The organism is Parabacteroides chongii (assembly GCF_029581355.1).
Classification (GTDB): Bacteria; Bacteroidota; Bacteroidia; order Bacteroidales; family Tannerellaceae; genus Parabacteroides; species Parabacteroides chongii.
The window spans coordinates 5,796,966-5,912,308 of record NZ_CP120849.1 but is presented as its reverse complement, the minus strand read 5'-3'; the positions used below and the strand labels follow the sequence as shown (position 1 = coordinate 5,912,308).

Annotated in this window: 105 protein-coding genes, 1 tRNA gene and 1 pseudogene (2 of these 107 cut by a window edge); 52 read left to right on the top strand and 55 right to left on the bottom strand. The window is 42.9% G+C overall.

What is annotated here, in order from left to right; all coding sequences use genetic code 11:
* The 9 genes and pseudogenes from P3L47_RS22890 to P3L47_RS22855 all read right to left on the bottom strand — a co-directional run.
* A protein-coding gene (locus P3L47_RS22890) for a DUF1367 family protein (protein WP_277782241.1) crosses the window boundary here: on the bottom strand, window positions 1–30 show its 5' portion. Its footprint begins 405 nt before the window's first position; the window shows 30 of its 435 coding nt (coding positions 1–30); its start codon is at window positions 28–30; the stop codon falls past the left edge of the window.
* A complete protein-coding gene (locus P3L47_RS22885; protein WP_277782240.1) occupies window positions 30–464 on the bottom strand; it encodes a single-stranded DNA-binding protein in 435 nt (144 codons plus the stop codon). Before P3L47_RS22885 ends, P3L47_RS22890 begins: the two co-directional genes overlap by 1 nt.
* Before the next feature lie 4 nt (window positions 465–468).
* Entirely contained in the window at window positions 469–756 is a 288-nt protein-coding gene (locus P3L47_RS22880) for a hypothetical protein (protein ID WP_277782239.1), read from the bottom strand.
* Between the two features lie 181 nt (window positions 757–937).
* Window positions 938–1,438: an ERF family protein gene (locus P3L47_RS22875; protein ID WP_277783735.1), complete on the bottom strand. Its 501-nt coding sequence runs from the start codon at window positions 1,436–1,438 to the stop codon at window positions 938–940.
* A gap of 606 nt (window positions 1,439–2,044) precedes the next feature.
* Window positions 2,045–2,452, bottom strand: a complete 408-nt coding sequence (locus P3L47_RS22870) for a HEAT repeat domain-containing protein (protein WP_277782238.1) — start codon at window positions 2,450–2,452, stop codon at window positions 2,045–2,047.
* A 1-nt stretch (window position 2,453) separates the two neighbouring features.
* Window positions 2,454–2,507: pseudogene (locus tag P3L47_RS23815) on the bottom strand (hypothetical protein); the annotation flags it as partial.
* Between the two features lie 653 nt (window positions 2,508–3,160).
* Window positions 3,161–3,236 (bottom strand) — tRNA-Val (locus P3L47_RS22865).
* Between the two features lie 28 nt (window positions 3,237–3,264).
* Window positions 3,265–3,558: a DUF3853 family protein gene (locus tag P3L47_RS22860; RefSeq protein ID WP_277782237.1), complete on the bottom strand. Its 294-nt coding sequence runs from the start codon at window positions 3,556–3,558 to the stop codon at window positions 3,265–3,267.
* 411 nt (window positions 3,559–3,969) lie between these two features.
* A complete protein-coding gene (locus tag P3L47_RS22855) occupies window positions 3,970–4,212 on the bottom strand; it encodes a hypothetical protein (RefSeq protein ID WP_277782236.1) in 243 nt (80 codons plus the stop codon).
* Window positions 4,213–4,739: 527 nt separating this feature from the next.
* Here P3L47_RS22855 and P3L47_RS22850 point away from each other — a divergent pair.
* The 3 genes from P3L47_RS22850 (at window position 4,740) to P3L47_RS22840 (ending at window position 6,156) form a co-directional block, all read left to right on the top strand.
* Window positions 4,740–5,120 carry a hypothetical protein gene (locus tag P3L47_RS22850; RefSeq protein WP_277782235.1) on the top strand — a complete coding sequence of 127 codons (381 nt, stop codon included), beginning with the start codon at window positions 4,740–4,742 and terminating at the stop codon, window positions 5,118–5,120.
* A gap of 276 nt (window positions 5,121–5,396) precedes the next feature.
* The gene (locus tag P3L47_RS22845; RefSeq protein WP_277782234.1) at window positions 5,397–5,576 is read left to right on the top strand and encodes a hypothetical protein; all 180 of its coding nucleotides are present in this window, start codon (window positions 5,397–5,399) and stop codon (window positions 5,574–5,576) included.
* 13 nt (window positions 5,577–5,589) lie between these two features.
* Window positions 5,590–6,156 (top strand): S24 family peptidase, encoded by a 567-nt coding sequence (locus P3L47_RS22840; protein WP_277782233.1) that lies wholly within the window; start codon window positions 5,590–5,592, stop codon window positions 6,154–6,156.
* Window positions 6,157–6,413: 257 nt separating this feature from the next.
* Here the strand turns inward: P3L47_RS22840 and P3L47_RS22835 are convergent, their stop codons facing one another.
* Window positions 6,414–6,626 (bottom strand): hypothetical protein, encoded by a 213-nt coding sequence (locus P3L47_RS22835; protein ID WP_277782232.1) that lies wholly within the window; start codon window positions 6,624–6,626, stop codon window positions 6,414–6,416.
* A gap of 619 nt (window positions 6,627–7,245) precedes the next feature.
* Here P3L47_RS22835 and P3L47_RS22830 point away from each other — a divergent pair.
* The 6 genes from P3L47_RS22830 to P3L47_RS23715 all read left to right on the top strand — a co-directional run bounded on the left by P3L47_RS22830 (window position 7,246) and on the right by P3L47_RS23715 (window position 9,406).
* Window positions 7,246–7,482, top strand: a complete 237-nt coding sequence (locus P3L47_RS22830; RefSeq protein ID WP_277782231.1) for an XRE family transcriptional regulator — start codon at window positions 7,246–7,248, stop codon at window positions 7,480–7,482.
* 51 nt (window positions 7,483–7,533) lie between these two features.
* Window positions 7,534–8,013, top strand: coding sequence for an Ig-like domain-containing protein (locus P3L47_RS22825; RefSeq protein ID WP_277782230.1), 480 nt, complete (start codon window positions 7,534–7,536; stop codon window positions 8,011–8,013).
* A 77-nt stretch (window positions 8,014–8,090) separates the two neighbouring features.
* Entirely contained in the window at window positions 8,091–8,513 is a 423-nt protein-coding gene (locus P3L47_RS22820) for an Ig-like domain-containing protein (protein ID WP_277782229.1), read from the top strand.
* A gap of 319 nt (window positions 8,514–8,832) precedes the next feature.
* A complete protein-coding gene (locus P3L47_RS22815) occupies window positions 8,833–9,087 on the top strand; it encodes a toxin-antitoxin system protein (RefSeq protein ID WP_277782228.1) in 255 nt (84 codons plus the stop codon).
* The gene (locus tag P3L47_RS23720; RefSeq protein ID WP_345799061.1) at window positions 9,084–9,233 is read left to right on the top strand and encodes a hypothetical protein; all 150 of its coding nucleotides are present in this window, start codon (window positions 9,084–9,086) and stop codon (window positions 9,231–9,233) included. The genes P3L47_RS22815 and P3L47_RS23720 overlap by 4 nt, the downstream gene beginning before the upstream one ends.
* Window positions 9,200–9,406 (top strand): type II toxin-antitoxin system YafQ family toxin, encoded by a 207-nt coding sequence (locus P3L47_RS23715; protein ID WP_345799084.1) that lies wholly within the window; start codon window positions 9,200–9,202, stop codon window positions 9,404–9,406. The genes P3L47_RS23720 and P3L47_RS23715 overlap by 34 nt, the downstream gene beginning before the upstream one ends.
* 19 nt (window positions 9,407–9,425) lie before the next feature.
* Here the strand turns inward: P3L47_RS23715 and P3L47_RS22805 are convergent, their stop codons facing one another.
* On the bottom strand, window positions 9,426–9,656 hold the full coding sequence (locus tag P3L47_RS22805) for a DUF6965 family protein (RefSeq protein WP_277782227.1): 231 nt from the start codon (window positions 9,654–9,656) through the stop codon (window positions 9,426–9,428).
* A 281-nt stretch (window positions 9,657–9,937) separates the two neighbouring features.
* On the opposite strand from P3L47_RS22805, the gene P3L47_RS22800 reads away from it, so the two are divergent.
* Complete coding sequence (locus P3L47_RS22800; protein WP_277782226.1) at window positions 9,938–10,270, top strand: hypothetical protein; 333 nt, start codon at window positions 9,938–9,940, stop codon at window positions 10,268–10,270.
* Window positions 10,271–10,287: 17 nt separating this feature from the next.
* On the top strand, window positions 10,288–10,467 hold the full coding sequence (locus P3L47_RS22795) for a hypothetical protein (protein ID WP_277782225.1): 180 nt from the start codon (window positions 10,288–10,290) through the stop codon (window positions 10,465–10,467).
* A 164-nt stretch (window positions 10,468–10,631) separates the two neighbouring features.
* Here the strand turns inward: P3L47_RS22795 and P3L47_RS22790 are convergent, their stop codons facing one another.
* The 7 genes from P3L47_RS22790 to P3L47_RS22760 form a co-directional block, all read right to left on the bottom strand.
* On the bottom strand, window positions 10,632–10,808 hold the full coding sequence (locus P3L47_RS22790; protein ID WP_277782224.1) for a site-specific integrase: 177 nt from the start codon (window positions 10,806–10,808) through the stop codon (window positions 10,632–10,634).
* Window positions 10,802–11,746 (bottom strand): phage integrase SAM-like domain-containing protein, encoded by a 945-nt coding sequence (locus tag P3L47_RS22785; RefSeq protein ID WP_277782223.1) that lies wholly within the window; start codon window positions 11,744–11,746, stop codon window positions 10,802–10,804. Before P3L47_RS22785 ends, P3L47_RS22790 begins: the two co-directional genes overlap by 7 nt.
* A 393-nt stretch (window positions 11,747–12,139) precedes the next feature.
* Window positions 12,140–12,994 carry a M23 family metallopeptidase gene (locus tag P3L47_RS22780; protein ID WP_427910578.1) on the bottom strand — a complete coding sequence of 285 codons (855 nt, stop codon included), beginning with the start codon at window positions 12,992–12,994 and terminating at the stop codon, window positions 12,140–12,142.
* A 208-nt stretch (window positions 12,995–13,202) separates the two neighbouring features.
* Window positions 13,203–14,378: a mannonate dehydratase gene (uxuA, locus tag P3L47_RS22775; protein ID WP_122363429.1), complete on the bottom strand. Its 1,176-nt coding sequence runs from the start codon at window positions 14,376–14,378 to the stop codon at window positions 13,203–13,205.
* A 103-nt stretch (window positions 14,379–14,481) separates the two neighbouring features.
* Window positions 14,482–15,294, bottom strand: a complete 813-nt coding sequence (locus tag P3L47_RS22770; RefSeq protein WP_122363428.1) for an SDR family oxidoreductase — start codon at window positions 15,292–15,294, stop codon at window positions 14,482–14,484.
* A 133-nt stretch (window positions 15,295–15,427) separates the two neighbouring features.
* Window positions 15,428–16,489, bottom strand: coding sequence for a LacI family DNA-binding transcriptional regulator (locus P3L47_RS22765; protein WP_122363427.1), 1,062 nt, complete (start codon window positions 16,487–16,489; stop codon window positions 15,428–15,430).
* A 16-nt stretch (window positions 16,490–16,505) separates the two neighbouring features.
* The gene (locus P3L47_RS22760) at window positions 16,506–17,138 is read right to left on the bottom strand and encodes a DUF7847 domain-containing protein (protein WP_122363426.1); all 633 of its coding nucleotides are present in this window, start codon (window positions 17,136–17,138) and stop codon (window positions 16,506–16,508) included.
* A gap of 324 nt (window positions 17,139–17,462) precedes the next feature.
* Between P3L47_RS22760 and P3L47_RS22755 the strand changes: the two genes are divergently transcribed.
* The 5 genes from P3L47_RS22755 to P3L47_RS22735 all read left to right on the top strand — a co-directional run bounded on the left by P3L47_RS22755 (window position 17,463) and on the right by P3L47_RS22735 (window position 25,363).
* The gene (locus P3L47_RS22755) at window positions 17,463–18,674 is read left to right on the top strand and encodes an efflux RND transporter periplasmic adaptor subunit (RefSeq protein WP_122363425.1); all 1,212 of its coding nucleotides are present in this window, start codon (window positions 17,463–17,465) and stop codon (window positions 18,672–18,674) included.
* Between the two features lie 57 nt (window positions 18,675–18,731).
* Entirely contained in the window at window positions 18,732–21,947 is a 3,216-nt protein-coding gene (locus tag P3L47_RS22750) for an efflux RND transporter permease subunit (RefSeq protein WP_258915941.1), read from the top strand.
* A gap of 11 nt (window positions 21,948–21,958) precedes the next feature.
* Window positions 21,959–23,344 carry a TolC family protein gene (locus P3L47_RS22745; RefSeq protein ID WP_277782222.1) on the top strand — a complete coding sequence of 462 codons (1,386 nt, stop codon included), beginning with the start codon at window positions 21,959–21,961 and terminating at the stop codon, window positions 23,342–23,344.
* Between the two features lie 23 nt (window positions 23,345–23,367).
* On the top strand, window positions 23,368–24,138 hold the full coding sequence (gene lpxA, locus P3L47_RS22740; RefSeq protein ID WP_277782221.1) for an acyl-ACP--UDP-N-acetylglucosamine O-acyltransferase: 771 nt from the start codon (window positions 23,368–23,370) through the stop codon (window positions 24,136–24,138).
* Window positions 24,139–24,523: 385 nt separating this feature from the next.
* Window positions 24,524–25,363 (top strand): virulence RhuM family protein, encoded by an 840-nt coding sequence (locus P3L47_RS22735; protein ID WP_277782220.1) that lies wholly within the window; start codon window positions 24,524–24,526, stop codon window positions 25,361–25,363.
* A gap of 607 nt (window positions 25,364–25,970) precedes the next feature.
* Here P3L47_RS22735 and P3L47_RS22730 read toward each other — a convergent pair.
* Both P3L47_RS22730 and mdh read right to left on the bottom strand, forming a co-directional pair.
* Entirely contained in the window at window positions 25,971–26,468 is a 498-nt protein-coding gene (locus P3L47_RS22730) for a GNAT family N-acetyltransferase (RefSeq protein ID WP_277782219.1), read from the bottom strand.
* Window positions 26,469–26,564: 96 nt separating this feature from the next.
* Entirely contained in the window at window positions 26,565–27,506 is a 942-nt protein-coding gene (gene mdh, locus P3L47_RS22725; RefSeq protein ID WP_277782218.1) for a malate dehydrogenase, read from the bottom strand.
* Window positions 27,507–27,747: 241 nt separating this feature from the next.
* Between mdh and P3L47_RS22720 the strand changes: the two genes are divergently transcribed.
* Both P3L47_RS22720 and P3L47_RS22715 read left to right on the top strand, forming a co-directional pair.
* The gene (locus P3L47_RS22720) at window positions 27,748–30,525 is read left to right on the top strand and encodes a SusC/RagA family TonB-linked outer membrane protein (protein WP_277782217.1); all 2,778 of its coding nucleotides are present in this window, start codon (window positions 27,748–27,750) and stop codon (window positions 30,523–30,525) included.
* A 12-nt stretch (window positions 30,526–30,537) separates the two neighbouring features.
* Window positions 30,538–32,163: a RagB/SusD family nutrient uptake outer membrane protein gene (locus tag P3L47_RS22715; protein ID WP_277782216.1), complete on the top strand. Its 1,626-nt coding sequence runs from the start codon at window positions 30,538–30,540 to the stop codon at window positions 32,161–32,163.
* 72 nt (window positions 32,164–32,235) lie between these two features.
* On the opposite strand, the gene glgP is transcribed toward P3L47_RS22715, so the two are convergent.
* Together glgP and P3L47_RS22705 are read right to left on the bottom strand one after the other, a co-directional pair.
* Window positions 32,236–34,806 (bottom strand): alpha-glucan family phosphorylase, encoded by a 2,571-nt coding sequence (gene glgP / locus P3L47_RS22710; protein WP_122363416.1) that lies wholly within the window; start codon window positions 34,804–34,806, stop codon window positions 32,236–32,238.
* Between the two features lie 89 nt (window positions 34,807–34,895).
* Complete coding sequence (locus tag P3L47_RS22705) at window positions 34,896–36,554, bottom strand: glycosyltransferase (RefSeq protein ID WP_277782215.1); 1,659 nt, start codon at window positions 36,552–36,554, stop codon at window positions 34,896–34,898.
* A 147-nt stretch (window positions 36,555–36,701) separates the two neighbouring features.
* Between P3L47_RS22705 and P3L47_RS22700 the strand changes: the two genes are divergently transcribed.
* Genes P3L47_RS22700 through P3L47_RS22690 form a run of 3 tightly spaced genes read left to right on the top strand, consistent with a single transcriptional unit; the run spans window position 36,702 to window position 38,333 of the window.
* Window positions 36,702–36,992, top strand: coding sequence for a hypothetical protein (locus P3L47_RS22700; RefSeq protein ID WP_122363414.1), 291 nt, complete (start codon window positions 36,702–36,704; stop codon window positions 36,990–36,992).
* A 3-nt stretch (window positions 36,993–36,995) separates the two neighbouring features.
* A complete protein-coding gene (locus P3L47_RS22695; protein WP_122363413.1) occupies window positions 36,996–37,541 on the top strand; it encodes a 1-acyl-sn-glycerol-3-phosphate acyltransferase in 546 nt (181 codons plus the stop codon).
* A 9-nt stretch (window positions 37,542–37,550) separates the two neighbouring features.
* Window positions 37,551–38,333 (top strand): amidohydrolase, encoded by a 783-nt coding sequence (locus P3L47_RS22690; protein ID WP_277782214.1) that lies wholly within the window; start codon window positions 37,551–37,553, stop codon window positions 38,331–38,333.
* A gap of 25 nt (window positions 38,334–38,358) precedes the next feature.
* Here P3L47_RS22690 and P3L47_RS22685 read toward each other — a convergent pair whose 3' ends face one another.
* Window positions 38,359–40,548: a sensor histidine kinase gene (locus P3L47_RS22685; RefSeq protein WP_277782213.1), complete on the bottom strand. Its 2,190-nt coding sequence runs from the start codon at window positions 40,546–40,548 to the stop codon at window positions 38,359–38,361.
* A gap of 256 nt (window positions 40,549–40,804) precedes the next feature.
* Complete coding sequence (dnaK, locus tag P3L47_RS22680) at window positions 40,805–42,721, bottom strand: molecular chaperone DnaK (protein WP_277782212.1); 1,917 nt, start codon at window positions 42,719–42,721, stop codon at window positions 40,805–40,807.
* A 245-nt stretch (window positions 42,722–42,966) separates the two neighbouring features.
* On the opposite strand from dnaK, the gene P3L47_RS22675 reads away from it, so the two are divergent.
* Window positions 42,967–44,361: a putative oxidoreductase C-terminal domain-containing protein gene (locus tag P3L47_RS22675; protein WP_277782211.1), complete on the top strand. Its 1,395-nt coding sequence runs from the start codon at window positions 42,967–42,969 to the stop codon at window positions 44,359–44,361.
* A 162-nt stretch (window positions 44,362–44,523) separates the two neighbouring features.
* Here P3L47_RS22675 and P3L47_RS22670 read toward each other — a convergent pair whose 3' ends face one another.
* Together P3L47_RS22670 and P3L47_RS22665 are read right to left on the bottom strand one after the other, a co-directional pair.
* Window positions 44,524–46,095, bottom strand: coding sequence for an Rne/Rng family ribonuclease (locus P3L47_RS22670; protein ID WP_122363407.1), 1,572 nt, complete (start codon window positions 46,093–46,095; stop codon window positions 44,524–44,526).
* A gap of 223 nt (window positions 46,096–46,318) precedes the next feature.
* Window positions 46,319–46,591 carry an HU family DNA-binding protein gene (locus P3L47_RS22665; RefSeq protein WP_122363406.1) on the bottom strand — a complete coding sequence of 91 codons (273 nt, stop codon included), beginning with the start codon at window positions 46,589–46,591 and terminating at the stop codon, window positions 46,319–46,321.
* Between the two features lie 198 nt (window positions 46,592–46,789).
* Here P3L47_RS22665 and mutY point away from each other — a divergent pair, with 198 nt between their 5' ends.
* From mutY to P3L47_RS22630, 7 genes are all read left to right on the top strand, one after another.
* Window positions 46,790–47,866, top strand: coding sequence for an A/G-specific adenine glycosylase (mutY, locus tag P3L47_RS22660; RefSeq protein ID WP_277782210.1), 1,077 nt, complete (start codon window positions 46,790–46,792; stop codon window positions 47,864–47,866).
* Window positions 47,867–47,909: 43 nt separating this feature from the next.
* Window positions 47,910–48,395 carry a single-stranded DNA-binding protein gene (locus P3L47_RS22655; protein ID WP_122363404.1) on the top strand — a complete coding sequence of 162 codons (486 nt, stop codon included), beginning with the start codon at window positions 47,910–47,912 and terminating at the stop codon, window positions 48,393–48,395.
* Window positions 48,396–48,420: 25 nt separating this feature from the next.
* Entirely contained in the window at window positions 48,421–49,758 is a 1,338-nt protein-coding gene (gene gldE, locus P3L47_RS22650; RefSeq protein ID WP_277782209.1) for a gliding motility-associated protein GldE, read from the top strand.
* Window positions 49,758–50,333 carry a gliding motility lipoprotein GldD gene (gene gldD / locus P3L47_RS22645; RefSeq protein ID WP_122363402.1) on the top strand — a complete coding sequence of 192 codons (576 nt, stop codon included), beginning with the start codon at window positions 49,758–49,760 and terminating at the stop codon, window positions 50,331–50,333. Before gldE ends, gldD begins: the two co-directional genes overlap by 1 nt.
* Window positions 50,333–50,959 (top strand): 4'-phosphopantetheinyl transferase family protein, encoded by a 627-nt coding sequence (locus P3L47_RS22640; protein ID WP_122363401.1) that lies wholly within the window; start codon window positions 50,333–50,335, stop codon window positions 50,957–50,959. Before gldD ends, P3L47_RS22640 begins: the two co-directional genes overlap by 1 nt.
* A 230-nt stretch (window positions 50,960–51,189) precedes the next feature.
* Window positions 51,190–54,690 (top strand): DUF748 domain-containing protein, encoded by a 3,501-nt coding sequence (locus P3L47_RS22635; RefSeq protein WP_277782208.1) that lies wholly within the window; start codon window positions 51,190–51,192, stop codon window positions 54,688–54,690.
* Between the two features lie 48 nt (window positions 54,691–54,738).
* The gene (locus P3L47_RS22630) at window positions 54,739–55,005 is read left to right on the top strand and encodes a GNAT family N-acetyltransferase (RefSeq protein WP_277782207.1); all 267 of its coding nucleotides are present in this window, start codon (window positions 54,739–54,741) and stop codon (window positions 55,003–55,005) included.
* 18 nt (window positions 55,006–55,023) lie between these two features.
* Here the strand turns inward: P3L47_RS22630 and P3L47_RS22625 are convergent, their stop codons facing one another.
* The gene (locus P3L47_RS22625) at window positions 55,024–55,671 is read right to left on the bottom strand and encodes a pentapeptide repeat-containing protein (protein ID WP_277782206.1); all 648 of its coding nucleotides are present in this window, start codon (window positions 55,669–55,671) and stop codon (window positions 55,024–55,026) included.
* 173 nt (window positions 55,672–55,844) lie between these two features.
* Between P3L47_RS22625 and P3L47_RS22620 the strand changes: the two genes are divergently transcribed.
* A complete protein-coding gene (locus P3L47_RS22620; RefSeq protein ID WP_277782205.1) occupies window positions 55,845–56,234 on the top strand; it encodes an L-rhamnose mutarotase in 390 nt (129 codons plus the stop codon).
* A 1-nt stretch (window position 56,235) separates the two neighbouring features.
* On the opposite strand, the gene P3L47_RS22615 is transcribed toward P3L47_RS22620, so the two are convergent.
* The gene (locus tag P3L47_RS22615; protein ID WP_277782204.1) at window positions 56,236–57,087 is read right to left on the bottom strand and encodes an AraC family transcriptional regulator; all 852 of its coding nucleotides are present in this window, start codon (window positions 57,085–57,087) and stop codon (window positions 56,236–56,238) included.
* A 21-nt stretch (window positions 57,088–57,108) separates the two neighbouring features.
* On the bottom strand, window positions 57,109–59,481 hold the full coding sequence (locus tag P3L47_RS22610; RefSeq protein ID WP_122363395.1) for a PDZ domain-containing protein: 2,373 nt from the start codon (window positions 59,479–59,481) through the stop codon (window positions 57,109–57,111).
* Between the two features lie 210 nt (window positions 59,482–59,691).
* Between P3L47_RS22610 and P3L47_RS22605 the strand changes: the two genes are divergently transcribed.
* Window positions 59,692–61,242, top strand: coding sequence for an alpha-L-fucosidase (locus P3L47_RS22605; protein WP_122363394.1), 1,551 nt, complete (start codon window positions 59,692–59,694; stop codon window positions 61,240–61,242).
* Between the two features lies 1 nt (window position 61,243).
* Here P3L47_RS22605 and P3L47_RS22600 read toward each other — a convergent pair whose 3' ends face one another.
* The 3 genes from P3L47_RS22600 to P3L47_RS22590 form a co-directional block, all read right to left on the bottom strand.
* A complete protein-coding gene (locus tag P3L47_RS22600) occupies window positions 61,244–61,876 on the bottom strand; it encodes a murein L,D-transpeptidase catalytic domain family protein (protein ID WP_122363442.1) in 633 nt (210 codons plus the stop codon).
* A 90-nt stretch (window positions 61,877–61,966) separates the two neighbouring features.
* Entirely contained in the window at window positions 61,967–62,971 is a 1,005-nt protein-coding gene (locus tag P3L47_RS22595; RefSeq protein WP_277782203.1) for a L,D-transpeptidase, read from the bottom strand.
* 133 nt (window positions 62,972–63,104) lie between these two features.
* On the bottom strand, window positions 63,105–63,293 hold the full coding sequence (locus P3L47_RS22590) for a ferredoxin (protein WP_122352205.1): 189 nt from the start codon (window positions 63,291–63,293) through the stop codon (window positions 63,105–63,107).
* Window positions 63,294–63,481: 188 nt separating this feature from the next.
* Here P3L47_RS22590 and pruA point away from each other — a divergent pair, with 188 nt between their 5' ends.
* Together pruA and P3L47_RS22580 are read left to right on the top strand one after the other, a co-directional pair.
* Window positions 63,482–65,113 (top strand): L-glutamate gamma-semialdehyde dehydrogenase, encoded by a 1,632-nt coding sequence (pruA, locus tag P3L47_RS22585; RefSeq protein ID WP_122363392.1) that lies wholly within the window; start codon window positions 63,482–63,484, stop codon window positions 65,111–65,113.
* A 107-nt stretch (window positions 65,114–65,220) separates the two neighbouring features.
* Window positions 65,221–66,396: a proline dehydrogenase family protein gene (locus P3L47_RS22580; protein ID WP_277782202.1), complete on the top strand. Its 1,176-nt coding sequence runs from the start codon at window positions 65,221–65,223 to the stop codon at window positions 66,394–66,396.
* Window positions 66,397–66,578: 182 nt separating this feature from the next.
* Here the strand turns inward: P3L47_RS22580 and proC are convergent, their stop codons facing one another.
* Window positions 66,579–67,382 carry a pyrroline-5-carboxylate reductase gene (proC, locus tag P3L47_RS22575; RefSeq protein WP_122363390.1) on the bottom strand — a complete coding sequence of 268 codons (804 nt, stop codon included), beginning with the start codon at window positions 67,380–67,382 and terminating at the stop codon, window positions 66,579–66,581.
* 114 nt (window positions 67,383–67,496) lie between these two features.
* Between proC and P3L47_RS22570 the strand changes: the two genes are divergently transcribed.
* Complete coding sequence (locus tag P3L47_RS22570) at window positions 67,497–68,711, top strand: C1 family peptidase (RefSeq protein ID WP_122363389.1); 1,215 nt, start codon at window positions 67,497–67,499, stop codon at window positions 68,709–68,711.
* Window positions 68,712–68,811: 100 nt separating this feature from the next.
* Here P3L47_RS22570 and P3L47_RS22565 read toward each other — a convergent pair whose 3' ends face one another.
* The 8 genes from P3L47_RS22565 to argR all read right to left on the bottom strand — a co-directional run bounded on the left by P3L47_RS22565 (window position 68,812) and on the right by argR (window position 78,354).
* On the bottom strand, window positions 68,812–69,369 hold the full coding sequence (locus P3L47_RS22565) for a copper resistance protein NlpE N-terminal domain-containing protein (RefSeq protein WP_122363388.1): 558 nt from the start codon (window positions 69,367–69,369) through the stop codon (window positions 68,812–68,814).
* A gap of 102 nt (window positions 69,370–69,471) precedes the next feature.
* On the bottom strand, window positions 69,472–71,328 hold the full coding sequence (locus tag P3L47_RS22560; protein ID WP_277782201.1) for a mechanosensitive ion channel family protein: 1,857 nt from the start codon (window positions 71,326–71,328) through the stop codon (window positions 69,472–69,474).
* Window positions 71,329–71,363: 35 nt separating this feature from the next.
* The gene (locus P3L47_RS22555; RefSeq protein WP_277782200.1) at window positions 71,364–73,670 is read right to left on the bottom strand and encodes a S9 family peptidase; all 2,307 of its coding nucleotides are present in this window, start codon (window positions 73,668–73,670) and stop codon (window positions 71,364–71,366) included.
* Between the two features lie 133 nt (window positions 73,671–73,803).
* Window positions 73,804–74,931: an aspartate aminotransferase family protein gene (locus tag P3L47_RS22550; protein WP_277782199.1), complete on the bottom strand. Its 1,128-nt coding sequence runs from the start codon at window positions 74,929–74,931 to the stop codon at window positions 73,804–73,806.
* Window positions 74,932–75,015: 84 nt separating this feature from the next.
* On the bottom strand, window positions 75,016–75,984 hold the full coding sequence (gene argC / locus P3L47_RS22545; protein ID WP_122363384.1) for an N-acetyl-gamma-glutamyl-phosphate reductase: 969 nt from the start codon (window positions 75,982–75,984) through the stop codon (window positions 75,016–75,018).
* Entirely contained in the window at window positions 75,981–77,180 is a 1,200-nt protein-coding gene (locus P3L47_RS22540) for an argininosuccinate synthase (protein ID WP_007653701.1), read from the bottom strand. The genes argC and P3L47_RS22540 overlap by 4 nt, the downstream gene beginning before the upstream one ends.
* Window positions 77,181–77,251: 71 nt before the next feature.
* A complete protein-coding gene (locus P3L47_RS22535) occupies window positions 77,252–77,845 on the bottom strand; it encodes a GNAT family N-acetyltransferase (protein ID WP_122352273.1) in 594 nt (197 codons plus the stop codon).
* 65 nt (window positions 77,846–77,910) lie between these two features.
* On the bottom strand, window positions 77,911–78,354 hold the full coding sequence (argR, locus tag P3L47_RS22530) for an arginine repressor (protein ID WP_277782198.1): 444 nt from the start codon (window positions 78,352–78,354) through the stop codon (window positions 77,911–77,913).
* A 183-nt stretch (window positions 78,355–78,537) separates the two neighbouring features.
* Between argR and P3L47_RS22525 the strand changes: the two genes are divergently transcribed.
* Entirely contained in the window at window positions 78,538–79,335 is a 798-nt protein-coding gene (locus P3L47_RS22525) for a M48 family metallopeptidase (protein WP_277782197.1), read from the top strand.
* Between the two features lie 55 nt (window positions 79,336–79,390).
* On the opposite strand, the gene P3L47_RS22520 is transcribed toward P3L47_RS22525, so the two are convergent.
* A complete protein-coding gene (locus P3L47_RS22520; protein ID WP_277782196.1) occupies window positions 79,391–81,184 on the bottom strand; it encodes a MutS family DNA mismatch repair protein in 1,794 nt (597 codons plus the stop codon).
* Between the two features lie 164 nt (window positions 81,185–81,348).
* On the opposite strand from P3L47_RS22520, the gene P3L47_RS22515 reads away from it, so the two are divergent.
* Window positions 81,349–82,188 (top strand): phospholipase A, encoded by an 840-nt coding sequence (locus P3L47_RS22515; RefSeq protein ID WP_277782195.1) that lies wholly within the window; start codon window positions 81,349–81,351, stop codon window positions 82,186–82,188.
* A gap of 195 nt (window positions 82,189–82,383) precedes the next feature.
* Here P3L47_RS22515 and P3L47_RS22510 read toward each other — a convergent pair whose 3' ends face one another.
* The gene (locus tag P3L47_RS22510) at window positions 82,384–82,818 is read right to left on the bottom strand and encodes a DUF6078 family protein (protein WP_277782194.1); all 435 of its coding nucleotides are present in this window, start codon (window positions 82,816–82,818) and stop codon (window positions 82,384–82,386) included.
* A gap of 158 nt (window positions 82,819–82,976) precedes the next feature.
* Here P3L47_RS22510 and P3L47_RS22505 point away from each other — a divergent pair, with 158 nt between their 5' ends.
* The 3 genes from P3L47_RS22505 (at window position 82,977) to P3L47_RS22495 (ending at window position 86,071) form a co-directional block, all read left to right on the top strand.
* Complete coding sequence (locus P3L47_RS22505; RefSeq protein WP_277782193.1) at window positions 82,977–84,389, top strand: DEAD/DEAH box helicase; 1,413 nt, start codon at window positions 82,977–82,979, stop codon at window positions 84,387–84,389.
* A 186-nt stretch (window positions 84,390–84,575) separates the two neighbouring features.
* A complete protein-coding gene (locus P3L47_RS22500) occupies window positions 84,576–85,187 on the top strand; it encodes a master DNA invertase Mpi family serine-type recombinase (protein ID WP_277782192.1) in 612 nt (203 codons plus the stop codon).
* Window positions 85,184–86,071 carry a TaqI-like C-terminal specificity domain-containing protein gene (locus P3L47_RS22495; RefSeq protein ID WP_277782191.1) on the top strand — a complete coding sequence of 296 codons (888 nt, stop codon included), beginning with the start codon at window positions 85,184–85,186 and terminating at the stop codon, window positions 86,069–86,071. Before P3L47_RS22500 ends, P3L47_RS22495 begins: the two co-directional genes overlap by 4 nt.
* Here P3L47_RS22495 and P3L47_RS22490 read toward each other — a convergent pair.
* Window positions 86,052–89,840: a type IIG restriction enzyme/methyltransferase gene (locus tag P3L47_RS22490; protein WP_277782190.1), complete on the bottom strand. Its 3,789-nt coding sequence runs from the start codon at window positions 89,838–89,840 to the stop codon at window positions 86,052–86,054. The genes P3L47_RS22495 and P3L47_RS22490 overlap by 20 nt on opposite strands.
* 314 nt (window positions 89,841–90,154) lie before the next feature.
* Here P3L47_RS22490 and P3L47_RS22485 point away from each other — a divergent pair, with 314 nt between their 5' ends.
* From P3L47_RS22485 to P3L47_RS22450, 8 genes are all read left to right on the top strand, one after another.
* Window positions 90,155–92,038, top strand: a complete 1,884-nt coding sequence (locus P3L47_RS22485; protein ID WP_277782189.1) for an ABC-F family ATP-binding cassette domain-containing protein — start codon at window positions 90,155–90,157, stop codon at window positions 92,036–92,038.
* 68 nt (window positions 92,039–92,106) lie between these two features.
* A complete protein-coding gene (locus P3L47_RS22480; RefSeq protein ID WP_277782188.1) occupies window positions 92,107–93,282 on the top strand; it encodes an MFS transporter in 1,176 nt (391 codons plus the stop codon).
* Between the two features lie 6 nt (window positions 93,283–93,288).
* Window positions 93,289–93,969 carry an RNA polymerase sigma factor gene (locus P3L47_RS22475; RefSeq protein ID WP_129732408.1) on the top strand — a complete coding sequence of 227 codons (681 nt, stop codon included), beginning with the start codon at window positions 93,289–93,291 and terminating at the stop codon, window positions 93,967–93,969.
* Between the two features lie 64 nt (window positions 93,970–94,033).
* Entirely contained in the window at window positions 94,034–94,558 is a 525-nt protein-coding gene (locus P3L47_RS22470; RefSeq protein ID WP_129732409.1) for a DinB family protein, read from the top strand.
* 116 nt (window positions 94,559–94,674) lie between these two features.
* Window positions 94,675–95,028: a hypothetical protein gene (locus P3L47_RS22465; RefSeq protein ID WP_277782187.1), complete on the top strand. Its 354-nt coding sequence runs from the start codon at window positions 94,675–94,677 to the stop codon at window positions 95,026–95,028.
* Between the two features lie 145 nt (window positions 95,029–95,173).
* Window positions 95,174–96,070: a YitT family protein gene (locus P3L47_RS22460; RefSeq protein ID WP_122363360.1), complete on the top strand. Its 897-nt coding sequence runs from the start codon at window positions 95,174–95,176 to the stop codon at window positions 96,068–96,070.
* A 140-nt stretch (window positions 96,071–96,210) separates the two neighbouring features.
* Window positions 96,211–97,410, top strand: a complete 1,200-nt coding sequence (locus tag P3L47_RS22455; RefSeq protein ID WP_122352286.1) for a pyridoxal phosphate-dependent aminotransferase — start codon at window positions 96,211–96,213, stop codon at window positions 97,408–97,410.
* 91 nt (window positions 97,411–97,501) lie between these two features.
* The gene (locus P3L47_RS22450) at window positions 97,502–98,746 is read left to right on the top strand and encodes an ABC transporter permease (protein ID WP_277782186.1); all 1,245 of its coding nucleotides are present in this window, start codon (window positions 97,502–97,504) and stop codon (window positions 98,744–98,746) included.
* Between the two features lie 3 nt (window positions 98,747–98,749).
* On the opposite strand, the gene P3L47_RS22445 is transcribed toward P3L47_RS22450, so the two are convergent.
* On the bottom strand, window positions 98,750–99,913 hold the full coding sequence (locus tag P3L47_RS22445; RefSeq protein ID WP_122363357.1) for a glycosyltransferase: 1,164 nt from the start codon (window positions 99,911–99,913) through the stop codon (window positions 98,750–98,752).
* Window positions 99,914–100,108: 195 nt separating this feature from the next.
* On the opposite strand from P3L47_RS22445, the gene P3L47_RS22440 reads away from it, so the two are divergent.
* The gene (locus P3L47_RS22440; protein WP_277782185.1) at window positions 100,109–101,323 is read left to right on the top strand and encodes a multidrug effflux MFS transporter; all 1,215 of its coding nucleotides are present in this window, start codon (window positions 100,109–100,111) and stop codon (window positions 101,321–101,323) included.
* Here the strand turns inward: P3L47_RS22440 and P3L47_RS22435 are convergent.
* Window positions 101,318–102,145 (bottom strand): helix-turn-helix domain-containing protein, encoded by an 828-nt coding sequence (locus tag P3L47_RS22435; RefSeq protein WP_277782184.1) that lies wholly within the window; start codon window positions 102,143–102,145, stop codon window positions 101,318–101,320. The genes P3L47_RS22440 and P3L47_RS22435 overlap by 6 nt on opposite strands.
* A gap of 67 nt (window positions 102,146–102,212) precedes the next feature.
* On the opposite strand from P3L47_RS22435, the gene P3L47_RS22430 reads away from it, so the two are divergent.
* The gene (locus P3L47_RS22430; protein ID WP_277782183.1) at window positions 102,213–103,478 is read left to right on the top strand and encodes a putative DNA modification/repair radical SAM protein; all 1,266 of its coding nucleotides are present in this window, start codon (window positions 102,213–102,215) and stop codon (window positions 103,476–103,478) included.
* A 63-nt stretch (window positions 103,479–103,541) separates the two neighbouring features.
* On the top strand, window positions 103,542–104,306 hold the full coding sequence (locus P3L47_RS22425) for a TIGR03915 family putative DNA repair protein (RefSeq protein WP_122363353.1): 765 nt from the start codon (window positions 103,542–103,544) through the stop codon (window positions 104,304–104,306).
* Between the two features lie 329 nt (window positions 104,307–104,635).
* Here P3L47_RS22425 and P3L47_RS22420 read toward each other — a convergent pair whose 3' ends face one another.
* The 6 genes from P3L47_RS22420 to P3L47_RS22395 all read right to left on the bottom strand — a co-directional run bounded on the left by P3L47_RS22420 (window position 104,636) and on the right by P3L47_RS22395 (window position 108,834).
* Entirely contained in the window at window positions 104,636–105,379 is a 744-nt protein-coding gene (locus P3L47_RS22420) for a shikimate dehydrogenase family protein (protein ID WP_122363352.1), read from the bottom strand.
* A 19-nt stretch (window positions 105,380–105,398) separates the two neighbouring features.
* On the bottom strand, window positions 105,399–106,193 hold the full coding sequence (ubiE, locus tag P3L47_RS22415) for a bifunctional demethylmenaquinone methyltransferase/2-methoxy-6-polyprenyl-1,4-benzoquinol methylase UbiE (protein ID WP_277782182.1): 795 nt from the start codon (window positions 106,191–106,193) through the stop codon (window positions 105,399–105,401).
* 6 nt (window positions 106,194–106,199) lie between these two features.
* Window positions 106,200–107,150 carry a phosphoribosylaminoimidazolesuccinocarboxamide synthase gene (locus P3L47_RS22410; protein ID WP_122352296.1) on the bottom strand — a complete coding sequence of 317 codons (951 nt, stop codon included), beginning with the start codon at window positions 107,148–107,150 and terminating at the stop codon, window positions 106,200–106,202.
* 13 nt (window positions 107,151–107,163) lie between these two features.
* Complete coding sequence (locus P3L47_RS22405; protein ID WP_277782181.1) at window positions 107,164–108,168, bottom strand: PhoH family protein; 1,005 nt, start codon at window positions 108,166–108,168, stop codon at window positions 107,164–107,166.
* A 118-nt stretch (window positions 108,169–108,286) separates the two neighbouring features.
* Window positions 108,287–108,601: a type II toxin-antitoxin system RelE/ParE family toxin gene (locus P3L47_RS22400; RefSeq protein WP_122363348.1), complete on the bottom strand. Its 315-nt coding sequence runs from the start codon at window positions 108,599–108,601 to the stop codon at window positions 108,287–108,289.
* Window positions 108,586–108,834, bottom strand: coding sequence for a hypothetical protein (locus P3L47_RS22395; protein ID WP_122363438.1), 249 nt, complete (start codon window positions 108,832–108,834; stop codon window positions 108,586–108,588). The genes P3L47_RS22400 and P3L47_RS22395 overlap by 16 nt, the downstream gene beginning before the upstream one ends.
* A gap of 106 nt (window positions 108,835–108,940) precedes the next feature.
* On the opposite strand from P3L47_RS22395, the gene P3L47_RS22390 reads away from it, so the two are divergent.
* Window positions 108,941–109,591, top strand: a complete 651-nt coding sequence (locus P3L47_RS22390) for a DUF5715 family protein (RefSeq protein ID WP_122363347.1) — start codon at window positions 108,941–108,943, stop codon at window positions 109,589–109,591.
* A gap of 15 nt (window positions 109,592–109,606) precedes the next feature.
* Here P3L47_RS22390 and P3L47_RS22385 read toward each other — a convergent pair whose 3' ends face one another.
* Window positions 109,607–109,966, bottom strand: a complete 360-nt coding sequence (locus P3L47_RS22385; RefSeq protein ID WP_122363346.1) for a thioredoxin family protein — start codon at window positions 109,964–109,966, stop codon at window positions 109,607–109,609.
* Window positions 109,967–110,080: 114 nt separating this feature from the next.
* A complete protein-coding gene (locus tag P3L47_RS22380) occupies window positions 110,081–111,385 on the bottom strand; it encodes an anaerobic C4-dicarboxylate transporter family protein (protein ID WP_122363345.1) in 1,305 nt (434 codons plus the stop codon).
* Between the two features lie 93 nt (window positions 111,386–111,478).
* On the opposite strand from P3L47_RS22380, the gene galB reads away from it, so the two are divergent.
* On the top strand, window positions 111,479–113,986 hold the full coding sequence (gene galB / locus P3L47_RS22375; protein ID WP_277782180.1) for a beta-galactosidase GalB: 2,508 nt from the start codon (window positions 111,479–111,481) through the stop codon (window positions 113,984–113,986).
* Window positions 113,987–114,546: 560 nt separating this feature from the next.
* Here galB and P3L47_RS22370 read toward each other — a convergent pair.
* Window positions 114,547–115,343 carry the 3' portion of a PepSY-like domain-containing protein gene (locus P3L47_RS22370; protein ID WP_277782179.1) on the bottom strand. Its footprint extends 43 nt past the window's final position, so the window shows 797 of its 840 coding nt (coding positions 44–840); its start codon lies beyond the right edge, outside the window; its stop codon occupies window positions 114,547–114,549.

Below are 115,343 nucleotides of genomic sequence, written 5' to 3'. Positions count from 1 at the left end.
GCTGGCTGTATTAAGGAGGTATAGTTCCATCAAAAAGGAAGTTGATCTATTTCAGGTCCAATTGGTGGAAAATCCGCTTGTGAAGGTGCATCTTCCGCTGTTAATGGAGACTTAGAATTTGAACTGTCTCCTTTACCCGACAGCATTAGGTCGTACGCTAAAATGTCGGTAACATATCGTTTAATACCGTCCTTCTCGTATTCCCTGTATTGCAGGGTACCCATGATAATGATTTTGTCGCCTTTATGGACGTACTTTTCTGCGATTTCAGCCAAACCTCTCCAGGCAATAATACTGTGCCATTGAGTTTTTTCAGCTACTTCTGTACCATCTTGTTTCTTATACCCTCCGGTGGAGGTGGCAAGAGAAAAGGTTGCAACCTTAACGCCTCCGTCCAGCGTCCTGACTTCCGGATCTTTGCCGACGTTACCGGCAAGGAGGACTTGATTTATTGATTTGCTCATTTGATTATTTTTTAAATGTTATTGAATATCCTTGACTAGCCATTCTGACAGGGGGGATGATTGTGGATACTTCTCCTGTTTCATCATCTACTATCGTTGTTCTTCCTGATAGAGATTTTAAAAATCCTTCTCTGTCTTTTATCTTTTTATCCAGCAACTGTTTTTGCTGGACTAAGTCATTATATATAGGATCGGAGCAATCTGTATAATCATATTTTACGCCTACTTCTTTTATTGTAAGTTTAGCTCCATTCCAAGAGGTTTCTTTACCGTTTTTCTCAATTTCCGACATTGTACAGTCCTTGATCCGGTCATCGTTGACAAATTTTGTCAATGCTTCAATTATGCCTTTGGCTTTTACTGTAGCTTCTATTGGGTTTACGTCCCATCCAATACCGATAGGATCAACCGGTTCGAAACACTCTCCTGCTCTGTCTTATTGACAGGTATAGAATTAAATAGCTCTATATTGCTCATTTTAGATTATTGTTGATTAAATATTGTTGATACACTTCACTGATAGTATTTATTTCTATAGGTGTTACTTGGTAATTTTGTTCTATCAAAGCTGCTATAGAGAATCGCTGCTTGTTTGCTTTTGCTTCTGTTGATTTATTATAAATCCATTTGCAAATAGCATTCATCGATTCTTTGTTATTCAGGTGTTCCCTTGTAAGAACTTTCTTTTGATTAGAGTTTGCTGGTTTAGATGGTGAGTTTTGAGACGCCTTGTTGCCATCATCATCTTCGTCAATATTTAAGCTTAATGCAGCCCCTAAAGCATATCTCCTTTGATATGTTATACACGATCCAACGCCTTGGGGATCATTTTTGACGGGTTTCATTGTGTACTTGCTGGCAATAAATTCTCCGGATATGTGCATTACTATAGTTTCTAGTTCGTTTTCACCAACTGGTAACTGCATTACAGATAGCCCGCTATTAGATAAAGGCTCTTGTATAACATCTAATATGTCAGATAATGTAGCATATTTAGACTTGAAAAACGGTTGTTTGCTGATTTTTGATCTTGCCTACTTCTTGCTGAAATTTACAAAGTGCATTAGCAATTTCTTTTATTGATTCTGATCTTTCCATATCATTTATATTTAGTTTGTGGACGCCAGGGAATCGAACCCCTTTCTTTTCCGTTTGGAAACGCTATACCATTAAGCCATACGCCCAGTTGCCGGTCTTTCCCGGCGGTCAACAATAATAAAATTAACATTAAAAGAGGGCTCGCATCACGATGTCCTTTACATCGGCTTTGATTAATTAATAAATAATTGATTGATTATATTCGTCCCCTACCTACCGTGCTTCATCCCACCGGGCCAGGTGCAAGCGTCAAGGGCTACCACTTTCTAAGGCTCGCGGTTGCCGATATGAGGATGATTTACACCTCAGGAAAAGATCTATTTACTTCCCAAATACTTCTTCGAATTTATTGTCAACGCATTCAATATCTTTATTCTTTCGGCTGGATTTGAGGTTATATTGTCTATTGAGTAAATCCGAGAAAGAAGCTGGGATCTTGATCCACAAAAACATCCACATGTGTATCTGTAACTATAAAATGGTTATTTTTTTTCTGTATATCTCGGTGTGTTGAGATTGCCGGCTGCAGAGCTACGGACATCACAGTCGCTGTCATTAACGAGTTCCACAAGCGTTTCAACCGGCATGTTGGGGTTGCCGGCTGCAGAGCTACGGACAGTCCAGTAGCTGTCCTTAGCCAGTTCCACAAGCGTTTCAACCGGCATGTTGGGGTTGTCGGCTGCAGAGCTACGGACATAACAGCAGCTGTCCTTAGCCAGTTCCACAAGCGTTTCAGCCGGCATGTTGGGGTTGCCGGCTGCATAGCGACGGACATCCCAGTCGCTGTCCTTAGCCAGTTCCACAAGCGTTTCAACCGGCATGTTGGGGTTGTCGGCTGCATAGCGGGATATTCCAGTCGCTGTCCTTAGCCAGTTCCACAAGCGTTTCAACCGGCGTGTTTGGGTTGCGGGCTGCAGAGCGGCGGACAGTCCAGTCGCTGTTCAAAATTTCTTTTTATCCATATTATTTTAATTAAAGTATTACCAATTTAAAGTACTTGCTTCCCAATCCCTCTGATAAATATCTTCGGGATCTTCCGTCTCTTCGTATCCGTCGTAGTCGTAATCTCCGTCGGGGTCTCTTATATAAATATCCCTCATGCCTTAAAGACTTTAAGGTTATATGCCGATATGCAGCACATTATTAATCCTAAAACGTTGGGCACAAAGGTGTCACTCTCGGATATCACGAGGATAAAACCCGCAAATAGCAGGATTGCAAGAAATACCTTTTTCATATATATTTGATTTTTATTGTTTATAAAATAACCGTGCGAACCTCTCGGCGGGCACGGTCTATACCTAACCTATAGTATTTAAGCAAATGCCATATGTGGCTTAACCCGGAATCGAACCGGGACGACAGGAGTTTTAAGTGCGATTAATTTTACAAGTACGCTAGTCTCTCAACCTGCCTATAAACGGAACATCTTTAGCGTCTACCATTTCGCCATTAAGCCATTTGCCCGCCTGTATCTTCGCAGACGAGACGGGTTGAATACTTAATTCTTCATTTTTAATCGGATATTAAATAATACACGGACCTCTCGGCTGGTGCAGTACAAAACTTAATAAACTTATAATTCATATTACACAAAGGGGAGGATGACGGATTCGAACCGCCGTGAATCATATGATGTAATCATATGCGCTCTAACCTATTGAGCTATCCCCCCATATGGAAATATCATCCTGGATAGTTGTTATTTTCTTCCTTTCCTATTTGTCTTGTCATAGTAGTCTTCTACTGCCTTATCCAAGTCTACCTGGATTATTTTCCCATTTTGTTTTATAGAATCCTTAAAGACTTCCTTCCGTTTCAATCTTACAATGGTACTCATACTAACTCCTAGTCTTTCCGCTAAAGGAGCAAGTCCCCTAACCATTTTAGAACCTACGTTTGTTTCAGTTGTAATTTTACTTGAAAGCCTTTGTATAATAAGGTCAGCCAGTTGACCTGCTGTTACTTCCGTTGCTGGCATATTGGCTATATCCATTTGATTATATTTTTACGTTATGAGTAATACATTTCTCCCTCTTGACATTGATCGGACCCTGCAAACCATCTCTGTGTTGTTGTTCGCTCTTGACCGTCTTAACCGTTGTCTCCTCATATCCATATTGTGATCTACAATTAGTAAGATAAGCAAGCATCCGGCTATTACCGATTTGGTTGCCGATGAAAAGTCAAATGTGATGCGAAGCCCCGAAATGCGTTCAGCCAGGATAAGAGTAAGTTGCCTGCCGTTTATTATATTTAATTTCTCATAGGCAGTTCTTAGCTGGTTTACAATGGTACTTGTTGACCTGCATTTGATTTCTGCAATTTCTTTTTATCCAAACCGGAGCAGTACATGATGGCTGTTCGCTCACATTCAACTGTGAGTTCCGGAAATATGCGTTCCATGCTATTTTAACTTTATAATCGATATATATCCGCGAGGATGGATGGTCGATATTCTGTACATCAAATCCATTTGGGATTTTAGTTTTCCGGCGATTCTAGCCTCTTTATTCCTTCTTGAAGCTTCTGATTTAATGCCGTTAAACCTGTTTTCAGCAAAAGGAGTTCTGTATATTACTCCGACTTTCATTTGATTAAACAGTTCAACGGTTTTAACTTCGTCTGTAAATTCAATTACTTTTTCCATATTCATTTTAAGTGTTATTGTAAATGTGGCTGTGCCTGGGGTCGAACCAGGATGAGTTATCAAGCTCTTACCTCTAATGATTGATCGTCCTATCATAGAGTAATGTGTCTACCTTTTTCACCACACAGCCTATATAAAGTCCCTGGTTGTGTACAAACTTTCGCCTACACAGCCAGGAACCGATTGTATTTTTCCTAATTTAGCCCCGCTGCACTCATCGGACATGTCACGAATCTGCTTTTCACGAGTATGTATCGCGTCTGCTATATTGCAGGTATGCGCCACTTTGTCGTTGTTGGATACGAAAAACTGCGATTTCAAGCGTTGACTGGTTACTAACCACCAGTTTAGGAAAGAATGATACTTTTATGCTATTGTTTCAACCACTAAAGTTGCGTACCTTTGTATCGTTCTGACATTGCAAATATATACTACATTTGTGTAGTATCAAAATTGTATACAACAAAAAGTTAGTATATAAACATTGTTTAACTTTTGAGAGGTTTCGCGTACATTTATATAGTATCATGGATCTAAAAGAATTTGTTAGTGAAATATTAAAGGAGATAATTGCCGGGGTTAAGGATGCTCAGGTTTTTGCGGCTGAAAATGAGGCTTGTATAAATCCTAATCAATTTGGGGTTCTTACATCTCCAAGGCATATATTAGATATGGGAGATGGGGCAGTGTCTGTTGTTCAGCCGGTACAGTTTGATGTATGTGTAACACATACTAAAAAGGGTACAGGGAAGTTGGGGATCGAAATAGTTTCAGGTAATAAGGAAAGTATAAAAGGCGCAGAAAGTAGAATAAAATTCTCTATAGCAGTTTCTTTGCCAAGAATGAAGCCTAATTTTTCCACCAAGAATCCCGATTATGGGATTTCAGAAGTTGACAAAACAAAGTGATTGCAAATACGATAGCTATAACAAATACAATAATGTATAATATACCAATCGTATATACAAATTCTTTAATGGGTAACGTTTCAATGTATTTAACCAGCTCTTTCATAGCATGTAAAGACGACCAACTCCAAAGTTGCGGTTTGAAGTTAAGTCGCCTATATAGTCCCTTACGGGAACAGTTAAACAATTTAGTCGGTATCATCCGCAACTTGATTCCGGTGTAAATATACTAAATTAATGTAGTATATTCTAATTACATGTATGTTATTTAGTAATATGGGAAAAGTAGAAAGACTTAATGATGCTTATCAATATTTGAGGAGCATAGGTAAAATCCATACTCAAACCGATTTGGCAAAAACTATGAACGCCAACAGGGTTACTATAAGTAATGCATTGAAAGATAGGGGAGGATATTTAAACGATGATTTTTATCTCGTTTCTGTAGGGCTTTGATGGATTATTTAATTTGGATTGGCTTCTGACGGGAGAGGGTAATATGCTGAATGAAGATTCCCCTGTAATAGATGCTTCATTATCCCCGTCAAAAGAAGGCGTATTTTTCACCGAAACGACTAGCGGAGCCAAGTTTTATGATTTGGGTAATGGAAAGTACCGGATGACTGTTAAGCTTGTGCCTTATTGCGCATATGGAAGGTTTGCAAATGTGCATGATACACTGGAACAGGATAGGGATGACTGGGAGGAAGAATCGTTCGAAGTATCTCAGATCGCACATGGTAATTATTTATCCTTCGAGGTGAAGAATGATAGTATGGATGACGGGACCAGGCAAAGCTTTGAAGCCGGCGACAGGCTTTTAGTCCGTGAACTAAACAGGATATACTGGAAGGACAAGCTTAGATATACGGATCATCCATACTGGGTGATAGCATTCGGATCATCTGTTTTGATCAAGCAGATAGTCAGTCAAGACATGGAGCGAGGGGTTATAACTCTTCATTCTCTTAACCCGTCTCCGAATACAGTGACTTTGAATTGTCTATTGACGAAATTCAAAAGCTTTATTATGTGATAAAAAGAACCCTAAACCGGTAGAGTATTAATACAGGGGACTTTGTGACCTTCGGACTGAATGACTGAAGGTCGCAAAGATGATCCTACTTTAATTCTTCAATCACACATCTTCGAATGATGAATATGTGACCGATCTTCCCTTCTTTCTAACAACCCTGTAGGCTTTTTCTATCTTCCCTGCATCCACTAAGATATCTTTAAACAAAGGGTTCAAAGAATGGAAGATGAATGTATCACTATCCTTGTCGTAGCCTGTTATCTGTTTAAATAAAACGCTGCAGTCTGTTTTAAGAAGCCAAAATCCCCTATGGTCTTCCTTTTTAATTCGTCTATAGAAACAGGAACCGTAAATATCCTGTCGCCTCTTTCAAAACTGGTTCTAAGTCCGTTGTCCATACTGTCGCAGAGAACAGTAAATACTGTATAAGAACACTCTATACCTTCTATTTCTTCAATCTTTGATTTCATGTGTAAAATAAATTATAGTTATAAAAATCGCATAATAATGGCTGTGCGGAATTTTAACGCACCTCCGGTTGGCTGGTTTCAGCCGGTATTTAATTGGTATTAGCCCGCCATCAGGTGGCTAGGCGTAGATCCACTTCTATTCGGTCCATAATTTTCTTCTTTTGTTGTTTTTATGATAAAGGATAGCAATAATGACACTCCGGAGTGTTTTTTATACGCCAATCTATTAATACTATTGAGGCATAAATAGAACAATAGCCTCTCTTATTTTGTTATCCAGTTCTAAGCATAAAATCAACTTCAGAATTGTTTGATTATGAGACCTTTTATTGCTTCAAGCTACTTGTTTTCAATACCTAAATAGTTAAATACTATCTAATAGGCTAGATGACAATAAATTGAAATTTGTTAACTAGACACTATCACATACACAATAAACTGTATTTTAATATAAAGTAAGTTTACTTGTGTTGTGGGCATTTAGCAATAAAAGGACTATTTAACTGTTAGCCCATTTTAATCTATCAATTATCATATGAATTATGTATTACTGGTTTAATATTATGTATAAACTGAGAGTTAAGGAAATATTGAAGATGCAAGGTCGAACCGGAAGGATTTGGCAACAGAATTAGGTATGACAGAAGTCGGATTGTATAAAGCCATTGGAGAAAGTGGTAATCCTTCTTTGAAGCGACTGCAAGAAATTGCAAATTTATTAAATGTTGAAGTATGGGAACTGTTCACCGAATCCCCCGGAGAAAGCGAAATTTCCGGCTTCATTAAGGCAAAAGGAACTATTTATGAAATAAAATCACGTTCAGATATAGAAAATTTGTTGAATAGCTTGGGCTAGGTATCGTTTTTATCTAATTTTGCGTCATATTAACCTATTAATTATATTGATATGACTAGATTCTTGTTGACCATAATGATTATGGTCACATTGTTTGCCTGCAAAAATGAAGAAGAAGAGGTAAGGCTTACCGCTATTAAACTAGACAAAACAAAACTTACTTTGAAAGTTGGGGAAGAGTATACTTTTAAAGTATCTACGACACCGGGAGATGTCCCAGTTCCAGAATATGAATGGTATCTCGGTTCTAATAAAGGTGTTGGCAAAATTGACAATAATGGGAAATTTACAGCATTAAAACCAGGGAATGTATTGGTTCTTGTAGAAGTTAAAGATTCGTGGAAAGGAACAGGAGAATATATTAAATCAGAATGTCTTGTGACGGTAGAAGCTGGACAAGCTCAATCAATAGAACTTAATCACACAGAATCAACATTAAAAATAGGAGACGCTATTTCGCTTACTGCAAAATTGATTCCCGATTATGCAACTGATGACGAGATTGTGTGGAATCTAGCAATCCTCAAATAGCAGCTATAAAAAAAAGATGATATATTCGATAAAAAGCATCTATTACAGCTTTAAAAGAAGGAGAAGTTACAATAAAAGTGTCAGCTAAAAGTAATTCATCCATCTATGCTTCCTGTAAAATAATAGTGTTACCAATTAAATTGGAAGAACTATTTCTCAGTGAGAAAGAGAAAAGGGTAAAACAGGGAGAAAAATTTACTCTTATCCCTATCTTTAAGCCTGAGAATGCATCAAATAAAGATGTTGTATGGTCGTCTTCCAATGAAGCTATTGCCACTGTTGATCAAGAAGGAAATATAGAAACGTTCAACCCTGGAACATGTAGTATATGGGTTGTGTCTTCTGACAATAACCTAAAAGCAGAATGCAAGGTTACAGTTATTGAAAGACCAATAGAGGATTTGATTAGAGCAAGCGTATACGGGTCTTCAACCTCTATCAATGGATATACAACGGAGATGTCACAGCTGCATTCTACAATAACAGCAATAAAGTCGTAGAAGTTTCTGAGTTTACAATGTATGACACAAGGACGAATAAAGTTGTATATCAAGACAAAGACTGTGGATTTGTTGAGTATAAAAAGCCTCTTTTATACAATTTAGAGTTTAGCCGAATATACAAGCCTCTTTTCGTTTGGAAATACACCTGCGATGGCAAAACCTACGAAGCAACCTATCAGATGTAGCAAGAGCCCGGGAAGCCGGGCTTTTTGTGCCCGTACTCCGCAGGTTTCTGAACTAGAAAGAAAAAAGCAAAAAAGTTTGTTTTCAGCATACAATGCATTACTTTTGTGATACAATATAATACAGAAGTAATATGGACGCAGTAATAAGAAAACAAACTTCGTTTCGTTTGCGTGAAGACTTGTTACAGGTCTTGCAGGAACAAGCCAAGAAAGCAAACAGGAGCTTGAATAATTTCGTAGAGAGTACCTTGATGGACGCTGTATACTCTGAGCCAAATGAGGAAACGATAGCGGCGATAGAAGAGGCTCGTTCGGGCAAATTTGCCGGGACGATAGACGCAAGCAGCTTTAAAGCCTTCATGAAATCATTGAACGAGATAGAATGAAAACAATCCATTACAGTACGAAGGCAAAGAAAGACTTGAAGAAGTACCGCAGCAACATCAAGCTGATGGAAGCCTTGTTTAATGTCTTGAACAAGCTGGAGAGGGGGAACCCATTCCAAGCAAGTACAAGCCCCATGAGCTCATAGGTAATTACAAGAATTGCATGGAGTGCCATGTCGGGAACGACTTTCTTCTGATTTGGATAGACGCAGTGTCGGACATAGTGGAGATTGTAAGGATTGGAAGCCATTCTGAGTTGTTCGGGAAAAGAGGTAGACAAGGAGAGCAAGAGCCAGGGCTGCAGGGCTTTTTTGTTTGATGGGCATGAAATATAGCATTTATATTTTTATCAAATTATCCCTTTCCTCCAGCACCTTCTTTAGCCTCTTAAGCTTGTCTATGTCGCTTGAAAACGTAGGGTTATCATAGTTCCTCTTGACTGAGTTTACGTACACTTCGATATAAGTGCGCAAGTCGAATATATGCTCGTACTCGCTTAATGTTAGTTCGTTGAATGTTACTTGATAAGCCTCAAACCAGGCTATTAACCTTTTTAATTCTTCATTCATTGTATGTCTTCTTTGAGCCGCAAAGATAACAATAATGGACAACATAAGCTTGCATTTCCATATATTGCTTATATGGAAACCTAATATGCCATAAAACATGAGGATATAATGTTAAAGTTCTTGCAAATCTCAAACAGAAGAACGACTTTTGCATCGTGAAAGGATATTAAAGCGGCCTCGTCAGGTAAACAGCCCTGATAGAGGCTTCGTTATATAGATATTTGACAGCTTGTAGAACTTTTTTGTTTTATAGGCTGTTTTTATTATAGACAAGAAATATTATGGAAGACAAGTTTATAGATATAATAATAGAGCATTTAGGCTTGGCGTTCTTTATAGGCGTCCTTCTGGTTGGATGCTTGATATTTCTTGTTTGGTGGTGTAGAGGAATATACGAAAGAGTCAAAAGCATGGAGAATTTGCCTTGCCAAGAGAACAAAGAAAAAATAACACTGCATTCAGAAAAGCATAATGAAACGTCCAAAGCTATAACTCGTATAGAGACATCGCTTCAATTTATGCAAAAAAGTATAGATTCACTTGCTCAGTCTATACAAAAAGATAATAAGTTTATAATTGATCCTTACACAAAATCTCATAGCCCCTATCTATAACTATTGCTGGCAGAAATATGATAGAAAGATTAGAGGTGGACAAGATGTTTGAAAGGAATTGGGAACGTATCAATTCGTTTATAGAAGATAACGCAAGCTCTAAAAATCCATATGATATACAGGAATTTTTAATTCAGCAAGCTGTTGTTTATCCTGAAAAATTTTTACAATCAGACGAAATTGACAAAATAAAATAGACGCTTATAATACGGGCGTGAATATCGTTCCTTATATGAAAGTTATAGCTGTCCTTGCGAGAGATAAATATTTTTCAGAACATAACATTCTTGTAGAAGAAGTAGACAAACATAATCCATCAAATAAAAAGCCGGAGTAACATCCGGCTTTTTGTCTATTACGATCACATCTCGTCAAACTTCTTCATTTCCTGTTCTTTTAATTTGTCGACAATCTTAGTGTAGGGCTTCATCGCTTTTATGTCATTATGCCCGGTCCACCTCATAATTACCTGGGGAGATATGCCGAGTGTGAGTGCATTAACGACAAAGGTCTTTCTTGCAACATGGGTAGTCAGCACCTCCCATTTTTTTTTACTGTACGTTCCATTCGTTTACTACCAACATACCATACTTCAGTCATTTCTTCATTCATTTCAGCGAGCTGGCCTAGCTCTTTCAAGTAGTCATTATAATTTTGATTGCTAATAACCGGGAGCGCCTTGCCCTTTTTAATATCTAAGTCTTTATATTTATCCAGTATTGCCCGGCTATATTTGTTCAATTCAATGTTTATATTATCAACGTCCTTTATGGTTACAATATCTATTTTGGTATCTTTGATGTCTGTTTTTTTTAAGTTGTAAACATCCGAGTATCTTAATCCCGTAAAACAGCAAAAGCAAAATACGTCTCTTACTTGGGCTAGTCTGGTATTTGATATTTCCATCATATATAAATTCATAAGCTCTTCCCAGTCTAAATATATCACTTTTTTTAAATCAAAATTAGCACCCTTCAGTTTGGGCTTATACCGTTTATAGGACTGATTAGTCAGATAACCTTTTAGATCCGCCCATAACAAAAACTGTTTTATAAATCTGAGGTATTTGTTGAGTGTGGTATTGCGTATGCCTCTTTTATCGCGCATAAAGTCCAGGATATTTTGCAGCTCTTCGTCCGTTAACTCTTCAAATGTCAAGTGGGGGTTATATTGTTCCAGCAGGTGTTTGACAGAGTTATGCTTATAATAAGAACTGGTGCTCCATGCATTCTGTCTCCCGGTTGTATCTATAAATTCTTTGTATCGATCAAAGAAACTGACCTTTTCCGGTGTTTCTATTTTAACTTTTCCGGATGCTATTTTATATTTGTCTTTAATTTGTTCAACCGTGGGCATTTCGTCGGCTATCTCAAACTCTCTGAATATGCCTTGAAGGTTTGACCGCATCTTTTCCAGGTCGAAGTTTATCTCAGAAGATGAAAAGCCCATTTCGTTAAAGCATCCATTTTTGACCATACCCTTTTCAGGTATAAACTTAGATGCATCAATTCGGTGACCAGTTGACATAATGATCCTTTGTCTGTTAAAAGTGACACAGCATCGGATGGGGACATTCTTTACTATCAGGACTCCGTCCTTTTTCCTTTTTTAATTCGAATGTAATACTCCTTTTTATCATGATATTATAAGATTTGCGTGTAACGCTGCAAATTTACACGCAAAAATATGATTACATATGAGTATCTGTGATTATATGTGACTATATAGATTTATTTAACTCTTTAATATTGAGTGCTGGTGACTATGTATGATTATTGGTGATCATAAAGATTCTGATCTCTCCAGCTCCACAAAAAAAGCTTGTAATCATTGTGATTGCAAGCTTTTTTTGTTTCTATGCTGTAATTGTTATAAGTCTATTTTTTTATTATTCTTGTCCGGGACCGGAACGCCTGCATAAGAATATCGATATTCGCTTTCTTGCTGGTGAGGAAGTATATCAATCGCTTTTACGGCTATATTTCTTCCTGTTTTAGTAGCAACGAGGCAAGTATTTTGCAATTTATGCTTTTCCATATCGAACACTTTGTTAGGGTTGAAGTGTTGTCCGTTGATACGTACTTCAAAATGAAGATGCTCGGTAGTTGCTCTTCCGGTCCGCCCTGTTAATCCTACAGGATCGCCAGCCTTTACACGTTCGCCGACTTTTACAAGATTCTTTGAATTGTGGCTATAGACCGTTTCCAGTCCGTTATAATGGCGGATAACCACAACATTTCCATAAGCAGCATAAGGTTTAGCCATACGGACAATACCGTCGAATGCTGCGACAATCGTATCGTTGGCACATGTTTTCAAGTCAACTCCGGAATGATGTCTTCTGCGGCCAGCATAAGGTGAAATGACTTTTGCCCCGGGTAACGGAAATGCATAATCATCTCCAGTCATGAGAGCTAAATCGATAACCAGCGAATTTTCATCAGCCAGTAGTTTGGGATCGGGTACTGCTATATCTGCTTTTTCCCGCGGGGAAAAGTTTTCTGTAATATCTTTACGGGCATATTCTGTTTTTTCTAGTTCAGGTGTCGGGGGAAGAAATATGTAATCGACTTTGGGCAGTGGAACTTCGGTAGTCGGGGGAGACATCACGATTTCCTGATCGGATACTGAGGGTGGCGTTTGCACTGATAGTACCGTTGAGCAGGTAGTTAGTGTTATGAGTATAATTAATGATAATATGTAACTATAGATCTTAGGCATTATGAATAATATTTTTTTAGCTGGACAAAAATAGGAAAAACAATCCAGTCTAAAAGCCTAATCCGGAATACTTTATAGTTCTTTTTCATTTCTTTATGCTTTTCAATGGCATGGGAGTGAGCCCGGTAAGTAATAAAACAGGAAAAGGTGCCAACCGAAATTGAACACCTTTTCCTTTATAAATCAATAAGAAATGAAATATCAGTCTTTGTTATTCCTTGAAAAGAGACTTGGCAATACCCATCTCCAGACCGCGAAGTTCAGCCAAACCTCTCAGACGGCCGATGCAGGAATAACCGGGATTCGTTTTCTTTTTCAAGTCGTCGATCATCTGATGGCCATGGTCCGGGCGCATAGCGATCGAACAGCCGCGTCTTTGTTGCAATTCGAGCAGGGCTTTCATTACACCATACATATCGACATCGCCTTCCAGGTGGTTTGCTTCGTAGAAGTTTCCTTCTGCATCGCGCTGCGTACTACGGAAGTGAACAAAATCGATACGATCACCATAACGTTCCATAATTCCAGCGAGGTCATTATCGCTGCGAACACCGAATGAACCGGTGCACAGGCACAAACCATTGCTTTTATTAGGCACGGCCTCGATCAGTTTTTTGAAATCCTCTTCCGTACTTAGGATACGTGGTAAACCAAGAATAGAATAGGGAGGATCATCCGGGTGGATCACCAGCTTAACACCGGCTTCGTCGGCTACCGGAGCAATTTCTCTTAGGAAATAGATCAGGTTGGCACGCAGTTTCTCTGCATCGATATCCTTATAGCGATCCAATGCTTCCTGGAATTGTTCTACTGTGAAACTTTCTTCTGATCCGGGCAGTCCGGCAATCATATTGCGGGTAAGCAACTGGCGATCATCTTCTGTCATGATGTCGAAACGGGCTTTCGCTTTTGCTTTTTCTTCATCCGAATAGTCGTTTTCAGCTCCCGGACGTTTCAGAATGAAAAGATCGAATGCAACGAAAGCTGCACGTTCGAAGCGAAGCGCTTTGGAACCATCCGGCATTGTATAAGCCAGGTCGGTACGTGTCCAGTCAAGTACAGGCATAAAATTGTATGTAACGACGTTGATCCCGCATTTGCCCAGGTTACGCAAACTTTCTTTATAATTATCGATGTATTTCTGGAAATCGCCGGTTTGTGTTTTTATGTGTTCATGAACAGGAACACTCTCTACAACAGACCATTTCAGACCAACAGCTTCGATCAATTCTTTCCGTTTCATGATCTCTTCCACTGTCCATACTTCCCCATTGGGAATATGATGCAAGGCATTTACGATACCGGTAGCTCCGGCCTGTTTGATATCCCAAAGGCTGACGGGATCATTCGGCCCGTACCAACGCCAGGTTTGTTCGCATAAATACATAGGAAATAATTTATTAATTTATCAATGTGCCAATATGCCAATTGGCTGCGTTATATGCTAAAATAATTGGCATATTGGCAAATTAGCTTATTGGCATATTATTTTAGATTGAGAATGCATCGAATCCACCGTCTACAATCGCAATTGTTCCGGTTACGAATTTGGATGCGTCACTGATTAAATACTGGATTGTTCCGAATAATTCATCCGGTGTACCCAAACGTCTGAACGGTGTATGCGCAATAACTGATTTAGCACGTTCCGTATAAGAACCGTCCGGATTAGTCATCAAGGTTCTGTTTTGTTCTGTCAGGAAGAATCCCGGAGCGATTGCATTGACACGCAGGCCTTCGCCGAATTTGATAGCCAGTTCACCAGCCATATATTTTGTCAGGTTGGAGATCGCGGCTTTGGCAGCACCATATCCGACAACACGTGTCAACGGACGGAGAGCAGATTCGGAAGAGAAGTTTACGATAGCACCTTCTTTTTGCTGCGCCATTACTTCTGCAAATACCATTGTAGGAAGTACGGTTCCGAACAGGTTCAAATCCACGACTTTCTTGAAAGCATCGACCTGCAGGTCGAAGATATTGCTGTCCGGACCGATTGTTGCACCGGCCATATTACCACCGGCAGCGTTCAACAAAGCATCGATACGACCGTATTTAGCAAGGATATCTTTTTTATTCTGTTCAAGTGTTTCTTTATTCAGCACATCAGTCAGGAAGAAACTGGCTTCGCCGCCTTTTGCTTTGATATCGGCAACGATCTTTTCACCGGCTTCCACTGCTCGGTCGAGGATTACAACTTTTGCACCTTCTTCAGCCAGGTGACCGGCGATTCCGCTACCCAAGATACCGGCTCCACCGGTAATAATGACAACTCTGTCTTTAATACAAAATAAATTAGCCATTTTATATATGATTTTTTATTGTGATATTTTCATTTTATATCCAACATGTGCGCGAGCACACATCGGGTGCAAATGTATGCTATTTATTTGTCAAACAAAAAAAATATCGAAGAAAAATAATTAATTTATGCCTTTAAATATAGTTGTTGTAATACTTAATGTTCTCTTTGATAAGTATATCAATAGGCATATAGTTGATTTGTTCGATTTTTTCTTTCAGTACCAGGTGACGGAATAATGCACGAACACAATTGAATCCCTGGACTTCCGGACGCTGGGCTATCAGGTGAGTGATATACCCATTGTTCAGATGGCTCAGGTTTGAATCGATCACATCATAACCGATCAGTTTGAAATGTCTGTCAGTATCCTGGTGTTGGAAATAATCTCCCAATACATGCGCCCTGGAATTAAAGATGATTCCGGCCTTGATTTCTTCATGTGTCGCGAAGAAAGAGTCGAGTATCTCTTTGTTTTCCTGTGAATCATCGGCATGGATGTGTACCGGATATATTTTCCCTAGAAAATCGTGTCCGTACAAGTAATCCCGGAAGCCTTCTTCACGTTTCATCACTTGCGTTGAATGCATATCCCCTTTGCGGATAAAGCGGAAAATGGCAATGTTATCTTCCGGATGTATCTGTTCAAAAAGCAACCGTCCGGCAATATATCCGGAATCATAGGAGTTTGTACCGTAATAAGCAATGCAGTTTGTGTTTTCGATAAAGGCATCGATCAGTACGTAAGGGATCTCCAGTTTATCGAGTTGTTGGGTGAGCTGAATGACACTCTCCTTGAAAAGAGTAGCAATGATCACTCCCTGACAATCCGCTTCTGCTATTTTGGGTATCAGATTGTCGAAACTGCCTTTGTCATACTGGTTAAAGTACATCCGGTCGACTTCGACATTATAGCTGAACAACTCCTGTTCTGCCTTATTGATCCCTTCAGACAGTTTACCCCAGTATTCTCCCTGGGCAAAAGAAGGTATCAATGTGATGAATTTATATTTCTTCTTGAGTGCCAGTGAACGGGCTATCAGATTCGGATGATAGTCTATCTCCTTCAACACTTTTTCAACTTTCTTCTGTGCTTCTTCCGATACTTTACCGCGGTTGTGCAATATACGGTCGACTGTTCCGGTAGATACACCGGACAGTTCTGCTATATCCTTAATTCTATACGTCTTCCCCATAGGGCCATTCTGTTATTTATACTTCTTCAATAATCTGCAAAGGTGCATTTAATTTACGGAAAACATAGCCATACATCATATATATAAAAGGTATTGCTACAAAAATACCTATCCCCAGTATGATCAGTCCCAATAGGATGAAACCGATCATAGCCAGCATAAGCAGGAACAACGGCATCCCTTGTCCGCGGGTTATTTCCCAACTGCGTTTCAGTGATTCCATGATTCCCGCGTCCTCTTCAACAATGAAAGCGGTGAAGAACTGTAGCCGTATGGCCAGATATAAACCCGGGATAACGAACAGGCAAATACCGAATAAAACGATGATCCCCATAAAAAGATTAGCTACAAAGTAAGTGATGATTTTACGAGCTTGTTGTCCGTAAGCTGAAAACTGCGGTTCTTCTCCGTCCAGAGCCTGGAATATGTTTTTCATGTATCCCAGGGCAAAAATACAAGAGATAATGCAACTAATCAGATTAATAACGATCGTACCTACGACAGATTTCTGCATAGGCATGGCAAATGCACTCAAGGTGAAAGAAATTATGGTCATACCGATCAATAATCCGGACAAAACCCATATCTGAGCTTTGAGCCTTTGCCAAGAAGTGCTACATACTTCTGAAATTGAAAACTTTGGTCCCATCAGATTGTAGATTAATTTAGTTTATAGATAGCTGTAAATTTAAACTAAATTATTGAATAAGCAAACCTCCTGTTAAGAATATATGCAAATTTGGACTAATTTACTTTCGATCCGTCAAAATATTGGCTATCTGTTTGATCTCTACATATAAATAAAGCTATTTTTAAGTATAAAAGAATGTATAAACGGGAAAAGTACAATAAAAAGATTTTACATTTGTACGTTTTTTAGGATATAAGTCCCCTGTTGTCGAGCCTGATAATACAAGCCTTCAAATAAAAAGTATGAAACTATTAATAGGCAGAAATATATTAAATTATAATTATGAATAAACAAATGTTGAGAACTACTATTACCCAATTAAGGCAAATTGCGTTATTTGCAGTGGGAGTGTCTTTATTAACCGCCTGTGGAAACAGCCAGGGGGGGATGAAGTTAGGCGACAGCGAATATGCTGTATTGACCGTTAATTCTTCTTCTTCCGACCAAACAACCTCTTATCCGGCTACCATCAGAGGTACGCAGGATATCGAAATCCGACCGCAGGTATCAGGGTTTATTGTTAAGTTATGTGTTGATGAAGGGGCGACAGTTCGTAAAAACCAGCCCTTGTTTGAAATCGATCCGACTCAGTATAAAGCCGCCTATAACCAGGCGAAAGCTGCGGTCGAGATGGCACAGGCGAATGTCAGTACGTTGGAATTGACCGAGAAGAATAAGAAAGAGTTATATGATAAGGCTATTATCAGCTCTTTTGAGTATCAGACAGCTGTCAACCAGTTGGCATCAGCCAGAGCTACTTTGGCACAATCGAAGGCATCTATGGTAAGTGCAAAACAAAATCTGGATTTTTGTACCGTGAAAAGTCCTTCCAACGGTGTAGTCGGAACTTTCCCGTATCGTATCGGAAGTTTGGTCAGTCCGTCTATCTCCAGTCCGATGACGACAGTATCGGAGATCGGAGAGGTATATGTTTATTTCTCCATGACGGAAAAAGAATTGTTGCAGCTGACGAAGGCTGGCGGCACTTTGAAGGAACAATTGGATAAGATGCCGGCCGTTCAGTTACAACTGGCAGACGGAACTATGTTGGAAGAAAAAGGGAAGATCGATGCTGTCAGCGGTGTGATCGACCAGTCTACCGGTTCGGTGAGCATGCGTGCCGTATTTCCCAACGACAAAAAAATCCTGAGAAGCGGTGGTACAGGTAATGTTATATTCCCATATACCATGGACGGTATTATTATGATCCCGCAATCTGCTACGGTTGAAATCCAGGACAAGAAATTTGTATATGTACTGCAATCGGATAATACGATTAAGAATACGGAAATTCAGATATCTCCTTTAAGCGACGGACAGACTTATCTTGTAACCAAAGGTCTGAAAGGTGGCGATAAGATCGTTATCGAAGGTGTTCAGAGCTTGCATGACGGTCAGGAAATCACGCCGATCACCAAAGCTGAACAAGATGCAAAATTTCAGCAGGCGATGAAAGATCAGAATGAAGGAAATTTAAAAACAGCTTTTAATTAAAGGTATAGAGTGGATCGGGTTTCCGCCTGATTGCTTTCGTATATAAAAAAGTAAAATATGAAATTAGATAGATTTATTAACCGTCCGGTGCTTTCTACGGTGATTTCCATCGTAATTGTCATCCTGGGTATATTAGGCTTGCTCACATTGCCTGTTACCCAGTATCCGGATATTGCACCTCCTACCGTGTCGGTAAGAGCCACTTATACAGGTGCCAATGCGCAGACTGTATTGAATAGTGTGATTGCACCTTTGGAAGACCAGATAAACGGAGTGGAGAACATGATGTATATGACCTCCAATGCTTCGAATAACGGTTCTGCCGATATCTCCATATATTTCAAACAAGGTACAGACCCGGATATGGCTGCGGTAAACGTTCAGAATCGTGTGTCTATGGCTCAAGGTCTGTTGCCGGCCGAAGTAACAAAGGTCGGTGTGACAACTCAGAAACGCCAGAACTCCATGCTGGTGGTTTTCGCCGTATATGATGCGGAAGACCGTTACGACCAGAAGTTCCTCGAAAACTATGCAAAGATCAACCTGATCCCTGAAGTACAGCGTGTGCCGGGGGTAGGTGATGCGAACGTGTTGGGTACCGACTATTCTATGCGTATTTGGTTGAAGCCGGATGTGATGGCACAATACAAACTGGTTCCGAACGATGTCTCCAATGTTTTGGCAGAGCAGAACGTGGAAGCAGCTCCAGGTTCTTTCGGTGAACAGGGTAACCAGACTTTCCAGTACACGATCCGTTACAAAGGTCGTTTGCAGACTGCGGAAGAATTTGAAAATATTGTTGTGAAGGCATTGGCTGACGGTGAAGTTCTGCGCCTGAAAGATATAGCTGACATCGAATTAGGGCGTTTGACCTATAACTTCGTCAATAAAGTAAACGGACATAATGCCGTTGCCTGTATCGTTTACCAGATGCCCGGAACGAATGCGACAGAGACTATCAATAACATCCTGGAATTGCTGGATAAGTCAGAAAAGACAATGCCGCCGGGCATGAAGGTTGAAGTTTCCATGAATGCCAACGACTTCTTGTATGCTTCTATCCATGAAGTATTGAAGACATTGATCGAGGCATTTATTCTGGTATTTATCGTGGTTTATATCTTCCTGCAGGATATGCGTTCCACATTAATTCCTGCCATTGCCATTCCGGTGGCCTTGATCGGTACCTTCTTTTTGTTATCCTTGATCGGGTTCAGTATTAACTTGCTGACACTTTGTGCGATGGTGCTTGCCATTGCGATTGTGGTCGACGATGCCATAGTCGTCGTCGAGGGGGTCCATGCCAAGTTGGACCAAGGATACAAATCGGCTAAACAAGCCTCTATCGATGCGATGAGTGAACTTGGCGGTGCTATCGTTTCTATTACACTGGTGATGATGTCCGTATTTATCCCCGTAAGTTTTATGGGAGGTACGGCCGGGGTGTTCTACCGTCAGTTCGGTGTAACAATGGCTATTGCGATCGGTCTGTCTGCATTGAATGCCTTAACGTTGAGCCCGGCGTTGTGTGCCATCTTCCTGAAACCTCATGATGAACACGCAGAAAAGAAAACGACATTCGTTTCCCGGTTCCATACCTCTTTCAATGTAGCTTACGATTCATTGCTGAAGAGTTATAAGAAGCGTGTCCTGTTTTTTATTCAAAAGAAATGGCTTGCTTTCGGAACGGTTATCGCTTCTGTTGCTTTGTTAGTATTCTTTATGCAGGTAACGCCGACCGGTATGGTACCGAACGAAGATACGGGTACGATTATGGGAGCTGTAACACTGCCTCCCGGAACTTCACAGGAACGTACACAGGAAATCATGCAACGTGTTGACAGCCTGATCGCTTCCGATCCTGCCGTTAAATCACGTACGGCTATTACCGGCTTCAGCTTTATCGGTGGTCAGGGACCTTCTTACGGTTCATTCATCATCAAGTTGAAGGACTGGGATGAACGTTCGATGACACAAAGTTCGGATGTGGTTTATGCCAGTTTGTTTATGCGTGCTCAGAAGGTAGTGAAGGATGCACAGGTATTGTTCTTTACTCCGCCTATGATTCCGGGTTATTCGGCATCCAGCGATATCGAGTTGAACATGCAGGATAAGACAGGTGGTAGCCTGGAAAGATTCTTCTCCGTTTCCAAAGATTATATGGCAGCATTGACCGCCCGTCCGGAGATCAAGTCTGCACAGACTACTTTCAACCCGAACTTCCCGCAGTATATGATCGATATCGATGCGGCAGCTTGTAAGAAAGTCGGTATCAGCCCGAGCGATATCCTTATGACGTTGCAAGGTTATTACGGAGGTTTATATGCATCCAACTTCAACCGTTTCGGTAAGATGTACCGTGTAATGGTACAGGCCGATCCTTCTTTGAGGGCCAACATGGAATCATTGAAGAATATTAAGGTTCGTAACGGTAACGAAATGGCACCGATCTCTCAGTTCATTACGATTGAGAAAGTATACGGACCGGATATCATCAGCCGTTTCAATATGTATACGTCAATGAAAGTGATGGTTGCCCCGGCTGAAGGATTTACCAGCGGTCAGGCATTGAAGGCCCTTGAAGAAGTTGCCAGCACGACACTGCCTGCCGGTTTCGGTTATGAGCTGGGAGGTATGGCACGTGAAGAAGCCGAAACCAGCGGTAGTACGACCGGTCTGATCTTTGTGCTCTGTTTCGTGTTCGTTTACTTGTTGCTGAGTGCACAGTATGAAAGTTATGTATTGCCGTTGGCCGTATTGCTTTCCATTCCGTTCGGTTTGATGGGTAGCTTCCTGTTCGTACAGGGTTGGGCTGCATTAGGCAGCATTCCGGCATTGAAGATGATATTGGGTACGATGTCAAATAATATCTATATGCAGATCGCCCTGATCATGTTGATGGGGCTGTTGGCAAAGAATGCTATCTTGATCGTAGAGTTCGCCCTCGACCGTCGTCGTATGGGTATGAGCATTACCTGGGCCGCCGTGTTGGGAGCTGCAGCCCGTCTTCGCCCTATCTTGATGACCTCACTGGCGATGGTAGTCGGTTTGTTGCCGATGATGTTCGCTTTCGGTGTAGGTGCTCACGGTAACCGTACGCTGGGTACTGCTGCGATCGGCGGTATGTTTGTCGGTATGATCTTCCAGATCCTAATCGTTCCGGCTCTGTTCGTAGTATTCCAGTACCTGCAGGAAAAGGTTAAACCAATCGAATGGGAAGATTTGGACAACAGTGATCTGAATACGGAAATAGAACAGTACGCTAAAAAATAAGTGAGAAGACAATGAAGAAAAATCAAGTTATATATATGATGTGTGCAACCGCTCTGCTGAGCAGTTGCCACATTTACAAAGCATACGACCGTCCTGACACGATAGAGACTGCCGGTATTTACCGTGATCCGGTGTCGGTTACGGACACCCTGATTGCCGATACGACCAATATGGGGAATATATCCTGGAAGGAGATTTTCCGTGATCCGAAACTGCAGTCTCTGATTGAAGAGGGATTGGCTAACAATGTGGATATGCAGGCTGCAATTCTCCGTGTGGAAGAGTCGAAAGCGCTGTTGACCGCCGCCCGTTTGTCTTTCCTGCCATCTTTGAATCTGGCTCCTCAAGGAAGTATTACAAAGATGGAAAATACAGGCTACAAGCAAGCATATACCTTACCGGCTGCAGCAAGCTGGGAAGTCGATCTGTTCGGTAAGCTGCTGAATGCAAGCCGTGATCAGAAAACGATCTATCTGCAAAGCCAGTATTCACAGCAGGCAGTACGTTCACAGCTTATCAGCGGTATTGCCAATACTTATTTTACTTTGCTGATGCTCGACCGCCAGGTAGAGATCACTACTGAAACGGTCGATATCTATAAAGAAAATGTACGTGCGATGGAGGCTATGAAGGAGGCAGGTATGACCACCGAAGCAGCCGTTGTACAGATGAAAGCCGTATACCATCAGGTTTCCTCTTCACTGATCAATCTGAAACGTCAGGTTCGTGAAGTAGAAAACTCATTGTCGGTACTGTTGGCGAAAGCACCCCAGCAGATCGAACGTGGCAGATTGGAAGATCAATATATTCCGGATGAACTGATGGCAGGTGTACCTTTGCAATTGCTGGAAAACCGTCCGGACGTGAAGATCGCAGAAATGTCGCTTGCAAGCGCTTATTATACAACGAACAAAGCACGTGCTGCTTTCTATCCGGGGTTGAATATTACGGCTACTGCCGGTTGGACGAATGGTTCGGGTATCACAGTATCCAATCCGGGACAATTCATGTTCCAGGCATTGGCATCTCTTGCACAGCCAATCTTCAACAACGGCAAGCTGATGGCTAACCTGAAAGTGTCGAAAGCGGAAGAGAAGATCGCCCAGATGAATTATCAGCAGGCTATCCTCCAGGCCGGAAAAGAGGTGAGCGACGCATTGCATCTGTACGATGCAACCAATAAAATGCTGGTTCAGGATAAAGAACAGATCCAACAATTGGAGAAAGCTGTAGAATATACGAAAGCGTTGTTCCAGTCGGCTCAGTCCACTTATCTGGAGATCCTGTCGGCCCAGCAGAGCCTTTTGAGTGCACAATTGACAGAAGTATCCGACAACGTTCAGCGTATGCAGGCTGTTATCAATCTGTATAGTGCTGTAGGTGGAGGAAGAGAGTAATAACCATTAAAACTTAGATTATTATGATTAGTCCGTTAGCTTATGTAGATGCCGGTGCCAAACTGGGAGCGAACGTTACTGTTCATCCGTTTGCATACATCGATAAGAATGTCGAGATCGGCGATAATTGCGAGATCATGCCTCATGCCAGCATCATGAGTGGAGCACGTTTAGGCAAGAACAATCGCGTGTTCAACGGGGCAGTGATTGCAGCAGAGCCTCAGGATTTCAAATATAAGGGTGACACTACGCTGGCTGTTATCGGCGATGACAATGTGATCCGTGAAAACGTTGTGATCAACCGTGCTACGAATCCGGAAGGACAAACGGTTATCGGTAATGGTTGTTTTCTGCACGAAGGCGTACATGTTTCGCATGATACCCATGTCGGCAACCATTGCGTATTCGGTTACGGCAGTAAGATCTCCGGTAACTGTTTCTTTGAAGATTATTCGATCTTCGGAGGTAATGTGTTGGCAAGCCAGGGAAGCCGTATCGGAACCTGGTCGATGACACAGACCGGTTGCCGCTTCCGTAAGGATGTTCCTCCTTATATCGTGGCTGCTTTGGAGCCGACTACTTATTATGGCGTTAACTCCGTTATCCTGTCACATCAGGGAGTAAGCGAAAAGATCATTAAGCATATCAGCCATGCTTATCGTATCATCTACCAAGGCAATACAAGTATTTTCGATGCTTTACTGATGATTAAGGATCAGGTTCCGATGAGCGATGAAATACAACATATCATTGATTTTATCAATGAATCGAAACTGGGAATTATCGGAAGATAATAAACAGGCTATATAAGTAAACGAGGGTATCTGCAGAAGGTATCCTCGTTTTTTATGCCATAAACAATTCGCCGACAAACAGAAAAGTTTCCCCCGGAGCTTTTATAGATCATGGATTACTTGTTGTGTGGTAACTTTAAAGTAATTCTTTCTTTGATATTTCCAATGGCTTTTTCCTTATTTAAGGAGACTTTTTCTTAACTTGATGACATTGAGTTAAAACTGCCGGCAAATGAACCTGTAATAGCGAAGTAACATTGATAAAGGATAGCTCATATTTAGAAATAATTGAGCTAGTTTGTAATATTCTCATTACTTTTTGAGAAGATAATAGATATGTAATAAATAATAATTCTAACTTTGTAACAAACAAAATCATATAGCTATGAAAAGTCAAGGAGAAATTATTGTTTACCAGCCGGAAAACACTTTACAGCTGGAAGTCAGAATGGAAAATGAAACAGTTTGGCTGACCCAGGCGCAGATGGCTGAATTGTTTGAGACAACCCCTCAAAATATTACACTACACATTAAGAATGTTTATACTGAACAGGAGTTAGATGCAGATTCAACTTGTAAGGATTTCTTACAAGTTCGTGAAGAAGGAAACAGGAAGATAAAAAGAATGCAGAAATTTTATAATCTTGATGTTATCATCTCTGTTGGTTATCGCGTTAAATCAAAGCGTGGAACTCAATTTCGTATTTGGGCAAATAAGATTTTAAAAGACTATTTGCTTAAAGGGTACTCTATCAATAAAAGGATCGAAAATATTGAAGCAAAAATAATTGAACACGACCAAAAGATCGACTTTTTTGTGAAAACATCACTGCCTCCTGTCGAAGGTATTTTCTTTGATGGACAGCTGTTTGATGCTTATAAATTTGCAGCTGATCTAATAAAGTCTGCCCATAAATCAATTATTCTAATAGATAATTATATAGATGAAAGTGTTTTAATGCTCCTGACTAAACGGCATTTTCAAGTAACTGCAACAATTTATACAGCACAAATATCTAAACAGCTGACTTTAGACCTTCAACACCACAATGCACAATATGAACCGATAGTTATCAAGCAGTTTAAACAATCTCACGATCGCTTCCTACTGATCGACGATAAAGATATTTATCATATCGGTGCATCTCTGAAAGATTTAGGCAAGAAATGGTTTGCTTTCTCAAAAATGCATTTGGACATAAAAGAGCTACTGAACCATTTATAGAAAAAGGTAAAACCGTTTTCAGTTGACAGTTGACAGGTGGACTTCGTGCTCGAATAAAATACACCCCTTATCCCAATAAATTCCTCTATGCCCTTCACCTGTCACCACTGTGTATCTTGTTAATAAGCAGTGAATTGTAGTGACGGCAGACGTTTCACACAAACAAAACTGTCTCTTCACAAAAAAAAGACCGGTCTTTTGATTTCAAAAGTCCCTTGTTTTAAAGTTAAAAGTCCTGTCTTAACATTTTAAAAGACCTGTCCTTTTCGGCAGCGGCAGTCATCCATCATCCGCTTCCGATTGCAATCCGGGTAGTTTTCATTGTGTATCTTAACGATTTTAGTTGACTGCTTAGGGTCTGATATGTAAAAGCGGTTGACTTTATTTTATATTTAGTAATAAAAAGGGTTGTAGTTTAGCACGACTTCAGTTGGCGAATGTCGGTCTTGCACAAAAAAGAGGTTTCATCCTGTGTTGTTTAATATTCAAGGTGCATAAGGTGGGTGAAAGGTGTGTGCTGATTATTTACTGTAGAGAAACTTTTTCAGTTGACAGTGGACAAGGCGGTCAAACGAGCCACACGCGGTGGTGTCATTATTAAGTTTACTCATCCGTGTTGAGCCATTAGAATTAATTCATAATCGGCAACGTCGAGCCATTTGTCGAACTTCCTGCCAACCTCATGAAAATGGGATACCTGTTTGAAGCCCAGTTTCTCATGGAGTTTTACGCTCGGTTCGTTGGGGATAGTGATGCAGGCGACCAGGGCATGGTAGGAGCGTTCACGGCAGTCTTTGATCAATTGCTCCATTAATATTCTTCCGTATCCTTTCCGCAGATAATCCGGATGCAGGTAAATAGTCGTTTCTGCCGTTGCACTATAAGCTTTCTTTGTTTTCCATTCATGGGCATAACAGTAGCCGGCTATTTTGCCTTCTTCCACACATACCCAGGCTGGGCAGTTCCTGATAATGGGCTGTAGGCGTTCGCACATCTCTTTTTCAGATGGAACCTTCGTGTCGAAAGTTACCACTGTATGGGTTACGTAGTGGGCATAAATACGGGTTATCTCACTCACATCGTTCAATGTCATCGTGCGTATCATGTTGTTTTTGCGGTAAAGTTAATGATAAAAATAAAAAAGAGGATAACTCCGTGGAGCTATCCTCTTAAGATATAATCAATCGAGTTTGTTTACTGATTATAAAGCACCTACTTCTTTCAATGCTTCGTTTGTTTTCTTAACAGCTGCAGCGCTCTTAGCGAACAGTTCTTTTTCTTCAGCTGTCAGTTCCAGTTCAACGATCTTTTCGATACCGTTCTTACCCAGGATAACAGGAACACCGATACAAAGATCTGATTCACCGTATTCTCCTTCCAGGTAAACTGAACAAGGAACCATCTTACCCTGGTTGTGGATGATAGATTCAACTACATAAGCTCCTGCTGCACCCGGTGCATACCATGCAGAAGTACCCAGCAGTTTAGTCAGTGTAGCACCACCTACCATAGTAGAAGCAACCACTTCCTGCAGTTTTTCAGCGCTCAACAGTTTGCTGACAGGGATACCTTTGTAAGTAGCCAAACGAGCCAACGGAATCATTGTAGTATCACCGTGACCACCGATTACCATACCTTCTACTTCGTTAGCATTGCATCCCAGAGCCTGAGACAAGAAATATTTGAAACGTGAGCTATCCAGTGCACCACCCATACCGATGATACGGTTTTTCGGCAGACCCAGAGATTTCAATGACAGGTAAGTCATTGTATCCATCGGGTTAGAGATAACTACGATAATTGCATTCGGAGAATATTTCAGGATGTTTTGAGCTACACTTTTAACGATACCAGCGTTAACACCGATCAACTCTTCACGAGTCATACCCGGTTTACGAGGAATACCTGAAGTGATAACCACAACATCAGAATTTGCAGTTTGAGCATAGTCGTTAGTGCAACCTACAACTGTTGTATCAAAACCCAGCAGCTGAGCTGTCTGCATCATATCCATTGCTTTACCTTCGGAAACACCTTCCTTAACATCAAGCATTACAACTTCGTCTGCCACTTCATTGAAGGCAAGAACATTTGCGCAAGTAGCACCTACATTACCGGCGCCAACAACTGTTACTTTAGACATAATAATAAGTTTTATATGTTATTACTTATAAAAATACTTCCTGTTTTTAACGTGGACAAAGGTACAATGTATTGGCGAATAAAGAAATATTTCCGTAAATAATTTAGTTCTCCGGTTTATTAATTATCGCTAAATGGAGGGAGAGCGGTTTTCTTAAAAAACATTACCGGAATCATGAACAATCGCCATTGATCGATAGTTTTATTAAAAAGGGGGTTACTAATCTTAAATCTGTGTGCATATGAGTAAGTTATTTCACTCTTGTTTAACGATATATCCGATCATTTTATTCTTCATTTCCGGGCAGGAAGGGCTGGCACAGGTCGCCCCGTTGTTGCCGGATACGTTCAGAACGGTTGTCCCTGACACGGTGAAGCTGGACGATGAGATTGCTGTCGGATATGCTACAGGCAGTCGGCGGACCATTTCCGGTTCTGTCGATAAAGTTTCCGAAAAACGTATGAATAAAGGCTTTGTGTCCAGTTCGTTGAATGCTTTGAGCGGACAGGCGGCGGGTGTCAGTATTTCTACCGGGGCGAACAGGGCGGCTGCACTGAGTTCCGTCCGGGTCCGGGGGACGACTTCACTGACAGGAGGTAACGACCCGCTGGTTATTATCGACGGGGTTTCTTCCGACCTGAATACGCTGAGTTCTATCTATCCGGCGGATATCGAGAGTTTTACCATCCTGAAAGATGCTTCCGAGACGGCACAATACGGTTCACGTGGTGCTTCGGGTGTCATCGAGGTAGCTACGAAAAAGGGGAAAGGCGGAGCTTTCAGTATCAGTTACGATGGCAGTTTCGGTATCGAGGCGGTCTATAAGAATATGAAGATGCTGTCGGGCGATGAATTTCGTGCAGTGGCGGCAGAGCGTAGTATCGATATACTGGATCTGGGATTCAATACGGATTTCCCGGACGAAATAACCCGGACCGGGATTGTGCAGAACCATCATATCGCTTTGGGAGGAGGTTCTGAAACGTCCAACTATCGTGCTTCCCTCGGGGTGATGGACCGGGATGGAGTTGTGCGGACGAACGATTTGCAGAATTTCACCGTTAAGCTGGATATTGCCCAGCGTGCGTTTAACGATCGGTTGAAGATCGACCTGGGTGTTTTCGGTTCCCTGCAAAAGAACCGTTACCTGAACGATATTCAAAAGACGTTTTATTCGGCTGCGGCATTCAATCCGACGTTTCCGAATCATTGGGATGAACAGACCGGCGGATGGAATGGGGTAACCAACGCCAGCCAGATCACCAATCCGTTGGCGTGGCTGGAAGTAAAAGACGATGATTCGAATGCCCACTTCAATACGCATATGAAGTTTACGGTGAAGCTGAGTAAGCAACTGAAGTTTTCAGCTTTCGGTTCCTATACATATAATATAATAGATAACTCCCAGTATCTGCCGACTACGGTATGGGCACACGGACAAGCCTATAAAGGCGAGCGGAAAATGGAAGACCTGCTGGGTAACCTGATGCTGAGTTATTCCAATGACTGGGGAAAACATCATTTGGATGCGTTGGGGCTGGCAGAGGCACAAAAGAATATACTGACCGGATTTTATACGACGGTCACTAACTTTTCCACAGATAAGTTCGGTTATAATAATCTGCAGGCGGGTGCCGTACGGTTGTGGGAAGGAACGAACTCTTATTATGAAGATCCCCGACTAAGCTCTTTTCTGGGGCGTGTCAATTATGTGTATGCCGGAAAATATGTGGCAACAGTCAATGCCCGTGCGGACGCTTCTTCGAAAGTGGGCAAGAATAACAAATGGGGATTCTTTCCTTCTGTTTCGGCTGCCTGGGTGATAACGGAAGAGGATTTTATGAAACAGTTCACTTTCCTGAACAATCTGAAACTGCGTGCCGGTTACGGTTTGTCCGGTAATCAGGATGCGATAGACAGTTATAACTCCCTGCAGCTGGTGAAGCCTAACGGTGTTGTATCCGTAGGAGGAACTCCGACGGTGACGATGGGAGTGATCCGGAATGCCAATCCCGACCTGAAGTGGGAGGTGAAGCGTACCGTGAATGCCGGTATCGATGTCGGCTTTTTCCGCAACCGCCTGTTGATGACTGTCGATTATTATAATTCGAAAACCAGCGATATGCTTTATCTGTATGATGTGAGTGTTCCTCCTTTTGCCTATAATAAATTGTTGGCAAACCTGGGCTCTATGCGGAATAGCGGAGTGGAACTGGGCTTTGGAGTTACCCCTTTGCAGACGAAAGATATGGAGTTGAGTGTCAATGTGAATGTAACATTCCAGCAAAATAAACTGTTATCGCTGAGTGGTATGTATAAAGGAGAACAGATGTCGGCTCCCGAATATACCAGTATCTCTGACTTGAACGGTGCCGGTTTCCACGGTGGATATAACCACATCGTCTACCAGGTGGTCGGGCAGCCTTTAGGTGTCTTTTATCTTCCTCATTGTACTGGATTGACTCAGCGGGAGGACGGAAGTTACCAGTATGAAATAGCTGACCTGAATGGTGGCGGTGTGAATTTGGAAGATGGCGAAGACCGCTACATCGCCGGGCAGGCAACCCCCAAGACGATGCTGGGCTCGAATATCAGTTTCCGTTACAAGCAATTCGATGTCTCTTTGCAGATAAACGGGGCGTTCGGGCATAAGATATACAACGGAACATCCCTAACCTATATGAATATGGGTAGTTTTCCGGATTATAATGTCATGCAGGGGGCTCCCGAACAAAATATCAAAGATCAGACGGCTACGGATTACTGGCTGGAGAAAGGAGATTATATCAATTTTGATTACCTGACGGTCGGTTGGAATGTTCCGTTGGGTAAATGGAGGAAATATGTGCAGAGCCTGCGTTTGTCCTGTTCCGTCAACAACCTGGCGACGATTACCTGTTATTCCGGTTTAACACCGATGATCAACAGTTACATTGTAAATAATACGTTGGGAATAGATGATAAACGGAACTATCCTGTTTACCGTTCTTATACACTTGGATTGAGTTTTCAATTTTAATAATCAACGGCGATGAAGAAGTTAGTTTTACTTTCCTGTATACTATATGGCGTGGCTTTTCTTTCCTGCAGTAAGTTCCTGGAAGAGAATCCGAGGGATCAGATTTCAGAAGAAGATGCGTATGACAGTGCGACTGCCGTTTACTTGAATACGGTCGCAACTCTTTATAATTATGTAGGCGGTTACAGCGACAGCCAGGGGTTACAGGGTACCTACCGGGGAATATATGACCTGAATACGTTTACGACCGATGAGGCTATTCTACCGACACGTGGCGGTGACTGGTATGACGGCGGTTTTTGGCAGGGACTTTTCCTGCATAAATGGGGGGTGAACAGTGATGCGATCCGGGCAACCTGGGAGTATCTGTATAAAGTGATCGTCTTGAGTAATAAGTCACTGGAGCGTTTGGACGAGTTTTATAAACAGACCGGCAATAAATATATTCCGCCCTATATGGCTGAGGTACGGGCTTTCCGGGCGATGTATTATTATTATTTAGTGGATCTGTTCGGACGTGTACCTCTTGTGTTGTCATCTTCCACTCCGATGAAAGAGGTGAAGCAAAGCCCCCGGCAGGAGGTTTTTGAATTTGTAGTCAAAGAATTGCAGGAGACTGCTCCTTTGTTAAGTCCGGAGCGCAGCAACCAGTTCGGTGATTATTATGGGCGTATGACTCGTCCGGTTGCTTATTTCCTGTTGGCTAAACTGGCCTTGAATGCAGAGGTGTACACGAATAACAACTGGACCAGCGGTGGTCGTCCGGATGGTAAGAATCTGTTTTTTGAAGTGGGTGGTCAGCGTTTGAACGCCTGGCAGACAGTAGTGGCTTATTGTGATTCCATTACTGCATCGGGTTATCAGCTAGCCCCTGCTTATGAAGATAATTTCTCTGTATTCAACGAAACGTCGGTAGAAAATATCTTTACCATTCCTATGGATAAGAACTTCTATACGAATCAGATGCAATACCTGTTCCGTTCCCGTCATTATAATCATGCGAAGGCGTATGGATTATCCGGAGAGAACGGCTCTTCTGCAACCTGCGAGGTACTTCGTACTTTTGGTTATGATACGGATTCGCTTGATGCCCGTTTCAGTAAATGTTATTTTGCAGGTGTCGTACTTGATCTGAATGGTGATACTGTCCGGCTCGATACCGGAGAGGTGCTAGAATATCTGCCCTGGCTGGTGGATGTCGATATAACCGGCAAGTCCTATGAAAAGGTAGCCGGTGCCCGCATGAAGAAATATGCGATAGATAAAACGGCAACTAAAGACGGTAAGTTATCGGATAATGATATTGTGCTGTTCCGTTACGCAGATGTCCTGTTGATGAAAAGCGAAGCCAAGGTCAGAAACGGAGAGAGCGGCGATATCGAATTGAATCAGGTGCGTTCCCGGGTCGGCATGGCTGACAGACAGGCAACATTGGAGAATCTTCTGGCGGAACGGCAGATGGAGTTTGCCTGGGAAGGGTGGAGGCGGCAGGATTTGGTTCGTTTCGGACTGTTCACACGTGCTTATAGCAGCCGTCCGCAGTTACCGGATGAAAGTAATGGGTATACGACGGTTTTCCCTATCCCGGAAAATATATTGTTGCTGAATGGTAATCTGACACAGAATCCCGGGTATTAGCAATCGAATAAAAAAAGGATGTTCTCTGTGAAGAGAGAACATCCTTTTTAATATAGCCTATATGGATTTATTTTATAACTGGATCCAGCGAACATATGCGAAGTCCATACGATGAGGCAATTCTTTATTTTCCGGGTAAACACGGAAGCCCATCTTATGAACACCGGCTTCGCTTGAAGTCGTTTTCAGTTCGAAGAACAGTTTGGAACCTTCTTCTTTCTTCAGTTCGAACGGTTTTGTGTAAAGCAATTCGAGTTGATGATTTTCTGAATTTTCTTTAGTAACCACCACTTCAGCACCTAACATTCCCTGAAGGTCTTTACGGTCGATCACAAGGTTGAAAGAGTATTCTTTACCAACAACCGGTCCGTCGATAGACAGGTCTCTGCTGCAGGTGAACGATTCAACCTGGAAGCTGTCCCAGTGTTCAGCCACTTCTTCTTTCCAAGCTGCGATCTCTTTTGCTTCGGCGAAGTTTCCTTCACGTAAATGAGCGGAACGAGTTGCCAGCTTGTTGTAGAAACGGTTGATATAATCGTCCAGCATACGTTTCATTGTATAGTCAGGAGCAATCTGTGACATCGAATTCTTGATATACTGGATCCATTCCGGAGAATATCCCTTACTGTTTTTAGCATAGTAAGTCGGGATGATCTCTGTTTCCAGGATATGGTAGATTGTTGCAGCGTCCAACTGATCTTGGTACTGTTGGTTTTCATAAGTACGCTTGTCGGTCAATGCCCAACCTGCACCTTCTTTGTAACCTTCGTACCACCATCCGTCAAGTACGGAGAAGTTTAGTACACCGTTCATTTCAGCTTTTTCGCCGGATGTACCGGAAGCTTCCAACGGACGTGTCGGAGTGTTCAACCAAACGTCGACACCGGCAATCAGGTGACGAGCTAGACGCATGTCATAGTTTTCGAGGAAGATGATCTTACCCAGGAATTCCGGACGGCGTGAGATTTCAACGATATGTTTGATCAATCCCTGTCCACCACCGTCAGCCGGGTGAGCTTTACCTGTAAATACGAACTGGATCGGATATTTTTCATTGTTTACGATCTTAGCCAGACGGTCGAGGTCGGTAAACAGCAGGTGAGCACGTTTGTAAGTCGCGAAACGACGTCCGAAACCGATCAACAGTGCATTCGGGTTGATCTTTTCAAGTACGGAAACAACCTTTGAAGGATCGCCCTGGTTTTTCAGCCAGTTCTGTTTGTACTGAACTTTGATATATTCGATCAGCTTTTTCTTTAATGTCTTACGGAGATCCCAGATATCATCGTCGTTGACATTCTGGATAGCTTCCCAGTATTTTTTGTTCGACTGGTCGGTGAAGAACTTCTTGTCGAAATGTTCGTAGAAGAAACGTTTCCATTCCGTAGAAGCCCATGTCGGCATGTGTACACCATTAGTAACCCAGCTAACGTGAAGTTCGTCCGGGAAATAACCCTTCCATACCGGAGCAAACATCTTCTGTGAAACTTTACCGTGCAACCAGCTTACACCGTTTGCTTCCTGGCAAGTATTCAATGCGAATACGCTCATGGAGAATTTCTCGTTTGAACCCGGATTCTCACGTCCCATATCGATAAATTCCTGCCAGCTGATACCCAGCTTGCCTGGGAATTCACCCATGTAGCGACCGAACAGGCCTTCGTCGAAATAGTCATGTCCGGCAGGAACCGGTGTATGTACTGTATAGAGAGCAGAAGCACGTACAACCTCCAACGCCTGGTTGAAAGTAAGTCCGTCGTTCTGAATAAAGTCTACCAAACGTTGAGCATTGATCAATGCTGCGTGACCTTCGTTACAGTGGTAAATTTGCTTTTTGATGCCTAACTTGTTCAACATCATAATACCGCCGATACCTAACAGATATTCCTGTTTCATACGGTTTTCCCAGTCGCCGCCATATAACTGATGAGTGATAGAGCGGTCCCATTCGCTGTTCTGAGGAATATCCGTATCCATCAAATACAAAGGCACACGGCCTACGCTTACTTTCCAGATATGTGTATATACGGTTCTACCTGGATAAGGAACTTCCAATACCATCGGTTCGCCGTTTGCTTCCATAACCTGGGTAAGAGGTAATGAGTTGAAATTCTGCGGTTCGTAGTTAGCAATCTGCTGTCCGTCCATAGACAGTGATTGAGTAAAATATCCATAACGATACAGGAAGCCGACTGCTGTCAGGTCAATATTGCTGTCGCTGGCTTCTTTCAAATAGTCTCCTGCCAAAACTCCCAAACCGCCGGAGTAGATTTTCAGTACGTTGGTAAGACCGTATTCCATACTGAAATAAGCAACAGAAGGTTTCGTAGCATCAGGTTTCGTATCTACGTATTGTCTGAAGCTTGTATAAACTTCCTGGATTTCAGCCATCAATACTTTGTCGGCCTGAATTTCCTCAATGCGTTTGTAAGATAAGCTTTGGAGTAAAAGCACTGGGTTACCTTCAGTAGAAACCCAAAGATCCTTGTCGATTTTTCCAAATAATTTAGCTCCTTCATGATTCCATACCCACCACAAGTTTGTTGCCATTTCGTGTAAGGGTTGTAATGCTTCAGGAAGCATCGAATGTGAATAAACGTCCTTCCAGATCGGACTGTTTGCGTTATTCGCTTTGATTTTCATTATTGTGAGATTTAAAATGATTCAACTTTAAAATAAGATGTAAAAAACTGTGGCAAAGATAGAATTATCTCGCTAATTATGAGCCATATTTAACCATTTCTTTTGGCTGCAGCAGCTAAAGCATCGCTGAAAGCCTTTTGGTAAAATACGATAAATTTGCTCCATTCAGCCTGCTTTGCCAGTTTGAAACAGCGTTTGCGTATTTCTCCAATTTCCTTTTCGTCTTTTTTTACGAGTGAGAGAATTGAAGTAGTGATAGCGTCGGCAACATCGAAATAGTTGAAGTCTGTCCGTTCGATAACGGCAACTCCTTCGCTGATGTTCTTGCCGGATACACTTTTCTCTGCCCACAAGCCGAATCCGGCGAGGTTGGTAGTCACTGTCGGTATGCCGAAGGCAACACTTTCCAGCGGAGTGTATCCCCATGGTTCATAATATGACGGATATACAGTAGCATCCATACCGATCAGCAGATCGTAGTAAGGTTTATTGAAGATTCCGTCGCGTCCATCCAGATAGCAGGGTACAAAGATGATTTTGAGCTTTTCTGAAGCCTGGTTTGTAAATCCTGCGTGAGAGATATAATTTAATACCTTGTCCTGATCCATCAGGTTCAGCCAGTGGGTAATAAAAGGCATTTGCATGGGAGAGGTCGTCTGAATATTCTTTTCAATAACCTCTTTCAGATCGGCACGTGCATCGCGGACCCAGGCAGGGACCATCAGGAAAGCGACGACTTCGCGCTGTAATTCTCCTGAGTTGCGCACACGATTCATGGCTTCGATGAAAACATCGATCCCTTTGTTGCGGTATTCGTAACGTCCGCTGGTCGACACCAGTAAGGCATCCGGTGAGATGGAACATCCCAAAAGCTTCTCGGCTACGTTAATCAGTGTCTTGCGGGCTTCCGCGCGTTTCTTTGTATATTCTTTTCCTTCAGGTACAAAATTCGGTTCGAAACCGTTCGGAGTCACAATATCCGGTGCTTTGTCCAGTAATTGTTTACACTCACAGGCTGTGATATCACTGACTGTCGTGAAACAGTCTACATGGTGTGCTGCTTGCTTTTCGAGCGAATGTTTGGCTTCCATGTTCAGTTCTTTCGCCATCTGGTCGCCGTTGTACCCGTCCATATAAGCATATAATGCTTTGTTGTTGCCGGCGATGGAACGTCCGATAGAGGTGGCGTGTGTGGTGAACAGGGTGGCAATGGCAGGCAGTTGCTTTTGAACGTAAAGCGCTCCCATACCCAGCATCCATTCATTGAATAATGCAGTTACTTTTTTGTCGGAAAGGTTGTAGAAGTTGTAGAAACTTTCTATCACTTTTCCTACGGCATAGGCAAAAATACAGGATTCGTCATAATCACCGTAAGCGTGCATTGAATCTACCCGGAAATTTTCCCACATAGAATAGAAGAAAGCATCTCTTTCACTGAAAAAAGGCTTAAAATCGACCAGAATAACCGGAGGTGTACCTGGTACATTCCAGCGTCCGACTTTCATTTTCAGCTTATCAGTGGTTCTTGCGTGTTTTTTCCAATCAGCAAACAGAGTATCATCTTCGATAAAGTCCGGAGCATTTGCGAGTCCCCACACATCCGGTCCGATAAAAATTACTTTATCATTGAACATCTGCTGCAGAGTATGTGCCTTTGTAGACAGCACAGTGTAAATACCTCCCACTTTATTACAAACTTCCCAACTGCTTTCAAAGAGATAATCTGGCGTTGTTGTCTTTGTATCCATAAACGATTTTGTTTATAATCAGAGAATTTGAAGCTGCAAAGATACATTATTTTTATCTTTTTTCCTGTGGTATTTATCTTTTTTCCCGTGGTATGTGTTATTTAATAAAGGATTTTGTAGATTTGTAGATAATTTAATTTGAAAATTATGGCTAAGAGAAGAATTTTGAAGAAAGAAATCAGCTATGTAGCAGGTGAACTGTTTTCTGAAGTATTGGTTTGTAAGCTATTTATACCTGGAGTAGAGGAAGATAAGGCTGATGTTCTGTTGGCTAGAATATTGGATATGCAGGATGAGTTTATCCGTCGTGCCGGTACTCCGGACGCCAAAGACAACAAAACGCTGGTAAAAGAGTATTATCGTAAATTGCGCGTCGATTTGCAGACTGAAGTAAATGCAATCGCCAACGAAATAGGAGAGCTAAGCAAAGAAAAGTAAATAATGAAGAAAGCTATTAGTAAGGCACTTCTTCGCATGGCAGGATGGAAAGTGGGTCCTATGTGCGAAGATGTGCCTAAATGTGTGATATGCGTTGCCCCGCATACCAGCAATTGGGATTTTATTGTCGGTAAGTTGCTTTATACGGCGTTAGGACGCAACGCCAGTTTCCTGATCAAAAAGGACTGGTTCTTTTTCCCTTTTAATTTGTTCTTTTCGTGGTTGGGTGGTGTGCCGGTCGACCGGCAGAAACATACTTCGGTGACCGACCAGATGGTTGAGGTATTCAATAAACGTAAAATATTTCAGCTTGCTATAACGCCGGAAGGTACACGGAAAAGGGCAGAGGAGTGGAAAAAAGGTTTTTATTATATTGCACAGAAGGCACAGGTCCCTATTATGATCGCTTATTTCGATTATGCAAAGAAAGAAGCGGGAATCAAGGGATTATTCTATCCGACAGGGGATGTAGAAAAGGATATTCAAACAATCCGTGAATATTATAGAGGTGTGACAGCTTGTCACCCGGAAAATTTCGTACAAGTTTAATTTACTATTATGGCAGACAGTTTACGTATCAGTATGATCCAGTCCCATATCATTTGGGAAGACAGGGACGAGAATCTTGGTTATTACGGGGAGTTACTCCGGCGTGTAAGTGGTAAAACGGATATTGCCGTATTGCCTGAAACTTTTACGACCGGTTTTTCCATGGAGGTGGAAAGGTTGGCTGATACGATGGACGGGCCAACTATTCCGGCTATAAAAAGCTGGGCTGGTAAATATAACCTGGCTGTTGCTGGCAGTTTTATTGTGAAAGACAATGGAAACTACTTCAACCGTGCTTTTTTTATCACTCCCGAGGGGGATGAGTATTATTATGACAAACGTCATTTATTCCGTATGGCGGATGAAGACAAGCATTTTACTGCCGGGAATAAACGTACGGTCATCAGCTATAAGGGCTGGAATATCTGTCTGCAGGTATGTTATGATCTTCGTTTCCCTGTCTGGAGCCGGAACCGGAATAATGAGTATGACTTATTAATATATGTAGCCAACTGGCCGGAAGCACGTAAAAAAGTATGGAAGACATTACTTCCTGCCCGTGCGGTTGAAAATATGGCGTATGTCTGCGGGGTCAACCGGGTGGGAATCGATGGGAAAGGTTTTACCTACCGTGGCGATTCGATGGTCTTTTCTCCCAAAGGAAAAAAGCTGGCGGATGCCGGTAAACGGGAGGAGATTACCCGTACCTGTACCCTGAACAAGGAGGACCTGGACGAATTGCGTGCCAAGTTTCCGGCATGGAAAGATGCCGATGCTTTCTCGATAGAATAATTTGAAGGATTTTCAAAACCGGATTTTATAAAGGCAGGGCTATTGTAAAGCAACTGCCTTTTCCTTTTTCTGACTGAAGCCTGATCTCTCCTCCGAAACGTTTTACAATGACCTGGCAGATTGCAAGTCCTAGTCCTGTCCCCTGTGCGAACTCATCCAGTTTGCTGAAGCGTTCGAATACAGCTTGTTGTTTTTCTTTCGGTATCCCTATGCCCGTATCTTTCACGTAGATTTCGACTGTCTCTTCTATAATGTCACAGGTGTAGCCTATTTGGATGTATCCTTTATGTGTGAATTTGGATGCATTGTTGATGAAGTTTGTAATGACTTGTGTCAGCCGGAGAGGATCCGTTTCTATCACAACCGGTTTTTCCGGCAGGTCTATCCGTAATTCTACTTCCGGTGGCATCAGTACCAGGTGCGTATGGTAGATGTTCTTCATCAAATCGGTTAAATTGCAGGATTTGAATGAAAAGTCCATTCTCCCTGATTCAATGCGTGAGAGATCCAGGATATCATTGATCAGTTTCAGAAGCAACTCCGAATTGGTATTGATCAGCCCCAGGAATTCATTCCGTTCTTCTGCGGACAGTTCGACCTCTTCCTCTTCTGCTATTATGTTTGAAAAACCGACAATAGCGTTTAAAGGCGTACGTATTTCATGGCTCATATTGGCAAGAAATGCGGATTTCATCTTATCCGATTCTTCAGCTTTCTGTCGGGCATTGATCAGCTCCTGTTCTGCTTCTTTGCTCTGTTGAATATTCAGACAAAGTCCGTTGAAAATATCCTCTTCCTTGTTGTATGTATAACGAAATTCCCACCATTGATAGCCTTTTCCGTCGAAGTTACATCGTATCTGTGAGATGTTCTTTTGATATTTACCTAGCCGTGCATTTATGACATCGTCATTAAAACTTTCCTGATTCTTAGGGTGGAGGCAGGCCTTGAATTCTTCAGTAGGAAGTATTTTTTCTTCTATTCCGGCATCTATATAGAATTCCTTGTCGAAAGAAAACTTGTTTTCTCTGAGTTGGAAAGCATATACTTTACCTCCGGCAAGTGCCAAAGATAAAAAACGTTCCCCTTTTTTCAGGTTTTCCTGTGCGATCTGCTTATTCCGGTTTTCCCGAAAATAAAGATATATCAGATAGAAGATGATAAGAATAATAGCTATGCCTGCCAGGATACCGATAATGATGAGTTGTAGTTTGTATCGTTCATAAAAAGGCATTTTTATGATATGACAGTAATCGGGAACATTACTTTGGGATATATTCCAGCGATCCATTTCTGTCCAGTCCAGCAGATATTCTTTAGGACTGGGAGTGATAGGTATATCTTTTATCTTTTTACCATGTAGAATTTCTGTTGCTAGATTGACGGATTGGCTTATTTGCGTTTCCGGTGATGTTAAATAGCCTCCCAGGATGCCTTCTTTCAATCCGAATCCTTCATTGACAACAGACAATGTAGGACCATTAGCAAATAAGCCCAGTCTTTTTGAGGCAAAATCTCTTTTACTCTGTACAAACAGGGTATAACGAGCCAATCCGGAAAGTGACCATAATAAACCGCTGGAAGTGGATTCGCGAGCATCGATCAGTCTGAAGTTTGTTTTTTTAGGTTTTTGGAGTATCCGGCTTTTATCTTTTATAGTCGTGATACTGTCCAATGTAAATGAATATGCACCGTTTCTGTCGATGGTAAAAAGTTTTCCACTCACTCTTTCTACCCCTATGTTTTTGGCTTCCTCTAAAAAAACTTTTGTTGTTTTTCTTCCGAGAAATGTATTGTCTGTCCATATATTGAAGTACATAGGACCAAATATCATTTCTCCTAGCTGAACTGTTTTCATATATTCCGGTTTATCCCAGAAGCCTGTTATATTCGGGTAAAGTTTTAGTAATTCCCAGTTTGGGAAATTAACTCCGTCGAAAACGACAGGGACTTTTTGTATGAAACGATGATCGCAGGCCATTATTGAATATGCAGCCTGATCGTCATAAACAAGTATTAGTTCAGGATTCCAATAAGCGACAGTATCGAGAAAATTATACATTCTGTTTTTTTCTTCTGCGTCCAGATAGGAGTCGCAATCCAGATAGAATGTTTTAATATCGGCATCTATGCCGTGTTTCTTAAATTCCTTATATATTTTCTCTTTTTTCCCTTCGTAGCCTGTATATTCAGGCTCAAAAGATTCAATGACCAAAATTCTGTGTTGTTCTTTCTGGCGATTTTTGTTACATGAGGTGGCAATTATGATTAGTAATATCCACGTGATTTTAATAATATGTCGAAAAAAAGGTTGCTGCATATATTTGCTTGATGACCGCAAATATAGGAAAGACTATTTGAATCTCAATGCTTCTTTGTTGGTTTATTTTGAAGACATGCAGAATAAAAAAAGCGACTGCCGGATTTGAATCCGACAATCGCTCTTATCTTATGTGGAAAATGTATTTTTATTATTTTACTTCCTCGAAGTCAACATCTGTAACACCACCGTCTTTGTTTCCGCCGGCGTTGTTGTTAGCTTGCTGCTGTCCGAAGTCAGGACCCGGCTGTGAGCTACCCTGAGCATTCTGAGCGTTGTACATTTCCTGGCTTGCAGCCTGGAATACTGTATTCAGTTCAGTCATAGCAGCATCGATACCGGCAACATCCTGTGCTTTGTGAGCTTCTTTCAGCTTGTTCAATGCAGCTTCGATAGGAGCTTTCTTGTCAGCCGGAAGTTTATCTCCCAGATCTTTCAACTGCTTTTCAGTCTGGAAGATCATACTGTCTGCCTGGTTCAGCTTGTCGATACGTTCTTTTTCTTTCTTATCGGCTTCTGCGTTGGCAGCAGCTTCGTCTTTCATACGTTTTACTTCGTCGTCACTCAAACCACTGGAAGCTTCGATACGGATACTTTGTACTTTACCGGTTCCTTTGTCTTTTGCAGATACATTCAGGATACCGTTGGCATCGATATCGAAAGTAACTTCGATCTGAGGTACGCCACGCTGTGCAGCAGGTATTCCGTCTAAGTGGAAACGACCGATAGACTTATTATCTTTTGCCAAAGAACGTTCACCCTGCAGGATGTGGATTTCTACAGACGGTTGGTTGTCGACAGCAGTTGTAAATGTTTCCGATTTCTTGGTAGGGATAGTTGTGTTAGCTTCGATCAGCTTAGTCATTACACCACCCATTGTTTCGATACCCAGAGACAATGGAGTAACATCCAGCAACAATACGTCTTTTACTTCACCTGTCAATACACCACCCTGGATAGCAGCACCTACAGCTACAACTTCGTCCGGGTTAACACCTTTAGAAGGAGCTTTACCGAAGAATTTCTCAACGATAGCCTGTACAGCAGGGATACGTGTAGAACCACCTACCAGGATCACTTCGTCGATATCGGAAGTACTCAACCCCGCATCTTTCAATGACTGACGGCAAGGTTCGATACAAGCCTGGATCAAGCTGTCTGCCAATTGTTCGAATTTAGCACGTGTCAATGTTTTAACGAGGTGCTTTGGAATACCGTTCACCGGCATGATATACGGCAGATTGATTTCTGTACTTGTTGTACTTGACAATTCGATTTTTGCTTTTTCTGCAGCCTCTTTCAGACGTTGCAATGCCATCGGATCTTTACGCAGGTCGACGCCTTCTTCACGCAGGAATTCTTCTGCCAACCAGTCGATGATCACGTGGTCGAAGTCATCACCACCCAGGTGAGTATCACCGTTTGTTGATTTTACTTCGAATACACCGTCACCTAATTCCAGGATTGAGATATCGAATGTACCGCCACCAAGGTCGAATACTGCGATCTTCATATCTTTGCTTGTCTTATCAAGACCGTAAGCCAGTGATGCGGCAGTCGGTTCGTTTACGATTCGGCGAACATTCAGACCGGCAATTTCGCCGGCTTCTTTTGTTGCCTGACGTTGCGCATCGCTAAAGTAAGCCGGAACAGTGATAACGGCTTCTGTTACTTCCTGTCCTAAATAATCTTCAGCAGTTTTCTTCATTTTCTGAAGAACCATCGCTGAAATTTCCTGCGGAGTGTACAGACGACCTTCGATATCCACACGCGGAGTGTTGTTATCGCCACGTACTACTTTATAAGGTACGCGGTTGATTTCTTTCTGAACCTGGTCGTATGTTTCACCCATGAAACGTTTGATAGAGAATATAGTCTTTTCCGGATTGGTGATAGCCTGACGTTTTGCGGGATCACCAACTTTACGTTCGCCTCCTTCAACGAATGCAACGATTGAAGGAGTTGTTCTTTTACCTTCGCTGTTTGCAATAACAACCGGTTCGTTACCTTCCAGCACGGCAACACATGAGTTGGTTGTTCCTAAGTCGATTCCAATAATCTTTCCCATAATTTGATAATATTTTAATTGTTATTATTCTTCGTCTTTGCTTTTTCTCTTGTCGAGTTGCACCAATTAGTATACAAAACGTATGCCAAAGTAACAATGAACAGTTCCGAATTGTTTTTGCTGTCAGAAATAATGACAATACGGCAGTTGTTAAAACGATATATTTTTATCTTTGTGCCATAGGAGGATTTATGCCTTAATTTATATGTAAAGAAGAGACTATTATCAATTAAATCATTTATAAAATGAAAAACTATCTAGTTTTTACCATGGCTACACTTTTATTGGGAACTTCCTGTTCCTCTAAAAAAGAGCAGACTGAAGGTTTTACCGGTGCTCCGGGTGAAGTTAGGCTTATTACGCTCGATCCCGGACATTTTCATGCGGCGCTGGTGCAGAAAGTATCTTATCCGCAGGTTTCCAAAGATGTTTTTGTGTACGCCCCCACCGGTTTCGATGTGAATGAACATTTAAAACGTATCGAAGGATTCAATGCACGTGCGGAGAATCCGACAGCATGGAACGAGGTCGTTTATACGGAATCTGATTATCTGGAGAAAATGCTTGCCGAAAAGAAAGGTAATGTGATGGTCCAGGCGGGAAATAACGGCAAGAAGACCGAGTATATAAAGAAAGCGCTGGAAGCCGGTATTCATGTGCTTTCTGACAAGCCGATGGCGATCGACAGCCGAAACTTCCAATTGCTGGAAGAATGTTTTGATATCGCCAGGCAAAAGAATATTCTGTTATATGACATTATGACGGAAAGGAATGAGATTACAACGATGTTGCAACGTGAACTTTCAACGATCCCGACGGTATATGGCGAACAGTTGAAAGGTTCTCCCGAAGAGCCGGCTATCGTGAAGGAAAGTGTGCATCACCTGTTTAAACTGGTGGATAATAAACCATTGACCCGCCCGGTGTGGTATTTTGACGTGACTCAGCAGGGGGAAGGAATTGTGGATGTGACGACGCACTTGGTGGACCTGGTTCAGTGGGAAGCTTTCCCGGAACAGATCATCGATTATAAAAAGGATATCGAATTGGTCGATGCAAACCGCTGGACGACTTCGATCAGTCCGGAAGAGTTCAGACAGGTAACAGGAACGGATGCTTATCCCGATTTCCTGAAGAAGGATGTCGTGAACGATACGCTGAAGGTGTATTGCAACGGTGATATCGTCTATAAGATCAAAGGTGTGACTGCCAAAGTTTCTGTTATATGGAATTACACTTTCCCGGAAGGTGGCGGCGATACGCATTTCTCTGTCATGAAAGGAAGTAAGGCTGATCTGGTGATCCGCCAGGGACAGGAGCAGGGATATAAGCCGGAGTTGTATATAGAAGCATTACCGGATATCGATTTGGGTACGTATGAAAAGGGATTGGAAACGGCAATGTCTGCTGTTGCGGATAAATATCCGGGAGTTTCTTTAAACAAGATCGCAGATAACGTATGGCAGGTTCAAATTCCTCCAAAATACCGGGTAGGGCATGAGGCTCATTTCGGCCAGGTTACGGAAAATTATCTTCAATATTTGCAGGACGGAAAGTTACCGGACTGGGAGGTTCCGAATATGATTGCCAAGTATTATGTGACAACGCATGCGCTGGAGATGGCGAAAGCGAAGAACTAGGGTGAGGTTGACTATTTAGGGGATGTAGAATGTTTCTCCCCTTGAGGGTTTATCAGGAATTGTAGAGATTATCGATTAAAGCGTGCTTTCGTTAATAGTGAAAAGAAGTTTCTCCGTTAAATAGAACAAAAAGCCCCGAAGCTGTCAACTTCGGGGCCTTCCTTACTTCATTTCTTTTTCCTCCATCATGTCGAGTTCGTTCTTGTCGGAATCGATAAATTTGTATTCCAGAAAACCCAGACTTTGATTAGGAATAACTTTCATACCCATGGAGTATTTCAGTTTCCATTTCATACTAAGGGGATAAAGCCCCTTGTTTACGAATGCTGCTACGTAGGGATGTACGTGCAAAGCGAATTTCTTCACATTGTGTTTGTTTACCAGACAGTCGATCTTTCCCTCCAGATTGTCGGTGAATAAGATCGATGGTTTGATTTTACCTGTGCCAAAACAGGTGGGACATGATTCTGTTGTATCCACATCCATTGCCGGGCGTACCCTCTGGCGAGTGATTTGCATCAAGCCAAACTTGCTTAAAGGCAGGATGTTGTGTTTAGCCCGGTCATTTGCCATTGCTTTGCTCATGTGTTCGAACAGCTTCTGTCGGTTGGCGGCTTCTGCCATATCGATGAAGTCGACAACAATGATACCGCCCATATCGCGGAGACGAAGCTGGCGTGCGATTTCGTCAGCGGCGGCAGTGTTTACGTCGATAGCTGTCTTTTCCTGGGCGTCGCTCCCTTTGGAACGGTTACCGCTGTTCACATCTATTACGTGCATGGCCTCGGTGTGCTCGATGATCAGATAGGCTCCACTTTTATACGTAACCGTGCGTCCAAACAACGACTTGATCTGTTTGGTGATGCCGAAGTTGTCGAAAATAGGCAGTTCACCGGTATATCGCTGTACGATCTCTTCCCTCCCGGGAGCGATCAGGCTGACATAATCGCGTATGTTATGGAAAACATCCGCATCGTTTACGTAAATGTTCTGGAAAGACGGATTGAATATATCGCGGAGTAAGGCAACTGTACGGGCTGTTTCCTCATATACAATTGACGGTACTTTTAGTTTTGGGACTTTTACGATATTTTCTTCCCATCGTTTCACTAATGTCTTTAATTCATGGTCGAGTTCAGCCACGCGTTTACCTTCAGAGGAAGTACGTACGATCACACTGAAGTTTTTGGGCTTGATACTTTGGATTAACTGCCTCAAACGGGCACGTTCTTCGCTCGACTTGATTTTTGTGGAGACTGAGACCTTATCGGCAAATGGTATCAGAACGATGTATCTTCCGGCAAAAGACAGCTCGGAAGTCAATCGCGGACCCTTTGTTGAGATCGGCTCTTTGGCAATTTGTACCAACACCTCTTGTCCGACTTTAAGCACGTTACTGATACTTCCGTCTTTTTCAATTTCCGGCAGTATCTGCATTTTTGCTATGGCAGGCATCTTTTTCGGATCGCCAAGTGCTTGTTTGAGGAACTTTTGTTGGGTGTTGAAGTTCGGACCTAAGTCCAGGTAGTGAAGAAATGCGTCCTTTTTATACCCTACATCAATGAAAGCAGCGTTCAGACCCGGCATTAGTTTTTTCACTTTGCCAAGATAGATATCGCCTACGGCAAACGAGACATTGCGGGCTTCCTTTTGGAGCTCCACAAGGTTTTTGTCTTCCAATACGGCAATAGATACCTCTTTGGGTTGTACATCAACTACTAATTCACTTATCACTTAAAAGAGGGTTTTTTAATTCAGACCTTTCTAAATACGCAAAGAACAAACTTAAAAGGTCACTTATTAAGTTTGTTCTTTAGAGTTTCTTGATAGACTTATTTCTTTTTATGTCTATTCTTTTTCAGTCTCTTTTTGCGCTTGTGCGTAGACATTTTATGTCTTTTTCTTTTCTTTCCGCTAGGCATTGTTTCTAAATTTTAAATTAAACTATAATTACTAATTACTTAACTTCGTTCAGGAAAGTTTTAGCCGGCTTGAATGAAGGGATATTATGCTCCGGAATGATGATCGTAGTATTCTTTGAAATATTACGAGCTGTTTTCTGAGCTCTCTTCTTAATAACGAAACTTCCGAATCCTCTCAGGTAAACGTTCTCACCTTGAGACAAGGAACTTTTCACGATGTCCATGAAAGATTCTACAGTATTCAATACCGTTTGTTTATCGGTACCGGTACTTTTTGCAATTTCGCTAACAATATCTGCTTTAGTCATGTCTATAAATTAATTAATGATTTGGACCTATTAATTTTTTGGAATGCAAATATATAGCTTTTTATTTAAGTGGAAAAAGAATTGCCCGGCATTTTTTAATAAAAAAGATTCCTTACAATTCATTATATCTGTGTATGTTTGCATTAATCAACGAGTTGAGAGTGTCAGAACGAACAAAAACCGGACGAAATATAGTAAATGAAAAACGAATTGGAAGTCAGTCATATTTTATTGGACTGGTATAAAACAAATAAGCGGAACCTGCCCTGGAGGGAGTCATCCGATCCGTATATAATCTGGATATCAGAAATTATTCTTCAGCAAACCCGTGTCGTGCAGGGAATGGATTATTTTCTCCGTTTCACCGGACGTTTCCCGAATGTCGCTTCCCTGGCTTCGGCCGAAGAGGACGAGGTGCTGAAGTATTGGCAGGGACTGGGCTATTATAGCCGTGCACGTAACTTGCATGCCGCTGCTAAGGAGATCATGGAAAAGTTTGGCGGTGTTTTTCCGGAAGAATATAAAGATATATTGTCATTGAAAGGCATCGGAGAGTATACGGCTGCCGCTATCGCCTCTTTTGTGTGGAATAAGCCTTATCCGGTTGTCGACGGAAACGTGTTCCGCGTATTGGCACGTTTGTACGCATTGGATGTGCCTATCGACACAACGCAGGGGAAGAAGCAGTTTACAGAACTGGCTGGGATCGTTATGGATCCCAAACGGGCGGGACAGCATAATCAGGCAATTATGGAATTCGGGGCTCTGCAATGTGTTCCCCAGAGTCCCGACTGCGAAGTTTGTCCGTTGAAAGATCGGTGTGCGGCATATGCATCCGGAACGGTACAATCTTTGCCGGTCAAACAGAACAAGACAAAAACGCGTGCCCGTTATTTTCATTACCTATACATTATATATAAAGGGCAGACCTGGCTTTCCCGCCGGGGTAAAAAAGATATTTGGGAAGGGTTATACGAATTTCCCCTGATCGAGACGGGAGAACCGATGGATTTTACCGGATTGCAGGAGACGGAGGCTTTCCGGAAATTGTTTGCCGGAGCGGGGCGGTTGGATATATCTCCCGATAGGAAAGAGGTGAAGCATGTCCTTTCGCATCAGGTACTGTATACCGCTTTTTACCGGATCGAGGTAGAAAAAGTGCCGGAAGCATTGGATTCCTATCTGGCTGTTCCGTATGAAGATATCGAGCGTTATGCCGTTCCCCGGCTGATACATATTTATTTAGAGAAATTAAACGGAAATTTGTCTGAATGATCGAATTTATGTTTCTTTGTAAGATATTAAAAGAATTACAACTATGTCATTGAATAAAGTCATATTGATCGGTAACGTGGGTAAAGATCCCGACGTTCGTTATTTCGACAGCGGTACGGCTGTTGCAAACTTTCCCCTGGCAACATCTGAAAGAGGTTATACACTGGCTAACGGTACGGTTGTTCCGGAACGGACGGAATGGCACAATATCGTCGTACGTCGTGACCAGGTCGCTTTTGTAGAAAAATGGGTGAAGAAAGGTTCCGGCGTTTACGTGGAAGGAAAGATTCGTACCCGCAGCTATGACGACCAGAGCGGTGTGAAACGTTATGTCACTGAAATTCATGCAGACCGCATCGAGTTTTATAATACAGGTACACGACCGGCAGACGGTACGACTTCGAATGCCGGAAACGGTTTCCAGCAGGGAGGACAGGCACAGCCTATGCAGCAGACTACGTCTTACCAGCAGCCGGCGCAGCCAGATATGTCATCAGATTCAAACAGTGCGGATGATCTTCCGTTCTGATATTGTTTAACTAATACGGTTCCCCTTGGACTCAGACTATTATTTATCGGGCTTATTTGATCAGATAACTATCCAGGCGCTTACAGCAGGTCCTGTCATAGCATTAAGCCTCGCTTGTTTACTGCTGTTGGTGTCCGGCTTCGTGTCGGCTTCGGAAGTGGCATTCTTTTCTCTTACCCCGGGTGATATCAACGACATCCGGGAAGAGAACTCGCCTTCAGATCCGCTTATCCGCAAATTGCTGGACCGCTCCGAATATTTGCTGGCGGCTATTTTGATCGCCAATAACTTTGTGAACGTGGCCGTGGTTATGTTGTGTACTTACGGCATCAATTCTTTGATCGATTTTTCGGCTGTACCCGCTTTGGGATTTATCCTTGAAACAATCGTACTGACCTTTTTACTTTTACTTTTCGGCGAGATCATGCCTAAGATCTACGCACAGAAGAACTCGCTCCGTTTTGTACGCCGTTCGGCTTCTGTGCTGAACATGGTGGAACGTATCTGCCGCCCGCTTTCGACGGTACTGGTAAACTCTACTTCCATTATCAACAAGGCTTTGGTCAAGAAGAAATACGACTTGTCGGTCGACGAGTTGTCGAAAGCCCTGGAGTTGACATCCAAAGAGATACCGGAAGAGAAAGAGATGTTGGCCGAGATCATCAAGTTTTATAACAAGACTGCCGATGAGATCATGACACCGCGTCTGGATATGGAAGACATCGAGATAAAGACCAGCTTCCGTCATGTCATCGATTTCATCATCCAGTCCGGCTATTCGCGAATCCCTGTATACGCCGATTCGGAAGATAACATTAAAGGTATCCTGTATATAAAAGATTTGCTTCCTTACATCGAGAAGCCGGATACATTCCGCTGGCAGAGTCTGATCCGTCCGGCATACTTTGTTCCTGAGACAAAGAAGATCGACGACCTGCTGGAAGAATTTCGTACCAACAAGATACATATGGCGATCGTTGTGGATGAGTTCGGCGGTACGTCCGGTATCGTTACGATGGAAGATATCCTCGAAGAGATTGTCGGTGAGATATCCGATGAATACGATGAAGATGAAAAGCAGTTTATCCGCCTGGCGGACGGTAGCCTGATCTTCGAAGCCAAGATATTGCTGACGGACTTCTTCCGTGTGATCGGTGTCGATCCGTCTGAGTTCGGAAAACTGACGGAAGATGTCGAGACATTGGCAGGACTTTTACTGGAGATAAAAGGCGACTTCCCGCGTCGCAGAGAGATCATCGATTATGGAAAGTATCGTTTCCAGGTGCTGGAAATGGATAACAGAAGGATATTGAAAGTGAAATTCAACTGTATCGGGGATACAGAAGGGAAAGGGAAGGAGTGATGAAGCGAATACTGTCTGCCGGACTTTTTCTGTGTCTCCTGTTCTGTGCATCCTGTACGGAATATACGCCGAAGCCGCGCGGTTATTTTCGTATCGAGCCACCGCGGGCGGATTATCAGGTCTTGTCGTTGGACAGTTTGCCCTATTCCTTTCGTGTTTCCCGGTTAGTTACCGTCGAGTTGCCGGAAGTAGGCAGTCCCGAAGGATGGATTAATTTATCTTATCCCTCTTTGGGGGTAAAAATCTATTGCAGTTATTTGCCGGTGACGCGGGCGACATTACCGGTTGCGGAAAACGAATCCCGTTCGCTGGTTGCCCGTCAGATAAAACAGGCGGAAGCGGTGAAGGAACAAGCCTATAGCAATCCGGAAGAACGGGTGTACGGCTCTCTTTTCCTGTTGGATGGGGAGGCGGCTTCACCGGTCCAGTTCATGTTGACCGACAGTGTTTCGAATTTCTTCCGGGGTGCCTTATATTATGATTGCGTGCCGAATGCCGATTCGCTGGCTCCGGTTACGGACTATCTGCGGAAAGATATTATTGAGTTGATACAATCTTTTACCTGGAAAAAATAATGCCTCTCCTGTTCAAACATACGGAGCCGTTGCTGGGAGTCTGGAAGATGGATGAAACTTCGGATGAACTGCTTGCCATGTTGGAGCTGCAATCTGAATATCAACCTTTTCTGCAGCAGATAAAAACGGAAAAACGTCGTCAGGAATGGCTGGCATCGCGTGTTCTTTTAAAGGAATTGGCAGGAGAGGAGTTACAGGTCGCTTATCATGCCGATGGGGCACCTTACTTGCCCGGTTCGTCTTTCTCCCTGAGTATTTCCCATACAAACGGTTATGCGGCAGTGTTGTTGCAGGATCGGGGGGACGCCGGTATAGATATTGAATATCACTCTAATCGGGTCTTAAAAATACGGAGTCGCTTCATGTCTCCGGAAGAAGATGCTTCTGTCTGTCCTGACCATGTAACGGAGCATCTGCTTATCCACTGGTGTGCCAAAGAAGCTCTGTTTAAAATGATCCGCCAGCAGGATGTCGACTTTATCGGACATCTGCATATCGAACCTTTTACCTATGCCGAGTCCGGACAGATCCGCGCTTACGAAACCCGTACGCCGCACACTGCGTCTTATACCTTGCACTACGAAGTCTATCCCGCCTTTATACTTGTCTATAGCGTCTTGCCGTAAATAAGTTTGTTTCCTCCTTTTGACAGTGTTTTGCCATGCTGTTGGCAGAGTTTTGCCATCATAGTGGCAGTGTCCTGCCATCATAATGGCAATGCTCTGCCAATACGGTGGCAAAGTCGTGCCAATACGGTGTCAAAGCTTCCGGCTGCCTGAGAAGCTAAACATAATATCCGTTATCTTGTTTTAAATTATAGAGTCTTTGCTTTATCGGATAATGTTTTAGTTAAGATATGGGGCGGAAAAAGAAAATAGCAAAATATATATTCCCGGCAATCGGATTGCTGGTCGTGCTGCTTACAGTCCTGAACCTGTATCTGAGTCACCGGCTGGAACGGTATCTGAAGAAGGAACTGAGCCGCCGTACGGCTGAAGCGACAGACGGCTTTTATAACCTGACGTTCGATGACCTGTCTATCGGTTTCGTGAAAGGTGAGCTGAAGATCGAAGGAGTCAGGCTGCTGCCCGATTCAACCGTGTTCGGGCAGTGGAAAGCTAACGACAGTCTTCCCCGCACCTATGTGAAGGCTGAAGTCGGTGTGATAGACTTCAAAGGCGTGAACCTTACCTGGCGGTGGAGTTATAAAGAACTGCATTTTAATTCATTCGAGATAAAAGACCCGCGGATAGAAGTTTTTGATTCTTATTATTCGGGGCGCACGGAGAAAAAGAGCCGGCATGCCGAAACGAAATCTTTGTATGAAGTAATCTCCCCTTATATCAATGTGTTGAGTGTAAGGACGCTGAACCTGTCTGATGCCAGCGTATTCTATACGGTCGAGAATCCTGTCACGCCGATTGTTTACGCGCTGGATGATGTCAGTTTCCATGCATATGGTTTCCTGTTGGATAAAAACTCGTCGCAGAGCGGCAAGTTGCTCTATTGTGATAACTTCGAGTTTGTCACGCACCAGCCGCAGACCCTGCTTGCCAACAACGACTTTCTTCTCCGTACGGACAGTATAAAACTCAGTACGCAGGATTCGATTATTTATATAGAGAAGATCCGTCTGATCCCGCAGGACAGTTTGTGGACGGAAAATAAACAACGTCCGGACAGTTATGTCGATGCACAGGTCAGAACCGTAGAGATTGACGGCATTCATTTTAAGCGGGAGGAGGCTTTGAATTATCTGACGGCACGTTCGTTTGAAATATCCTCTTCGGATATTCAAATATTTAACCTGGCGGGCAGCGATCCGCAGGCGGATAAACCGGCTGACTCCACTGCCAGAATCGATACCGATTCGCTGGTACAGGCGTTGTCGCTTTATGATATTATTTCGCCTGTGCTGCACAGTGTTTCTATCGGGACAATAGGGATCGATACAGCCAAAGTTGCCTATTCGCAAGTTGTAAACGATTCGGTGGAAGTCTATCGGCTGGATAATTTTAATTTCCGGGCAACCGGTTTCCGGATCGATTCGCTTGCCGAAGAGAAACACGGGCTTTGGTATTCCCAAAACTTTGCTTTTGAGGCAACCGGCATCAGCGGCAATATGACGGCACGTAACCATCGTTTCGATATCGAACGTATGGCGCTGGATACGGAGACGGGTGATTTCAGTATCGGGAATATCCGTCTGAAACCGATATCCGTCAACTCCCGGAAAGATTATATGTCCGGCAGTATTGACACATTGGCTATGAAAGGTTTGCTTTATGATAAAGGAATCAGTACAGACCTGTTCAAGATAGACCGTCCGGTAATTTATTATTATAAATCACCGTCTTATGCGAAAAAAAATAAAGAAGTGAAAGCGCCGGTCGATCCGAGGGCAGATGTTGAAAGTATCCTGAATCCTTTATTACAATATTTGTCTATCAAGCGGATCGATCTGAATCATGCCTATGTTACGTTGAATGACCGGAGTGTTCCTGATCCGGTTGTCTACAAATTGAAAGATTTTAATTTTTATGCAACCCGTTTTCTGATGAATGACAGTACAAACCGGAGCGGCAGTCTATTCTTTGCCTGCGATCATTTCGGTTTTAGTTTCAGCGATTTCGATAATTATTTACCGGGTAAAGCCTATCGCCTGGCTGTGAGGAAAGGAAATTTCTCAACATCAAAAGGTGTATTGAGTTTGCAGGACGTGAAACTGCTTCCACAGGATTCTTTATGGCAGCTGGGGGCGAATTCATATATTAGTGTAGAAACTCCGATGGTCTATGCTACAGGATTGAGCCATTTGCCTCAAAAGTTGCTTCAACATCTGGATGCAGCCTCCCTACATGTCGAATCGCCTGATATACGAATGTTGAAAAAGGATGGCAGTTTATTGCATCTCACACTCCATGATTTGGAAATTGGTAAGATCGCCTGGGATAGCTTGCATTTTTCTGTCGGTTCGATAGATCTGTCTGAACCAGTTATCCGCTATCAGGCCGGAAACTCACCTGATACGATAAAGGTAAAAAAGAAATCTCCTCTGATCATATCGAATGATATCTATGAAGCAGTTAACCGTTTCACTCCCGACCTATCGTTGGGGAAACTGGCTGTTTCCAATGCCGTTTGGAACAGCGATACGGCAAGCCTGTACTTGGAAGGACTGCATATCAATGCAAAAGACCGGACTTTCGGGTTGAAAACCGTCCGGTTCGACACCCGCGACCTGGCATTCCCGTTGGATAATGGTTCTTATACGTTGAAGATAGGAAAGGTTCATTTGGATAATACCGATCTGAGTCTGGAAAATATCCGTCTCGTTTCTGCCTGGCCGAAAATGGAATTTGCTTACCGGCAGCCCAAACACCAGGATTGGTTTGATGTGAAGGTCGGTAAGCTGGGATTGTCGGGAATCGATTTGCCGGCTTACTTCTCGGATCAAACCGTCCGGATCAGGAATGTACAGATCGACGATGCGGAACTTCAGAACTTCAAGAACCAGCAGATTGCCGTTCCCCGCCATATCGTTTCGATGATTTACTCCGGTTTGCAGAAAGCACCGGTGAAAGTAGCGGTCGACAGTCTTGTCGTGAATAACCTTACCGTCGTTTATGAAGAATTATCCAAGAAAGGGACGGAACCGGGCAAACTCTTTTTCACGGAGATGAACGGGCAGTTTTCCGGCTTTACCAATATCGTTTCCCGTCCGGACCAGTATATCCGTCTGGACGCAAACGGTAAATTGATGGGGAAAGGGTATTTTACTGCCACCTGGATGCTCCCGGTCGATTCCCTGAACGACCGTTTCCTGCTGGATGCACATCTGACTGACTTTGACCTGACTGCGCTCAACGAACTGATCACTCCCCTGGCTTTTGCCAAGGTGGAAAGCGGCAGGCTGACGGACTTTACATTCAGTACCGAAGCCTCTTCCAAAGGTGCCACTGTCGGGATGCTATTCCTTTACAGGGACCTGAAGGCGGAAATCATGAAGGAGAAAAACGGCGAGGTGACCGACAATAAGTTCCTTTCCCGCCTGGCAAATCTGGTACTGAAACATGATAATCCCGATCATCCGGAACGGGGAACGCACCGCCCGCGGTATTCCCGTCTGAGCATCGAACGTGATCCGTATCATTCCACATTCAATTACCTGTGGCAGATACTTCGTCCGGCACTGACCGAATCGGTGGGTGTCTCTAAAAAGACGCAGGATATGGCTAAGGAAGTCACCGGCTTTTTCGCCAAAGTGAAGAACTTTTTCCATCCGAAAAAGAAAAAGCGGCAGGAGGATAAAGTTTCCGGACAAAATGCTCCGGACGGTGAACCAAACCCGGACTAAACTGTTTTAACAATATAGGGTGTTGTATTGTCGATAAAAAAATAGAATATGGAATATAATATTATTCACTGTCCTGAAAAGTATCGCTTTGAATTGAAGCAGGATGGTTTAACTGCCTTTGTGCAGTACAGGCTTGTAGGCAATAATCTGGATATTATTCACACGATAGTGCCGGAACCTCTCGAAGGTCAGGGAATAGCCGCCTCGCTGGTGAAAGCGGCTTTCGACTATGCGCTAGAAAATCAGTTGAAACCGCGGGCAATCTGCTCCTATGCAGTCGCCTGGCTTAAAAGACATCAGGAATATGCAAGATAATCAGTTTGAAAATGAAGACTATCCTTTGATAGTCACCCCCAGTAGATGGGCTAGTTCGAGTGCTTGTAAAGAAGTGACGGTAGCTCCGCGTAATTCACAACCTACTATGGGACTTATTCGGATGCCGGATATGTCGCAGTTGCTGAAGTCGGTGCCTTTTAAAGACGTACGATAAAATTCCGCCTCTTTGAGGTCGCTGGCATTGAAGCTGACGCTGGCAAACTGGCAATTCTCAAGAGAGCTGTTTCGCAGGTCGCACCGGTCGAAGTCGACATATTTGAGCTTGCTCATGGTCAGATTCAGATATTCGGCTTTGCAGTTACTGAAAACCAGGTGGTTTAATGCTGATTCGGAAAAATTAGCTCCGATCAGTTTACATTCGATAAATTCGATTCGGTGAAAACCTGAACCGGAGAAATTGACATTTGATAAGTCGCAGTTTCGGAAGATAATATCGCTGAACTGCGACTTTTTTATGTGGCAACCGATCAGCAGGCAGTTCGAAAACACACAGGATTGCATGCCGATATTTTCTGTTTTAACCTCGAACAATCTTTGGTTCCTGAACGAGTATTCCGTCAGGTCTTCTCCTGTCTGCAGGAGCGTTTCGTCGAGTGAATTGTCTTCTTTCAATACCTTGGTTATGCGGGGAGATGTTATCTTCATTGTATTTTGTTTTTATAAGCGGATAAAGATAGCTATTTTGATCCGTATTTTACGATGCTTGTATCGATATCGGTTTATCCCTTGCCGGAATAATATTATTGTGTTATTGGAATATTTGTTTTATTTGTATCTAGTTTATTTCTGTCGGATGATTTTATTAAATAATACAGTTTATGGAAGATAAAAAGAATGGATACAAGAGCAAGCGATATGATTTCCCGACCAAGCGTTATTGTCAGACGCTGGATTTGAAAGACGATCCGGAATTGATCGAAGAATATAAGAAAAGACATGGACAAGCATGTTATTGGCCTGAAATAGGTGAAGGAATCAAGAGCGTCGGGATATTGGAAATGGAAATTTATCTGTGTGGGAACCGATTGTTCATGATCGTGGAGACTCCGGCCGATTTTGATTGGGATACAGCTTTCGCTCGTCTGGCGGGTTTACCGCGACAGGCTGAGTGGGAGGAATATATGTCGGTTTTCCAACAAGCTGATCTGAATGCCAGTTCTGCCGAAAAATGGCAGTTGATGGAACGTATTTTCCATTTGTATGAATAACTTATAATTTACTTTTATACATGACGGGAGTCAGCCCCGTGTATCTTTTGAAAAGCCGGTTGAAGTAAGATACGTTCTCGAAAGAAAGTGTATAAGCAATGTCTTTGACTGGACGATTGTCGGTAATGATTAACAACTGGGCTTTTTCTATTTTCTTTTGGTTGATGTATTGCACCGGAGTGATATGCATTTCCTCTTTGAAAAGCCGGATGAAATGATCTTTAGAGAGGCAACAAATCTCGGTCAGTTCATCGATGGTTATGTTCTTGTCGATGTTTTTACGTATATATCGGATCGTTTTTCGTATCCGGTTATCGGTAATCTCGTATTTGTGTGTCGCCTCTTTCATAAAACGTGACAATAGTTGAAGCAAAATTCCCTGTGTTTCCATCATGGTATAGGTTGGGTTTTTAGTGTGAAGCAGGATATTTTGCATCAGGGTGGATGAATTGTCGTAATTGGAAGGATCGTATTCTTTCAGGTTTCTTTCGGGATTGATGACGGCCAGTTGTTCCACCAGTTGACTGTCCAGCGGGGTCGCATCCACTTCCACCGGAAAAATATAATCTTCCAGGATACGTTGGTTGGATAGCGGGTTCTCATAAATATGTATATAATATAATGTATAGAAATCGTCGCATTCATAACTATGCAGCGTGAATGGAGGAATCAGGTAAAGATGTCCGGGGGTAAGAGACTGGACCTGATCCTGTAAATGCAGTTTGGCTATGCCTTGCCTGACCAGATAAATGCGGGCGAACGGGCTGTTTACATTTTTGTAATTCCAGTCGGCACAATGAACCGCATATCCGATATTCAGCAGGATCAGGTCTGTGTTCTCTTTTTCTTTCATATTTCTTTGACTATAATCCGGTTAGTCCAATAACTTGCCGGGGATAACTATTTTGTTTTCTTTTTGTGTCCGGAAGATAATAAATTCGATATCTTTCGACTTATCGATCTTCTGAAGAGCATCCTGCATTTCTTTCAGGTTGTTGACGGTGACAGTTCCTATTTTCAGGATCACGTCATTCGGGCGGATATAATCCCGTAGTTTACCGCCTAGAGCATTGACCGATACTACATATACTCCCCGTTCTGAGTCCATTCCTGTTGCCGACCGTTCTCCGAGTGTTTGCAGGCTTTTGATCGTTGCTCCGCTCCAGTTGATTATTTCGTCATCTGCATGAGTGGCGATGATGATGGGAGTAGGCATTTTGGGAGTATGTGCGATCGCTTTCAGACGAGAAGAGACCACTCCGAACTGGTCCATAACAAAATTGCGGAAGCCGCCTTTGGTTATGGCTTCGGAATCATCGGTAACGGTAAAATCTCCTTCTGATGGATTACTGAATTGTACGGAAGTCACAATGGAGTGTTCATCCGTATTGTTTTTTCGGGCGGTAGCACAGGAGAGGCTATCAGTGAAAATATTATAGTCTACCATCAATCCCCATTCCCGTACACCGATCGGTTTGTATTCTGTCATGACGATATTGCGTGTAAAGACATCGCCGCTGTTTATAAACCAGACATGCGGATGGAAAGAGTTATTGACCATGATGTTGTTTTCTACTACACGGTAAAAACCTTCCCGTAGCTTGATCCCTCCGTTGAGGCATAGGTTGTTATATATGTGGTAATTACTGGAACCGTCGTCCAGATCGATATCCCAACCCCTGTCACAGCGGAAACGGTTATTTCTGATTACGGTCGTCCGGACAGCATCCGCCAGAATAAGGGCCGGGTCTTTGGCTACGATGGATTCCATTGTTTTGTAGCTCGGATGCCAGTAACGGTCGCGTCCCCAGGAATTGAAAGAACCGTGGTCGCCGGTTTCTTTCACCGTATCGAAAATGTCGTTGAATTCCAGGATATGTCCTCCCCATGTTCCCTCGCTGATATTGATTCCGGCGCGGGGGGTGTCGTAGATACTGTTGTGGCTGACGGTGATAGCTTGCGACATGGATAGTTCAACTCCGGTGATCTGTTTTTCAAACAGGCCGATCGAGTGGATCAGGTTATCGTATACCAGGCATTGAGCCGGATAGTTATTGCTTTTGGGGCCTTTGGTATGATCCAGTTGTTCATATGGAACAAATTCTCCGTATTCAAAACTCGGTGAACGGACCGCATCCGGATCACCGACAAAACAAATGGCACTGGCACCGATCCGGGTGAGATGAGAACCGGATACTTCTGAATGACGGTTATAATTGGAAAAGAAAATAGCGTTTCCTCCCAGGTTATGCAAGTAACAGTTGCGTAATGCACAATGCTCGGTTCCTTCAAAGAATACGGCAGCCCCCCGGTAGACCGTCCAGTCCGAGCGGAGCAGTTGTTCATACGGTTCCATGAACGTACGCAGTGTTTGTGTCAATTCCAAACCTTCCAGTGTGATATTCTTTACCGGGGTGGCTTCTGTTCCCCGAAATTCGATCAGGTGTTTGAGTTGAGGAGATTCAAAAAGAACTTTAGATACATTTTCGCCTTCCAATGGATAGTAATATAATGTATGTTCACCGGCAGCATAATACCATTCGCCCGGTGCATCGAGTTCTTCAAATATATTTTCCACCATCCGGTTATCCGGGTGAAGACCGGACTGGCGGTTATTTTGCCAGCCTCCTTCCATCTCTAATTCTCCTTTCTTATTTTTCCCCGTAATGCGGTAATGGAAGTCACCCCAGTCATGATTGTGCATGGCATGCAGATATCCTCCTATAGGATTTTTCCATTTTTTGACCCGTTCGGGAGCGGTAGCCTGAGCTGATGTTCCATTGAAACGGACTGCTTTTTCATCGAAGTTCGGGTAACGGGCCATGTGGCGGAGCTGGCCGTCTGCAACCAGCATATCCATTACGGGGTTACCATCTATTTGGGCTTTCATAATTCCTTTTTTATAAGGTTCCCATTTTAGGGTTAAAGGGATACCTGAAGAGAGGATTACTTTTTCTCCCGGGTAGGCTTTTACGGAGAGTTGCCGGCTGTCGTTTCCATCTTGCGGGGTGAATATGACCGGTTTGTCAAGAATATATTTCCCTTCCCGGATATAAATGACCACGTCTCCTTTTTCCGTCCGAGCCTTTTCCAAAGCGGCAGGGATACTGTTCAACGGATTCCTTATACTTCCGTCGCCTGTGTTTTTGCCTGTCTCGGCAACGTAAAATTCTGATTGTGCCGATATCGGTAATGTTATAAGGGTCAGTAATATTACCGACAGAGCATTTAGTACTTTACTCATCATTGTTACTTATTAGATTTAAATTGTTATGTAAGTGTGTTCTATCTCTTTTCTTTAACGTTTGCAAGATAGAGTTTTTTTATGAAAAATAACTATACTATTCCGGGTATGAATGATAAAATGTCGAAATCGTGTTATTCCTTCTCTTTTTTGTATCACTCATTTCATATTAATAATAGTTCTTTTGTATATCTAATTTAATCTGTTAATCTTATGGGCAAACACACTTCTTTTCTATTCATTGCATTATCCTTGTTTATGTCATGCAAGCAGGCCGGTACACCGGCAAAGGATGTTCTTTCGGTAGCCTCTCCGAAGGGGACGGCTGTGTTTCAGGATAACTGGGAAAATATGGGTGAGAATTACCAGTTTCCTGCATGGTTTTCGGATGCAAAGTTCGGTATATTTATCCATTGGGGTGTTTATGCAGTTCCGGCCTATGTAAATGAATGGTATCCGAGAAATATGTATCAGAAAGATTCTAAGGAATATAAGTACCATATTGAAAAATACGGCGATCATGTAAAGTTCGGTTATAAAGACTTTATACCGATGTTCGGGGCGGAGAAGTTTAATGCGGATGAATGGGTGTCGTTGTTCAAGGCTGCCGGTGCAAAATATGTGGTGCCTGTTGCGGAGCATCATGACGGTTTTGCTATGTATGACAGCGATCTGAATCCGTGGAATGCCGTAAAGATGGGACCTAAGAAAGATATTATCGGTTTGTTGAAGAAAGCAACCGAGAAGGAAGGACTCATTTTCGGCCTGTCGAGCCACCGGCTGGAAAACTCCTGGTTTTACAATGGAGGAATGGAGTTTCCTTCGGATGTGCAGGATAAGTCGGTCTCTCTATATGGCCGTCGACTGGAACAGGAGAAATATACGGATGAGGTCGGTCTGGACTTCTTGGCACATACTCATGAACTGATAGATAAGTATCAGCCTCAGTTGATCTGGTTTGACTGGACAGTGAATAATCCGGTTATACGTCCTTACTTCAACAAGTTTATGGCTTACTATTATAATAATTCGATAGATTGGGGAAGAGGTGTTGTGGTAAATACCAAGCATGGTTACCCGACAAATATCCAGGTTGGCGACGTAGAGCGTGGTAAATTGGATAAGATGCGTAAATATCCCTGGCAAACAGATACTTCCGTCGGTAAGCATTCGTGGTGTTATACCGATGGGGAAGAGAATAAGACCCCGGAACAGATTGTACACGACCTGATCGATATTGTCAGTAAAAACGGTAACCTGTTGCTGAATATCGGTCCCCGTGCGGACGGAACGATTACGGAAGAACAAAAATCAGTGTTGCTTTCTATCGGTGACTGGCTAAAAGTGAACGGAGAAGCGATCTACGGAACTCGTTGCTGGATAAAATCAGGAGAAGGAGATATTGCCGGTACTGCCGGTACCTTCACCGATAATGAAGCGACCGCTTATACCGCCCGTGATATGCGTTTTACAACCAAAGGAAACGATCTTTATGCGATTGTTCTGAATTGGGATAAGGCCGGTGTTTTAATAAAATCGCTGGATAAGACTACTGTTGCCGATGCAAAGATACTGGATGTGAAGTTGTTGGGATCCGATGCGAAGATCAGCTGGAAGCAGACCGACCAAGGTTTGAAACTATCTGTTCCGGCAGAGAAGCCGTGTGAATATGCTTATGCTTTTAAGATCAGTTTCGATAAGAAAGCAGGAAGCCATTTGGAATCGGAGATGATCGACATCCCGTTTAAGCACGGGGATGAATGATCTACATGGAAGCAACCTGTTGTTTGGATAAAATAGGGCTGTAGGCGAGGTAGTTTTGATTATTGGCATAGATAAAGAGCAAAGAACCGCCTTTGATCGTGTTGATAATAGGCTTGCTTACAGCTTGTGGCAGTGCCGGACAACCGAAACTGCGTCCCAAACGACCGGATGAAGCTATGACAGAAGGGTTGGAGTAGGCTGCTCCGTGGATCACGATTGCCCGTTCTTTGGCACGGTCGTTGATCCCTTTTTCCAGTCCGTTCAGGACAAGCGAATAACCGTTTTTTCCTTGATAGGTATTCTCCGTCAGAAAGAATCCCAGCGAACTTTTCAGCGAACCGTTCTCGTTGGAGAAAGAGGTGGCGTAATTTCCGCCGCTGTTCTTTCCATGTGACACCAGGGAAGAGAATAGCAACTTTTTATGTCTCATATCGAATACATAAAAACGTTCTTCGGTAGAAGGCTTGCTGAAGTCGACCAGGGTCAGTATCTCTTTTGACTTTTCTTCGATTTTATTATATCCGGCGATTGCTTGTTCGAATGCCGTGAAGTTGACGATCCCTTCCAGTTGCATCTCCTGGTATAATTGCCGGCAGCTTGAAACTTCGCGCATGACAGGTTCTGAACTTCTCATTTGGGAGAATTTCACAGGTATGAACAGGAGCAGCAGGTAGATGAAAATTTTGTGCATGTCTGTGTGAATCAGACTGCAAAGTTAGAATTTTTAATCGAAAACAAAAACGAGTGCCTCATAAACCGGTGCCCAGTCGTAAATAAATTTAGCATGCGAAGTGGCGTTCCGGACACACATATGGGAGCGGGGAGTCGTGCCCAGCGATGGGCTGTATTCGATAAATGTTTTGCGTGGGGCATTGACCGGTACGCCGTGGATATACCCTCCATTCGTGAAGCGGCTGGCGTAAGGCGCAAATCCTCCGGTTTCAGTTGTCCCGTCTACCAAATAGATCATACGGGGTTTCTTTTCCTGGACCACATATACGCCGGGAGGTGTTTCCTGGGCGTAAGGTGGTCTGTGTAACCCGGTAGTTGCCGGATTCATACTTCTAACCAGCCACTTATCGCCATCCTGTTCCAATGTGGCGATGTTTTGATTCTTTGTATCGACGAAGATGGCTTTTCTGAATATGATTGTGTCGGGAATGGTCTTAATATATTTTTTAGGGATCATCCATTCCTTTCCGGTATGTACGGAGGCTACTTTCGTGAAATTCGTATAATCTTCCAAATGTTTAACCAGAGCACCGTCTCTGCCGTAGAGTTCAGGTACGGAGGTGTCCGCCGTCAGGTAAAGAGGAACGCCCTGGAAACGTTCGACACCTAAAGAATCTGCAATACGCCGGTAGGAATCCCTGTGATAATTTTTTACCAGCGGGGCTTCTCCGTTTTTATTCCTGTAATTCTGCAGGACTGACCAGGTCGCCGGTTTCTTCTGGATAGATTCCAGCCAGGAGAGACGTTCTTTTATTTTGTCCCACTGAAATTCCCGAGTGGTATCTTTATAAGGGTATGTGTCCGCCAGGGTATGCTGGTCGTAAAGTAACTCTTTTTCCAGGATGATCTCTTTAGGGAACGTATCGATCTCTTCCACTGTTACTATGGTCGTCGAGTCCGGGAGAGCTTCTCCGCTGGAGACCGCTCTGTCCGTTTTTGTCGTACAGTAGCTAAACAGAATAAGACAGAATACCGGAAATATAACAGCTCTTTTCATCCCAATTATCTTTTTTGTGAATATACGGTTTTTTATCGGAATAACCGCGAATACCGTCAGAAAAAGAGGTTATCCCGGATGGAATAACCTCTCTACTTTTTACTCTGTCAAACGGTGAGTGGTCCATCCTCACTTAATCATATTTAATAACGCTGACCGGACAGCTTTCTGCAGCTTCTTTGATCCCTTCCTCAAAATCGTTGAAGTTTACTCCTTCATTTACATGGGAACGGTCGGTTACATGAAAAACTTCCGGGCATATGCCTTCACAAGTACCGCAAGCGATGCAGTCTTCTTCTATCCAAACACTTTTAATTGCCATACTTTATACATTTAAGATGATTATATCCTAATAACAGATATAGCAAAGAAAATGTTGATGTGTCCGGTACAAAGACAGTTGTCCGATTAAAACTAATTTAACGCATTAAACCCTCTGATTTAAAATTATTTTACTACGTTTACAGCATAGATAAAATCATTGATTAACCATTCATAAACTAAAACAACATGGATAACGCTATTTTTAGATTTCCTAAGCCTGGTAATGAGCCGGTAAAATCGTATGCACCCGGATCGAGTGAAAAAGCAGCATTGAAAAAGACATTAGCGCAATTGTCGGATGAAGAATGGGATATCCCATTAATCATCGGAGGAAAAGAAGTTCGTACCGGAAATACCGGTAAAGTGGTTATGCCACACGATCACCACCATGTATTGGCAACTTACCATAAAGCTGGTGAGAAAGAGGTACAAATGGCCATCGATGCCGCTATGAAAGCGCACAAAGACTGGTCGGAACTGCCTTGGGTCGAACGTGCTTCCGTAATGCTAAGGGTGGCGGAGCTTTTTACTACAAAATATCGTTATCTGTTGAATGCCTCTGTCATGCTGGGACAAAGCAAGAATCCGTTCCAGGCGGAGATCGACGCTCCTTGCGAACTGATCGACTTTCTGCGTTTCAGCACGTTCTATGCGAGTCAGGTGTATGCCGACCAGCCTTATTCTGAACCGGGCATCCTGAACCGGATGGAATATCGTGCCCTGGAAGGTTTTGTGTTCTCGTTGACACCGTTCAACTTTACCTCTATCGCCTGCAACTTGAATATGGCTCCGGCTATGATGGGGAATGTGGCTGTATGGAAACCATCTACAACAGCTATCCATTCGAATTATTTGTTGATGAAGGTGTTCCAGGAAGCCGGGCTTCCGGACGGCGTAGTCAATTTTATTCCGGGACAGGGCAGTGTGATCGGTAAGGTGGTAACAGGCAGCCGTGATTTGGCTGGTTTCCATTTCACGGGTTCTACTGCAACATTCAATACGCTATGGCGTCAGATGGGGGAAAACCTCGGCCATTATAAATCTTATCCGAAGATTGTCGGTGAAACAGGAGGAAAGAACTTTATCTTTGTTCATCCGTCTGCTCCGGCTTTGGACGTGGCAACGGCTATCGTTCGCGGTGCTTTTGAATATCAGGGACAGAAATGTTCTGCCGGATCACGTGCTTATATTCCTGCTTCCATGTGGAAAGAAGTAAAAGACCTGGTAGGGGATATGCTGAAAGAGATCAAGATGGGAGATGTACAGGACTTTACGAACTTTATCAATGCTGTTATCGATGAGGCTTCGTTCGATAATATCATGAGCTATATCAATTATGCGAAACAATCACCGGATGCAGAGATCGTCTTTGGCGGTAATGGTGATAAATCGGTAGGCTATTTTGTTGAACCGACTGTTATCAAGACGACTGATCCGATGTTCAAGAGCATGGTGGAAGAGATCTTCGGGCCGGTCATTACTATTTTTGTCTATGATGACGATAAATATGAAGAAACGCTCGAACTGTGCGACCGCACTTCTCCGTACGGTCTGACCGGTTCAATCTTTGCACGCGACCGGTATGCGATCGACACAGCTTTCAATAAGCTCCGTTATGCGGCAGGTAACTTCTATATCAATGATAAGCCGACCGGTGCCGTTATTGCACAGCAGCCGTTCGGCGGTTCGAGAGCTTCCGGTACGAACGACAAGGCTGGTGGTCCGTTGAACCTGATCCGCTGGACGAATCCTCGTTGTATCAAAGAGGCTTTGGTCCCGCCTACTTCTTACGGCTATCCGTTCTTAGGAGAAAAATAGTTTACAAATTGAAAATTGAAAATTGAGAATGGATAATTAGAAGAAATACTAATCCCGGTTCTTAATTTTCAATTTTCAATTCTCAAATTTCAATTAACTCAAATACTATGTTAGACTTTAATAATACCGAGATTGCATTTTCATCCAAATCGCAGTCTGAACTGAAAAACGCTTACTTACTATTCAACACAATCAAATATCCGTGGTTGGTAAAATGTGCCAGCTTCGCTAGTAATATCGCCTTAAAAATTCATTTTCCCCTTGCGTGGGCAGTAAAGCCAACCTTGTATAAACAGTTTGTCGGTGGTGAGACCTTGCAGGATTGTACGAAGGCTATTGACCATCTTCGCAAGTTCAATGTGCGTTCTACGCTCGATTTCTCTGCCGAGGGTGAACAGACTCCCGAGGGGATTCAGGCTACCTTTGAAGAGACGATACGTTCGATCGACTTTGCCAAGGGAAACGACAACTTGGCTTATGCCGTATTCAAACCTTCTACTATTATAACGGATGAATTACTGGCAAAGGCTTCCGAAAAACGCAGCGAACTGACTATCGAGGAGGTGGTGGAATTTCGTAAATTCAAAGAACGTTTCATGGCTTTTTGCCAGCAGGCGTATGAGAATGATGTCCGTTTGATCGTCGATGCAGAGGATTACTGTTTCCAGGATGCCCTGGATGAACTGACTGATGAAGCGATGCGGAAATTCAATAAAAAGCGGGCGATCGTATTTGCCACTTTGCAAATGTACCGCCACGACCGTATGCCTTATCTGCGCCGTATCCTGGATGATGCCACGGAAAAAGGGTATATTGCCGGAGTCAAGTTTGTGAGGGGTGCTTATATGGAAGCCGAACGTGCACGTGCAGCTGCTTTAGGCTATCCCGATCCGATCTGTAAAGATAAAAAGGCAACGGATGAGAATTTTGATGCAGCCGTGCGGTTTACTATGGATCATTTGGATCATATGGAAATGTTTATGGGGACACATAATGAGGAGAGTAATTATAAATTGGCAAAACTGATAGATGAAAAGGGGCTTGACAGGAATGATTCGCGTATCTTTTTTGCCCAGTTGTTGGGAATGAGTGATAATATCTCATTCAATCTGGCACATGAAGGATATAACGTGACGAAATATGTACCTTATGCAGCGGTAAGGGAAGTTTTGCCTTACCTGATCCGCCGGGCAGAAGAAAATACGTCGGTAGCCGGACAGACCAGTCGTGAACTGAAAATGTTGCAGTCTGAGTTGAATCGCCGTAAAAAAGTAAAACAATAATCAGCCGTCATAACTAGGAAAGGCTGATAAATTTATTGATGGATTAAACGGTTGCTATGTTGCTAAAAGTGTTTCACCCTAGTGAAACAGTTGTTTCATTGGGAAGAAACAGTTGTTCCATTAGGAAGAAACAGTTGTTCCATTAGGGTGAAACACTTTTTTGAAAGTATGTTGTACGGAATTTACTTGCTTGCTTTCAATCCTTTGATCACAGATGAGGTGAAGCCGGACATTTCCATTTCATTTAAACCTTTGATCGTAATGCCGCCCGGAGTAGTCACTTTATCTATTTCCATTTCGGGATTACTTTTATTCTCCAGTAACAGGTCCGTAGCCCCTTTTACCGTGTGAACAACGATCTCCTGTGCCTGTTTCGGGTAGAAGCCGAGTTCTACACCGCCTTCGATCGCAGCACGGATATAGCGGAGGGCAAAAGCAATACCACTGGAAGCCAACGCTGTTCCGGCACCCATCAGACGTTCTTCCACCAGCATGGCATTTCCCAGTTCATTAAATATATTGATGATCAGGTCACATTGCTCTTTCGATGCATTGTGTGCAGAGACAAAGGTCATGCTGCTCAATACTTCGATAGCCGTATTGGGCATGATGCGGAAAAGCGCCGGTGTCACCCAGTCTTCGTAACTGGTTTTCTTCGTAAGATAGGCATTCAGTGTCTCGAAAGTGATTCCTGCAGCTACTGAAACAATGATCTGTTTGTCGGAATCGAGTACGCCTTTTATCTGGTCGATAATTTCTTCCACCCGCCAGGGCTTTACTGCTATGACAATGATGTCGGCTCCTTTCACGGCTTCGATGTTGTCGGATAATACGACAAAATCAGGATTGGCAGCTTTGATCTTATCCAATGTTGCTTGCGACTGTGCCGTACAGGTGATATCCGATGCTTTGAACATATTTCCTTTTGCCAGTCCCCGGGCAATAGCACCACCGATATTTCCGGCTCCGATAATAGTTATTTTCATGTCTCCGTTTATTTATAATTGTAAAATCATGAGTTGCAAAAGTATGGAAAAAAGGAATAAAACCCGTACATTTGCCTCAAAATGTATAATTGCTAATATAATCGAAAACAAAAGATGAAGAAACTTATTGCTGCCAGCCTGATGCTGGCTTGTGCGTTCTCTACAACAAATGTCGGAGCACAAGAAAAAGAAGGAGAAAAAGAAGAAGGTTTCATTTTTACGACCGTAAAGGAAAACCCGATTACATCCATTAAGAATCAGAACCGGGCAGGTACTTGCTGGTGCTACTCTACCATGGCTTTCCTGGAATCGGAATTGCTTCGTATGGGAAAGGGAGAATATGATCTTTCAGAGATGTTTACCGTTTACCACACTTATCAGGATCGTGCCGATATGGCTGTCCGTACTCATGGTGATGCTTCATTCTCGCAGGGTGGGTCTTTCTATGATGTGATTTACGGAATGGAAGCTTTCGGTTTGGTGCCGGAAGAAGAAATGCGCCCCGGGGTGATGTATAGCGATACATTGAGTAACCATGGAGAGTTGTCTGCCCTCACAGATGCTATGGTAGGTGCTATGGCCGGCGGTAAAGTAAAAAAATTCCAGTATGACGAGAATTACAACCTGTTGTGGAAAAAGGCTGTAGCTGCCGTACATGAAATCTATCTGGGAAAAGCTCCGGAAAAGTTTACTTATAAGGGAAAGGAATACACTCCGAAGTCATTCTATGAATCTACAGGATTAAAACCGTCGGATTATGTATCGTTGACTTCTTATACGCATCATCCGTTCTATACGCAGTTTTCGCTGGAAATCCAGGATAACTGGCGTCACGCATTGTCTTACAACCTGCCGATCGACGAGTTCATGGAAGTGTTCGACAATGCGATCAATACAGGTTATACGATTGCCTGGGGATCCGACGTAAGTGAGTCCGGCTTTACCCGCGACGGTGTAGCTGTTATGCCTGACAACGAAAAGGTACAGGAACTGAGCGGATCGGACATGGCTCATTGGTTGAAGATGAAACCGGAAGAAAAGAAATTGAATACGAAACCGCAACCGCAGAAATGGTGTACGCAGGCAGAACGCCAGTTGGCTTACGATAATTGGGAAACTACCGACGACCATGGCATGCAGATCTACGGTATTGCCAAAGATCAGGAAGGAAACGAATATTACATGGTGAAAAACTCTTGGGGGACATCTAATAAATATAACGGTATTTGGTATGCTTCAAAAGCATTCGTACGTTACAAAACGATGAATATTGTTGTTCACAAAGATGCACTGCCTAAAGCTATTAAATCTAAATTAGGTATCAAGTAATTATTTGTATCATAAAATGTGAAAAGAGGCGTTCCCGGTAGGAGTTGGGGCGCCTCTTTTCTATTTATACAAAGATGTGCTTATTTAAAGATCTGCTTATTTACGGAACTAATATCAGGGTATAATTCAGATCGGATGCTGCTTTTTGCAATTCCTGATTCAATAGTGTCAGACTGTCGCCCTCTGCCTGGAAATAGAATGTCATACTTCCGTCGCTGGGGATCAATTCATAAACAACAGCTTCTGAATCGTTCGGTGTGCCATGTTTTACCTGGCGTTTACCGGTAGAAGAGAATGTCTTGTCCTGTCCGTTTTCGGCTTCCAGGTAAGTGGCATCCATTTCGTAAACACCGTCGTCGCTATCCTGCTGATAGAACAAAGTCAGGTCATAAACGATGCCGGGGCCATCTGCTGCCGGGAATGTACCCTTGTATTTTTTTTGGATAACAGTTCCTTTTTTAGGGTCAACCTTCAGCGAATCACGCATATTCACAGGCTTGGTTGTTTTCCCTGTTATTTCAGGTAAAGCCGGTGCATCAGGTACCGCTTCAGCTACTGTTACGCTTTCTTCTTCTATTAAAGCGGGTTCGGTTGTTTTCTTCCCGCTACATGCAGCTAATAAAGCCAGAGCTGCTACTGCGATAAAATACTTTTTCATTATTCTGCGTTTTTATTTATTAGTGACTTTGCCGTTATAACAAAAGTCCCCCTGCATTTTGTTTTGCAGGAGGACTTTTTTAACTATATGACAGGCTGTTTCTTATTTTTTATCCGGGCTGTCCGGCTTCTTCTGATACTCAGAAGGAATCGTGATGGCACTTCCGTCACGTTCTGCATAATAATGAGGCGACATGATCTCTATGCCCGCTTCATTGAATATATCCTGTATGTTCTGATGCAGATCGGAATATATCTGCGATAATTGATCAGCCTCCTTTATATAGGCATTTATTTGATAGCAGGGATAATAGTCCTGCAATTCCGTTTCCAGAACGAAAGGTTTCGGATGTGGCATAACACCCGGAGTGGAACGTGCCGCATCGATCAGTAATTGGTGGACCTGGCGCCAGGGAACATCATATCCGATACTGACGGTCGAGTGAATGATCAGGCCGAACTGACGGGCGGACGCGCTGTAATTGACTGTATGTGACGACATGATGAATGAGTTCGGAATGGTAACCACTTCATTCTTCGGTGTGCGGATACGGGTGACGAACGGTGTTTTTTCAATCACATTCCCTGTTGTCTCGTTTAACTTGATGCGGTCACCCAGTTTGAACGGACGCATATAAGTAATGACCAGACCTGCGATGATATTTCCGATAACCGTACTTGATCCCAAAGAAACGATCAGTCCGACAAAGACTGAAATACCCTGGAATACGCCTGAGTCAGACCCCGGCAGATAGGGATAGATCATGGCGATCATAAACGCATACAGCAGGAAACGTATAATATTGAAAGAGGGCTGTGCCCAGTCCGGATAGAATCCGGTGATTTTCAGTTTCTCGCTTTCGATCTCATTCGCTATATACTGAATACCCTTAATGATATATTTTACGCAGTAATAAATGACAATGATGATGAACAGATTAGGAATATATTCAACTACAGATTTGAGAACCATTTTGATCGGTTCGATAATATAAGTGAATAATCTCATTGCCAGATTCTCTGTTTGCGGGAATATGGCAAACAGCATCGGGACACTGAACATGAGCTGTATCAGCAATACTATATAACGAAGGATGTTGTTCAGGAATATAAGTATCCTTCCTTGCCGATGGGTATTCAGAAATTCGTAATCCCGTATGGTGATGGACTTGAGTTTGTTCTGTTTCAGCCAGATGATACGACGGCGTAGTTTTCTGAACAGATAGTTGGTCAGCTTGAACAGGAGATACTGGACAACCAGCACCAGGATAAACAAGGCAACTCGTTTGGTAACCTGGAGAATACCATGTTCTTTTTTCAGTGACTGTATTTTATCACTGACGACAAACAGGTATGTTTTGGCTAGTTCATCCCTTTCCGTGTTCAGCCAAAGAGCATCCTGGTCAGTGACACTTAGTATCACCTTTTCCCCATACATGATATCCGTTTGGTATTCGCTTCTGAACAAATATACGGAGTCGTTTTTCAGGCTGAGGTCTTTGCCGATCTTCAGGATCATATTGACGGCATTCTCTGTCCGGTCATAGGCGGATACACCCCCTCTTTTGGCATAAAAAGTAAGAAGTGTATCACCGTCGATAATAAGAGGAACACCGGGTGTCAGTGTCCTCAGTGAATCGATACTGCGGCGTTGCTCTTCTTTTTTCAGCGAATCGGTTGTGATATGTTTGTATAACGCATCATCCCGTTCGGAGCGGAGCATGATTTCATTTAGCTTCATCTCCTGTAACTGAAGTTCCAGCTCCTGCATCCTGATAGAATCTTTGCGATGCATTTCTGCCAGGATAGATAAAGAATCGGCTGGGATCTCATCTGTCTTATTCTCTGCAATAACAGCATTCAGTAATCCTTCGGCCTTTTCTCTGATCTGGGATGCAGCCCGACCCGGCATAAGGAATATAACCGCAAGGGCGGCAAAACATAACACCAAACGTTTCATAGCGCTTTTACTCTCTACTTTTAATTAATTGTATTTTATTTACCTCCGGCAGGCAAATGTTTTAACCAGTAATCAGCCATACTTTTCCGCAGATGCAGTGTCGTACCTTCGCGTTCGTAGATACCGTGGCTACGCATCGGATAGCTGATCTGGCTGAATATCTTCCCGTGTTTGACCAGTTCGTTCACTACCATTTCGCAGGCTTGGTAATGTACGTTGTCGTCACCGGTGCCGTGTATCATCAGTAAGTTTCCTTTCAATCCATCGGCATAGGTGATGGGCGAACCTTTGCGATAGCCTTCCGGATTGTTTTGTGGCGTATTCATGTAACGTTCCTGATAAACGGTATCGTACAGACGCTGGTCGGCAACAGCTGCGATCGCAATACCGGTATGGAATACTTCAGGATAACGGAACATGCAGTTCAGGGTCTGGCTGCCGCCGCCGCTCCATCCGTTGATGCCGATGCGGGACAGGTCGATAAACGAATATTGTCGTCCCAGGTCTTGTATGCCGCGTGCCTGATCTTCGGATGCGAATGTGCCGACTTCTCCATAGATACATTTGCGCCATTCACGCCCGCGTGGTGCATTCGCTCCACGGTTTTCGATGCTGACATAGATATATCCCAGGTTGGTCATATATTGATTCCAAAGGTCACCGCCGTTCCATACGTCCTGTACGGTCGATCCCGCCGGTTCGCCATAGACTTCGATGATTACCGGATATTTCTTTGACGGATCGAAGCCTACAGGTTTGATCATGCAGGCATCCAGTAGCAGGTCGCCTGATTTTACTTTGACAAACTCTTTCGGATTCAATCCCAGAGCTTCATATTGTTCTTTAGCCTTTGCATTGTCTTCCAGTATACGGACGGATTGGTTTTTGGGGAATGATACCATATCGATCATCGGTGGTGTCACTGAATTGCTGTAGGTGTGTACCGCCCATTTTCCCGTCGGTGACATGTTATAGCGGTGTTGTCCCGGCTGGCTTTCCGGACTCAGACGTTTCACATCTCCTTTACCGAACAGGTTAGCACTGTACAGGTAACGTTGGGTATAGTTTTCCGGTGAAGCGATAAAATAAACCAGTCCCTTTTGAAGATCGGTTCCAACCGGTTGGATATAGTCGAAATCACCTTTGGTAATGGGTGCTATTTCTTTTCCGTCACGACTAATGCGATATAAATGACGCCATCCGCTGCGTTCACTTTCCCAGGTGAAAAATTGGTTATTCTTCAGCCACAGGATGTTGTCGTTCGTATCCAGCCATGCGGCATCTTTGTCGGTAAAGATATTTTCCGGTGTGGCGCTGCCGATTCGGGCGATCCATACTTTGTTGGTATTCTGTTCCCGGTTCAGTTGCTGGATGAACAGTTCATTGCTTTCCGGGATAAAATCCATGCGGGGGATGTAATTGTTGCGGGGATCTCCGGGGATATCGATCCAGGTAGTTGTTCCTCCTTCAGCCGGGATGTATCCTACTTTTACGGCAGAATTGGCAGTACCGGCTTTCGGATAGGGAAAATGCTGGATGGTTGGATAGATGGAGTCTATATTATTGATAATATCGAATACACCTGTCCCTTCCGTGTCGCTTTGCCAGTAGGCTATGTACTTACCGTCCGGACTCCAGCGGAAACCGTCGCGGCAGCTGAATTCTTCTTCATATACCCAGTCGAACGTGCCGTTTACGATTGTTTGACTTCCATCGCTGGTTAACTGTGTTCTTTTGCCGGTATTGATATCTTCTACATATATATTATTCTCAAAGACGTATGCTACCCGAGTTCCGTCGGGGGAGAACTTGGCGAACATCATAGACGATTCGGGTAGTCCTTTACCCAATTGGCGAAGACTTTTATCGGTGAGGTCGAGTACCCAATAATCGCCACGGGTGTTATACCGCCAAACCCGTTTGGTATTGTTAAATATCAGTACCTTGTCGTTGTTATTACTCCAGGAGAGGCTACCCATTCCAATACGTTTTCCGGTTAATGGGTTTATAAATAGGGTGGAGGGGATAATCACTTCACGGGTATTATCTTTGGCCCGGTAGGCTACCACATCCATGCCGCCGTCTTTTTTATTTTGCTCCAGGCGACTGTACCGTTCTCCGTCTTTCATCCAGTTCATGGCTCCGACCCCTTTGGTTTGGATCAAACGTCCGGTAAGTACATCTTCCAGGTATAGTTTGCCCCGTATTTCTGTCTTTTCATTGGAGGCAAGTGAATACTCGTCTGTTTCCGTCCGGTTTTCCCAAGGCATGATTTGTGCGTTGCTTATGTTTCCGGCTAACAGGAAACAGGCTACCGGAAAGATGAGTTTATAAAGTTTCATATATATTTGTTTATTAAATGTTTTATACCTACAAAGAACGGAATGTTTTATGAGATGGTCAAACATAAACGAAAGAAATCCACCGACCGGGAGCCCGGAGGTGGATTTCTTATATAAAGATGCAATTAAGTATTTATTTATTCAGTACTTTTTTGAAACGGGCAAGGAATTCTTTCGCTTCATCCATTGTCAGGCAAAGCGGCGGAAGCAGGCGGATTGTATTGGTTCCGGCAACCCCGGTGAATACTTTTTCTTCGAAAAGAAGCTGGCTACGTACTTCTTTGATCGATTCTTCAAACTCGATACCGATCATCAGACCGCGACCACGAACTTCCTTGATTCCCGGCAGTTTGTGTAACTCTTCGATCAGGAATTCTCCGACTTTGGCTGCATTGTCAACCAACTTCTCGTTTTCCATGATATCCAATACAGCGATAGCAGCAGCACAAGCCAGATGGTTACCTCCGAAAGTCGTTCCCAGCATGCCGTAAACAGGTTTAAACATCGGACTGATCAGCAAACCGCTCATCGGGAAACCGTTACCGATCCCTTTGGCTACCGAAATCAAATCCGGCTGGATACCAGCATATTGATGGGCAAAGAACTTTCCGCTTCTACCGTAACCGGACTGGATTTCATCCAGGATCAAACATGCTTCATATTTGGTACATAAAGCACGCAATTCCTTCATGAAGTCGTCTGTCGGAAGCTGGATACCGCCGACACCCTGGATACCTTCAATAATAACGGAAGAAACGTCCCCTTTCTGCAATTCGGCTTCAACAGCTACCGCATCGTTTAACGGCAGGTAAGTAACAGCCAAGTCTTCGTTGACCGGAGCGATGATCTTCGGATTATCAGTGACGCGAACGGCAGCAGAAGTACGTCCGTGGAAAGCGTGCTTGAAAGCGATTACCCGTTTCTTCCCATTGTGGAAGGAAGCCAGTTTCAACGCATTTTCGTTTGCTTCGGCACCGGAGTTGATCAGGAACAAGGAATAATCGTCATAACCGGAAGCTTTTCCCAACTTGTCAGCCAGTTTTTGTTGCAGGCTATTGATGACGGAGTTGGAATAAAATCCCAATTTGTTCACTTGATCGGTGATAGCAGCTACATAAGTAGGATGGCTATGACCGACGGAGATAACGGCATGGCCGCCATACAGGTCGAGGTATTCTGTACCTTCGCTGTCCCATACATGGCATCCTTTGCCTTTTACTATTTCTATATTAAATAAAGGGTATACGTCGAATAAATTCATAATTGAAAATTGATAATTGAAAATTAGTAACATGGAAAACAGGAAACTGAAAATAATTTTCAATTTTCAATTTTCCATTATCAATTAAAAAGCCGAAGGCTTCAAATGTAATCCTACAGTCTCTTCCAAACCGAACAGCAAATTCATATTATGCACAGCTTGTCCGCTGGCGCCTTTCAACAAGTTGTCGATCATAGATACGATCAGCAATTTGTTATCATATTTTTGGAGATACAGGAGACATTTGTTTGTGTTGACTACCTGTTTCAGATCCGGATTTTTATCTGTAATGAAAGTGAATGAATGATCGTCGTAGTATTCTTCATAAATACGGCGGATTTCATCCAATCCTACTTTACAGTCGACATAAGTCGTTGCAAAAATACCGCGTGAGAAATTGCCCCGTACCGGAATAAAGTTGATATTACTTTCGAAACTATTCTGCAACTGGCGCAGGCTCTGGCCAATCTCAGCCAGGTGCTGGTGTGTGAACGGTTTATAAATTGAAATGTTATCGTTTCGCCAGCTGAAATGAGAAGTCGACGAAGGCTTAACACCGGCTCCTGTCGATCCGGTGATCGCATTCACATGCAGCTCTGAATTCAACATCAGGTGTTTAGCCAGTGGCAAAACGGCTAACTGGATACAGGTGGCAAAACAACCGGGGTTCGCAATGTGTCGGGAATTGCAGATACGTCGTCGGTTCAATTCCGGCAGACCGTAAACGAAATCATGCTCGTCGCTTTCGATACGGTAATCCATGCTGAGGTCGATGATCTTCACGTTCTCGGGTACAGTATGGCTTTCCATGAACTTCTTCGTGTCGCCGTGGGCGGTGCAGAAGAACAGAAGGTCAATGCTGTTCAACGGCAACTCGTCGGTAAAACGCATTTCGGTTTCGCCGAACAGGCCGCTATGAACGTCAGTGATCAAATTTCCGGCGTTACTGGTACTATTCACAAATGTAATCTCGGCGTCCGGGTGATTAAGCAGCAGGCGGATCAATTCGCCTGCCGTATATCCCGCACCACCTATAATTCCGATCTTTATCATATTTCTTCGTCCTTATGGTTGTTATAATAAACACGTAACGGTGTAGAAGTTACTTTGATAAAGCCTTTGGCATCTTCTGCCGTCCAGCCTTTTTGCATTTCACCGTATTCACCGAATTTAGTTTTCACCAGGTCGTCTTCCGATTCAACACCGACGGTTGAGAAAGAAAGCGGGCGGAGTTCGAGGATAGCCGTTCCGTTTACGTTACGCTGTGATTCTTGCAACATGGCTTCGATGTCACGCATAACCGGTTCCAGATACTGGCTTTCGTGCAGGAACATGCCGTACCAGTTCGCAACCTGGTCTTTCCAGTACTGCTGCCATTTGCTCAATGTATATTTTTCAAGGAAGCGGTGTGCACCGATGATCAGCATAGGAGCAGCAGCTTCAAAACCGACACGTCCCTTGATACCGATAATTGTATCACCAACGTGCATATCGCGGCCGATACCGTAAGCAGCACCGATCTCTTCAACTTTTTGGATGGCGGCAATCTTATCTTCGAATACTTCGCCGTTCACAGCATGAATTTCACCCTTTTTGAACTCGATGCGTAATTCTTCACTGCCGGTCTTTTCCACCTGTTTCAGATAAGCACTTTCCGGTAATCCCTGAGCTGAATCCAGAATTTCGCCTCCACAGATGGAAGTTCCCCACAGGCCGACGTTGTAAGAATATTTCAGTTTTGTGAAATCGGCAACGAAGCCGTGTTCTTTCAGGTAGTTGATTTCATAATCGCGGGTCAGCGCCATGTCGCGGGTCAGTGTGATGATCTCCACGTTCGGGGCCAGTACCAGGAAAGTCATGTCGAAACGAATCTGGTCGTTACCTGCACCGGTTGAGCCGTGGGCGATCGCGTCGGCACCGATCTCGTTGGCATAACGGGCAATAGCCAATGCCTGGAAGATACGTTCGGAGCTAACGGAGATAGGATAGGTACCGTTACGCAATACATTGCCGAATACCATATATTTCAAGCTCTTTTCGTAATATTCTTTTGTAACGTCGATCGTTACATATTTGGTAGCGCCCAGTTTATAAGCATTTTCTTCGTTCTGCTTCAACTGTTCTTCGCTGAATCCACCAGTGTTGGCACAAGCTGCATATACTTCGTAGCCTTTTTCTTTGGCAAGGTACATCACTGTGAAAGAGGTATCCAAACCTCCGCTGAATGCAACTACTACTTTCTTTTTCATTGTCTGTTTGTTTTTGTGGGTTCCGGTGAGGGCGTTTCGCGAAACGCCCTCACCGGAAAGCCCCGTATGATTTATTTATTATTATTTTTTTCTCTTTCGTCTGCTTCCCGTTTGGCACGGTGCGGATCGGCCGGGTCGAACAACATCGCTGTACAGATACAATATTTCCGGTTCGTACGTTCCAGAATATCATGGTTTACGCAACCGATGCAACCGCGCCAGAACGATTCGTCGTCGGTCAGATCGGAAAAGGTTACAGGTACATAACCTAGTTCGGTGTTCATCTTCATCACCGCTGCACCCGAAGTAAGACTGAATACCTTCGCTTTCGGCCAACGCATGCGAGCCAGTTGAAACGTCATATCCTTGATCCGTTTGGCAATACCCAAACCTCGGAAATCCGGGTGAACAATTAACCCGGAGGTCGTTACATACTGTTTGTTCCCCCACGATTCGATATAGCTGAAACCGGCAAACTGATCTCCGGCCAGTGCGATGACTGCTTTCCCCTCTTTCATTTTCTGGGCTACATATTCATGCGTACGCTTAGCGATACCTGTTCCGCGTACTTTGGCAGCCTCTTCAATGGTAGTCAATATCTTGTCTACGTATATCTCGTGAGAGGCGTCAGCAATCATTACATCGATTTCTGTTTCTTGTTTCATTTTACGATTGTTCTTAATCTTCTTTTGTTTATAAACGGAAGAACTGTTGTCTCCCTTAATCGCCCTTATATAAAATGTGATAATGCTTTTACTATCCGGTCCCTGCTGATCCCTTCGCGGGGAATGATCAGGATCGTGTCGTCTCCGGCAATCGTTCCCAGTATCTCGTGCGGAGCATGGGTGTCGATATCGGATGCAATCCCCATCGCATATCCCGGACGTGTCTTGACTACTGCCAGGTTTCCGGAAAATTCAATGTTCGGATGATGTTGTGTCTGCACCTTGTTCGGCTGTATCAAAGCTGAATAATCTGGCAGACAATATACATAATCGCCGTTCGCATCATGTACTTTGGCTACTTTCAGTTGCTTTATGTCGCGTGACAAGGTGGCTTGTGTAACCTGAAATCCGCTGGCTTCCAATTCTTTCAGCAGCTCTTCCTGGTTACATATCGCCTTCGTTTGTATGATGCGGCAGATAGCGTCCAATCGTTCCTTCTTTGTACTCATGTTTGTATATTTATGCAAAACGGATGCAAATATAAATCGAATAATTGAATAAATATACATTCTGCTCTGGTTTTTTTGCATAATTATTTGTCATATACGTCTATTGAGCAAAAATGCCTTTGGATTTGTTCTATTCTTATAAAGAAATGATAATTTTGTATTCGTAAAAACTAAATGAGAGAGATGAAAAAGATTACAGGTTTATTAATGGTTATGCTTCTGATGCTGAGTGCTTGCGGAAGCGTTCCTTTGACAGGAAGAAAACAGGTGTTGTTGGTTTCCGACCAGGAGGTGCTGACTTCCAGTTTAACGCAATATAGCGATTATATGAAATCAGCCACAAAATCGACAGACAAGAACGAGAGTGCAATGGTGACCCGTGTCGGTAAAAAGATTGCTGCGGCTACGGAGGCTTATCTGAAAGCCAACGGGATGGAGAGCGAAATCAAGAATTTCCAATGGGAGTTCAATCTGGTAAAAGACAACCAGATCAATGCTTTTTGTATGCCGGGTGGAAAGATCGTCGTGTATGAAGGTCTGATGTCTTTGGTTTCGTCGGACGATGAACTGGCAGTTGTAGTGGGGCATGAGGTGGCTCACGCTGTCGCAAAACATAGTAACGAACGAATGAGCCAGCAACTGATGGCACAGTATGGCGCAGCTATCCTGGGACAGGCGGTAAGCAATAAAAGTGCGGCGGTTCAGAATCTGGCAAATACGGTGTATGGAGTGGGAGCACAATATGGTGTTATGTTGCCTTTCTCCCGCAAACATGAATCGGAAGCGGATTATATGGGACTGGTATTTATGACAATGGCAGGATATAATCCGGATGTTGCAGTAAACTTCTGGCAGAAAATGTCTGCCGGAAAGAGTGGGGCGACTCCGGAATTTATGAGTACTCACCCGAGCGATGCGACCCGTATCTCCGAGATACAGCGGGCGCTGCCGGAGATTAAGGCAAAATATAAAACTAAATAATATCGGTTTAGCAAACAAAAAGGCAGTCACGTTATCAATCTGGCTGCCTTTTTATTTAAATAGTGATTCCCATTTTCTTCATCAGGAAGCAAGCATTCATATTTTGGGCAATGCCTTCCCTTAATTGATAGGAGAACGTTAGTTCTTCGTTTTTGATATCTGCTTCAAAACGGTAGTTTTTAATCTGATCAGGAAATTCCTTTTCCAGTTCACCTAATACCAGGTCGTGTGTGGCGATGATGCCGCAAGCCTGATAAGAAACAAGCTGTTTCATCAGGGCGATCGAACCTTTCTGCTTGTCGATGGAATTGGTTCCTTTCAGGATTTCATCCAGGATGATGAATAATTGTTCGCCTTGCTGCAGGCGGTCGATGATCATCTTCAACCGTTTCAGTTCGGCGAAGAAATAAGATTCGTTGCTGACCAGCGAGTCGGAAGTACGCAGGCTGGTCACCATCTTTGCCGGATAGACGGTTAAAGCCTCCGCACAAACCGGAGCACCGATACAAGCCAGCAAATAATTGACCCCGATAGTTCGCAGGTAAGTACTTTTTCCTGCCATATTCGCTCCGGTAATAATCAGGAACCAGGGACTTTTCTCGATGGATATATCGTTTCTTACACAGACTTCCCGACGAAGGAGAGGATGTCCCAAAGCCTTGCCGCTCATCTTGAAGTAAGTGTCTGCAATTTCCGGATAAATGTAACTTGGATGATTGAATGCGAAGCCGCCCAGCGAACTATACGCATCGAACTTCTCCAAAGCGTCGAACCACAAAGGAATATCTTTGGCATGTGCCTGTATCCAGCGTTCCAGTCGGATGGCCGTCCGGGTATCACGCAGGATGAATATGTTCAGGATGATTCCCATAAAGCTGATTCGTTGGTCGAGGGCTCCGATACAGCGGGATAACTTTTTCAATGAACGGGAAGCTGTTCCCTCCGGTCCGTTGAATCGACTGCTGATCGTTGCCAGTTCGGAGGATTTGAAAATATCGCCTTCAATACTTTTGATCAGTGAAGAATAGGTGTATAGTATTTTTTCCATCTTATTCACTGAATTGTGAAGTGTGCTGATCTGTTTTGCCCGCAGGTTGGAAATAAGAAATGCAATGGCGAAGAATATGCCTAACGGAGCAAAAGGGATTGAGCCGACCGATGCTCCCACGATCAGAACAATCCATAGTGTCGGAATGATCCACATCAGGCTTTTCCAAAGCAAACTGGTGATAAACGCCGGCTGATAGTCCGTCAGTGAGATCAGCGTGCGGATATCTCCTTTTTCTCCGGGATGCAGCATGCCGGTAACATAGAAATGTTGTCTCAACTGCGTCATTTCGCTGAGTTCGAGGATTGCTTCCTGCCGTTTGAGAATTTCCTCTTTATCGGTGAGAGGATTGATAAACCAGTCGGCAAGCCTCTCTTTTCCTACGGAAGTGACCGTACGATTGATCGATTGGAAGATGGAACGATTTCCGAAAAGGTCCAGGTCCAGGCTGAAAGAATGTTCTCCGCTGCTTTTTTCAGGTGCTCCGTCGAAAGCGCTGAAGTCATAATCCAGTCCTTTCAGCTCATTGTTGCAGAGTGATATAAGAACATCGGCATACGATTTTTTCGATGACAAAAACGTATGATAGACCATCAGCCCGACAAAAGGAATAAGGAACAGGACCACAGCTCCTGCAAGCATCATCCAGTTTTCAGCTTTTAAAAACCATATGGCGGCAAGAAGTCCGGCTACGAGCAGCAGGCGTATTGTTCCTATCAAATGTATTTTCTTTCTTAGATTGTCCGAGCGGCGTGTGTATGCTGCTATTGTATCCTGATAATATTGATATACTTTTTCCATGCGGACAAAGATATAAAAAATGAACTTACCGGATAAGAATTGGTTATTAATAAAGAAAAGGTAACTGAATTGACCATAATTCAGGGAATCGGGGAGAATTGTTTGATGGTACGCTTGTTATCTTTGCTTTGTTTTTATTGATTTTACATACAATAATATTATATATGAAAAGGATAACTATATTTCTGTTTGTCTTGTTTCTGTCCGGCTTTGTCTCCGTTTTCTCCCAGGTATTGGTTCAGGATCCCAAGCTGGAATATAATGCAGACAGTGTACGTGCGGTATTGGATAAAGCTCCTTATTTTACTTTGTTTAAAGATAATTATTTCATTGGAGGAACGACGATCGGGCATAAACCGACTGCTGCCAATTCGGATGTCAAATTTCAGTTAAGTATTGCGCAACGTCTGACCAAGAGTAAGTTACCCTTCGATACGTATCTTTTCATCCAGTATACTCAGAAAGCTTTCTGGAATGTTTTTCAGGAATCTCTTCCTATGCGCGACCTGAACTTCAATCCGGGAATAGGGCTCGGGCACCTGATTATCCATCACAACAAATATATCGGTAAAGGATATCTGATGCTTGAACATGAGTCGAACGGGAAAGATAGTATGGCTTCCCGTAGCTGGAATAAGGTCACATTTGCAGCGGCCGTTGTCCTTAACAAGAACTGGGAAGCTCAGTTCAAAACATGGATACCGATTGTCGATGGAAAGTATAATAAAGACTTACTGAAATATAACGGTATATTCCAGGTGGCAACGAATTTCCGAACAGATAATAAACGCTTTAACTGCGGAGTGATTCTGACGAAACGTAAAACATGGTTCAGCTTTAATACCCAGGTAGAACTGAGCTATAAATTCAATAATAACGAAAACCAATATTTCTTCCTTCAATATTATAATGGCTACGGAGAAAACCTGTTGGAATATAATCACTTTAAGAGTATGCTACGGCTCGGTTTCGTGATAAAACCGCAGGATTTCAGTATCTATTGAGAGTCTGTTTCATAGAGTTATTGATGTTCTTCTTTCATTAATCTGCAAGCGTTCTGACTTGTCTTTTTCCCCACAATTTTTATCCACGTGGGGAATTATTCCCACTACTATGGGGAATACTGCCCACTGGTGTGGGGAATATTACCCAATTAAGTGGGGATTATAAGTAATAAAGGCCTAAAAGTATACAATTTCTTACCAATCGTATTGCTCTACATATTGGTCGAAAAGCGGATCGGTATGGATACCTTGTCGCATAAAGATCATACGAATGATCTTTTGTTCGTCAGGGGTAATTAATCGTTCTTTCTTCTGGATGCGGTAAAGGGTTCCTTTACTAAAATTTGCATTCATTGCCCGTTTGATGGCAACAGCTTTGTTATGAGGCAGATCGTCCAGTAAATAAGTAATCCCCAAAGCGTACCTGTCCTTTTGATCTGCTTTGAAAAAGGGACAGCTATCTGCTTGTGGCGTTGTGCAAGCCGGGTTTACGATCGAGAAAACAGTCCGTTCCGGTGTGAGTTGTTTCGAAACGAGATAACGCAGGCACTTTGTAGAGTGCTTGCATTGCTCATTCAGGCAGTAAGCAAAACTATAAGGGACGGATTCGTATTTAGATTCAGGTGTCATATGTGTTGTATTTAGTTGAGGTAAACTTACGGTTTATTTTTGGAATATGGAGAGTGTGAGGTAAATAAAAAGCATTCAGAGGTTGTTTTTTATGGTTGACCAATCAAACTATATCCCGAAAAAACACTATTTTTATAGCAACATAAAAAATATATAAATTGGTTGAATTACGTCCATATCAAACTAATGGCATACGAGATATATTCGATGCGTGGAATCCTCTTACGCAAAATCTGATGAATGTCTTATTTCAAATGCCAACCGGAACAGGGAAGACTACCGTTTTTTCAGAGATAGTGCGTCGTGCTCGTTTGAAAGAAAAAAAAGTGTTGATAGTCGTTCATCGGAAAGAATTAGTAGAGCAAATAGTTGAACGTCTATTCTGCTTTGATGTAGATGCGGGTATTATATCTGGAGCTATACCACCTGATGCGACAAAAGAAGTACAGGTTGCAACTATTCAGAGTTTGTCAAAAAGAGAATATCCTGTTGCTGACATAGTTATTATAGATGAATGTCATCATGCTAAAGCCAGTACTTATAAAAAGCTGTGGGATATTTATCCGAAAGCTCGTTTTTTAGGTGTAACAGCTACTCCTATCCGAATGAGTGGAGAAGGTTTTTCTGATTTATTTGATACTCTTATTAATAGTGGACAATTGAGTTATTTTGTTGAGCATGGCTATTTGGTAAAGGTAAAACATTTTGTAGGTGTTACTCCTGATTTATCTTCTATAAAAGTGAAGATGAATGATTATGCCCAGGATGAATTAGGAGAATTAATGCAAGATAAAGAATTGATGGCTGATTTGGTTGAGAGCTATCATAAAAGAGCGGATGGTAAAAAGATGATTGTTTTTGCGGTAAACATAGAGCATAGTCAACAAATAGTAGAAGAGTATTGCCGGGAGGGTATCGCCGCAGAACATATTGATGCTAATACGTCCAAAAAGGAACGTGAACAAATACTAAAGCGATTTAGAAAAGGAGAAACATTGGTTTTGAGTAATGTTGATATTGTATCGGAAGGATTTGACGTTCCTGATTGTGAGGCAGTACAGTTAGCCCGTCCTACAAAATCACTGGCATTATATTTACAACAAGTCGGTCGTTGTATGCGTCCGTCTCCAGGAAAAGAGGAAGGTCTTGTTTTAGATAATGCAGGGCTTTGGCTAGAACATGGATTTTGTCAACAAGGCAGAATATGGACACTTGAAGGAAAGAAAAAACGTAAACGTTGTGAATCTCTAGAACCAGTGTTTGTCGCGATGGATCAGGATGGAATAATTCGGGAAGCTCATGTTCCTCAACAGGTTGAAGGAATGGAATTAATAGAACTGACTCAGGAAACTGAAGATTTGTTGGTGTTTGAGTCTTTTCTGGTATGGGCTTTGGATAAAGGGCATAAACCAATATCGGCTTATTATAAATTTGATGAATACTTAGTTAATGTAAATCGGGAGTTAAATTTAATTCATTTGAGATATATTCAAAACCGTTTGACCAAGTTGCCTGATTCTCCAAAAGAGGGAATGTGGTATCATATAAAAAAAGATAGAGGGTTGATTTGATAAATTGATATGTGATTTTTCTTGAGGGGTAATCTGATAGTAGATTGGTAGTTCGGTTTAAGTTTACGATACGATCTGTGAAAATTTGTTACTGATATTTTTGAATTCTGTGTGAAGTTTTGAAAATCGATTGCTGTATAGGGTGGATATTTTGATTTTTTTTAGTATGTTATCCGAAAAAAAGATATGGTATACGGATACATTAGAGTTAGTAGTGACAAACAAACAGTAGAAAATCAGCGATTTGAAATTAATAATTTCTGTAAGCGTGAGCAATTAAGTGTCGATGGCTGGATAGAAGAAACAATAAGTGGAACAAAAGCTTATAATAAACGAGAGCTTGGAGATTTGTTGAAACGTGTTCAAAAGGATGACTTGATTATATGTGCGGAATTATCTCGTTTGGGACGTAATTTGTTTATGATCATGGAAATATTAAATGTTTGTATGGGGAAAGAATGTCGAGTGTGGACTATTAAAGATAATTATCGATTGGGAGAGGATATTCAAAGTAAGGTTTTAGCATTTGCTTTTGGATTATCGGCAGAAATAGAACGCAATCTTATTAGTCAGAGGACAAAAGAAGCTTTGGCTCGAAAAAAATCGGAAGGTCTAATCTTAGGTCGACCTAAGGGACGACGAAGTGATCCTGATAAATATAAATTATCAGAAAAGAAAATATTAATAAAAGAATTACTAGCAGTAGGAGTTTCTCAACGAAAAATAGCGAAAATATGTCAGGTAGATAGAAATACTCTTGCTCGATTTTTGAAGAATGTTTTGGTTGAATATAAATGAGCGTTTTTGTTCAGCAATGCGGGTCGTTATGCGAGTTCAGTAGTTCTGATTCGTGGGTTATATTATCGCCAATAGAGCAAAGCATTAAACGAAAAATAGAAGCTGTCGGTACTCCTCTCAAGGATTGGGATATTCAAATAAACTATGGGATTAAGACTGGTTTCAACGATGCGTTTATCATAAACACGGAAAAGCGTGATGAGATATTGGCGAATTGTCATACGGACGAGGAACGTTCCAGAACGGCTGAACTTATACGACCGATTCTTCGAGGCCGGGATATAAAGAGATATGGCTATGAGTGGGCTAAACTATGGTTAATTAACACACACAATGGCGTTAAGGGGAAATTTGAACGGATTCATATTGAAGATTTTCCAGCGGTTAAAGCTCATTTAGACCAATATTGGGATAAAATTTCAAAACGTGCAGACAAAGGAGATACCCCTTATAATTTACGTAACTGCGCTTATATGGAGGATTTTTTGCAGCCAAAAATTGTATGGGGCGAAATTTCTGACAAATCAAAGTTTGCCTTTGATTTTTTGGGGAAATACATGCCAGAGGCAACAGCTTTCTATATGAGAGGAGAATACATAGAGTTCCTTTTGACTGCTTTAAACTCTTCAGTAGCTGAATGGCTATTTTCAAAAGTCGGAACAACAACAGGAGTAGGTACTATAAGATGGAAAAAATATACTATAGAACAACTTATTGTTGCTAAACCAACTATTGAACAGCTAAATGAACATCTTGCAGTTTTCAACAAACTAAAAAACAACAAGATAACTATTCGGGAGTTTAAATATTATAGCAATAATTTAATGTATAATATCTATGGATTAAATGATGAAGAAATTAGTTTTATAGAGAATTTTCAATAAATATAATTTCTTCATCAAGTAAACCGTATAGCTTGAACACTATACGGTTTATTTCTTTATCTCGTTCTTTTGATACAGAATATAATTGTTTATTTAATAGGACTTCTAGTTCCTCCTTTATACCTTTATTAAGGATTGGAATCTTTAATGGTTCCACAGCCTGAACACTTATAAGCAAATCTCCAGTACCTGTTTTAGGTGCATCCTTTAGTAAATAATGTCCCATTTTTGAATTAAGAATACCCACTAGAAATTTAATGTCTTTTCCCGTTGCAAAACAAGTACTATCCAATGCCATTGCTCCATTTTCATTGTAAGAAAAACGTAATATTGAACCAACTCTCTTCCATACAATTTTTGGCTGCAAAAAATCCTCCCAATATTTAGAACCCCATCTTTGTAATGCATACCATTCGTAACGAATTCCTGTTTCTGCTTTGTTACGTTTTGATAAAGGCTCTTTATATTCAAACAGATGATTATACACAGCAGAGTATTGTTTTTCAAACTCCATCTCTGCTTTTTTTGAAGCACCTTCAATTGTACTATCTAAGTGCAATGGAAAATGCCAAGGAATCCAGATTAACCACAAATTTGCCCACTCATAGCCATATCTCTTTATATCCCGGCCTCGAAGAATCGGTCGTATAAGTTCAGCCGTTCTGGAACGTTCCTCGTCCGTATGACAGTTGGCAAGAATCTCATCACGTTTCTCTGTGGAAATGATGAATGCTTCATTATAACCAGTAAGCACACCACGATAGATATTTATATCCCAATCCTTGAGAGGAGTACCGACAGCTTCTATTTTTCGTTTAATGCTTTGCTCTATTGGCGATAATATAACCCACGAATCAGAACTACTGAACTCGCATAACGACCCGCATTGCTGAACAAAAACGCTCATTTTATTTAATCCATTAGCATTGGGAAATGTACAGGCTAATGTACTATGTCTATTAACCTCTTTATTGATTAAAAGAATATTTGTTTCTACTGTTGCTGAATCAAATATTTTAACACCTGCAAAATCGACTAATAAAATCGGATTTGTTTTCGTTGCAAAATAATTACGTAGATTTTCACCATAACTAGCCCTCATCCATTTATTTGAGGTAATGTAGCATAAACAACCTGCTTCTTTTAAAACGTTCATCCCTTGTTCATAGAATAAACAATAAATGTCTCCAGTGCGAGCATATGTTTCGTATTCCATCTGTTCTAGTATATCCGCGTCATCTCCCATAGATTGTAACTGAATATATGGAGGATTTCCAATAATACAATCGAAACCTATAAAATTCCCCTCTTCATCTAATACTTCTGGAAATTCAATACGCCATTCAAAGGCACCTAAATACATTTTGTTAGAACGAACTTCTTTGAAATATTCTTCTAATTTTTTTGTTTCTTTATTTAAAACTTCAATTTGCTTTTGTCTTTCCTTTTGCTCTTTCTTTGTAAATTCAAATAACTGAGGGGCTTGCAAATCTATTAACTCAGCACGGTACTTATTCAATTTTATCCGTTTAGGTTCTTTTTGTCCTATTTCTGTTTTTAGCTTTGATTTAATTGTTGATATCAAGGATTCCAATTCTCTCTTTTCACCCTTGTCTTGAGCATTCTTATATTTAGTGACTGCATTTTTATATTGCTCAATATTAATCCCCGTTTCTTTTAAAATGGACTTAATGCTGTCTTGGAGATTAAAACGATGTAATAAAGAGTTTCCTTGTTTTATATTTATGTCAATATTAGGTAAAGTTTCCAAATGGCGAAAATTACTCTCAGCTGTGTAATAGGCATTCTTAAGTAATTCAATCCATAGGCGAAGGCGACATATTTTTACAGAATTAGGATTAATATCGACACCAAACAGACAATTCTCTATAATCTGCTTTTTTTCGTGAAACAATGTTTCTTGCATACGATAGCTTTCTTTATTTAAAGGATTATATGCAAAAAGGTTATTGTCGGCATCTGTTATAATAAGTTCGTCATTCTCAATGGATAGTGTATAATCTGATCCTTTTATGCGCTTACCATTGGCATCAACTAATATCCCCAATTCATATTTCAAAAGTATTAACTCGTTCAGTGCAGAAACAAGAAAATGTCCTGAACCGACAGCGGGATCGCAAATCTTAATGCTATTAATCAATTCATTTGCTTTGGCTATATCGTCTATTTTATTATACAATTCTGTGGTTGAAGAACAGTTCCAACCATAAAAGCGATTGAACTTTTGCAATACTGTTTTCAGGATTGATTCACGACACATGTACATCGTGATGAAACCAGGAGTAAATACTGCCCCCTCTTTATGGCCGTTGATTTTTTCAAAGATAAGCCCAAGAACCGAAGCGTTAATTAACGTTTTGGCTTCTTCCTGGATCTCTTCGCTTCCCTCGCTTGCAAAATTATATGCATCCAAAAAAGCAAACAAATATTCTAATGTAGGCAAACTGTTGACACGAAGATTATTTTTCTTGTTTCTTAAAATACTATTTGATAACAATGGTAGCTCTTCACGTTGGGATAGACTATTGATTTTAATAGTATCACTTTCAAGGTCGGTCACTTCAAAAAGAGAACTGTTCAAATAAGGAACATGTTCAAAGTCTTTTAATATGGATGATGTTCTATGATTGAAATCACGAGCTAATACCTGGAAGAAAAGTGTGTTTAAATCGTCAAAATCACGTATCTTTTTATTAGTGAGAAATTTGTAGCAAAGTTTTCCGTTGTGATACTTTAATAATTGTGCTTCTAAAAGTTTCAAAAACAGAATCCTATTGATCCATGTGATACACAATTCCATTGCTACATTGAAAAGTCGTTCGTCATATGTACTCCCATATATTGCTGTGTTAGGAACTTTACGCAAACACTCTTCAGCATCAAGTTGGTTAATTGTGTTTTCCAATAATGAAGCTTCATTTCTTTTTTCTGTAGTTTTACGCACTATTACAGTTTTACTTCCCTCTTTCTGTTCTTCTATACCTATAATGTGTAGTAATTCAGAATAAAAACTTTTGTTTAAAGAATTGCTATCATTTTGAAAAGGAAGTTTTAACAAATGGGTATCACTGAATACTTTATATAGTTCTATTAGTTTTTTAGAGGAGACATTCTTGTTGTTAAGAGATTTACGATAGTCATATATATCGAAATAAGTATATTCGAGACTTTCCTGTACTTCCTCAATGAAAGGAGAGGCAATCTCTGCATAGAAAAAATCTGTTTTGCTACTTGTCTTTCTTCCATCCTGAAAGTCCTGGAACTCTTTCCGCAACTTCTTGTTTTGATAGAACTTTTGTTCAAATTCCTGTGCATCGAAAATGAAAAATTCATGTATGTTGGTGGTAATTAGGTATTTGATATCTGTATTTTTTTTAGTTATTCTCTCTTTTAAGTAATAGAGTAAAAGTTCTTGAAGTGCCTTTTTATTTAAATTGTCGACAGAAATCATTTCGCTTTTATTTGTTGTACTTTTGACTTCTATCAATAATCCAATATTTGATTTTGTAGTCTTATCTAGTCTAATAGCTAAATCAATATCTTCCTCTGGAGCTATATAGTAGGATTTATAGAATGTGTCACTAAGAAAATTTCTTAAATGTTCTTTTTGAGTTTCTTCTCTTTGTCCATCTGAAACATTTTCTAATAGTATTTGTAAGGCATTCTTAAAATGGTTGAACTTCGCTGTTTCTATAGTAACTTGTCTATAGGCTTTATTTAGTACTTGAGTTGGCTTTAATTGTCCCATAATTATATTTAAAATCTGTAGTTAGCAGTGTGAATGTTATGAAAATTAACCGATTGTAATCTATAAAGATATGCGTTGGTTAGAAAACATCAGTATACAGTGACGAAATTAGCATTAAAATCTGATTGCGTAACTTCTTTTTAGATGAATATTTATGTAATGGGTCAGTTTTTTCTAACATTGAACTTCTGTAAAGAATTCTGTAACTTTTAGGGAATGGTTGGTTTTTACAAGAATAGACTGTTACGTATTATTAGCTCCTCTCCACCGAATTTTTGTATCTTTGCCATTCAAAGTAAAGTACACAAGGCAATATGATCAGTTATTTACAGATAGACGGACTGACCAAAAGCTTCGGCGATTTGGTTCTTTTTGAGGATATTACATTTGGTATTGCACAAGGTCAGAAAGTGGGCCTTATTGCAAAGAACGGTACAGGTAAAACAACTTTACTGAATATCATTGCCGGAAAGGAGGATTATGATAATGGGGCAGTTGTGTTTCGCAACGACCTGCGTGTCGGTTATCTGGAGCAGACACCTGTTTATCCGGAAGGGTTGACTGTGCTGCAGGCTTGTTTCTATTCTCCCAATGAGACGGTTCGCCTGATTGCCGAGTATGAAGAAGCTATGGCCAGCGATGATCATTCCAACCTGGAGGATATCCTGATGCGTATGGATAACCTGAAAGCCTGGGATTATGAACAACGGGCCAAACAGATCCTTTCGCAGTTGAAGATCACAAACTTCGATCAGAAAGTAGAACATCTGTCCGGTGGGCAGTTGAAACGTGTGGCATTGGCTAACGTTCTGATCACCGACCCCGAACTGATCATTCTCGATGAGCCGACCAACCACCTCGACCTGGAAATGACCGAATGGCTGGAAGGTTACCTGAGCCGTGCCAATATCAGTATCCTGATGGTTACACACGACCGTTATTTCCTGGATCGTGTCTGCAGCGAGATTATCGAAATAGACCGTCAGCAAATTTACCAGTATAAAGGTAATTACAGCTATTATCTGGAAAAACGTCAGGAACGGATGGAGACGATGAACACAGAGGTGGAACGTGCCAACAACCTGTTAAGGAAAGAGTTGGAATGGATGCGTCGTCAGCCGCAGGCACGCGGTACGAAAGCTAAATACCGTATCGATGCTTTTTATGAGCTGGAAAAGAAAGCCAAGCAGCAACGGGACAACGGTAATGTGAATCTGGATGTGAAAGCATCCTATATCGGATCGAAAATATTTGAAGCGGAGCATGTTACGAAAAGCTTCGGCAGTATCAAGATTGTAGAAGATTTCAATTATATTTTTGCCCGTTACGAAAAGATGGGTATCGTAGGTAACAACGGAACAGGGAAGTCTACCTTTATTAAAATGCTGATGGGCGAAGTGGAACCGGATAGCGGACGCTTCGATGTCGGCGAAACAGTCCGTTTCGGCTATTACAGTCAGGATGGTCTGCAGTTTGACGAGCAGATGAAGGTGATCGATGTCGTGCAGGATATAGCCGAATATGTCGATCTTGGGGACGGTAAGAAGTTGGGTGTTTCCCAATTTCTGAATTATTTCCTGTTCACTCCCGAAAAGCAGCATAGCTATGTCTATAAGCTGAGTGGCGGAGAAAAACGTCGTTTATATCTGTGTACCGTCCTGATGCGCAACCCGAACTTCCTGGTACTGGATGAGCCGACCAATGATCTGGATATCGTGACCCTGAATGTATTGGAAGAGTACCTGCGAAACTTTAAGGGTTGTGTAATCGTTGTTTCGCACGACCGTTACTTTATGGATAAAGTAGTCGATCACTTGTTAGTATTCCGTGGTAATGCCGATTTGAAGGATTTCCCTGGTAATTATACCCAATACCGTGACTGGAAAGAGGTGCAGGATCAGTTGGAGAAAGAGGCTGAAGCAGCCCGTCAGCCCAAACAAACACCGGCTCCTGAAAAGAATAACCGTCCGCAGCCTGAGCAGAAAAAGAAACTTACTTTCAAGGAGCGGAAGGAGTTCGAAGCTCTGGAAGCGGAAATACCGCAGCTTGAAGCCGAAAAAACTGAACTGGAAACGGCAATGAGCAGCGGAACTCTTAGCAACGATGAATTGATGACTAAGTCGGAACGTATTGCGAAAGTAATTGAAGAAATCGACGAAAAGACAATGCGTTGGCTGGAGCTAAGTGAATTAGCTTAATACGATATTACATATATAATATAATGTACGGGTGGGAGTATTTCCATCCGTATTTAATTACTAAAGATATGAACGAAGCGAAACCTGTGCTCTGGAACCGGAATTTCATTCAGTGTTGTATCTCTTATTTCCTGATGAACTTCTCATTCTATATGTTGATGCCAACTATGCCGGTTTACTTGGTGGAAGTTCTGAAGATTAACCCGTCGGAAGTGGGAATCGCCCTTTCCAGTTATTCGATCGGTCTGTTATGCGTTCGTCCGTTCTCCGGATATCTGGTGGATTGTTTTTCCCGTAAACCATTATATTTGTTTGCCTTTATGGTTTTTGCCTGTATGTTTACCGGTTATTTGTTTGCAACGACGATGTTGACTATTATGGCAGTTCGTTTTATTCAGGGTGGGTTTATGGGAATGACTTCCGTTGCCGGAAATACCATAGCGATCGATGTGATTCCTTCCAAACGAAGAGGGGAGGGAATGGGCTTTTATGGGTTGACGATCAATCTGGCGATGTCGCTCTCGCCGTTGGTAGCCGTGTTTATCTATGATCGGTTCGGCTTTCATCCTGTGGTGTTTGCTGGATTGGTAATCGCTTTGGTGGGTGTCGGTTCGGTTTGTCTGATTCGTTATCCGAAGCGGGAGAAAGTGCCGAGACCAACTTTTTCACTGGATCGTTTTATCCTGGTGAAAGCATTGCCGACGGCTTTGGCCTATCTGTTGAGTGCTATTCCTTATGGGATGGTGACCTCTTTTGTGGTGTTGTACGGAAAAGAAATCAATGTAGCAAATCCGGGTTATTTCTTTATTTTCATGGCGATAGGAGTCGGAGTGGCCCGTCTTATTTCCGGACGTTTGGTCGATCACGGAAAGATTCATCTGGTCTCGATCAGTGCACTGACGTTCCTGACACTTTCGTTTGCCGTTTTTGCCCTTTTCCATAATGAGATTGTTTTCTTCGCTTCTGCGTTGGCTATCGGTATCGGGTTTGGTGTTTGTGTACCGGCTATTCAATGTCTTTTTGTGAATGTTGCTCCACATCATATGCGTGGGACGGCTACTTCTACTTATCTGACTTCTTTCGATTTCGGTGTGGGGATCGGTATGCTTGCTGCCGGTTTTATTGCTTCGCGTGCTGATCTGGCAACAGCTTATTTAGTCGGTTCGGGTTGCTGTCTGGTGTCGCTTCTGGTTTATCTGCGTTGGGTACGGTCGTCGTATGAGAAGAATAAACTGATAGACTGATTACCTATGGATTTAGATCGTAAAGATTTAGTTGAACAATACGGGAGACTGGTTGCTACCATTGCTCACCGGATGATCCAGAATAAGGAGATTGCGAAAGAGGCAGCACAGGAAGTCTGGTATGAAGTCTTTAAAAGCCTGTCTTCTTTTAATGGAGATTCTGAATTGTCTACCTGGATTTACACGGTTGCGAAACGGACTATTTTACGGTATGCTCAAAATGAAAAGGTAGCGACACTGCTGAAGCTGGAGCAATTCAGAGGATTGGAGGAAATTGAATATTCCGGCTCTGACGAGGATCGGAAAGAATGGGTGAAAGAAAGGTGTGACTGGTGCCTGACTGCATTGAACCACTGTTTGAATAATGATGCTCGTCTGATCTTCATCTTTAAGGAAAATATAGGTCTTTCCCATAAACAGATCAGTCGTATTATGGAGATGTCGGAGGAGAATGTCCGGCAGATATCCTCTCGTTCTATCACTAAGATCAGCCACTTTATGAATGAAACCTGTCCGTTATATAACCCTGCCGGGACATGTAAATGCCGAATTTGCAAACAAGTTTACCATATCGATCTGAACAAAGAATATTCTACTGTAGCGAAAATGATACGGCTGGCCGATCTGTATCAGAAATTCGAAAAAGATTTACCAAGAAAGAATTATTGGGAAAAATTTTTGGACTGAGTTGTCACATATCCTGCTCTTTTGTTCACTAATGATTAATGTATAACTTAAAAAAGTAGACATTATGAGTAGAATTGAATTTTTGAGAGAACAGATCATTGAAGCAAGAAATTTTGTCAATCGCCTGGTTTCGGAACTCCCCGAAGATTTATGGTTTGTCATACCGGAAAATACGGATTCAAACTTCGCCTGGCAGATCGGACATCTGATCGTTGCCCAGAACTTTCATGCAATAACTGTGATAACGGGATTGAATGAAAAAATAAAACGGGTGATTCCTTTGGCGCAGTATAATAAACAGTTTAACGGGATGGGTACGTTGCACCGGTCTGTCAAAGAGGATGTTGTAACAGCTTCCGTATTGAAAAGCCAGCTGGACGCTGTTCATGAAATTTGTATTGAAAACCTGTCGGGTTTAAGTGATGATATTTTATATACTCCGTTAGAACCTATTCCTTTTAGACATCCGGTTGCTGAAAACAAATATGAGGCATTGTCCTGGTGCTTCAAACATGAGATGTGGCATAGCGCGGAGATGGAGGAAATCAAGCGGAGACTGGGATATCCGATCATTTGGATGAATAAATAAACCTGTTTGTGAACAATGTTATAAAACATACTGTTATATAGATGAACGCAAAAGGAGAGATAGATTGGAGGCAGCGGCCTCCATGTTTAGGTTTATTAATTTAATGTTTAGGTATTATGAGACGTTTAGGTATGGCTGTAGCAGCCATTTTATTATGTGCAACAGTAGGTTTTGCACGCGAGAGCCGTAAGATGAGTAAAGAACCGTTTGCTATTAACTTTGAAAAACTGAGTTATTATTTACAATTAACTCCATCTCAGACAAATGAAGTAGCAAATATAAATGAATATTTCCTTGATATGCAACGTGCAAGCCTTCGTTCAAGCGAAAGCAAACAACAGAAGAAAATGCATCAGGCTGTATATGGGAACTTGAAATTGATGAAACAGGTTCTGACTCCTGATCAGTATCGCAAATATGTAACATTGTTGAATGTAACAAATAATAATAACCGCGCATTGAGCCTTTAATAATAAAAGGTACCGGGATTGTTTAATTCCGGATTGAGGTTGTTAAAAATAGATAGAAGAGATTACGCAATTAGTTTGTGTAGTCTCTTCTTTTTTTATCTATCTTTGCAATACTTAAAAGAACAAATAATGATTTAATCTTATCATGAAACAACTAGGTTTTCCTTCTAATGCTACATTGAGAAGCAGTGTTTTCGACTATTCTTTTATTGTAGTCGGAGCTTTTCTCCAGGCACTGAGCTATGTGCTTTTTCTTGCCCCTTATAAAATCGTACCAGGTGGGGTATATGGTATTTCCATTGTTTTACATTATGTCACGAAAGGAGTTTTCTCTGTTTTTCCTGATGGTTTGCCGATGGGTGCTACAGCCTTGTGCTTCAACGTGCCGTTGCTGATACTGGCAATGAAAAAAATCGGGCTTTCTTCGGGGCCGAAAACGATAGTGACATTTGTGCTTATCTCCGTTTTCACCGATACGCTGTCTTATTTCTGCGGAACGGAACCGCTGGTGGAAAATGATACCTTTATTGCCTGTTTCTATGGAGGGGCGATATTGGGTCTTGGTGTGACTTGCGTCTTTAAGGCACAAAGTACGAGTGCGGGGACTGATGTACTGGCCCGCGTCATTGCCAATAATTCCAACCTGAAAGTAAGTAATATGATCATATTGCTTGACTCTGCCATCGTAATGCTCGGTTTGATCGTGTTTCAGGATTGGGCAGTGCCTTTGTATTCCTGGTTTGCCATCTTTGTCTATGGAAAGGTGGTTGAAATGTTCCAGACGGAGAATCCGAACCGTGCCGTATTTATCGTGTCGAAGAAAACACAGGAAATAAAAGACCTGATCGTCGGCAAGATGGGGATGCGCGGTACTTTCCTGCATGGACGCGGAATGTATGAAGGACAGGAGAAAGAGATCATTTTCACTATCGCTGAACGTAAGGATATGCCGCGTCTGAAAGACGAGATTAAAGAGATAGATCCGCATGCGTTTATCTCGACTATGCATGCCAGCAAAGATTCACCCCGCCCGGGAATTTGAGGAATTGAGAAATGATTATTGAAAATTGAAAATTAAATGAGGGGAAAACATGCAAACCGATATTAATTTTCAATTTTCAACTTTCAATTTTCAATAATTTCCTATCTTTGCCGAACTTTAAACTAACATACAGAAAAGTAATGCCTAATATCTCACAGCGGGGTGTCAATATGCCGGCTTCCCCCATTAGAAAACTAGTTCCGCTAGCCAATAAGGCTAAGGCAAAGGGTACCAAGGTGTACCATCTGAATATCGGTCAACCGGATTTATCTACTCCTGAGGTCGCGATGGAGGCGATGCGCCGTATTGACCGTAAGGTTTTGGAATATTCACCCAGTGAAGGGATTCGTAGTTTCCGTGAGAAATTGGTTAAATATTATGCGAAATTCAATATCAATGTCGATGTTGACGATATAATCATCACAACCGGTGGTTCGGAAGCTGTGTTCTTCTCTTTTATGGCTTGTTTGGATCCGGGGGATGAAATTATCGTTCCCGAACCTGCGTATGCCAACTATATGGCATTTGCCATTTCGAGTGGGGCTGTGATCAAAACGGTTCCGTCCACTATCGACGAGGGTTTTGCTCTTCCATCCGTAGAACGTTTTGAGGAACTGATCACACCGCGTACAAAAGCGATTCTGATTTGTAACCCGAACAATCCGACCGGTTATCTCTATACACAAAAGGAGATGGATCAGATTCGTGATATCGTGAAGAAGTACGATCTGTTCCTTTTCTCGGATGAGGTGTATCGCGAGTTTTGTTATACCGGAGCACCTTATATCTCTGCTTTTCATTTGAAAGGGATAGAGAATAATGTGGTCTTGGTCGATTCTGTTTCTAAACGTTACAGCGAATGCGGTATCCGTATCGGTGCGCTGATCACGAAGAACCAGATGGTGAAGGAAAATGTTATGAAATGGTGTCAGGCCCGTTTGAGTCCTCCATTGATCGGACAGATTATTGCCGAGGCTTCATTGGATACGCCTGAAGAGTATATGCTGGAGGTGTATAACGAATATGTGGAACGTCGCAAATTCCTGATCGACGGCCTGAATCGTATTCCGGGATGCTATTCTCCGATCCCTATGGGAGCTTTTTATACGGTTGCCAAACTGCCCGTGGATGATGCCGATAAGTTCTGTGCCTGGTGTTTGGATGAATTTGAATATGAAGGGCAGACAGTTATGATGGCTCCGGCTTCCGGCTTCTATACAACGCCTGGTTTGGGTAAGAATGAAGTGCGTATTGCTTATGTACTGAAAAAAGAAGATTTGGCAAATGCGTTGGTTGTGTTGGCTAAGGCGTTGGAAGCATACCCGGGAAGAGTCATTTAATAATTGAAAATGGAGAATTGAAAATTGAAAATTAGAGAGAGAGGAGGCTGATTCTTAATTCTCAATTTTCAATTTTCAACTTTCAATTGCTATGCGCTTAGAATTATTTATAGCACAAAGAATTCATTTCAGCAAGGAGGGTGACCGGCAGGTTACACCTCCTGCTGTTCGTATTGCCATAATTGGGATTGCGCTCGGGCTGGCGGTGATGATTCTTTCGGTAGCTATTGTAATCGGGTTTAAAAAAGAGGTCCGTAATAAGGTGATCGGTTTCGGTTCTCATATCCAGATCACCAATTTCGATAATAACAGTTCATACGAAACGACACCGATAGCAGTGAGCGATTCATTGCTTCAGGCGCTTCAGGAGTTCCCCGGTATCAAGCATATAGAAGCATATGCCACAAAGATGGGGATTCTGAAAACAGACAGTGATTTTCAGGGAATCGTATTGAAGGGTGTCGATACGGATTATGACTGGAGTTTCTTCCGGAATAATTTGAAAGAGGGTGAGATACTGACGATAAACCCGGATAAGAGTTCGATCGATATCATTATTTCCCGATATTTAGCTGATTTATTAAATCTGAAACTGGGGGATTCTGTTCGGACTTATTTTATTCAGGAAGATATCCGTGCACGCAAATTCAATATTGCCGGGATTTACGAGACCGGTTTTATGGATTACGACAAGTTATTTGTCCTGGCGGATATCAAGCAGATACGTCGTCTGAACGGTTGGGAGAAAGATGAAGTCAGCGGGCTGGAATTGCTTGTCGATGATTACGACGATTTGGATCAGATAGCGGAAGACCTGTATTTCAATTTAGTAGAAAAGCAGGATCGTCATGGAAATACCTATTTTACCCGTTCCATCAAGGAGATGAATCCGATGATATTTAACTGGCTCGATGTGTTGGACGTGAATGTGGTCGTTATCCTTATCCTGATATTTGCTGTTGCCGGTTTCACCATGATCTCTGGTCTGCTGATCATTATTTTGGAGCGGACCAATATGATCGGAATCCTGAAAGCGTTGGGAGAGAACAACGCCAGTATCCGTAAGATATTTCTTTATATCTCTTTCTTCCTGATAGGGAAAGGGATGCTTTGGGGGAATGTGATCGGAATTGCTATTTGCTTGATACAGTCTCATTTCCATGTCATAAAACTGGATCCGTCTACGTACTATCTGGATGCAGTGCCTATCGATCTGAGTATACTTTCTTTAGTTCTGCTGAATATCGGAACATTATGTGCATCCATGCTGATGATGCTCGGCCCGTCTTACCTGATCACCAAGATCGACCCGGCCAAGAGTATTCGGTTCGAGTAATATTTAAAGTCTGAATGTATAGTCGTTCTTCCCTCTGAATATACGGTATATTCTTACGTACAAATTGAACAGGGGCAAGATTAATTCCAATAAAAACAGCCAGCCTGTTACAGGTTTCTGCTGCAGGAGCTTGGCGGATTTATGCAGGATGGCAGCTTTACTGGAAAACTGGATTATGTAAAGTAAGCCCGCCAGTATGGAGATTAACCAGTTCCCCAGGATACCGAATACGATACTGGCAATCACCGCGATAAAGAACAGGAAATAACTTAGGCTCTCCATTCTGAAGAAGGTCAGGTTCCAGCCCTTATAATAACGCTGGGTCGCAGCTCGCGATACTTTCATTTCTTTCCACATACTGAAACGGTCTATCTTTGCCATTTCAGTGATGCTTTCCGGCGAGTATTCCACCCAGGTGTTTTGTTTGGTGGCGGATTCATTGATGAACAGATCATCGTCTCCGGCATGCAGACTGAGCGATTTGTAATAACCTTTATGGGCAAAGAACAAGTCTTTCCGGTAGGAGAGGTTCCGGCCGTTTCCGGTATAAGGGTTTCCGGCAAGGGTGGACGAGATGTATTGCAGTCCGGTTATCAGGTTATCATAAGCGACCAGTTTGTGGAAAAATCCTTTATGGGGACCATATGCACAAAAGCCTAAAATAATGCTTGTCTGGGATGTATAGTTGCGTGCCATGGCAGATATCCAGTTTTTACCCATCGGTTCGCAATTGGCTTCGGTGAAAAGGAGGATCTCGTGTTTGGCCGCTTTGATACCGACGGTAAGTGCCAGTTTTTTGCGGCTCAGGTATTTTACGTCTTCCGGGATATAGGTATGATAGAGGTGGTCGTATTCGTTCTTGAATGTTTTTAAAACCTCGTCACTCTCGTCTGTAGAGCCGTCGTTGACGACGATAATTTCGTATTCCGGATAGTTCTGATTCAGTAAGGCCGGAAGATGTTTCCTAAGATTCTCCGATTCGTTCTTGGCATAGACAATCACGGAAACGGCGGGTTTAGCCTGTCCTGCCTCCATTTGTCTCCTTTTTGCCTGTCTCAACGGGCGGGCATAGGTGACAAGATAATACAAAAGCTGGATGATGAAAAGACCGGCTGTTGTAGATGCCAGGATCAATTCTATATGGTTGAAAATAAGTAAGTCGTTCATTATTGAAGATGTAAATTTAAAAAACGTACAAATGTACATGTTTCCTGCCTAATTACCACACTCATAAAAGAAATATCCCGTTTCGTCTGTTTTTCTGAATGTTCCCATTTATACCAGTAAATGTGCAATTAATGTAAAAGGCGGACGGAAGGAAGACAGTACTTTTGTCGCGGTAATTTTAATAGGTATAATGTGATGAATAGAAAAATGGGAATCGTGGTTCTGGTCCTTTCTTTATTGGCGGCACTGGAACCTTTGAGTATAGACCTTTATCTTCCGGCTTTTACGGATATTGCTGAAAGTCTGCAGGTTTCTCTGAGTGAGGTACAAATATCCTTATCCATCTTCCTGGCTGGTTTTGCTATCGGGCAACTGTTTTGGGGATCGCTTTCCGATTATTACGGACGGAAAAATCCGATCTTGCTGGCGACTGCTTTATATACGGTCAGTTCGTTTGCTTCCATCTATGTGACTTCGATTGAACAACTTTGGGTGATCCGTTTCTTTCAGGCTTTCGGAGGATGTGCCGGTGTTGTGGTCGGACGTGCAGCTGTGAACGACCTGTTTGTGAATGAACAACGGACAAAAGTATTTTCTTTGTTGGTGATTATTTCAGGAATTGCCCCTGTCATTGCTCCGACTATTGGTAATTTGCTGTTGAAACAATGGCATTGGCACGGGGTTTTCAATACGATGGCGTTGTTAGGTGCTTGTACTATCTTGCTGACCTGGGCGTTTCTTCCGAATAGTAAGCCGATGCCTTTACCCGAAGGTGTGAAAGCGAAGAAACCTTCGTTGCGGGAGATGGTGAAAGGGTATGTGCGGGTGATGAAAGTATGGCCGTTCATGGTCTATACGATTATTGGCTGTATGGCTTACGGCGGTTTGATGGTGTATGTTTCCAATGCTCCGTTCCTGATCATGGAAAAGGGCGGAATGTCGGGAGATACGTTTGCCATTATTTTTGCAGTCAATTCGTTGGGTTTGATGTTCGGTACCTATATCATCAATTTCTTCCTGAAATATATGACGTTGAAGAAGTTGGTGAGATATACGCTTGCCTTTCAACTGCTGATCGGGGTATTGCTGGTGGTGACTTCGTTGGTGTCGACTTCCGTTGTGCCTTTGCTGGTGTTGGTGTTCCTGAATCTGATACCGATCGGGTTGTTGCTACCGGCAACGACTTCGCTTGGACTCGCTTATTTTAAGGAAGACAGCGGGGCGGCTTCGGCATTGATGGGATTCCTGCAATTATTGTTTACTGGAATACTGTCGGCTGTAGTCAGTTTCCTGCAGAATAACTCGGTGGTGCCGATGATGTGCGGGCTGTTCGTTTGCGGACTGACCTCTTTTATGCTGTTGTTTGTCGATACACGGCGACGGTTGGCGATGATCAAAGTCCGTTCATGACAGGTCTTTCTTCAATAACGACCGGAATTGTTCGGGGGTACAGCCACTTTGCTCCTTGAAGAAGCGGGTGAAATAAGATGCTTCGCTGAATCCCAGGCTGAACGCGATTTCCTTGAAGCTCGAAGCTCCGGAACTGATCATGCGTTTGGCTTCCAGTAATAGCCGTTGGTCTATCAGTTGTTTGACTGTGTGGCCGACGGCCTTTTTTGTCAGCTCGTTCATCCGTTTGTTGCTGAGGTTTACTTCACGGGCGTAGAAGTCGGTGGAGCGCTCGTTGATATAATGTTTGTCTATCAGGGACAAGACTTTACTGACGCGTATATCCTGGTCGACCCGGGTATCGGTATATAATAATAACAGATGGGTGATCAAAGCGTGCATGTATGAGTTGAGCAGGCTTTTCCGGTGCAGTCCTTCATGTTCGGTGTAGATCAGACGGGCGATTTGGCGGATCGCTGAGGTTTCTTTCTCCGGGAGAAGAAGCATGCTGGGAAATGTATGATCTGCATAACTCTCGATATGGAGGCAGAGGCGCTCGAAATAATCGGGATTGATGGCAAACAGGAATCCCATTTGTCCTTTTAGTTTCATCGTATGTACTTGTCCCGGGCGGAGCAGGTAAAGCTGATTGGACTGTAAAGGGTATTCGATAAAGTCGATGCTGTGGCTCTCGTCTGTTCCCGTTTCCGTGAAGAATAACAGTTCGTAGAAATTATGCCGATGTGATCCTCTGAAATTCAAAGGCGCGCAATTCTCAATCCGTTCGACGACAAAGAAGTCCGTTTCATCCAGGTTATGTACGGGAATATTATCTAAGAACATTTCACTCTGTTTTATCGCAAAGATAGCTTTTTAATCCTTATTTTTGTGTAGTATATCCTCCTGAAATATGAATGAAACTGTTCTCGAAAAACTGAAAATATTAGCAGAATCAGCTAAGTATGATGTATCCTGCGCGTCAAGCGGCACAACCCGTTCCGGAAAGAAAGGAATGGTCGGAAGTGCGGCTGGGTGGGGGATTTGCCATAGTTTTGCGGAAGACGGGCGATGTATTTCCCTGCTGAAGATCATGTTGACCAATTTTTGTATGTATGATTGCGCCTACTGCATCAACCGTCGGAGCAATGACCTGCCCCGGGCGACGCTTTCCGTGACGGAGCTGGTCAATCTGACGATCGAGTTTTACCGGAGGAATTATATAGAAGGGCTCTTTCTGAGTTCGGGTGTGGTCCGTAGTCCGGATTATACGATGGAGCGTTTGGTGCGTGTCGTGAAAGACCTGCGTCTGATACACCGTTTCAACGGCTATATCCATATGAAGAGCATTCCCGGAGCCAGCCAGGAACTGGTGAATGAAGCCGGATTGTATGCCGACCGTCTCAGCGTGAATATCGAGATACCCAATGAGAAAAGTTTGCAGGCTCTTGCTCCGGAAAAGGACTTTAAGAGCGTCTTTACCCCGATGCGTTACATTCAGCAGGGGGTATTACAAAGTGCGGAGGAGAGGAAACGTTTCCGGCATGCTCCTCGTTTTGCTCCTGCCGGGCAAAGCACGCAGATGATTGTCGGAGCGACAGCCGATACGGACAAGGATATTCTCCGTTTGTCGTCTGCTCTCTATCAGCGTCCGACGATGAAACGTGTTTATTATTCGGGGTTTATTCCTGTGAATGATTATGATAACCGGCTTCCGGCATTGAAGCAACCGCCTTTGGTGAGGGAAAACCGCTTGTATCAGGCGGATTGGTTGTTGCGTTTTTATGAGTTTAAGGTGGATGAGATCGTGAACGATGCTTATCCGGAACTGGATCTGGAGGTCGATCCGAAGTTATCGTGGGCACTGCGGAACCCGCATATGTTTCCGGTCGATATCAATAAGGCGGACTATGAATTGCTTCTCCGTGTACCCGGTATCGGGGTAAAATCGGCGAAGATGATCGTTGTCTCCCGCCGCTATTCCCGTTTGGGATCGGAACAATTGAAAAAGATCGGGGTCGTGATGAAGAAAGCGCAATACTTCATCACTTGCCATGAGCTGGCGATGCGGACGGTAAACGAACTGACACCGGAGAATGTACGCCATATCCTGACGCAGAAAAAAGGCAGGAAACTGGACGACCGTCAACTAACAATTCAATTTCAGGATGTATTGTGAACGTGATGTAGAGGTAGAAATGTAGCATTCTTTACGGATGCGTGAATTGAAACAGGACATATTGTGATTGCTTTTATATATGACAAAACTTTCGAGGGATTACTGACTGCCGTCTTCGACGCTTACGTCCGGAAGTCTTTTCCCGATGTGCTGCTGGCGGAGGGCGAGCCGTTACCTCTGTTCTGCGAGGAAACGGTGACGATTTATTCCGACAAGAAAAAGGCGGACCGGGTTTGGAAAGGGCTTGAAAAGAAGGTGTCGAAACTATCTCTGTCGGGGCTGACAGTCTCCTGGCTGTCGGAGCTGCCGGAGGTCGACATGCTGTTGTTCCGCTATATCCGCAAGGCGCTTGACCATTCGAAATCTATTGAGATGAATTTCGGTGATCCTGATGTACTACAGATATCCAAGGTTTGGAAGAAAGTAAGCAACGAACGTCTCCGCATCATGCAGTTTCTCCGTTTCCAAAAGGCATTGGATGGTACTTACTTCTCTGCCGTCGAGCCTATATATAATGTATTGCCGCTTGTCCTTCCGTATCTGAACGATCGTTTTGGCGATCAGAAATGGCTGATCTATGATATGCGCCGGGAGTATGGCTATTATTATGATCTGAAAGAGACGATCGAGGTTCGTTTCGAACAAAAGGAAGAGCATCTGTTATCCGGCTTCCTCAATGAGAGCCTGATGGATAAAGATGAGAAACTGTTCCAGCAGATGTGGAAAGAGTATTTCAAGACGATTGCCATCAAAGAACGTATCAATCCGAAGCTGCACCGCCAGCATATGCCTGTCCGTTTCTGGAAGTATATGACGGAAAAGCAATAGCATCCTATCTTTTTTGCCTGAATAAAGCTGTTTTTTTCGTGCAAATAGCTTGTTCTTCTTGTTTAGACCCCCATTTTGCCCTCTTTTACATCCGGATGTGAACGATGCTAAGACCCGGGTGTGAAGGGTATAGAGACCCGGGTCTCAAGAAAGATATCTAACTATGTTGTTAATAATAAGATATATACATCACCAACTTTGTCGGGTAGTTTTGTGATAGTATGATGGTTGAAAATAGTACTATCACACCAACTATCATTGGTTTTATCCTTTAAATATCAAAGCGTACTTGATCGTTTATGATAGTATGATAGTTGTTTTTCAGTTTTTTATTTCTGCCAGATTTCCCAGCCGGCAAATGCCTGCAACAACAGCATCTCAAGTCCGTTTTTGACGACAGCTCCTTTTTCTTTTCCTTTCTTCATGAAAAGTGTCTCATCCGGATTATACAGCAGGTCGTATAACAGATGGTCAGGGGTGAGCAGATCGTAAGGAATATCAGGGCAATCATTGATATTAGGGAACATTCCGAGCGGAGTTGTATTGACAATAACCGTGTATTGTTCCATCGTTTTGGCTGTGATCTCCTCATAGGTAATGCAGAATTCTTTCGGCTTGCGTGAGACTAAAGTAGCGCCGACTCCCAGTTGTTTCAATCCCTGGAAGACTGCCTTTGAAGCTCCGCCTGTTCCGAGGATCAGGGCTTTCCGGTGCGTTTCGTTCAGGAAAGGTTCGATCGATTGCTTGAAACCGATGATATCGGAATTGTAACCGATCAGCTTTGTTCTTCCGAAAAGACCTTTTGTAAACTTGATCACGTTGACGGCACCGATCAGGCGTGCATCTTCATCCAGCTCGTCCAGATAAGGGATCACCTGTTCTTTATAAGGGATCGTAACGTTCAAACCTTTTAATTCGGGATTCTCTTTCAGAACATTCTTTATCTCTTTGATGTTCGGAATCTCGAAATTTACATATTGAGCATCTATCTTTTCCGCCTCAAACTTCTGGTTGAAATAAGTTTTGGAAAATGAATGCCCGAGTGGATATCCCAATAAACCATATTTCTGCATAACCTTCTTCTTTTTATGTTTAAATTGTAGGGGCAGTTCGCGAACTGCCCTTACTACTGCCCTTACTGGGCGAACTGTCCTTACAGGCTGTATATAATGAACAAATTCCAAAGGTAAAGGTGCGTGCTTTCGCCTGTGTAAAACCTTGACGGGCGAGTAGTTCTTCCATAACCTTTCCTTGAGGAACGACCTTGATGGATTCCGGCAAATAACTGTATGCCGCTTTTTCTTTTGAGAACAACCGGCCTATAAATGGAATAATCGTCTTTGAATAAATAGGGTAGAGCTGTTTCATCGGAAAATGTTCCGGGGTGGAAAGCTCCAGGATCATGAGATGGCCGCCGGGTTTCAGGACCCTGAACATCTCTGCTATCCCTTGTTCTATATTTTCAAAGTTACGTACTCCGAATGCGGCAGTAACGGCATCGAACGAGTTGTCCGGATAAGTAAGCGCCGTACAGTCTTGTTGTTCGAAAGAGATATGCTCCGAAAGACCGGCACGGGCTACTTTCTCACGTCCGACCTGCATCATACCTTCCGAAATGTCGGCGCCGATGATCCGGTCCGCCTTCAGTTTCTTTTGCATGGAGATGGCCAGGTCGCCTGTTCCGGTTGCGATATCCAGTATCGACTTCGGAGAAAAAGGACGCAGGAAAGCGATACCTTTCCTGCGCCATATTTTATCAATTCCGAACGAGAGCGTATGGTTCAGCAGATCATAGGTGCCTGCAATCGAGTCGAACATACGTCTGACTTGTGTGCTCTTTTGTTCTTCCCTGTTGTAAGGTAAAATCTGTTCCGAACCGTACTTCATACATTCTTATTTATTGTTCAGATAATCTGTAACGTTCTTTTCGATACGTGCAAGCAAGTCGTCTGTATCGCCTTTCACGAATTTTTCGCCGGTGATATGTTCGAACAGCTCGATGTAGCGGTCGCTGATACCTTCGACGATAGCCGGAGTCATTTCAGGAACCACCTGGCCTGCTTTACCCTGGAAGCCGTTATCCATCAACCATTCGCGAACGAATTCTTTAGACAGCTGTTTCTGCGGTTCACCTTTGGCGAAACGGTCTTCGTAACCTTCTGAATAGAAATAACGGGAAGAGTCCGGTGTATGGATCTCATCGATCAGGTAGATCTTACCGTCACGGTGACCGAATTCATATTTGGTATCGACCAGGATCAGTCCGCGTCCGGCTGCAATCTCTGTACCACGTTTGAAGAGCTCCATTGTATATTTTTCAAGAACGGCGTAGTCGGCTTCAGAAACAAGTCCCTGTTTCAGGATTTCTTCTTTGGAGATATCTTCGTCGTGAGCACCGATGGCAGCTTTCGTTGTCGGGGTGATGATAGGTTCCGGGAAACGCTGGTTTTCGCGCATCCCTTCCGGCAGTTTCACACCGCAGATTTCGCGTACACCGCTTTTGTAAGCACGCCATGCGCTACCGCAAAGGTAACCGCGTACGATCATTTCAACAGGGAAACCTTCGCACTGCACACCAACGGTAACCATTGGGTCGGGTGAAGCCATTTTCCAGTTCGGACAAATGTCGGTGGTCGCGTCAAGGAATTTGGCAGCAATCTGGTTCAACATCTGGCCTTTGTAAGGAATACCTTCCGGCAATACTACGTCGAAAGCTGAAATACGGTCGGTTGCGACCATCACCAATACTTCGTCATTGATATTGTACACGTCGCGTACTTTACCATGATAGACACTCTTTTGTCCCGGGAAATTGTAATCTGTTTTAACTAACGCCTTCTTCATGACCAATTTATTTTTAATTGTTTTCTGATAGTTTGTTGTTCTTTTCTGTTGTTGTCTTAGCGGCGGCATGCGCGGCTTTTTTCTTTTCGTCGAATTTATCGTAAGCTTCGACGATGCGTTGCACCAGTTTATGGCGTACGATATCTTTCTTATCGAATTCAATCTTGCCGATCCCTTTTACGCCTTTCAGTATCTGCATGGCCTGCACGAGTCCGGAAGTCGCTGTGGGAGGAAGGTCGATCTGCGTTACGTCACCGGTAATGATCATTTTAGCATTCATACCCAGGCGGGTGAGGAACATCTTGATCTGGTGCGTAGTCGTATTTTGTGCTTCATCGAGGATAATAACGGCATCGTTCAGCGTACGTCCGCGCATAAAAGCCAGTGGAGCGATCTGAATCACGTTATTTTCCATATATTCTTTGAGTTTCGCTCCCGGTATCATATCCTGCAGGGCATCGTACAACGGCTGGAGATACGGATCGAGCTTGTCTTTCATCTCTCCCGGAAGGAATCCCAGCTTCTCGCCGGCTTCGACGGCAGGTCGGCTCAGGATGATCTTCCTTATTTCTTTGTTCTTTAATGCTTTTACGGCCAGGGCGATCGCAACGAAAGTCTTGCCTGTCCCAGCCGGACCGGTGGCAAATACCAGGTCGTTCTCTTCGAACGCTTTCACGAGTAATTGCTGGTTTTCGGTACGGGCAACGATCGCCTTACCGTTCATCCCATGAATGATCAGGTTCTCCTGTTTAACGACGGTCGGGGCTTTACCTTTGATAATGTCGAGTATGACATCTTCGGTCAGGGAATTGAACTCCTCGCAGTATTTCTCGACTTCCCGGATTTTCTTCAGGAACAGTTCGGATTCATCTTCGTCTCCGATTACTTTCATCACATTTCCTCGGGCAACGATGCGAAGCTTGGGAAACAGTGTTTTGATAAGCTGCATGTTCGCATTGTTCACTCCGTAAAAAATAACCGGGTCTACGCTTTCCAGAATATATATTCGTTCTATCATCCGTTCTTTTCCTTTTTCCTTATAATTTTTATGTTTTTATCCCATCTATTATTTAGGTACGCAAAATTAGTAATATTCTTTGTCTCCTAAATAGATTCGGGTTTTTTTTTGAGAATAACTATCGGAACATTTCTTTAAGTTTCCAGTCGTCTTGCCTGCAATCCCATATGGCATGTATTTCGATGAGATCGGGGCTGATTGTATAGATCAGCTTATAATGTTTTTCGACAACAAACGAATGAAAATTCTGTGGAAAATCCTTTAATAAAGGTTCGAGAGGTCCTGCGTGAGGGAATGTCTTTAACGGTTCAGCAGAATCAATGATTCTGTTATATAAGCGAACGGCAGAGCGTTCACTCCTCTTACTGTAATAACCGTAAATATTTTCAAGTAAGGTAATAGCTTGTGGCAACCACTTTAATCTTGTTGGCATAACGGATGTCTTTTTCGTAATTCATCGGAAGTCATGCCTAATCCTTGTTTGGATTCTTCTATAGATTTCTTCAACACCTCTTTCAGCTCATCTACCGTCATTTGTGCCGGCAGGCGTTCGGCTTTCTTGCCTGTGTGCTGGCTGATAAGATTTTTGATCTTGTGCAACAACTGCTCATCATCGATTTGAGTCAATTGTTCAATCAGTGAAAGTCTTAGTTCTAAAGTACTCATATCCATATTCTTTTATTTATGCTGTTTACAAAAGTACGAAATCTTTTTTCTCTTATCCTGTTAAGTCTGTTATTTTTCTTATTTTTGTTTCCCTAAATCAAAAAGGATGAAATTATTTATAAATACAATAAGTTTGGTGGCCGTATTGCTGGCTGTTTGTGCTTTTTCTTCTTGCAAGGAAAAGCGGGGTGAGTTGAAAACTATTTGGTATAATGGTAGCTATAACCGGGACTTTAATGACTTGAATGATGTTCAGTTGGCGGTAGCGCAGAAAATAGGGATAGAACCTATCAGTAACCGGGATGATGCCGAACATGCCTCTAAAAAAATGAAAGAGATCAAGACCTGTGATTATTATGAAGTGGAAGAATTGAAACATTCCATCCCTTATCTCATCCCCGAAGCTGCTACATTACTGGAAGATATCGGACGTAATTTTCAGGATTCCCTTTATAACCTGAATGCTTCCATCTATAAAGTAAAGGTGACAAGCGTTACCCGTACGGTCGATGACGTGAAGAAATTAGGAAAACGTAACTATAACGCTTCCATGAATTCAGCTCACCGTTATGGTACTACTTTTGATATATCTTGGGTTCGTTACACCAAAATAGACGAAAAGGATACGTTGAATATCGATAGCGACCGTCTGAAAATGGTACTTGCGTCTGTGCTCCGCGATCAGCGAAAGGCTGAACGCTGTTATATCAAGCACGAACGCAAGCAAGGCTGTTTCCATATCACAGTCCGTAAATAACAGACTGTGTGAATCTTATTTCAGGATATTTTCTTCAATGATCTTTTTTAACTCGTGCTTGGGCATTGTTCCGAGCATGAATTCTTTTGTCCCGTCCGGTTTGCAGATAAGAAGTGTCGGGATGGTACGGATATTGAATGCCGTCTCCAGAGCTTCCTCATTATCTACATTCACTTTATAGATAGTCAGTTTTCCATCGTATGTTTCTGCGAACTCATCCAATATTGGATCCAGGCGTTTGCAGTAACCGCACCACGGTGCCTGGAAGTCCACGATACAAGGTTTGTCTCCTATATATTTCCAATCTTTCGGATCTGCTTCAAAATTACCAACTTTCTGAATGAAATCTGCTTTTGTCAATTCTACTGGTTTCATATGCTCATTGTTTTTATTTACAGTGCAAAATTATACAAGATTCAGAAGCGATGAGATAGCAAAATGTCTAATATATTTGTCAATTTTACCGGATTGCTTTACTGCCTCTGTATATTAAAATAGCTGTATAAGGAGTAAGCCTAGCATTACGGAAACTCCTGTCGCGATCAATCCGGGGATCATAAAAGAGTGATTCAGGATATATTTCCCGATATGGGTGGTTCCTGTACGGTCAAAATTGATCGCAGCTACGACTGTCGGGTAGTTCGGTATGAAAAAGTAACCGTTCACGGCAGGGAAAAGGGCGATCAACATATAAGGAGATATTCCCAGAGCGATTCCCAGCGGCAATAAAGCACGTACGGTTGCCGCCTGGCTGAATAGCAGGATAGACATCAGAAACAGGGCGATCCCGAATAACCAAGGCATTTCGGTAACGATTTGTTCAATCGAGCCTTTCAGCTCCGCCATATTCCCTCCGATAAACGTATCGCCCATCCAGGCAATACCGAAGATGGCGACAACAGCCTGCATACCGGCAGAAAAGACCGAACCCTGAACGGCTTTGATCCCGTCTGTCCGGGTTGCCAGCAGGATAATGGCGGCAGCCGACAACATCAATATCTCGATAATGTAAGCCATCGACAGAGACTGGCCGTTGAATGTCGGACGGATACTTTCGATGGAACCGAACAGGATGATACCGATAGTCGCCAGGATAAATATGATAACCGACCAGCCGGCCGCTTTCTGATTCTTTACATCTTTCAACTCATACTTTTGGGTTGTGAATTCACCTTCTGCAATACGTCTTTTAAATTCAGGATCGTCTTCCAGCTCTTTACCGACACGCAGGGAATAGAAAGCACCAGCCAGCACGCCTGCCAGCGTACAAGGTACGGAGATCATCAGAATATCGAATAGAGTCACATTGAATCCTTGTCCCACCAGCATACTCAACAGAGCCACGGTCGCCGCAGAGATCGGACTGGCTGTAATAGCCTGCTGTGAAGCGATCACGGCAATACCCAGCGGGCGTTCCGGACGTATTTTCGTTTCGGTCGCCACTTCCGCGATAACCGGTAAAACCGAGTAAGCCACATGTCCTGTCCCGGCAATAAACGTGAAAACATAGGTAACCAGCGGACTTAATATTGTAATTTTGGAAGGATTCTTACGAAGAAGTTTTTCTGCCCATTTCACCATCAGGTCCAGGCCACCGGCTGCCTGCATGCAACTGGCTGCAGCGATGACGGCTACGATCATCAACATCACGTCGATAGGAGGAGAAGTTGGTTCGAGCCCGAAGACAAAAGTCAGTACGGCAAGCCCGAGCCCACCTAAAACACCAAGCCCAATACCACCAAGGCGAGCTCCGATTATAATTGCAATTAGTACAAACGCTAGTTGAATTAACATATTCAGTAACTTGTTATTGTAGATTTAGTTTGTGAAAGCTGCAAATTTAGCTATTTTTGCTGCGCTAAGAACTACAAAAACATTAAAATGCGCATGAAAAGATTCAATTTAGTTATTTTAGTCGCGTTATTCGGACTGCTGACCAACCTTTCAGCACAAGTACGCAGTGAGTTCCTTCTGGAGAAAAACTGGAAGTTCACCCGTGAGGATAACCCCGACTTTATCAAACCCGCTTTCGACGACAGTAAATGGCAATCGGTGACAGTCCCTCACGATTGGGCGATATACGGTCCGTTCAGTTCCCAGAACGACAAGCAGGAAGTAGCCATTTCACAGGATGGCCAGAAAGAGGCAATGGAACACGCCGGACGTACAGGCGGTCTGCCTTTTGTTGGTGTCGGTTGGTACCGTACCGAGTTTGAAGTCCCCCAGTTCGCTGAAGGTAAAAAAGCATCCATCCTGTTCGATGGAGCGATGAGCCATGCGAAAGTGTATATTAACGGAGAAGAAGTAGGGTATTGGCCTTATGGATACAACTCGTTCCATTTCGATATTACGAAGTATCTGAAACCGGGACAGAAGAATACATTGGCTGTCCGCCTGGAAAACCTGCCGGAATCATCCCGCTGGTATCCCGGAGCCGGTCTGTATCGGAACGTACATGTGATTGTTACGGAAGATGCACATATCCCTGTTTGGGGAACGTATGTGACAACTCCTATCGTAAAGAAAGAATTTGCCAAAGTGAATGTAAACACGAAGGTGAACCTGCCGGCAGGAGCTGACCCGAAACAATATGCAGTAAAAACAAGCCTTCGTAATCCGAACGGACAGATGCTGGTAGAGACAATGCTTCCATTGACCGACATTAAATATAATAACGGTTCGGTCGACCAGGAGTTTATTGTTCATACTCCGACACTTTGGTCACCGGATATGCCGGCCCTGTATGTGGCAGAAAGCCGTTTGTACCGGAACGGAACCGAGTTGAAAGACGAATACACGACCCCGTTCGGTATCCGTTCCATCGAGATCATTCCGGGTAAAGGCTTTTTCCTGAACGGTGAAAAGACCGTGTTCAAAGGCGTATGTAACCACCATGACCTGGGGCCGTTGGGAGCAGCTGTGAATGATGCCGCTATCCGTCGCCAGATCCGTATCCTAAAAGAGATGGGGTGTAATGCGATCCGTACTTCCCACAACATGCCTGCTCCTGAACTGGTGAAGGCTTGTGATGAGATGGGTATGATGCTGATGGCTGAAAGCTTCGACGAATGGAATGTCGCTAAATGTAAGAACGGCTACAATCTCTTCTTCGATGAATGGGCGGAAAAAGACATGGTAAACCTGGTTCACCATTTCCGTAATAACCCGAGTGTGGTGATGTGGTGTATCGGTAATGAAGTGCCGAACCAGTGGAACGAGGGAGATGCCAAGATTGCCCGCTTCCTGCAGGATATCTGCCACCGGGAAGACCCGACTCGCCCGGTAACCCAGGGTATGGATGCACCGGATGCTGTCGTAAACAATAACTTTGCAGCCGTAATGGACGTAGCCGGTTTCAACTACCGTCCGTTCAGATATCAGGTCAATTACAAGAAACTACCGCAGGAAATTATTCTGGGAAGTGAGACGGCTTCAACGGTAAGTTCACGCGGTGTCTATAAATTCCCGGTTGAACGCAAGGCGATGGCTGTCTACGACGATCATCAGAGTTCTTCTTACGACGTAGAGCATTGCGGCTGGTCAAACCTGCCGGAAGACGATTTCATCCAGCATGAAGACCTGCCTTATTGTATCGGCGAGTTCGTATGGACTGGTTTCGACTATCTGGGTGAACCGACTCCGTATTATACTAACTGGCCGAGCCATAGCTCCCTGTTCGGTATCATTGACCTGGCCGGTATTCCAAAGGACCGCTACTATCTGTATCGCAGTCATTGGAACAAGGCTGAAAAGACGTTACATATCCTGCCTCACTGGACATGGCCGGGACGCGAAGGTGAAGTGACTCCGGTATTCGTTTACACCAACTATCCTTCTGCCGAGCTGTTCATCAACGGAAAGAGCCAGGGTAAACGTACGAAAGATCTGAGCATCGGCATCGACAGCAGCTATACCGAAGCGGCTCAGAAGAGTTTCGAACGTCAGAAACGCTATCGCCTGATGTGGATGGATACCAAATATGAGCCGGGTACGCTGAAAGTGGTTGCTTACGATAAGGATGGAAACGCAGTTGCTGAAGAGGAAGTACATACAGCCGGCAAACCTCATCATATCGAGCTTTCTGCCGATCGTAACAATCTGACTGCCGATGGCAAAGATCTGTCTTTCATTAATGTACGGGTAGTGGATAAAAACGGTAACCTTTGTCCGGATGCCACCAACCAGATCAAGTTCAATGTTCGTGGAGCCGGTACATATAAAGCGGCAGCCAACGGTAATTCGGCAAGCCTCGAATCTTTCCAGGCTCCGCAGATGAAGCTGTTCAGCGGACAGCTGACTGCCATCGTACAAACGGAAGAGACTCCGGGTACGATCTACTTCGAAGCTTCTTCACCGGGAGTCAAGAGCGCACGGATTGAGTTGATAAGTAGATAAGATTATTTCAAGGTATAGAGAAAATCCCTTTCGCACATCATTCTGCGAAGGGGATTTTTTTATGGATAGATTCGGATATTGTTCTATTTGTATGTTACTTTTCTCTTGAAAGAAAAGTAACCAAAAGTTCAAGGCTGCACCTGCCTCGCTACTCCGTATCCTGCGTTCGCTGTCGATAGGTAAGGGTCGTTCGCGAACGACCCCTACAGCGGATGCTCCGGACGCTCTCTCCGGCTGCTACGCTTTACGCTCGCCAGCTGAGGCCTTTCATAGAACGTAAAGCGTTCTCCTGTGATTGCCGATACTGACAGTTCTTTAGGCTGTCATCCCGGGATGACAGGTTTGTTATCAATCCCGAAGTCCCAAGCTTGTCATTCCGGGCTTGACCCGGAATCGTGCAAAAAGCAAGCGGTGTCGGCAATCCTAAGAGGAAGCTCTGCTTCCTATGAAAGGCCTAAACGGATGAACGTCCGCGTAGTCTTTCACCGTAGCAGTGAAGCCGGTTCAGCCTTGATCTTTTGACTACTTTTCCATCAAGGGAAAAGTAGGTTTAAAATTACTTATTGTACGATATTTCCGATCGCATCGAACGTAACCTCCGTGCTCTGCCCGTTGTGATCGACGGTAAAGGTATAGAATGTGCCGTTTGCATCGATCTTTACCAGGATCGATTCAATCGTGTCTCCGGCGTAGCCCGTAGATTGGAAACTATCCATGATGATCTCAGGTACATCCTGCTCCGCGATCTGGTAGGAAGTACTTTGCCATAAATAATTCTTATTCAACTGAGCAATCTTGTACACCTTTCCATCCAGCATATTCAGGATATACCCGTCGGCATTACTCTGTATATCCAGCAAGTCGCAGGTTGCAAAGGTGAATGCCATCAACGTATGTACCTCTGCCGGTATCACGATCGGGGCATCCTCATTCCCTTCATCATTTACAGCCTTGATAAGATTGCCGTACAGGGAGTAATACAGATCCATATCGCTGTTCCCTTTTTCGGCATCGATCTTATAAACGACCGTCATGCTATCCCGGTTGATCGTATAAGAATCATCGACTTTCCAACCGGCATAAAGTCCGTTATCGAATGCGGCGGTCACCGCTTCCGGAAGCTGGTTGAAAGGCGTATCCGCTTTGTCCATCATCCACTTGCCCTGTTCGGTCAGCCACGCTTCGGTAGAGACACCGTTGTTCGTGAATTCCGCTACGTAGTAATTACCCTCTATCGTAAAGATCGGGTTGGAGGCATTCGGATATTTCTTGTTGAAAGCCTGCATGACCGGTTCGGTCGGTTCGATTGCATTTTTGTGATCGTCGTCGTTATTGTCGCAACTGGCGAGAAATAATC

Excerpts from the sequence above, each read along its gene's own strand:
- P3L47_RS22720 (WP_277782217.1), top strand. The coding sequence starts at position 27,748 with ATGAGTAAGTTATTTCACTCTTGTTTAACGATATATCCGATCATTTTA.
- P3L47_RS22390 (WP_122363347.1), top strand. The coding sequence starts at position 108,941 with ATGAAATTATTTATAAATACAATAAGTTTGGTGGCCGTATTGCTGGCT.
- P3L47_RS22520 (WP_277782196.1), bottom strand. The coding sequence starts at position 81,184 with ATGGAAAAAGTATATCAATATTATCAGGATACAATAGCAGCATACACA.
- P3L47_RS22770 (WP_122363428.1), bottom strand. The coding sequence starts at position 15,294 with ATGGCTAATTTATTTTGTATTAAAGACAGAGTTGTCATTATTACCGGT.
- P3L47_RS22450 (WP_277782186.1), top strand. The coding sequence starts at position 97,502 with ATGCGCTTAGAATTATTTATAGCACAAAGAATTCATTTCAGCAAGGAG.
- P3L47_RS22440 (WP_277782185.1), top strand. The coding sequence starts at position 100,109 with ATGAATAGAAAAATGGGAATCGTGGTTCTGGTCCTTTCTTTATTGGCG.
- argC (WP_122363384.1), bottom strand. The coding sequence starts at position 75,984 with ATGATAAAGATCGGAATTATAGGTGGTGCGGGATATACGGCAGGCGAA.
- P3L47_RS22515 (WP_277782195.1), top strand. The coding sequence starts at position 81,349 with ATGAAAAGGATAACTATATTTCTGTTTGTCTTGTTTCTGTCCGGCTTT.
- P3L47_RS22590 (WP_122352205.1), bottom strand. The coding sequence starts at position 63,293 with ATGGCAATTAAAAGTGTTTGGATAGAAGAAGACTGCATCGCTTGCGGT.
- P3L47_RS22605 (WP_122363394.1), top strand. The coding sequence starts at position 59,692 with ATGGGCAAACACACTTCTTTTCTATTCATTGCATTATCCTTGTTTATG.
- P3L47_RS22615 (WP_277782204.1), bottom strand. The coding sequence starts at position 57,087 with ATGAAAGAAAAAGAGAACACAGACCTGATCCTGCTGAATATCGGATAT.
- ubiE (WP_277782182.1), bottom strand. The coding sequence starts at position 106,193 with ATGAAGTACGGTTCGGAACAGATTTTACCTTACAACAGGGAAGAACAA.
- P3L47_RS22540 (WP_007653701.1), bottom strand. The coding sequence starts at position 77,180 with ATGAAAAAGAAAGTAGTAGTTGCATTCAGCGGAGGTTTGGATACCTCT.
- P3L47_RS23720 (WP_345799061.1), top strand. The coding sequence starts at position 9,084 with ATGAAAACAATCCATTACAGTACGAAGGCAAAGAAAGACTTGAAGAAG.
- P3L47_RS22490 (WP_277782190.1), bottom strand. The coding sequence starts at position 89,840 with ATGGGACAATTAAAGCCAACTCAAGTACTAAATAAAGCCTATAGACAA.
- P3L47_RS22715 (WP_277782216.1), top strand. The coding sequence starts at position 30,538 with ATGAAGAAGTTAGTTTTACTTTCCTGTATACTATATGGCGTGGCTTTT.
- P3L47_RS22760 (WP_122363426.1), bottom strand. The coding sequence starts at position 17,138 with ATGGGACCAAAGTTTTCAATTTCAGAAGTATGTAGCACTTCTTGGCAA.
- P3L47_RS22560 (WP_277782201.1), bottom strand. The coding sequence starts at position 71,328 with ATGAAACGTTTGGTGTTATGTTTTGCCGCCCTTGCGGTTATATTCCTT.
- mutY (WP_277782210.1), top strand. The coding sequence starts at position 46,790 with ATGAAAAACGAATTGGAAGTCAGTCATATTTTATTGGACTGGTATAAA.
- P3L47_RS22380 (WP_122363345.1), bottom strand. The coding sequence starts at position 111,385 with ATGTTAATTCAACTAGCGTTTGTACTAATTGCAATTATAATCGGAGCT.
- P3L47_RS22435 (WP_277782184.1), bottom strand. The coding sequence starts at position 102,145 with ATGTTCTTAGATAATATTCCCGTACATAACCTGGATGAAACGGACTTC.
- P3L47_RS22655 (WP_122363404.1), top strand. The coding sequence starts at position 47,910 with ATGTCATTGAATAAAGTCATATTGATCGGTAACGTGGGTAAAGATCCC.
- P3L47_RS22735 (WP_277782220.1), top strand. The coding sequence starts at position 24,524 with ATGAAAAGTCAAGGAGAAATTATTGTTTACCAGCCGGAAAACACTTTA.
- uxuA (WP_122363429.1), bottom strand. The coding sequence starts at position 14,378 with ATGTATTTATGCGAACAAACCTGGCGTTGGTACGGGCCGAATGATCCC.
- P3L47_RS22845 (WP_277782234.1), top strand. The coding sequence starts at position 5,397 with ATGGGAAAAGTAGAAAGACTTAATGATGCTTATCAATATTTGAGGAGC.
- P3L47_RS22690 (WP_277782214.1), top strand. The coding sequence starts at position 37,551 with ATGGCAGACAGTTTACGTATCAGTATGATCCAGTCCCATATCATTTGG.
- lpxA (WP_277782221.1), top strand. The coding sequence starts at position 23,368 with ATGATTAGTCCGTTAGCTTATGTAGATGCCGGTGCCAAACTGGGAGCG.
- galB (WP_277782180.1), top strand. The coding sequence starts at position 111,479 with ATGAAAAGATTCAATTTAGTTATTTTAGTCGCGTTATTCGGACTGCTG.
- P3L47_RS22550 (WP_277782199.1), bottom strand. The coding sequence starts at position 74,931 with ATGAATTTATTCGACGTATACCCTTTATTTAATATAGAAATAGTAAAA.
- P3L47_RS22750 (WP_258915941.1), top strand. The coding sequence starts at position 18,732 with ATGAAATTAGATAGATTTATTAACCGTCCGGTGCTTTCTACGGTGATT.
- P3L47_RS22620 (WP_277782205.1), top strand. The coding sequence starts at position 55,845 with ATGGAAGATAAAAAGAATGGATACAAGAGCAAGCGATATGATTTCCCG.
- P3L47_RS22675 (WP_277782211.1), top strand. The coding sequence starts at position 42,967 with ATGAAAAACTATCTAGTTTTTACCATGGCTACACTTTTATTGGGAACT.
- P3L47_RS22555 (WP_277782200.1), bottom strand. The coding sequence starts at position 73,670 with ATGAAACTTTATAAACTCATCTTTCCGGTAGCCTGTTTCCTGTTAGCC.
- P3L47_RS22795 (WP_277782225.1), top strand. The coding sequence starts at position 10,288 with ATGATAGAAAGATTAGAGGTGGACAAGATGTTTGAAAGGAATTGGGAA.
- P3L47_RS22395 (WP_122363438.1), bottom strand. The coding sequence starts at position 108,834 with ATGAGTACTTTAGAACTAAGACTTTCACTGATTGAACAATTGACTCAA.
- P3L47_RS22405 (WP_277782181.1), bottom strand. The coding sequence starts at position 108,168 with ATGATAGAACGAATATATATTCTGGAAAGCGTAGACCCGGTTATTTTT.
- proC (WP_122363390.1), bottom strand. The coding sequence starts at position 67,382 with ATGAAAATAACTATTATCGGAGCCGGAAATATCGGTGGTGCTATTGCC.
- P3L47_RS22785 (WP_277782223.1), bottom strand. The coding sequence starts at position 11,746 with ATGGTCAAAAATGGATGCTTTAACGAAATGGGCTTTTCATCTTCTGAG.
- P3L47_RS22525 (WP_277782197.1), top strand. The coding sequence starts at position 78,538 with ATGAAAAAGATTACAGGTTTATTAATGGTTATGCTTCTGATGCTGAGT.
- P3L47_RS22765 (WP_122363427.1), bottom strand. The coding sequence starts at position 16,489 with ATGGGGAAGACGTATAGAATTAAGGATATAGCAGAACTGTCCGGTGTA.
- dnaK (WP_277782212.1), bottom strand. The coding sequence starts at position 42,721 with ATGGGAAAGATTATTGGAATCGACTTAGGAACAACCAACTCATGTGTT.
- P3L47_RS22805 (WP_277782227.1), bottom strand. The coding sequence starts at position 9,656 with ATGAATGAAGAATTAAAAAGGTTAATAGCCTGGTTTGAGGCTTATCAA.
- P3L47_RS22855 (WP_277782236.1), bottom strand. The coding sequence starts at position 4,212 with ATGGAAAAAGTAATTGAATTTACAGACGAAGTTAAAACCGTTGAACTG.
- argR (WP_277782198.1), bottom strand. The coding sequence starts at position 78,354 with ATGAGTACAAAGAAGGAACGATTGGACGCTATCTGCCGCATCATACAA.
- P3L47_RS22625 (WP_277782206.1), bottom strand. The coding sequence starts at position 55,671 with ATGAAGATAACATCTCCCCGCATAACCAAGGTATTGAAAGAAGACAAT.
- pruA (WP_122363392.1), top strand. The coding sequence starts at position 63,482 with ATGGATAACGCTATTTTTAGATTTCCTAAGCCTGGTAATGAGCCGGTA.
- mdh (WP_277782218.1), bottom strand. The coding sequence starts at position 27,506 with ATGTCTAAAGTAACAGTTGTTGGCGCCGGTAATGTAGGTGCTACTTGC.
- P3L47_RS22640 (WP_122363401.1), top strand. The coding sequence starts at position 50,333 with ATGCCTCTCCTGTTCAAACATACGGAGCCGTTGCTGGGAGTCTGGAAG.
- P3L47_RS22755 (WP_122363425.1), top strand. The coding sequence starts at position 17,463 with ATGAATAAACAAATGTTGAGAACTACTATTACCCAATTAAGGCAAATT.
- P3L47_RS22385 (WP_122363346.1), bottom strand. The coding sequence starts at position 109,966 with ATGAAACCAGTAGAATTGACAAAAGCAGATTTCATTCAGAAAGTTGGT.
- P3L47_RS22860 (WP_277782237.1), bottom strand. The coding sequence starts at position 3,558 with ATGGATATAGCCAATATGCCAGCAACGGAAGTAACAGCAGGTCAACTG.
- P3L47_RS22600 (WP_122363442.1), bottom strand. The coding sequence starts at position 61,876 with ATGAGAAGTTCAGAACCTGTCATGCGCGAAGTTTCAAGCTGCCGGCAA.
- P3L47_RS22695 (WP_122363413.1), top strand. The coding sequence starts at position 36,996 with ATGAAGAAAGCTATTAGTAAGGCACTTCTTCGCATGGCAGGATGGAAA.
- P3L47_RS22880 (WP_277782239.1), bottom strand. The coding sequence starts at position 756 with ATGTCGGAAATTGAGAAAAACGGTAAAGAAACCTCTTGGAATGGAGCT.
- P3L47_RS22480 (WP_277782188.1), top strand. The coding sequence starts at position 92,107 with ATGAACGAAGCGAAACCTGTGCTCTGGAACCGGAATTTCATTCAGTGT.
- P3L47_RS22420 (WP_122363352.1), bottom strand. The coding sequence starts at position 105,379 with ATGCAGAAATATGGTTTATTGGGATATCCACTCGGGCATTCATTTTCC.
- P3L47_RS22445 (WP_122363357.1), bottom strand. The coding sequence starts at position 99,913 with ATGAACGACTTACTTATTTTCAACCATATAGAATTGATCCTGGCATCT.
- P3L47_RS22430 (WP_277782183.1), top strand. The coding sequence starts at position 102,213 with ATGAATGAAACTGTTCTCGAAAAACTGAAAATATTAGCAGAATCAGCT.
- P3L47_RS22630 (WP_277782207.1), top strand. The coding sequence starts at position 54,739 with ATGGAATATAATATTATTCACTGTCCTGAAAAGTATCGCTTTGAATTG.
- P3L47_RS22535 (WP_122352273.1), bottom strand. The coding sequence starts at position 77,845 with ATGAAACAAGAAACAGAAATCGATGTAATGATTGCTGACGCCTCTCAC.
- P3L47_RS22580 (WP_277782202.1), top strand. The coding sequence starts at position 65,221 with ATGTTAGACTTTAATAATACCGAGATTGCATTTTCATCCAAATCGCAG.
- P3L47_RS22410 (WP_122352296.1), bottom strand. The coding sequence starts at position 107,150 with ATGAAGAAGGCGTTAGTTAAAACAGATTACAATTTCCCGGGACAAAAG.
- P3L47_RS22475 (WP_129732408.1), top strand. The coding sequence starts at position 93,289 with ATGGATTTAGATCGTAAAGATTTAGTTGAACAATACGGGAGACTGGTT.
- P3L47_RS22745 (WP_277782222.1), top strand. The coding sequence starts at position 21,959 with ATGAAGAAAAATCAAGTTATATATATGATGTGTGCAACCGCTCTGCTG.
- P3L47_RS22850 (WP_277782235.1), top strand. The coding sequence starts at position 4,740 with ATGGATCTAAAAGAATTTGTTAGTGAAATATTAAAGGAGATAATTGCC.
- P3L47_RS22510 (WP_277782194.1), bottom strand. The coding sequence starts at position 82,818 with ATGACACCTGAATCTAAATACGAATCCGTCCCTTATAGTTTTGCTTAC.
- P3L47_RS22610 (WP_122363395.1), bottom strand. The coding sequence starts at position 59,481 with ATGATGAGTAAAGTACTAAATGCTCTGTCGGTAATATTACTGACCCTT.
- P3L47_RS22665 (WP_122363406.1), bottom strand. The coding sequence starts at position 46,591 with ATGACTAAAGCAGATATTGTTAGCGAAATTGCAAAAAGTACCGGTACC.
- P3L47_RS22700 (WP_122363414.1), top strand. The coding sequence starts at position 36,702 with ATGGCTAAGAGAAGAATTTTGAAGAAAGAAATCAGCTATGTAGCAGGT.
- P3L47_RS22495 (WP_277782191.1), top strand. The coding sequence starts at position 85,184 with ATGAGCGTTTTTGTTCAGCAATGCGGGTCGTTATGCGAGTTCAGTAGT.
- P3L47_RS22455 (WP_122352286.1), top strand. The coding sequence starts at position 96,211 with ATGCCTAATATCTCACAGCGGGGTGTCAATATGCCGGCTTCCCCCATT.
- P3L47_RS22885 (WP_277782240.1), bottom strand. The coding sequence starts at position 464 with ATGAGCAAATCAATAAATCAAGTCCTCCTTGCCGGTAACGTCGGCAAA.
- glgP (WP_122363416.1), bottom strand. The coding sequence starts at position 34,806 with ATGAAAATCAAAGCGAATAACGCAAACAGTCCGATCTGGAAGGACGTT.
- P3L47_RS22825 (WP_277782230.1), top strand. The coding sequence starts at position 7,534 with ATGACTAGATTCTTGTTGACCATAATGATTATGGTCACATTGTTTGCC.
- P3L47_RS22730 (WP_277782219.1), bottom strand. The coding sequence starts at position 26,468 with ATGATACGCACGATGACATTGAACGATGTGAGTGAGATAACCCGTATT.
- P3L47_RS22500 (WP_277782192.1), top strand. The coding sequence starts at position 84,576 with ATGGTATACGGATACATTAGAGTTAGTAGTGACAAACAAACAGTAGAA.
- P3L47_RS22835 (WP_277782232.1), bottom strand. The coding sequence starts at position 6,626 with ATGAAATCAAAGATTGAAGAAATAGAAGGTATAGAGTGTTCTTATACA.
- P3L47_RS22470 (WP_129732409.1), top strand. The coding sequence starts at position 94,034 with ATGAGTAGAATTGAATTTTTGAGAGAACAGATCATTGAAGCAAGAAAT.
- P3L47_RS22565 (WP_122363388.1), bottom strand. The coding sequence starts at position 69,369 with ATGAAAAAGTATTTTATCGCAGTAGCAGCTCTGGCTTTATTAGCTGCA.
- P3L47_RS22815 (WP_277782228.1), top strand. The coding sequence starts at position 8,833 with ATGGACGCAGTAATAAGAAAACAAACTTCGTTTCGTTTGCGTGAAGAC.
- P3L47_RS22570 (WP_122363389.1), top strand. The coding sequence starts at position 67,497 with ATGAAGAAACTTATTGCTGCCAGCCTGATGCTGGCTTGTGCGTTCTCT.
- P3L47_RS22460 (WP_122363360.1), top strand. The coding sequence starts at position 95,174 with ATGAAACAACTAGGTTTTCCTTCTAATGCTACATTGAGAAGCAGTGTT.
- P3L47_RS22400 (WP_122363348.1), bottom strand. The coding sequence starts at position 108,601 with ATGCCAACAAGATTAAAGTGGTTGCCACAAGCTATTACCTTACTTGAA.
- P3L47_RS22800 (WP_277782226.1), top strand. The coding sequence starts at position 9,938 with ATGGAAGACAAGTTTATAGATATAATAATAGAGCATTTAGGCTTGGCG.
- P3L47_RS22465 (WP_277782187.1), top strand. The coding sequence starts at position 94,675 with ATGAGACGTTTAGGTATGGCTGTAGCAGCCATTTTATTATGTGCAACA.
- P3L47_RS22485 (WP_277782189.1), top strand. The coding sequence starts at position 90,155 with ATGATCAGTTATTTACAGATAGACGGACTGACCAAAAGCTTCGGCGAT.
- P3L47_RS22635 (WP_277782208.1), top strand. The coding sequence starts at position 51,190 with ATGGGGCGGAAAAAGAAAATAGCAAAATATATATTCCCGGCAATCGGA.
- gldD (WP_122363402.1), top strand. The coding sequence starts at position 49,758 with ATGAAGCGAATACTGTCTGCCGGACTTTTTCTGTGTCTCCTGTTCTGT.
- P3L47_RS22705 (WP_277782215.1), bottom strand. The coding sequence starts at position 36,554 with ATGGATACAAAGACAACAACGCCAGATTATCTCTTTGAAAGCAGTTGG.
- P3L47_RS22595 (WP_277782203.1), bottom strand. The coding sequence starts at position 62,971 with ATGAAAAGAGCTGTTATATTTCCGGTATTCTGTCTTATTCTGTTTAGC.